Genomic DNA, 100,961 nt, shown 5'->3' on the forward strand with positions numbered 1-100,961 from the left:
TCTCGTCCAGGAACAGCGTGCCGCCGGTGGCCTGCTCGAAGTAGCCGCGGTGGGCATGCACGGCCCCGGTGAAGGAGCCCTTGGCATGGCCGAAGAACAGCGACTCGAAGAGGCCGTCCGGAATCGCGCCGCAGTTGACCGCCACGAAGGCACCCTTGCCGTAGGTGGGATGGCCATGGTGCAGCAGCTGCGCCACGCGCTCCTTGCCCACGCCGGTCTCGCCCTGCACCAGCACCGAATGGTCGCTGCCCGCGAAGGTGTCGACCTCGGCCAGCAGCGCCTTCATGGGCTCCGATAGTGCCACCAGTTCGCCTGGCGCCGGCGCCTCGGCGGCGCGGGCGCGCAGCTGGCGCACCAGCTTGGCGACCATGGTGCGCAGTTCGGCGCAGGTGAAGTCGTAGGGCAGGACGTGCAGGTACTCGGGAGGGTAGTTACGCGGGTCACGCTCGCGGGTGCTCGCGCCCACCCAGATCACCGGCATGCCCTGCAGCAGCTCGGTGGCATGCGGCAGGCCGCCGCCATCGATGGCCGTCACGCTCATCACGGCCAGCGACGGGCGCAGCGGCTGCTCGCGCTCGGGCAGGCTCATGAAGCGGTCGTCGGCGCGGATCACCTCCACGTCGAAGCTGGACATGCAGCGCGCCACCCGGTCCAGGATGTCGGCCTTGCCCTCCCACACGTAGAGGTCGAGTTCGTCGAAGGCGGGAGAGACGCTCATGCGATTCAGAACACCAGTTCGGCGCCGCGGCGGCAGCTCAGGCGGGCGCCGACCTCGGTGGTGGCGACGTCGATGCCGAGCGTGTCGAGCAGGAAGTCCAGCAGCGGATCGAGCAGCGGCGACAGCAGGCCGCTGATGACCGTCTGCAGCGAGCCGAGCAGGCCGTTGATCAGGCTCGTGGTGCCGAACAGCAGATTGCCGAGCGTGCCGCTGCTGGTGCTGCGGTAGGGCTGAATGTCGACCTTGGCCAGCGTGTTCGCCAGGCTGCCCACGATGCCGGTGGAGGAGATGGCCTGGTAGGCCGGCGCGGCCGCATCGATCTCGGGCAGGTCGGACGCGGCCGGGGCGGCGTACTGCAGGGTCTGGCTGCTGCCGGCTGCGGTGGTGTCGGCGCGCAGGCCCAGGGCCGATTCCAGGGTGAAGTCCGCCTGCTTGGCATCGGTCACCCAGGCGCTGCCCTTCTTCCAGCGCAGGCCGCTGCACAGCGTGAGCAGGCAGCTGTCCGGCCGCACGGTGCGCCGGCCGAGCTCGAGGATGGAGACAGGCGCCGTCTGCGGAATTTCCGAGGAGGAGAAGAAGGCGTTTTCCGCCGCGGCCGTGGTGGCCCCGAAGCTGCCCACCTGCAGTTCGCCCAGCGCCGTGGACGCGGGCACGGTGAGCGTCTTGGCCTCGCTGCCGGTGCAGCTGTAGTCGCTGACGTACGCTCGCCCGCCGCCCACGCCGAGGCCCAGGTCGATGCGCGGGCTGGGGGCGATGCGCACCGACAGCGCTTCTGCCGACGGGCATGGGCCCAGCAGTGGGCAGAGCAGGCCACCCAGGAAGTTGCCGATGGCCGCCACCAGGTTGAGGTTGAGCACGCCATTGATGAAGCTGGTCAGCGGCGCGATCTGGCCGGTGACCGTGTCCAGCAGCGAATTCACCGTCCCGAGCAGCCCGCCCAGCTCCACCGACACCAGCGTGCGCACCTGGGCCGTGCGAACGAAGATCCGGTCCGCGCCCATCGGATCGAGCCGGGCCAGTGCCGGATTGCCGATGGCCGTGATCTGTGCCGGCTCGACCACCTTGGTCTTGACCGAGACGGTGCCCAGGCCCGGCAGCGACACCGGCACCGAGGCGAACACCGCGCTCTTGCTGTTGGCTGCCTGCACCACCGCCTCGACCAGCTGGAACAGCTGCACCGGCACTTCCAGCCCGGCCGCCGGCGTGCCGCTCTGCACCGAGATCAGTTCGCCCAACTGCATCAGCGGCAGGGCCCCCGCGCCCTGGGCCGCGACCTGGATCGCCCGCAGCGCGGTGATGGCCGCATCGAGCGTGCCGCCGGTGTCGCCACCGGCCTGCAAGGCGGTGATGGCCGCGCCCAGCAGCACGCCCACCGAGGCGTCGGTGCGAAGCAGGGTGTCGTAGTCGCCGGCGGCCACGTTCAGGTCCACCGCCAGCGCATCGAGAAAGCGCAGCAACTGCACATCGGTCTGCAGCAGCCCGTTCCAGCTGCCCACGCCCAGGTCGAGCGAGCCGCCCAGCAGTCCGCCCACCAGCGCGTTGAGCAGCACCGACCGCGACGAGTCCACGGTGAGCAGCGTGCTGCGGATGTTCAGCGCCGCCTGCGGCTGCTGGCGTGCCGCGATGGCTTCGACCGCCAGCGGGGCGGCCGCATTGCCGGGCAGGGCCGGCAGCATCACCGCCGGGGTGCGCTGCAGGGCCACGCGCACGGCGTTGAAGGGCTGCACGCCGGGCTGGAAGCGGCGGCCCGAGGGATCGGTCGCGGTGGCTTCCCAATGGCCGCATTCCACGTCGCCGGCCGCCAGGCTGAACTCGCGCGGCAGGTTGCGCTGGGTGTCCTGCGATCCGCTGCCATTGGCGTTGGAAAGAGCGGCCTGCTGCGCGTTGACGCAGCTGGCCGGCTGCACCTGCTGGGCGCCGGCCAGCGCGGCCAGGTCGGCCGCCTTCTGCAGATCGCGCTTGGTCAGCAGCAGGTAGCCAAGCTCGGTGCCCAGCAGCCCGACGATCAGCACGGCGAGCGCCAGGGTCGCATTGATCACCACCGAGCCGCGCTGGCGCTGCGGGCCGCAACGGTGGGGCAGGCGATGGCGGCGTCGGCCCATGCCGGTTCCTCAGGAGGGCCGTGCCGCGCTGGCACGGGCCTGCAGCACATCGGGGATGAAGCGGTCCGCCAGCGGCAGCAGCGGCAGGATCGCGTTGCTGCGATAGGGAAACCGCACGGTCACCACCACCGGATCGGCCGCCGCGGTGGCGCTGATCTCCAGACCCGTCGCGGTGGACAGCGGCACCGCCAGCGAGCCGCGCACCACCGCCTGGATCTGCGCCTCGCTGGGCGCGTTGTACATGGCCACGGCGCGGGCCCCGTCCTCGGCGGCGCGGGTGATCTGGTGCCGGGTGTAGAACACCGAGCCGAAGGTGGCCAGGCCGTAGAGCACGATGAAGAGCGCGATGAACACCAGTCCGAATTCGATGGCGGCCACGCCACGCTGTTGCGCGCGCGGCGTCCTGCGTGTTGTGCGCACGGCGCGCGCCGTCACCGGACGACGCCTCACATCGACCTCCCGTCGAGCAGCACGCGGGCCTGCGCCCCGACCTCGTCCGGCAACGCGAAGCCTGGGAAGGGCGGCAGCACGTCCTGAAGGCCGGGTGCGTTCACGGTCACCTCGATGCTGCAGCGGTTGGCCAGCTGCGCGTCGCAGCTGCTGCCGTTCTCGTACACGATGCGCGAGGCCACGCTCGGCGTGACCGGCAGCCATCCCGTGGCCTTGCGCGTGGCCTCGGTCTGGGCGGCGGCCTGTCGCGCCGCCAGGGTGGGCTGGTAGCGCAGTGCGGCGCGGGCGCCATCCTCCGCCGCGTTCTGCAGTCCGAAGCGGAAGCCGAACACGATCGCGTAGCAGACGATGGTGTAGACGAGTGCGAAGAACAGCAGGAACACTATCGCGTACTCCAGCGAGTACACGCCGCGCTGCACCGATGCGCTGCGGCGCAGTCGGGGGCGCGTGGGGGGTCGGGCCGGCCGTGGCATGGCGAATGTCGCTCAGCGGCCCAGTCCGGTGGAGGTGCTCGCGCCGGTGGCGCCGGGGCGCACCGACACCGAGGAGCCGTACCGGTCGGGGATCGGGTGATTGAAGCTGCTCAGGTAGCGCTCGTAGCTGCGGTGGGCCACTTCGCCGGGAATGGGGCGCGGGGTCGCCGAGGCCAGCGTGCCGTCCCGCTGCAGCGCCAGCAGGCGTTGCGTGGCCGCCCCGACGGGCAGCGCGGCCTGGTCGGTGGCGGCGGGTGTCTCGGCCGATGCGGTGGCGCCAACGATGCCGGGCGGGGCGGACGTGGCGGGCGCCTGCACGGCGGTGGCGGGCACGGACTGGACCTGTACGGGCATCACCTGGCGGCTCCCGGAGGGGGGCGGGGTGCTGGCTGCCGACGGGGTCTGGGCCCGTGCCGGTGCGAGGGTGACGGTGCCCAGGAGCAGCAGGGAAAGCAGGGTGGTCTTCGTCATGGCGTCCTTCCGGTATCGGGGGCGAGAGGCGCGCCGTCCGCGCCGCGTGCGGCGGCGGTCGCGGTGGCTGTCGCGGTACGGGGCAGGCTGGCGCGGGTGGCGGTGCGCAGCGCCAGGCCGCCGGCGGCGAAGCCGGCCGGCAGGTCCGCAGTGGACACGGCGCTCGCGCCGCTGGCCAGATCGCGTGCCGCCTGGCGGATCGCCTCGCGGCTCGCCGGGGGCAGGCCCTGGGCGTCCATCAGTGCGCTGGCCTGGTCGGCCCGGCCGCTGGCTTGCAGATACAGCGCCAGGTTGGCCTGCACCTGCGGCTGGTCGGGACGCAGCTGGGCTGCCTGCATCAGCGGCACGCGGGCGGCCTCGGTGCGACCGGCGCGCAGCAGGGCATAGCCCAGGTCGCTCAGCAGCAGGCCGTCGGTGGGCGTGCTGCGGCGGGCCTGTTCCATCAGTCGGGCGGCCTCGGCGAAGTCGCCCCGGCCGCCGGCCAGCAGGCCCAGGCCGTGATAACCGGCCGATTCGAGCGGCGTGCCGACGAGGCGCCGGTAGGCCGCTGCACTGGCCGCGTCCTGGCCCGTCTGCCGCAGCGCGTCGGCGCGCAGCCGGGTCGATGCCGGCAGCACGCCGTGCCGGGCCTCCAGCGCATCCACATGCGCCAGCGAGGCGAACCACAGACCGTCCTGCTGCATGCGCTCGATCAGCCGCAGGTAGGTGCCCACGCTGTCGATGGCGCCTGCGCCTTCGCCGGCCGGCACGGCATCGGCGGCAGCCTGTGCGTTTTGCCGCTCGCGCGCCGCGCCGGCGCCCGGATAGTCCGACCGCGGCGTGCTGCCGCAGGCCGAGAGGCCCAGGCAGAGAAGGCTGAGGGCGATCACGGAAATCCTGTGCGTGGGCGACTCCTTTCTCGTGCGGCGACAACAAGCGCCCGCATTGGCCCGTGTCGAAAGGCCGCGGAGCAGGCCACACCAGGGCCCCCCAGGAACTGGCTTTGCCAGGCCTGCGGGTGCGCCCCCCTCCAAGCCGAAGGCGCCGGAGAGGGGGGAGCCGCGAAGCGGCATGGGGGGTGTCATCTGGGATGTCATCTCATACTCCCGACGGAACGGATGATGGCGAGGAAGCCGGGCCCCGCCGTCACCACCAGCAAGGCGGGAAGCAGGGTGGTGACCATGATCACGGTCATCTTCACGGTGATGCGGCCGATGCGCTCCTTCATCTCCATGCGGCGGCGCTCGCGCAGCCGTTCGCTGAAGATACGCAGCGGCTCCTGCACCGCGCCGCCGTGGCGGTCCACCTGCACCAGCAGCATCACCAGGCTGGCCAGGTCCTCGTTGCGATGCAGCGTGCCCAGCCGCTGCAGCGAATGCTCACGGGTGCGGCCCTGGGCGTACTGGCGGTTGGCGATGCCCAGCTCGAAGCCCAGCACCCGCAGCACATGGTGGAAGTCGGTGGCCATGATCTGCAGGCTCTGGTCGAGGCTCAGGCCCACGCCCTGCAGCAGGCGCAGCAGGTCGACGAACAGCGGCAGCTCCTGCGCTACCTGCTCGCGCCGGTCGGCCGCGCGCCGCGCCAACAGCCACTTGGGGCCCATGAAGCCGAGCGTGAAGCCGAAGGCCAGTCCGGCGATGGCCCGCGCGGGCGGCTGGCTGCCCGCCCACGCCATGTAGACCACCACCGGCAGCAGCAGCGCCAGCCCCAGACGCAGCAGCAGAAAGATGAGCTGTGCCCGCACCGCCGGAAAGCCACACTGGTCGATGAGGCGCCGGTCCTCGTCGGCCACCAGGGCCCGGCCCAGCCGCGTGTCCAGCCAGTGCACGGGCAGGTCGCTGACGCCGGGCGCCCCCAGCGGAACATGGGCGCTGGGATCGCCGGCCTGACTCAGGCTGGCGCCGTGGGCAAGGGCACGGTCCAGCGCACGCTCGTGGCGCAGGCGGCGCAGCTCCGCACTGATGAGCGCGGCGCCCAGCACCAGCAGGCCCAGCGCGAGCACGGCCACGCTGAGCGCGGCAAGCAGGGTGGGGCTGAGATGCTGCGGCATCACAGCCTCGCCACCCGGTAGAGCAGGGCCGCGCCCAGCAGCTGCAGGCCGGCGCCGCCGAGGACCATCATGCGGCCGGTGCCGTCGTGCCACATGCGCAGGAAGTAGTCGGGGTTGTTGGTGACGATGAGCCCGCCGACGATCAGCGGCAGCAGGCCCAGGATCCAGGCCGACAGCCGCGTCTCGGCCGACAGCGCGTGCAGCTCCTGGTCGGCCTGCTCGCGGTCGCGGATGAAGTGCGCGAGCCGCTCCAGCAGCAGGTCGGCCCGGCCGCCGTAGCGCACGCCCAGCCCCAGCACGGCGGCCATCAGGTGCAGCTCCTGCACGCGCACGCTGTCGGCCGTCTGCGCCAGGGCGCGGTCCAGGTCGACGCCCGCGCGCACCAGGCCCGCAGTGCGCTCCAGGTACGTCCGCAGGGGCTCGCGTGCGCTCGGAATGGCCAGCTGGAAGGCCGCCTGCGTGGAGTTGCCCACGGTGATGAGCCGCACCATCGCGTCGATGAAGCCGGGCAGCTGGCCCACCAGCCGGCGGCGGAACTTCTGCACCCGCCACCAGAGGCCGAAGGCGGCCAGCGGCAGCAGCACGGCCAATGCGGCGATGACGCCGGGCGCCGCAGCCAGCATGCCCGCCAGCGACACCAGGATCGCCAGCGCCAGCAGGCCCAGGCCGAGTTGCGGCGCCGACAGGGCGCCCTGAAGCCAGGGCGGAATCAGCGCGTCGAAGCGTCCGGTGCCGGCGGCGCTGGACGTGGTGGCAGCGTCGGTGGGGGTGGCCCAGGGGTCGACCAGCGCCCCGTCGGCCGGTGCCGAGGCCGGCGGCATGGCGCCGGCCGGCGTGGACGGCGGCGGCGCTCGCCCGCGTGACGGCGCGCCGGCCTCGGCATCGAGCACGGCCAGTTGCTCGCCCAGGTGACGCACCGTCGCCGCCCGGCTCTGGCGGGTGGCCGCCCACTGCCACAGCAGCAGCCCGCCCGCGGCCAGCATCAGCGCCAGGGCGCCGAGCAGCAGCAGGCCGATGCGGGGTGCGTCAGCCACGGCGTCCCTCCGCGGTGCCCGGTGCGGAACGGGCCATCGTCTGCCGCAGGCGTGCGATCTTGGGCGAGTGCGGCGCGATGCCGAGCGACACCCAGCGGTCGCGCTCCTCGCCATCGGGCCCGACCTGCGGCTCGTAGCGATACAGCTCCTGCATGGCGACCACGTTGTCGTTCACGCCCGTCACTTCCGACAGCGACAGGATGCGCCGCTGCCCGCCCGAGAGCCGGCCGATCTGCACGATGAAGTCGATGGCGCTGGCGATCTGCCGGCGCAGGCTCACCTCGCTGCCCTGGTAGCCGGCAAAGCCGGCCAGCATCTCCAGCCGGTAGATGCATTCGCGCGGCGAGCTCGCATGGATGGTGCCCATCGAGCCGTCGTGGCCGGTGTTCATGGCCTGCAGCATCTCGATCACCTCGGCGCCGCGCACCTCGCCCACGATGATGCGGTCGGGCCGCATGCGCAGGCTGTTGCGCAGCAGGTCGCGGATGGAGACCAGGCCTGCGCCATCGAAGCCGCCCTGGCGGCTTTCGAGCCGAACCACATGGGCATTGGCCAGCGACAGCTCGGCCGTGTCCTCGATCGTGATGACGCGCTCGGTCTCGGGGATGAAGGTGGTCAGCGCATTGAGCAGCGAGGTCTTGCCCGAGCTGGTGCCGCCCGAGACCAGGATGTTGCAGCGCGCCCGCACCGCCATCTCCAGCACCTGTGACATGCCGGCGTCGAAGGTGCCCAGCTTGACCAGCTCGGCCGGCGTGAGCGGGTCCTTGCGGAACTTGCGGATCGACACCGACATGCCGTCCAGCGCCAATGGCTCGATGACGGCATTGATGCGCCCGCCGTCGGGCAGGCGCGCATCGACCATGGGGTTCGACTCGTCCAGCCGCCGGCCCAGCGGCGCCAGGATGCGGCGCACGATGCGCAGCACATGCTCGTCGTCCGAGAAGCGGATCTGCTCGCGCGTGAGGATGCCGCGGCGCGAGACATACACGTTCTTGTGGCCGTTGATCAGCACGTCCTCGACGGCGGGGTCGTTCAGCAGGTCCTCCAGCGGGCCCAGGCCGGCCAGCTCCTTGGTGAGCGCGTCGGCCACCAGCTGGATCTCGCGTTCGTTGATCGGCACGCGCTGCAGCCGCACGAAGCTGTCGAGCTCCAGCTCGACGAACTGCTGGATCGAGGCGCGCGACCAGCGGCCGAATTCGGCGCCCAGCTCCTCGATGCGGGTGAGCAGGTGCTCGTGCGTCCAGTTCTTGATGTCCTGGAACTGCTGGGAGCCGACGAAGGCCTGGTCGTCGTCGGCGAACTGGATGTCGGGGGACATGGCGCTCAACCCTCTTTCTTCCACAGGCTGCCGATCTGCTTGCCCAGGGCGCGCCAGCGGCCCGCGGTCGCGGATGCGGCGCGCGGCGCGTGGACACCCTGGCCGCTGCCGGGCGGCGACTCGCGCAGGCTGCGCGCCATCGCGGCCACCGCCTGGGTGTACGCATCGCTGCGCGCGGTGCGCACCAGCATCTCGCCGCGGCTGGCGGCGGCATTGAGGGCGGCGGCCCGCGCTGGCACCACATGGGCCAGCGGCAGTTCGAGCCGCGCGGCGATCTCGCGCGCCGAGAGCTCCACATGGCTGTCGAACTTGTTGACCACCAGCGCGAAGTCCTTCAGGTCCACGCCCTTGGCCTTGAGGTCCTTGAGCAGCGCCGCGGTGGAGACGATGGCGCCGATGCTCTGGTCGCACACCACCCACACGCGGTCGGCCTCGCGGGCGGTCTGGGCGATGAAGTCCACCGACGAGAAGCCGCCCAGGTCAGCCACCTGCAGGTCGAAGAAGTCGGCCAGCCGGCGGATCAGCTGGGCCGAGTCGGCATGCGAGATCTCGCGCACCTGCGCCAGGCTGGCGGGCAGCGGCAGCAGGGCCACGCCGCTGTCGTGGTGGGCCAGCGCGGTCTGCAGCAGCGTGGGGTCGATGCGGCGCAGGTTGCGCACGCCGTCCACGAAGCTGAACTCGCTGGGCGTGTCCAGGTAGAGCAGGGCGTCGCGCGCCGGCAGGCCCAGGTCGAGCAGGGCGACGCCCCGGCGTTGGGTGGCCGCGGCGTTGCGCGGTGCGGCGCCCGGCGGGCCGCCCAGTTGCTCCTGCAGCAGCAGGGCCAGGCTGGTGGCAAGCGTGGTGGTGCCCACGCCGGCGCGTGCACCCATCAATGCGATCGTGCCGCCGCGCACGGTGCGCTGCGTGGCGGCGCGCCGCTGCATCAGCGCGCGCAGCGTGGCCTGCGCATCCTCGGCGGCGCCGGCCAGATCGATGAAGTCGTCCACACCGGCACGCAGGGCGCCGAGCGTGGCGGCGGGGTCGGTGGCCAGGCCTGCCGCGGCCACGGGCAGCGCGGGCCAGTCCCGGCGCAGGCGCTGCAGCAGGGCGGCCGCGTCCTCGGCTCCGCCGCCGCCGAAGTCGATCAGCACGGCCTGCGGCGCCAGCATGCCGATGCGCTCCTCGATGCCCGCGCCAGTGCGCAGGGGCACCACCACGCCCTGGCCCGCCAGTGTGTCGGTCATCCAGGCCACGCGTGCCGGGTCGGTGCACACGAACACGTAGGTGGCGCTGCCAGCGTCGGGAAAGCGGTCGCGCGGGGCGTTCATGGTGCGCTCGTCGTTCACGAAGGGCTCAGCGCGAGAAGCCGGGCAGGCTCGTGCTGCCGGGCACGTTGCCGGTGAAGATCGAGCGCCACACCGGGCCGTCGCGCTGTTCGTTGGCGCCGGGCAGGTAGGGCGACAGGTCGGTGCCGCGGGCGATGGGCTTGACGAGGTGCGGCGTGACCACGATCACCAGCTCCTTCTCGCTCATCTGGTAGCGGTTCTGCTTGAAGAAGGTGCCCAGCACCGGCAGGTCGCCCAGCAGCGGCACCTTGTCGGCGTTGGAGGTGGTGCTGCGGCTGACCAGGCCGCCGATGATGAAGCTTTCGCCGTCGCCCAGCTCCACCGTGGTGTCGGCGCGCCGGGTGGTGATGGCGGGCACGGGCACGCCGTTGAGGCTCAGCGCGTTGGCATAGTCGAGGTCGCTGGCCTCGGGCGCCACCTTGAGCGCGATGCGGTCGTCGGCCAGCACCGTGGGCGTGAGCGTCAGGCCGATACCAAAGGGCTTGTATTCGATGGAGGTGGTGCCCAGTCCCTGCGGCACCGGAATGGGCAGTTCGCCGCCCGACAGAAAACTGGCGCTCTGCCCCGAAAGGGCCACCAGCGTGGGCTCGGCGAGCACCCGCGCCAGGCCGTTGCCTTCGAGGAAGCCCACGTTGAGGCCGATGCCGGCACGGCCGAAGTTGAACAGAAGGTTGAAGGCCTGCGACAGCGGGTTGTTGGCGTCGGTGGTGAGCGAGCCGTCGTTGTTGTAGGTGGTGCTCTTGAGCGAGGTGGGCGTGAAAACGCCGAAGCTGAAACCGTGCGAGTTGGCCCGCGTGCTGAAGATGTTGAGCCCAGCCTGCTTGAGCACGCTGCGGTTGAACTCCACCACCTTCACGTCGACCTGCACGGTGTGGCTCTTGACCTGGACGCTGGAGCGGTCGGTCAGCGCGGCCTTGTCGGTGAAGGCGGCCAGCGCGGTCTCGCGCGCCTGGCGGTGCTCCGGCAGGCTGTCGCTGCTGCCTTCGAGCACGGCGGTGCGGCGCTGAACTTCGATGGCATAGGTGCGGCCCGCGGGCTTGCCTTTCTCCCACACGATGAGGGAGGTGCCGCCCGCCGCCTTGCCGGTGATCACCAGCCGCGCGGCCGGCGAGCCCGGCGTGCGGCGCGCGACGGTGACGCTGGCCACCGACTCGTCGGCGATGGCGATGCGCTCGACGGCACTGTCGAACACCAGTTCCTTCTGCGTACCCATGGTCAGCACCAGCCGGTCGAGGTCCGCGGTGGGTGTGACGGCCGAGGCCGTCGGCGCCGTGGCGGGTGCAAGCACGGCGAGCACCAGGACGGCGGGGGCGGAGAAGCGGAAGGAGCGCAGGCGCATGGTTGTGGTCGGTGAGGAGCGGGCAGTGGGCGTTTCCATGGCGCAGTTCAATAGCGCACCGTCTCGCGGCGGTCGCCGCGGATCACTTCCACCTCCAGGCCCGAAGGCGCGGGACGGTCGGCTGCCCTCGATGGCGCGGCCGCCACCGGTCGGCGGGCCGTGCGGGCGCCGCCATTGGCCAGGTCCTCCACGGCCAGGCCGGCCTGGGCGCGGTCGATGCCTTCCAGCGGCGCGCGAACCTTGTCACCGCGCGTGGCGGGCAGCGGCTGCAGCGCGGGCGGCAGCTCGGCGAACAGGCGCGGATCGGGCTCGGCCGCATCGGCCGGGTTGCGCAGGGCCAGAAGCAGTCGGCCCGTGGTCTCGCCCAGCACCAGGCGGTTCACGTCGGCCACGGGCACGGCCAGCACGGCCGTGCGGGCGGCCTCGGCGCGCTGGCCACCGGCCGGGACGGTGCTCACGCGGCCATTGCTGCCTTCGGCGCGGCTGGCGTTGCCGTCCACCGAGGCCTGCCCGAAGGCCAGCACGCGCAGCCGGGCCATCAGCAGGCGGGCCTGGCTGCGTTCGATGTCGCGGCCGTCGGCCTTCAGGGTGAAGAACACGTCCACGTAGTCGCCGGGCGTGACGCGATTGCCCACGCCGATCACCTCGTCCACCTTCACGGCCACGGCCCGTTCGCCGTCGGCCAGCTTGAGGGCGAGGCCGGTGCTGAGCTGCGCCTCCAGAACCGGCGTGCCTTCGCCCAGGTCCAGCACCGGCACGCGGCCGGCCACGTCCGCGGGGCTGCGGAAGGCGCCGGCAGGATTGATGGGCAGCTGCGCCAGTTGCAGCGCGTCGGCCGGGATCGGCTGGCCGGCGGGAACGGTCTTGGTCGTCACCACCACGGCATAGGTGGCGGCCGGCGCCGCGGTGGGTACGCTGGCCACGGGCGCTGCGGCCGGGCGGGTGGGCGCCGGGTTGCGGCTCAGCAGCCAGGCGTACACGGCCAGGGCCACGGCCAGCAGCACGAGGAGGACGGCCAGGATCTTGGAAAAGCGCAGCATGGCGGACGGGCAGTTCAGGTCGTGACAAGGGTGGCGCGGCCGGAATGCGACCGGCTCATTGCGGCACCTGCCATGCCAGCCAACCGAAGGCGGCCAGCGCCAGGTAGGCGGCGTAGGGAATGGGCCGCCGGGCAGAAGGCGATGCCGCGCCGTCCGGGTTGCGACCCGACAGTGCCAGCATCAACCGGGGAAAGAAGGGCCAGCGCCGCAGCGCGAGCACGGCCACCGCATGGGCGAAGGCCAGCAGGCTGCCGGCGATGGCGATGGGCAGCAGGGGGGCGAGCCCCAGCCAGAGGCCGAGGACGGCGGCGAACTTCACGTCGCCCGCACCCATCAGGCGCAGCGCGTAGAAAGGCAACAGAACGGCAAATGCGGCCAGCCCGCCCATCAGCGCTGCGGACCCGTCCAGACCGGGCAGCGCGGCACCGACCGCGAGCGACAGCAGGGCACCGACCATGCCGGCCAGCACAAGTGCGTTGGGCACCCTGCGCCAGCGAAGGTCGCAGAACACCGCACCGGCGAGCCACAGCAGGAGGAGGGGCTGCATGGTCGGGTGCGGCGCGAAGCAAGGACATTCCGGACCGTGGCGGGCGTGTCAGCCGGCCGCGCCGGTCGTTGCCACCGTCTTGACGTTGTCGAAGATGGTGCTCAGCGTCTCCTTGACGACGCCGCTGTTGCCGAAGATGGCGACCAGCACCAGGGCCATCAGCCCCGCGATGATCCCGTACTCGATGGCGGTGGCGCCCTCTTCATCACGCAGAAAACGAACGATTGCAGCTTTCATGATTGACCTCGCGAAGTGGTTGCAGAACGACAGGTGCCCGAAGGCGAAGTCATGCTAGGTTCCGGTAACTTCGTGTATCAATACGATGGAAGTATTCACATTTGTTCAATCTTCCGATTGGGTCACGGCCGCTGCTCTCGCCCCACGTTTTTGGACCCATCGGCCAAACGGATGATGGCCGTCTCGCAAGTCGTTGAAAGCAAACGAAATTATTTTCCTGACCAGCACCTGATCTGGATGCACCAAAAAGGTGCACTCCATATTTCGGCAGGTTACGTCCGTGTCACCAAGCGCGTTACGTAACGGCCGCTGTGTCATTTCCCATACAAAACAAGGGAAAACGTGAAAAGGTTCACGTATGCGGAGTAGGGGAATGAGTCGGCCTGAAGGCCAGTCGGCTGGGCGCGGGGCTCAGCGATGAGTTGCCCGGGGCCGTCAGGGCCCGCGCGGGACTTCAGCCCGAGATGTCCTCGTGGAACAGCTTCCAGCTGTCCGGGGTGCGCACCCAGTATTGGCGGCGGGTGCGGCCGGTGCGCTCGCCGGCGACGACCTCGCCGAAGGTGGCGACGACGGTGTCGCGCTTGTCGTGCCACATCAGGACCGAGGTGTCCTTGAGCTGGATGTTGCGGCCTTGGGCCGTGGCCAGTTCCTGGCGCAGCACGTTGTCGATGGGCACCGTGACCGGGCCGCGGCGGCCCGCGCGCTGGTACTCGGTGGCGTAGAAGCTTCGCAGCCGTTCCTCGTTGCCGCCGCTGCGTGCCTGCAGCCAGGCGCTGAGCGCGGTCTCGAAAGGCTCGGCCAGCGTGCGGACCTTGGGCGGGGCCACCCAGTCCAGGCTGCGCGCGATCACCACCGGCGTGGCCCCCACCTGGACCTTGCGCAGGATCTGCTTGAGGTCGGGGTTGGACAGCACCACGCAGCCGTCGCTGGCCTGCGGCGGCCGGGAGAACTGCTCGGGCGGCGTACCGTGCAGCCAGATGCCGCTGCCCGTGCGGCCCAGCATGTTGTCGTACGGGTTCGGATAGTTGATGGGCAGAGCGCCGGCGCCGTAGAAGTCCTTCAGCGTGCGCGGATCCAGGTTGCTGGTCACGTAGTACACGCCCAGGGGCGTGCGGGCGTCGCCTTCGACCAGCTTGTCGGTGCCGGCCTTGCCCACCGAGATGTAGTAGTCGGCCGTCAGTTGCAGTCCGTTGGCCGTGTTCTCCAGCAGGTAGAGCCGCGAACGAGAGGCGTCGACGGCGATGGCGTAGCGGCTGCGCTGCGACAGCGCGAGGAACTGCGAGGGCACCGTGCCCGGAGGCGGCCGGTCGCGCAGCGCCTGCAGCCGGCGCCGGGACTCTTCGTTCAATTCGGTCAGCGCGGGATTGCCCCGCAGCCGCGCCAGGCCTGCCGCATCCGCGAGGGCGGTGTTGGGCGGGATGCGGGTGGCGAGCAGATCACCGTAGACCAGCTGCGCGAGCTGGAAGTTGGGATAGGTCCTGACCAGCACCCGGGCCTTGTCCAGGGCCTGCTGCGTCTCGCCGCGGCCGAAGAGCTGGTAGACCTCGATCAGCTGGGCCTCGGCCGCGCCGCCTGCCTGCAGCACGGGGCCGGCGTCGCTGGGCGCGCTCGGCGCGACGACCTCGTTGGCCGGCTGTACCGTGCCCATGGCGGGAGGATGCGCCACCACGCGGCTGGTGGCAGCGGCCGCTGCGGCCCCGACGGCCGCCGCGGGGACGGCCGCACGCGCCACCGACTTCACGGGCGCACGTTCGGCGCGGCGTGCCGCTGAGCGGGATGGCGCGGCAGCCGCGGTACGCGCGGGTGCCGCACGGGCCGCCTCTTTCTTGGACCGAGCCGAGGGTACCGCCGCCGCTCGTGCGGGCGCCTTGCCGCGGGCCTGTCGCTCCGAGGTGGCGGCCTGCACCGCGAGCGGCACGGACGCCACGACGAGGCCTGCGGCCAGGAGCCAGGCCATGGTGGGCTTCAGGGAGCTGAACCGGTCCGCCAAGGTTCGATGGGCGTTGTGCGTCGACGGCCTCAGCCGCCGACGGTTTCCTTCACGATGCGCCACTTGCCGTGCACACGCTGCATCTCCAACGTCTTGCGGCTGCTGACGTTCAGGCGGTCCGAGCGGTAGCGCTGGCGGAACTTGGCGGTGGCCTTGTCGCCTTGCACATCAACGTTCAGCCCTTCGACCTGCACGGTGATGTTGTTCTTGCTCACGATGCGCGCGCGGCGCTCTTTCTCCCAGGCGGAACGGCTGGCGCCGTCGGCCGGGTCGAAGTTTGGCGCGTAGGCAGCCAGGTAGCCGTCCATGTCCTGCTTGGACCAGGCGCTGGCCCATGCGCTGACGGCGGAACTCACCTCGGCTTGCGCGACGCTGCTGGCGTCGGGCTTGGGCGCGGGTGCCGGCTCGGCCGGCTTGGGCGCAGGCGCGGCGGCGGGCGCGGGGGCCGGGGCTGGCGTCGGCACGACCGCAGGCGCGGGTGCCGGCGTCGTGACCGGTGGCTTCGCAGGGGCAGGAGCGGGCGGCGGGGGCGCCGGCGCGGGTTCGGGCGCCTTGGCCACCACCGTCGGCGCGGGCGCCGGAGCGGGGGGCGCCGGCGGCGCCTTGGCCACGACGGCCGGCGCTGTGGCGGCCGGGGCGGGTGCCGGGACCGGCGCCTTGGCGACCGTCGTGCCACCCTTGCCTGCCAGGAGCGCGGCACTGGGCGTGGTAAAGAGGGTGCGGATCACCGCCAGCTTGGGCTGCACCGCCGCATTGCCCTTGTCGAGCTGCAGCGCCTTGCCATAGGCCTCGCTCGCCAGCCGGGCGTACACGTCGCCCAGGTTTTCATAAGCAGTGGCATAGCTCGAGTTGGTGCGGATCGCCCGTTCCAGCACGCCCCGCGCCTTGTCGAAGTCGCCCTGGCCGGCATAGATAACGGCGAGGTTGTTGTAGGGCTCGGGAAGATTGGGCGCGTCGCGCGTCAGCTGCTCGAAGATGGCAATCGCCTCGGGCCGACGGCCGGCTTCGAGATTGGCCACGCCCTTCAGGAAGCGCATCTGCAGGTCCTGCGGCTTCTCGCGCAGGAACTTGTCCGCCTGGGCAAGGCCCTCGTCGAACTTGCGCTGCTGGATCAGTTGCTCGACGTTGTCGTATTCGTCGGCCCACGCAGTCGCGAAGGGCATGGCGCATGCCAGCGCGACGGCCAGCAGACGCGACGGGATTCGGGAGGCGGATCGAGGCGGCTGGGCGGCTGCGGTCTTGGACATGCGGGCGGGGGCTCTATCGGAACCGGCGGATTGTAGTGTCGCCCTTCCACGCATTGTTTACTTTTATCCACACCTGAGCCCCTTCCGTTTGCCGATGGCAACGTTGGAAGGGGCTTTGGGGCCCGACCCCTCGCCTGCTCAGCGCGGGATGCGGGTCGGCGGCAGGGTGGTCACGGTCTCGCGGATCAGGCCACCGCCGAGCACGCTGCCGTCGATCGTCGTATCGCCCTGGCCGGTCACGCGGGCTTCGCAAGCCGCGCGGTCGACGCTGGTCTGGTGCAACTGACAGCGTGCAAGCGCGTTGTTGCGGTACGTGTCGGCATTGGCGCTGCTCAGATTGCCCTGGCGGGCCGCCTGGGCGGCAGCGCCTGCTTCACGGATGCAGGCCGCACGGTCCTGCTGGATGTGGCCGCACATCGCCCGCTCCTGCGTGTAGGTACCGTTTCCGGCAGCCTGGGCAAAGGGACTCACGAACAGGGCCCCGGTGGCCAGGGCCAGTGCGAAGCCGGTATGGCGAAGCATCTTCTTCATGGCATTACTCCTGAAGGTGGTGGCAGAAAGAAATTGGACGTTGTGCGCATGACGCAGCACTTGTCGGCGATCAGGGGCGGGGCGCGGGCGTCGCCGGCAGCGGGGTCACCGTCTCACGGATGATTCCCCCGCCCATCACGCTGCCCTCCGACGTGGTCGTACCGCCGCCGCCGCGTAGACGCGCCTCGCAGTCGGCGCGGTCGGCGGCTGGCTGGCGCTGGCAACGGGCCAGGGCATTCGCCGCTGCACTCCCTTCGGCGGGAGCGGTCAGTCCGCCACGGCGCGCTTCCTCACGGGCTGCGCCCGCTTCTCGGCGGCAGGCGGCCGGGTCCTGGCGGCTGTCGCAGTCCGGCACCGGCTGAGCAAGGGCCGCCCAGGCCGACACTGCCATCGCAGCGGTGAATCCGCCTCGGAGGGTCACCCGGCCCAAGCGGCTAAGAGAAAAGTTCATGGCACATCCAGTCGCCCGTCACGGGCGTCGTTTTCAATGCCACGGACTATGGGTGCCGCCCTTTCCAGACGCCTGTGGGACGCCGCTGCGCCGCCCCTCGCGCCGACGGCGCCCGTGCCTGTCGGACGGGTCGCACGACATGCCGGCCCGAGACGGCGGCGCCAGGTTCTGGCGCGCTGGACGAATCCGCCTTCTTGGCTCAGTCGACGTCAGCGATGCGCTGCGCCAGATGCGCCAGCGCCTCTTCGACCTGATCGACGAGGATCAGGGACAGGTCGCCCGGCGCCAGCCGCTCCAGTGCCGCGTCGATGGCCAGGAACTCGCCGCGGATCTCTTCCACATGCGCGGTGCGGCGGGCACCCTGCAGGCCCTGGCGCAACAGGGCGATCACCTCGCCGTCGGCCCGGCCACGCTGGGCGGCGTCCTGGTAGAGGATGACGTCGTCGAAGGCCTCGCCCAGGATGGCGGTCTGGTCGCGGATGTCCTCGTCGCGGCGGTCACCTGCGCCACTGATGACCACCGAACGGCGCTTGGCCGGCAGCGTCTCGATGGCCGCCACCAGCGCCTTCATGGCATCGGTGTTGTGGCCATAGTCGGCGATCACCGTCGCGCCCTTGTAGTCCATCACGTTGAAGCGGCCGGGCACGCCGGCGGCGTCGTTCTTGAAGCTGGCCAGGCCGCGGCGGATGGTGTCCCAGTCCAGGCCCACGGCCCAGGCCGCGGCCACGGCAGCCATCACGTTCTCGACCTGGAAGGGCAGGGTGCCGCCACGGGTGATCGGCACGTCGCGCAGCGCGACGCGCTCGCGCCAGGCGCCCTCGGCGGCGATCAGCGTGTCGCGGTCGACATAGACCGTGCGCTTGCCCTGGGCCCGGTGCGTGGCCATGACGGGATGCTGTCGGTCGGCCGCGAAGTAGATGACATGGCCCGGGCAGGCGGCGGCCATCGCCGCCACATGCGGGTCGGCGGCGTTGAGCACGCCCCAGCCGCTGGGTGCCACGTTGCGCACGATCACCCGCTTGACGGCGGCGAGGTCCTCCACCGTGTGGATGTAGTTCATGCCCAGGTGGTCGCCACTGCCCACGTTGGTCACCACGGCGACGGTGCAGCGGTCGAAGCCCAGGCCTTCGCGCAGGATGCCGCCGCGCGCGACTTCGAAGACGGCGGCTTCGACCTCGGGATGCAGCAGCACGTTGCGTGCGCTCTTAGGGCCGCTGCAGTCGCCGCTGTCGGTCTGGCGGCCGTTGACGTAGACGCCATCGGTGTTGGTCATGCCGGTGACCATGCCGCTGGCCGCCAGCAGGTGGTTGATCAGGCGCGTCGTGGTGGTCTTGCCGTTGGTGCCGGTGACCGCGATGACCGGCACGCGGCCGTCGTCACCATCGGCGTAGAGCTGGTCCACGATGGCCTCGCCCACCGGCCGGCCGCGGCCGAAGGAGGGACTGATGTGCATGCGCAGGCCGGGCGCGGCATTGACCTCGACGATGCCGCCGTGCTGCTCCTCCAGCGGGCGGATCACGTTCTCGCAGACCATGTCCACGCCGCAGATGTGCAGGCCCACCATCTGCGCCGCGTCGACCGCGCGGGCGGCGATCTCGGGATGCACGGTGTCGGTCACGTCGGTGGCCGTACCGCCGGTGGAGAGGTTGGCGTTGTTGCGCAGCACCACACGCTGGCCCAGGGCCGGCACGCTGTCGGGCATCAGGCCCTGCGCCTCCAGCCGGCCCAGCGCGATGTCGTCCAGGCGGATCTTGGTGAGCGAGGTCGCATGGCCTTCGCCGCGGCGCGGGTCCTGGTTGACTACGTCGACCAGCTGGCGCACGGTGCTGTGGCCGTCGCCGATCACCTGCGGCGGATCGCGCCGGGCGGCGGCGATCAGCCGGTCGCCCACCACCAGCAGGCGGTAGTCGAAGCCGGGCAGGAACTTCTCGACCAGCACCTCGCCGTAGTGCGCGGCCGAGGCATAGGCGGCGTCGAACTGCGCGCGGGTGGCGATGTTGACCGTCACGCCCTTGCCCTGGTTGCCGTCCTGCGGCTTGGCGACCACGGGCAGGCCGATCTCGAGCGCGGCGGTCCAGCCGTCGTCCGCGCTGGTGACCGGCCGGCCCAGCGGCACGGGCACGCCGGCCGAATGCAGCAGCTGCTTGGTGAGCTCCTTGTCCTGCGCGATCGATTCGGCGATGCCCGAGGTGGCGTCCACTTCGGCGGCCTGGATGCGGCGCTGGCGCACGCCCCAGCCGAACTGCACCAGGCTGCCGGTGGTCAGGCGCTGGTACGGAATGCCGCGCGCCACGGCCGCATCGACGATGGCGCCGGTGCTGGGGCCCAGGCGCTCGTCTTCGTCCAGTTCCCGCAGTTTGGCGATGGCAGCAGCCGAGTCGAAACTGCCGCCTTCGGCCGGATCGAGCGCGGCACGCAGCAGCTGCGTCGCCAGCTCGACGGCGCGTCGGCCCACCGCCTCCTGGGTGTACTGCACCGCCACCAGGAAGATGCCTTCCTCGCGGGCGCGCGTGGTGCGGCCGAAGATCACCTCGCAGCCGGCCTGGGCCTGCAGCGCCACGGCGGCGTTCTCCAGCACGTGGGCGGCGCTCAGGGGCTGGCCCAGCACCACCGGGTGCAGCTCGCCGATGGTGGGGAAGAGGGCGCGCAGCCGCGGCTCGAAGCCGGGGATCTGCTCGACGGCCTGCTCGACGGCGCTGCACGAGACGACCAGCTCGATGCAGGTGTGGCGGCTCCAGAGGTTGGGGCCGCGCAGGGCGCGGGTACGGATGATGTCCATGGGGCGATCTCGTCTCAGGCGAGTTGCAGCGAAGCGGCGGGCTGGCTCTGGTCGAGCTGCAGCGAAGCGGTGGCCAGTTGAAGGTCGGCCTCGAAGGCCTCGATGCCGGCACCGATCAGGTTCAGCGGAATGGCCATGGCCCAGGCGGCGGCCACGGCGGCCAGCACGCTTTCGATGCCGACGCCGGCATGGTGGGCGCTCCAGACCGTCAGGCGGCCCAGGCCGGGAAGGAAGGATTCGCTGGTGCCGTGGGCCAGCACGATGCGGTCCTGCCGCACCGTGACCACCTTGCCGCCCGCAGCCATGTGCGCGGCGAGGGGCGCGGCGTGCGGATCGGCGGCGTACAGGATCACCTCTCCGTCGCACAGCGGCGCCATGCCGGCCACGCGCGCATCGGCGGCGTTGAGCACGGCGGTGCCGTAGTCCAGAACCACGTCGACCTGGGTGCGCAGCACCTTGACCATCTGGTCGCTCTCGGTGATGTCCTCGTGGGCGAGCTGTTCGGCGCCCTCCAGGTCGGTCACGATGCCGATCTCGCAGCGGTCGTAGGGCAGGCCGTCGGCCAGGATGGTGGCGGCGCCGTTCTCGATCACCACCGCCTCGACCTGCCGGTTGACCAGCAAGCGGCGGCCGGCGGCCCAGTGGGCGCTGTCGCGGGTGTCGACGCGGCGGCGGTCCAGAAACAGGCCGTCACGGCAGGCCAGGCCCACATGGCGGCCCGAAAGCCCCACCAGCCAGGCCACCAGGCGGGCCAGCACCGCGTTCTCGCGCGAGCCGGCCACGCCGACCACGGGAATGCGGCCGGGCCGCTCGTCGTCGGATTCGGGGAACAGGTGATCGCAGATGGCGCGGCCCACCGGTCGCGGCGAGCCGACGGCGGGCTTGAGGTGCATCAGCAGGCCGGGGCCGGCGTTGACCTCGACGATGGCGCCGCCCTGCGACTGCAGGGGCCGGCCGACGTCCAGGCAGACCAGGTCGATGCCCGCGATGTCCAGGCCCACGGCACGTGCGGCCAGGGTGGCCGCGTAGGCGACCTCGGGGTGGACCTGGTCGGTGCAGTCCACGCCCAGGTTGCCGTTGCGCTGGATGATGACCTCCTGGCCCGCCTCCGGCACCGATTCGCCCGTCAGGCTCTGGCGCTGCAGTTCCAGCTGCAGCTTCGCATCGGTCGCCAGCACGATGAGGTCGAGCGGGAATTCTTCTTCCGCACCACGGCGCGGATCGCTGTTGAGCTGGCTCTCGATCAGCTCGGCGACGGTGGACCGGCCATCGCCCGTCACGGTGATGATCTCGCCGCGCGCTGCGGCGACCACCTCGCCGCCCACCACCAGCAGGCGGTGCTCCTGGCCACGGATGAAGCGTTCGACCATCACGCCGCTGCCCTCGGGCTCGGCCACGGCGTAGGCGGCCAGCACCTCTTCGCGGGTACGCAGGTCCAGCGAGACGCCACGGCCATGGTTGGCGTCCACCGGCTTGACGGCCACGGGCAGGCCGATGTCCTCGGCGGCCTCCCAGGCCTCTTCGGCGGAAGCGACCTCCTGGCCCTCCGGCACCGGCACGCCGCAGCTGGCCAGCAGCGACTTGGTCAGCTGCTTGTCGCTGGCGATGGATTCGCCGATGGCGCTGGTGTGGTCGGTCTCGGCGGTCCAGATGCGCTGCTGGCGGGCGCCATGGCCCAACTGGACCAGGTTGCCGCTGTTCAGGCGCAGCGAAGGAATGCCGCGGTCGACGGCGGCGGCCACGATGGCCGCGGTGCTCGGCCCCAGGTAGCACTCGTCCACCTTGGCCTTGACGGCGGTGACGGCCTTCTGCACCTCTGCGGCGTCGTAGGCATCGCCGTTGATGGCGGCCATCAGCAGCCGATGGCCTTCATGCAGGGCGGTGCGGGCCACCTGCTCCTCGCGGGCGCGGAACACCATGCGGTAGACGCCGTGCTTGGACGTGCTTCGCGTCTGGCCGAAGCCGGTGGGCATGCCGGCCAGGTTGAGCAGCTCGATCACCACATGCTCCAGCACATGGCCGGCCCAGGTGCCTTCGGTCAACCGCTGCAGGAAGCCACCGCGCTCGCCCACGCCGCAGTGGTGCTCGATCAGGGCCGGCAGCAGGGACGTGAGCCGCTCGGGAAAACCCTCGATCTTGTTGGAGGGAAAGTCTTCCAGCGGGCCCAGGTCCAGCCAGGTCTCCAGCACGGGGCGGTAGGTCCAGACGTTGGGGCCACGCAGGTAGCGGATGCGCAGCAGGCGGATGTCGTCGAAACGGGGCATGGATGCGTTGATAGGCGTTCGATGGAAGCGGGCAGGGGCGCCGTGCGGCGTGCCCGGATCAGTGGAGAGAATCGGCGCCCGACCGGCGCGCGGGTGGGACCTGCCACAGGTCCTCGACCATCCAACACAACGAATGACAAATCACGATTCAGTCGGTGCCCCAGGGGGCGAATCGGCCTCGGCGGTACGCGTCCCTGCTGTCGGAGAAAGCCGCGTGCCGGTGTCGGATAACGTTCTGGTCACCCTTTTGGTTGACCTGGACGAGGCGCTGCGCTTCGCTCAGGAGACCCAGCTGCACCTGACGTCGACCCAGTTGCGCGAGGTCTCGCCGGACGGCCGCGCGCGGGTCTGGCCGCTGGCGGCCCCGGGCCTGCAGCTGCGTCTGGCCGAGCACGCCGGCGTCGCCACCCTGGATCTGCTGGGCACCCAGGGCCTGCTGGCGCGCTGGCGCTTCACACTGGTGGGCCAGGCGGCGGCCGTGCGGTTGGTGCGGCTGTTCGAGCAGCTGCGCGGTGGCGGTATCCAGCCCGAAGCGGCCGATGCCGACGAGGCGGTCGACACCGAGCTGCAGTCCGCACCCTCGACCTGGGTGCTGCTGCGGCTGTGGCGCTTTGCCCATCCCTACCGGCTGCAGCTGTTCTGGGGGTTTGCCCTGACCCTGCTGGCCACCGGTGCGACGCTGGTGCCGCCCTACCTGACCATCCCGCTGATGGACGACATCCTGATCCCCTACCAGAACGGCAAGCCCATCGCCCCCGGCGAAGTGGCGCTGTACCTGGGCGGGCTGCTGGGTGCGGCCCTGGTGGGCTGGGGCCTGGGCTGGGCGCGCACCTACCTGCTGGCGCTGGTCAGCGAGCGCATCGGTGCCGACCTGCGCACCACCACCTACGAACACCTGCTCACGCTGCCGCTGGATTACTTCGGCGGCAAGCGCACCGGCGACCTGATGGCGCGCATCGGTTCGGAGACGGACCGCATCAACGTCTTCCTGTCGCTGCACGCGCTCGATTTCCTCACCGACCTGATCATGATCGGCATGACGGCGGTGATCCTGGTGTCGATCAACCCGCTGCTGGCGGTGGTCACGCTGGTGCCGCTGCCCATCATTGCCTGGATGATCCATGTGGTGCGCGACAAGCTTCGCACCGGCTTCGAGAAGATCGACCGGGTCTGGAGCGAGGTCACCAACGTGCTGGCCGACACCATTCCGGGCATCCGCGTGGTCAAGGCCTTCGCGCAGGAGAAGCGCGAGGCCGAGCGCTTCCGCGCCGCCAACACCCACAACCTGCAGGCCAACGACCGGCTCAACCGCACCTGGAGCCTGTTCACGCCCACCGTCACGCTGATGACCGAGATCGGCCTGTTGGTGGTGTGGGCCTTCGGCGTCTGGCAGGTGGCGCGCGACCACATCACGGTGGGTGTGCTCACGGCCTTCATCGCCTACATCGGCCGCTTCTACACGCGGCTCGATTCGATGAGCCGCATCGTCTCGGTGACGCAGAAGGCGGCGGCCGGTGCCAAGCGCATCTTCGACATCCTCGACCACGTGAGCACCGTGCCCGACCCGGTGCAGCCGGTGCGCCTGCCGCAGGTGCAGGGCGCCATCGAGCTGCGCGGCGTGGGCTTCCGCTACGGCGCACGCTCGGTGATCCGCGACCTGAACCTGCAGATCCGCCCGGGTGAGATGATCGGCCTGGCCGGCCACAGCGGCTCGGGCAAGAGCACGCTGGTCAACCTGATCTGCCGCTTCCACGACGTGAGCGAGGGCGCGATCCTGGTCGACGGCCAGGACGTGCGCCGCTTCGCCGTGGCCGACTTCCGGCGGCATGTGGGGCTGGTGCTGCAGGAGCCCTTCCTCTTCTTCGGCACCATCGCGCAGAACATCGCCTATGGTCGGCCCGATGCCAGCCGCGAGGAGATCGTGGCCGCGGCGCGCGCGGCCCATGCGCACGACTTCATCCTGCGGCTGCCGCAGGGCTACGACTCGCTGGTGGGCGAGCGCGGCCAGGGCCTGTCGGGTGGCGAGCGCCAGCGCATCAGCATCGCCCGTGCGCTGTTGATCGACCCGCGCATCCTGATCCTGGACGAAGCCACCTCGGCCGTCGACACCGAGACCGAAAAGGAGATCCAGAAGGCGCTGGACAACCTGGTCAAGGGCCGCACGACCATCGCCATCGCCCACCGCCTGTCGACGCTGCGCAAGGCCGACCGGCTGGTGGTGATGGACCGCGGTGAGATCGTCGAGGTCGGGCCGCACGACGAACTCATGGCCCGCCAGGGCGCCTACTGGCGGCTCTACCAGGCGCAGCAGCGCCAGGCCGAGGACGACGAAAAGGCGCAGGCCGATGTGGCCGAGATCGCCTCGGTGGCCGTGGCGCTCGACACCCACGCCGCCCATCCCGCAGGAGACGCCTGATGGCTGCCGAATCGATGAACGACGCCGGCCTGCAACTGCAGCGCGATGCCCTCGGCACCTTGCTGTGGACCGGCCCCACCGGACGCGCCGAGCCTGTCGTGCCGGTGCGCGCCTTTCCGCTCAGCGCGCCGGGCGAAGGCGTCTCGCTGGTCGGCGCCGACGGCCGCGAGCGCTGCTGGATCGCCCGCACCGACGCGCTCCCGCCTGCGACGCGCGCCTTGCTGGACGAGGCGCTGGCGCCACGCGACTTCGCGCCCGAGCTGCAGCAGCTGGTGGATGTCTCCACCTTCGCCGTGCCCAGCACCTGGACCGTGCGCACCGACCGAGGTGACACCCGCTTCGTGCTGCGCGCCGAGGAGGACATCCGCCGCCTCGAAGACGGCGGCCTGCTCATCACCAGCGCCCACGGCGTGCACTTCCGCATCTCCCGCCCGATGGCGCTGGATCGCGCCTCTCGCAAGCTGCTGGAGCGCTTTCTCTGAGGCAGGACCGGGCTGCATCAATTTCGATAGACTGCATCAAATCCAGTTTTGCGCATCTAGCTGACATGCGAACCACCGTGACGATCGACGACGACGCATTCGGCACCGCGCAGGCCTATGCGCAGGCGCGCGGGTTGAAGCTGGGTGAGGCCCTGTCCGAGCTGATCCGGCGGGGCAGCAGCGAGCGCCTGGCCCTGCGCAAGTCGGGCGAGGTCTGGGTGTTCGACCTGCCGCCGGACACGCCCCGCGTCAGTGCCCGGCAGGTGCGCGACCTGCTGGACGAGGCGCCGTGAGCCACCTGCTGGATGCCAATGCGCTGATCGCCCTGTGCTGGCCGGCGCACGAGCACCACGAGCGCATGCTGGCCTGGTTCCGCACGCATGCGCGGCAGGGCTGGGCCACCAGCGTGCTCACGCAGTCCGCGCTGGTGCGCATCGTCTGCCAGCCTGCCTTTGCCGGCCGGGCGGTCTCGGTGCAGGAGGCGGGCGAGCTGCTGCTGCGCAACACCGCACATCCGCGGCATCGGCTGCTGCCCTTGGATTTCGGCTTTGCCGAGGTACTCGGGCATTGCACCGGCGGGCTGTTCGGCCATCGGCAGATCACCGACGCCTGGCTGCTCACCCAGGCGATCCGCTCGGGTGTCCGGTTGCTCAGCTTCGACAGCGGCATCGACCGGCTGCTCGCATCGCCCGCCGAACGGGTCCAGCACATCGCGCGTCCTGCTTGAACGTCTGAGAGATTTCTGATGCACACCACCGCCCTCGTCCTTTTCTCCGGCGGGCAGGATTCCACCACCTGCCTGGCCCATGCCCTGAACCGCTACGAGCGTGTGGAGACGCTGGGCTTCGACTACGGCCAGCGCCACCGCATCGAGCTGGAGGCCCGCACCCATGTGCTGGCCCGGCTGCGGCGGCGCTTTCCGGGCTGGTCTCGGCGCCTGGGCGAGGACCATCTGCTCAAGCTCGACGTGCTCGGCCAGATCGGCGGCTCCTCGCTCACCGAGGACATCGCCTTCGCCATGCAGGCCAACGGCCTGCCCAACACCTTCGTGCCCGGGCGCAACCTGCTCTTCCTGACGCTGGCCGGCGCACTGGCCTACCGCCGCGGGCTGCAGGTGATCGTCACTGGCGTGTGCGAGACCGACTACTCCGGCTACCCCGACTGCCGCGACGACACCATGAAGGCCATGCAGCTGGCGCTGTCGCTGGGGCTGGACCAGCGCCTGCTGATCGAGACCCCGCTGATGTGGATCGACAAGGCCCAGACCTGGCAACTGGCCGAATCGCTCGGCGGCCAGGGCCTGGTGGACCTGATCGTGGAAGACACCCACACCTGCTACGAAGGTGATCGCACGCACCGCCACGACTGGGGCTGGGGCTGCGGCCACTGCCCCGCCTGCCAGCTGCGGGCGCAGGGCTGGGCGGGCTACATCGAGGGCGACGTCGGCAGCGGCGCGTCCTCCACCGCATAGGCGGCCTCGCCGTCGCGCCGGGGGCGCAGCGTCCACCGCCGCGCATGGTGCTCCTTGAGCGTGGAGCGGTGGGCGATGGAGACGATGGCGCCGTGCGCCTGCTTCACCATGGCCGTGAGCCGCCCGTAGACGGTGGCTTCGGCATCCTCGTCCAGTGCGCTGGTGGCTTCGTCGGCCAGCACCCAGGCCGGCTTCTTCAGCAGCACGCGGGCGATGGCCAGGCGCTGGCGTTCGCCGCCCGAAAGCTTCTGGCTCCAGGCGTCCTCGCGGTCCAGTTGGTCGGCCAGTTGCGGCAGCAGGGCGTCGACCAGGGCCTGGCGCAGGGCCTCGTCGGCGTAATCCGTCGCCGGGGTGGGATAGGCCAACGCATCACGCAACCGGCCATCCGGAAAGTAGGGCTGCTGCGGGATGAACATGGTGTCCTTCGGCATCGCCACCGCGCCCTGCGCGTGCGGCCAGATGCCGGCCAGCGTGCGCAACAGGCTGGACTTGCCGCTGCCCGATGGGCCGTGCACCAGCACCGTGTCGCCGGGCGCCACGCGCAGGTCGGCTCCGCGCAGCAGGGCCTGGCCGCCGGGCAGGCCCACGGTCAGGCCATGGGCTTCGATGTCGGCCGCCGCGGTGTCGCGCGACAGGGCATCGTTCTCGCGCGACTGGGCCGTGAGGCTGTCCTCGAAGCCGGCCAGACGGTCGGTGGTGGCCTTCCAGGCTGCCAGCGACATGTAGTTGTCCACCAGCCAGGACAGCGAGTCCTGCACCCGGCCGAAGGCCGAGTTGATCTGCATGAGCTGGCCGAGCTGGATGGCGCCGCTGAAGTAGCGCGGCGCCGCCACGATCAGCGGGAAGATGATGGCCGCCTGGCCGAAGAAGCTGCTGAACCAGGTTAGGCTCTTCTGGTTGCGGATCAGGGCCAGGTAGTTGGCCATCACGTCGGTGAAGCGCAGGTCGAGGTGGCGGCGCTCGACGCCCTCGCCGCCGTCGAGTGCGATGGCCTCGCTGTACTCGCGCACGCGGATCATGTGGTGGCGGAAGTTGGCCTCCAGCATCTGCTGCTGGAAATTGAGCTGCACCTGCGGCCTGCCGATCCAGTGCGCGATGGCGCTGCCCACGGCGCAGTACAGCACCGCCGCCCACACCATGTAGCCGGCGATCTCCCAATGCCCGCCGCCCGGCAGCGGCACCGTGAGCGAGCCGCTGAGCGTCCAGAGGATGCCTACGAAGCTGAACAGGGTGACCAGCGCGTTGAGGATGCCCATCGACAGCGTCACCGTGTAGGTGGTGAAGAGGTTCAGGTCTTCCTGGATCCGCTGGTCGGGGTTGTCCGGATGGCTGCCGTTGCCGGTGTAGCGGGCCAGCTCGAGCCGGTAGAAGGCCTTGTGCGCCAGCCAGCGGCCCATGTAGTGGTCGGTCATCCACACGCGCCAGCGCAGCTGCAGGATCTGCGTGAGGTAGAACTTGTAGACCGCAATCACGATGTAGATCAGCGCCAGCCAGCTGAAGCGGCCGATCTGCTGCCAGAAGACCGCCTGGTCCTTGTTCTGCAGCGCGTCGTAGAACACGCGGTACCACTCGTTGATCTGCACCAGCATGTAGACCGCGCCCAGGTTGAGCGCCACGATGGCCGCAAGCAGCCCGCGGGCCTTCCATTTCTGGTCGGAGTTGAAGTAGGGGGTGGTCAGCGACGCGATGCGGCGCAGCGTCTGGCCCAGTCCGGGGCGTGGGGGGTGTGTGGGGGCGGTGCTCATCGTGGATGGAGGCGAAGCAGGGATCGGGCCGCTGGCGCCTTGAAGGCGCCGACGCGTGCCCGATCCTAGCGACGCGGCCTCGGCCCTGCCTTAAACCGGACTGAAGCGGCTGCGCAGAGGCTTCCCGCGTTGGCGGGCGGGACATGCGGCCTGCATTTGGCGGCCGCGGCGCGGCGCCCTAGGATGGGCCGCATGAAGCCCTGTCTTGCACTCCTGGCCGGTCTGGCCTTCCTGCTCGCCGCCTGTGGCGACAAGCCCAAGCCTGGCGGTCCCGTGCCCAAGGCCGCGGTGGCCTCACCCGCCGCCGTGGCCTGACCCCATGGCGGCCGACGCCTTCGACCTGGCGCGTTTCGTCGACGCCCAGGCGCCGGTGTATGCGCAGGTGCGCGCCGAACTGGCGGCGGGTCGCAAACGGACGCACTGGATGTGGTTCGTCTTTCCCCAGCTCGTCGGTCTGGGCCGCAGCGCGATGGCGCAGCGCTATGCCATCGGCTCGCGCGAGGAGGCCATGGCGTATCTGGCCCATCCCCAACTGGGCGAGCGCTTTCGTGAATGCAGCGCGCTGGTGCTGTCGGCGCAGGGGCCGGCCATCGGCGACATCCTCAGTGCACCGGACGACCTCAAGTTCCACTCCAGCATGACCTTGTTCGATGCTGTGGCCCCGGCCGGCGAGGCCTTGTTCGCGCAGTGCCTGCAGCGTTTCTTTGGCGGCGAGCGCGATGCGGCGACCCTGGCGCGCCTGGGTTGAGGCGGTCGCCGGGCTCAGCCCTGTGGCTCAGCGCGCGGCAGGTTGCTGATGCCGCTGGCCACGTGCCCGGCCGGCACATGCCGGGCGGCCGAGCGCACATGGCCGGTCTGGTCGTCGAAGAAGAAGTCGGGCTCGAACTCGCGCAGGAAGCCGCCCTTGTCCAGCCCGGCCAGGAACATCGCCTCGTCCACGCGGATGTTCCAGCTCATCAGCGTCTGGATGGCGCGGCGGTGTGCCGGCGCGCCGCGGGCCGTGACCAGCGCCGTGCGGATGCGCATGCCGGTGCTGGCGGCCTGCTGCAGCCGGTGCAGCGCCACCAGAAATGGCGCCAGCGGTCCGGCACCCAGCGGCACGGCGGCCTTGTCCGCCTCGTGCGCCTGGAAGGCGGCCAGGCCCTGCTGCTGGTAGATGCGCTCGGCCTCGTCGGAGAACAGCACCGCGTCGCCGTCGAAGGCGATGCGCACTTCGTCCGGATGCTGGTTGCCGGCCAGCGCCGATTCCACGCTCACATGCGCCGCGGCAAAGCCCGCGCCCAGCGCCTCGCGCACGTCCTCGGCATTGGCCGAGAGGAACAGGTCGGCCCGCAGCGGCGTGAGATAGCGGAAGGGCGGTCGGCCCTGGGTGAACACGCCGCGCTCGATGGCGAGCTCCGCCGCCGCGCCGGAGTTGAAGATGCGCATGCCCGAGACCGGGTCATTGCGCGACAGGATCACCACCTCCACCCGCTGCACGCCATCGGCGTTGAAGCGCAGCAGCTTGCGCACCAGCGAATAGGCGATGCCGGGCTGGGCCGGCACCTCCAGCCGCTCCAGCTGCAGCCGCATGTAGGCGGCCGGGTCGCCGGCGTCGAACAGGCGGTTCTCTTCCTCGAGGTTGAACAGGGCACGCGAGGAGATCGCGACCACGAGCTTGTCGTCCAGGGTGACCGGCATGGGATTGGAGCGGAGGGCGGGGCGGCGGAGCGGGCATTGTGCGGCAGCGCCCACGGCCATCCCCAGTGACGCAGGTGACAGCCGCCGGCCCCGCCTTGCGCCACCATCCCGGTCATGAGCCTGCCCACCGCCGACACCCCCTTCGCCACACCGCTGGCCCTGTCCGGCCCGCTGCGTCAGCCGCGCCAGATGCTGGCCGACCAGACCTACGACGGCCACAAGTCCATCCACGACGACGCCACGGCCGGCAACCTGGGCCTGCGTGCCGGCCCGATCGAAGGGCCCACGCATTTCAGCCAGTTCGACCCACTGCTGGCGCGCCTCTTCGGCCAGCGGTGGTTCGAGACCGGCTGCATCAGCGCGCATTACCAGACCATGGTGGTGGAGGGCGAATCGGTGCGCGCCTTCGTCGACCTGCCCGCACCCGGCGCCACCTTCGTGCGCATCCGCGCCGAGAAGGCCGACGGCACGCCGGTGCTCACCGGCACCGCCTCGGTCGGCGAGCCGGGCCAGCCGCACGAGCTTGAACAGCGCATGGCGAAGCTGCGGCCGGCCACGGGCCTCGTCATCAACCGCGACCTCCAGGTCGGCCAGCGCGGCGCCGTGCCCGAGACCATCCGCATGGGCTTCGATCAGCACATGGGCGACCACTATCCCTTCACGCTGCGTGACAAGCTGGCCGCCATCACCGAGCCCTGCGACTGGTACACGCCCGAGGGCGGCGCCCGCTCGCCGTGGCGGCGGCCCATCATCCCGATGGAGATGATCAGCGTGCTGCTGGGCAGCACCATCGCCGAGGCGCAGCTGGGTGGGCGCAAGCCCGCCGTGGGCCTGTTCGCGGGCCAGCAGATCCGCCTCATCCGCGGGCCGCTCTTCGTCGACCAGGACTATGCGCTGGAGCGCGAGATCGTCGCGCTGAGCGAAAGCGCCCGCACCGAGTCCACCTGGGTGCGCACCCGCGTGTTCGAGCTGCCCAGCCGCACGCTGGTGGCCGAGATGATCCTCAATGGGGCGGTGATGAAGGCCTCGTACCCGCACTACGAACGCGAGGCGCGTGAACTCCGCCTTACCTGAGGGCCCGGCGTTGGCTGCGACCTTCCATTCCACGACAACGACGGAGACTTCCATGACCGCATCCATGATCGACACCGGCACGCCGGACCTGCTGGCCCAGATCGACGCCGGTGTGCTGACCCTCACCTTGAACCGTCCGCAGGCGCGCAATGCCATGACGCGGGCCATGAACGAGGCCTTGGCCCGCGAACTGGCGCGCGCCGAGCTGGACCCCGAGGTCCGCTGCGTAGTGCTGACCGGCGCGGGCGGTGCCTTCTGCGCCGGTGGCGACGTGAAGAACATGGCGGCCTCGGGCGACGGCACCGTCGGCGCGCTCACCATCGACCAGGCCATCCATCGCCAACGCGTCAACCAGCGCGAGACGGCGGGCCGCCTGTTCAAGATGCCCAAGCCCACGCTGGCCGTGCTGCCCGGCCCCGCGGCGGGTGCCGGCCTGGCGCTGGCCCTCGCCTGCGACCTGCGCCTGATGGCCAGCAACGCCATCATGACGACTGCCTTCGCGCGCGTCGGCTTCTCGGGCGACTACGGCGGCAGCTACTTCATGACCCAGTTGGTGGGCGCCGCCAAGGCGCGCGAGCTGTATCTGCTGTCCGATCGCGTGTCGGCGGAGGAGGCACTGCGTCTTGGGCTGGCCAACTGGGTCTGCCCGTCCGAGCAACTGGCCGGCCGCGCCCTCGAGATCGCAACCCGCCTGGCGAATGGCCCGGCCGTGGCCTACCGCTACATGAAGGAAAACCTCAACCGCGCGATGGCCGGCGAGGTGGACGAATGCCTGGATCTGGAGGCCACGCATCACATCCACTGCGGCCAGACCGAGGACCACCGCGAGGCGGCCAAGGCCTTCGTGGAGAAGCGCGAGCCCGTGTTCAAGGGGCGCTGAGGCCCGCCCGCGCCTCGCGCCGGCGCTCCGGCGTGCGGCGCATTCAGTCGTGCAGATGGGCGGCGATGACCTCACGCAGCAAGGGCAGAGCGGGCGCCTGCTGCCGCCGAGCCTGGGTCACGAGCCCGAATCGGGCACCGCCCTCGATCTGTGGCCGTACTGACAACTCGACCAGGTCGGACGCCGCAGCGCGGATCGCCAGGAGCACGGCATCGCTGTGACGGGTGAGCTCGACCAGCCGCGTCAGCTCGTTGCAGCGCAGGCGCACGCAGACATCCGGATGCGCCTGAGGTCCATAGGCCGCCACCATGCCGCGGCCGACGTGATCACCCAGCGGCGTGGAGGCGATGGGGTACTTCTGCAGATCGTCGAAGCCCAGCACCCGCCGGCGTCGCGTCAGGGGATGACCCGGCCGGCACAGGAAGGCGCCACGCATCTGGACCAGCGGCTCGATGCGCAGGTCCGCGTCGGTCGTGAACGAGCGCATCTCGATCACCACGGCATCGAGCAGCCGGCGGCGCAGTGCCTCGATGAGGCGTTCGTTGTCGCTGTGCAGGATCTCCACCCGTACCTGGGTGTCGGCCTCACTGGCGCGCAGCAGCAGCGGCGTGCTCAACAAGGCACCGGGGCCGGAGCCCAGTCCCACCCGCAGTGTCGAGGCATGGCCCGCACGAAGCCGCTCGCCGGTCAGCGCCAGTTGCCCCGCGTCGTGCACCAGTTGTCGGGCCTGCTCCAAAAGCTCGCGGCCGAAGTGCGTGAGTTCGCTGCGGCGGCCCACGCGGTCGAACAGAGGGCCGCCCAGCGTGGCCTCGAGCGCACGGATGCTGCGGCTGAGGGCCGGCTGGGTCAGATGCAAAGCCTTTGCCGAACGCGTGAAGGAGCCTGTGTCGGCCAGCGAAAGAAAGTGGCGCAGCTGGACCAGCGTCATGGATTCCGGCGCGTGATGGTGCGCGGCTTTGCATGAGTCGAATGCATGCCAGAGCATAGAACAATGCATTGGACGCCTGACAGAGCATTGCCTAGATTCCTCGGGTCGCCCACGGACCACTGCGCCACACCATGATTTCGTCGCTCTCGATTCGCCAGCTCTCACTCTCCGTCCTGGCTGCCTGCGCCATCGCGCCTGTCAGCGCGCAGACCGTTTCGCCCGAGAAGATTCAGCCGCTCGTCAACGGCATGTACGGTCAGCTCGATGCGCTCTACAAGGACCTGCATGCCAACCCGGAGTTGGGTTTCCAGGAGGTGCGCACCGCCGGCAAGCTGGCCGCCGAGCTGCGCGCCCTGGGCTTCGAGGTGACCGAGAAGGTGGGTCGAACCGGGCTGGTGGCGCTGTACCGCAACGGCGCCGGCCCGACGGTGATGGTGCGCACCGAGCTCGACGCCCTGCCGATGGAAGAGAAGACCGGCCTGCCCTACGCCAGCCGCGCCAAGGCCCAATGGAACGGCCGCGAGACCTTCGTCGCCCACAGCTGCGGGCACGACATCCACATGGCCAGCTGGGTGGGCACGGCCCGCACGCTGCTGGCCCTCAAGGACCAGTGGAAGGGCACGCTGATGTTCATCGCCCAGCCTTCCGAAGAGACGGTGAGCGGCGCCAAGGCCATGGTGGACGACGGCCTGTTCACCCGCTTCCCCAAGCCGGACTTCGCCTTCGCGCTGCACACCAGCCCCTCGCCCTACGGATTCGTCGGCTACCGCGCAGGGCCGGTCACCTCGGCCTCCGACAGCCTGGAGATCACCTTCAAGGGCCGCGGCGGCCACGGCTCGGCGCCGCACGCCACCCTCGACCCGATCACCATGGGCGCCCATTTCGTCAGCGATGTGCAGACGGTGGTCAGCCGCGAAAAGGACCCGGGGGAATTCGGCGTCGTCACCATCGGCGCCTTCCAGGCCGGCACGGCGGGCAACATCATCCCGGACACGGCGAAGCTCAGCGGCACCATCCGCAGCTACAAGCCGCAGGTGCGCGAGAAGCTGCTCGATGGCATCCGCCGCACCGCGCTGGCATCGGCCGCCATGGCCGGCGCTCCCGAGCCCGAGGTGCGCCTGGGCGCAGACAGCAGCACCGGCGCCGTGGTCAACGACCAGGCGGTAGTCGACCGCACCGTGGCCGCCCTGCGCAGCCAGTTCGGCGAGGCGCGGGTGGTGCAGGTCATGCCCATCACCGCCAGCGAGGACTTCTCGGTCTTCACCGACGCCGGCATCCCGTCGATGTTCTTCTTCGTCGGCGTGACCGATCCCAAGGACGTGGCCGAGTCGATGAAGAAGGGCGGCAAGCCACTGCCCTTCAACCATTCGCCCTTCTTCGCACCGGTACCCGAGCCGTCGATCAAGATCGGCGTGCAGGCGATGACCTCGGCGGTGCTGACGGCGATGAACACGGCCGGGCGTTGAGCCGCTGTCCTGAGTCCTCATCACGCACGCCCTGCGCCCTCATCCCGTTCGCCCTGAGCCTGTCGTAGGGCTGAACGGCGCGCAGGGCCCTTTCCGGCGCGGGTCAAGGCAATCCTCCAAAAAAAACTGCGGCATATACGTGGGCTATTCGCCGCAAAAAATGCGGTAAATGACTTGCGCATTCGCCGCGTCCCCTTGTTTAATCGCCGCATGGAAAGCGGTGAATATCTCTACATCTGGCAGTCGGCCGATTGGCCGGCCTGGCGCTACGACCTTGCAGCGCTGGCCCAGCCGCTGGAAGACGTCAGCCGCGCCCAGGGTCTTCTGCTCGGCCGGCTGGCCGATGTGGGCCTGGAACTGCGGGACCGCGCCAGCCTGGCCGCCCTCACAGACGACGTTCTCAAGACCAGCGAGATCGAGGGCGAACTGCTGAACCCGGCCTCCGTGCGCTCCTCCATCGCCCGCCGGCTGGGGCTGGACATCGGCGCTCTCGCGCCGGCCGATCGGCATGTGGACGGCGTGGTGGAGATGGTGCTCGACGCCACCGGCCGCAGCGCCGATCCGCTCACGGCCGAGCGCCTGTTCGGCTGGCATGCGGCGCTGTTCCCGACCGGCTACTCGGGCCTGTCGCGCATCGCCGTCGGCCGCTGGCGCGACGATGCCACCGGGCCGATGCAGGTGGTCTCGGGCCCGGTGCACCGGCGCAATGTGCACTTCGAGGCACCGCCGGCCGATCGACTGGCGGCGGAAATGGCGCGCTTCCTGGCCTGGGCGGAGGCCGAGGGCAGCCTCGTGCCGGCGCTGGTCAAGGCGGGCCTGGCGCATCTGTGGTTCGTCACCGTCCATCCTTTCGACGATGGCAACGGTCGCATCGCCCGGGCTGTGGGCGACCTGTTCCTGGCGCGCGCCGATGGCGCCGGGCAGCGCTTCTACAGCCTGTCGGCGCAGATCCAGCGGGAGCGCAATGCCTATTGCGACATCCTCGAGCGCACGCAGAAGGGCTCGCTGGACGTGACCGCTTGGCTGGCCTGGTTCCTGGCCGCGCTTGGGCGTGCGCTGGAGAGCGCGCAGACCGCGTTGAGCGCCGTGCTGGCCAAGGCACGCTTCTGGCAGCACTGGGCGGGCACCGCCTTCAACGAACGGCAGGCCAAGCTGATCAATCGCCTGCTCGACGGCTTCGAGGGCAAGCTCACCAGCAGCAAATGGGCGGCCATCGCCAAATGCTCGGCCGACACGGCCCTGCGCGACATCACGGCGCTGCTCGAACTGGGCGTGTTGCGCAAGGCGCCCGGCGGTGGGCGCAGCAGCGCCTACGAATTGGTGATGCCCTGACAAAGCACACGCGAACCCGCAAGGCCCACGCGCGCCCCGCGACCCTACTTCACGAACTGGTTGAGCTGGATGATCGGCAGCAGCACCGCCAGCACGATCAGCATCACCACGCCACCCATGCCCACGATCAGCAGCGGCTCCAGGATGGTGGCCAGATGCATGGCGCGGCGCTGCACCTCGGCCGACAGCTGCTTGGCGGCCCGCTGCAGCATCACGGGCAGCTCGCCGGTCTGCTCGCCCAGGCGGGCGAACATGGGCACGATGCCCGGAAAGCGCTTCTTCTGCGCCAGGGCCGAGGCCAGCGGCGCGCCTTCGCGCACCAGCGTCAGTGCATCCAGCGCATCGGCGCGCATGGCGCGGTTGTTGAGCGTCTCGGCCGCGGCCTGCAGCGCACGCAGGATGGGCACACCCGCCGCCGCCAGCATGGCCAGGGTGCCCGCGAAGCGCGCGGCGTTGTAGCCCCGCGCGAGCTTGCCCACCAGCGGCAGGCGCAGCCAGAAGGCGTCGAAGCGTTCGCGCAATGCGTCGCGCGCCAGCGCCGCCTTGCCGCCTACGACGGCCACCGCCAGCACGCCCAGCATCAGCCAGCCCCAGCCGCGCACGAAGGCCGACAGGCCCAGCATGGCCTGGGTCAGCAAGGGCAGCGCTCGCTTGGTGCCGGCGAACACGCTGGCCACCTGCGGCACCACGTAGCTCACCAGGAAGATCACGATCACCACCGCGATCACCGTGACGATGGCCGGGTAGAGCGTGGCGCCGATCAGCTTCTGGCGCAGCGCCTGCTGCTCCTCCAGGTCGTCGGCCAGGCGCTCCAGCACCAGGCCGAGCTGGCCGCTGTGCTCGCCGGCGCCGATGACGGCGGTGTAGATGGCCGAGAACTCGCGCGGGTGCTGCGCCAGTGCGCGCGCAAAGCTGCTGCCACCATTGACCTCGGCGCGCAGCGAGGCCACCAGCTGGCGCTGCGGTTCGCTTTCGGCCTCGTCGGTCAGGGCGGTGAGGGCGCGTTCCAGCGGCAGGCCGGAGGCCACCAGGCCAGCGAGCTGTCGCGTCCAGACGCCCAGCGCGGTGGAATTGAACACGCGTCCGCCGATGCGTCGGCGCCACAGCGGGGTAGCGGCGCCACCTGCATCCGTTCCGCCAGCCACACCTTCGACGGAGAGCGGGATCAGCGCCTGCGCCCGCAGCATGCTGCGCGCCGCGCGGGCGGTGTCGGCCTCCAGCACGCCCTTGCGGGGGCGTCCGTCTGCGTCGATGGCTTCGAAGGCGTAGGCGGGCATGCGTCGGTCGGTAAAAGGGCAGTCAGCGCTGCAGGATGCCGGAGATCTCGTTGCCGTCGGCTTTCACCGGGGCCGTGGCGCTACGCAGTCGAAGCGAGGCATGACCATGCGCTTCGCTGGTCAGGAGCCGGCCTTCGTAGCGGCCGTTGACGCGCGGGTCGGTGCAGCGGTCCACCTGCACGGCCAGTTGGGCATGGGCATTGCTGCGGTAGGGCAGCGCGCTGCCCTGGATGCCGCAGCTGGCGCGCGGCATCTGGCCGGAGACCTGGCCGTCGGCACCGATGCGCAGCCACAGGTCTGAGGCCAGGCGGCGCCCGACCTGGAATCCGTCTGCGCCCAGCTCGAAGACCATTACGCTGCCGCGCCACTCGCCATGGAAGTCGGCGTAGCCTTGTGCGACCACCAGGCCGGGCGCCATCAGCGCGCCCATGCCCAGCACCGCGCAAAGGCCCGGCAGCGCGCTGCGGCAGGCGGGGACGGGGTGAGCGTGCAGGGGCATGGAGAAGGGCGCTCAGTCCCGCGTCACGCGCAGCAGTTCGGCGCGCGAGGTGATGCCGGTCGCCACCAGCCGCTCGCCGTCGGCGCGCATGGAGCGCAGGCCGCCGCGCGCGCCCGCAGCCAGCAGCTCGCTCTCGGGCGCGCGGTTGTGCACCAGCGCACGCACGGCGTCATCGGCGACCAGCAGCTCGAAGATGCCGGTGCGGCCCTGGTAGCCGGTGTGGCCGCAGGCCTCGCAGCCCACCGGCTGCATCTGGACATCGGGGCCGGGCGCGGCGCAATGCGGGCACAGCTTGCGCACCAGCCGCTGGGCCAGCACGCCCAGCAGCGAGCTCGACAGCAGGAAGGGCTCCACGCCCATGTCGGTCAGGCGGGTGACGGCGCTGACGGCGTCGTTGGTGTGCAGCGTGGCCAGCACCAGGTGGCCCGTCAGCGAGGCCTGGATGGCGATCTGCGCGGTCTCGAAGTCGCGGATCTCGCCGATCATGATCACGTCCGGGTCCTGACGCAGGATGGCGCGCAGGGCCTTGGCGAAGGTGAGTTCGATGCGGGCATTGACCTGCGTCTGGCCCACACCGGGCAGCTCGTATTCGATCGGGTCTTCCACCGTCATGATGTTGCTGCTGCCGGCATCGAGCCGGGACAGCGCCGCATAGAGGGTGGTGGTCTTGCCCGAGCCGGTCGGGCCGGTCACCAGGATGATGCCGTGCGGCTGCTGGATCAGCGTCTCGAAGCGCTGGAGGGTGTCGCCCAGCATGCCCACCGATTCGAGGGTGAGCTTGCTCTCGCTCTTGTCCAGAAGGCGCAGCACGGCCCGCTCGCCGTGGGCCGAGGGCAGGGTGGAGACGCGCACGTCCACCGCCCGCGTGCCGATGCGCAGCGAGATGCGGCCGTCCTGCGGCAGGCGCTTTTCGGCGATGTCGAGGTCGGCCATGATCTTCAGGCGCGAGATCAGCGCCGCATGCAGGGCCCGGTTGGGCTGCACCACCTCGCGCAGCGTGCCGTCGATGCGGAAGCGCACGGCCGAGGTGCGCTCGTAGGGCTCGATGTGGATGTCGCTGGCGCCGTCGCGCGCGGCCTGCGTGAGCAGCGCGTTGAGCATGCGGATGATGGGCGCGTCGCCGGCGGATTCCAGCAGGTCCTCCACCGCCGGCAGCTCCTGCATCATGCGCGAGAGATCGGCGTCGGTCTCGACCTCGCTCACGATGGCGGCGGCATTGGATTCGCCCTGCGCATAGGCGGCGCTGATGCGCTGTGCGAGCTGGTCGGCCGGCAGCAGATCGACCTGGGCGGCCGGGTATTTCCGCAACACCTCGCCCACGGCGCTGGCGGGGGCGCCCACCGGCATCCACAGCGTCAGCCGGCCGGCGTCGTCCTCTTCCAGCAGCAGCTGCTGGCTGCGCGCGAAGCCGTAGGGCAGGGGATGGCGCAGGGCCGGCATCAGGGCATCTCGCGGCGCGAGGCCGGGTCGTCGGTGGGCGGCAGGGCGCCCTTGAGCGGCGCACGGCTCAGCGCGTCCGGCGACAGCGGGCCGGGCACGGCGGGCGGCAGCGGCGGCGGGATCAGGCGCGTGCCGTCGATGCGGCGGCTGTCGTCGCCCACGCCCTGCACGGCCGGCAGTGGGGGCAGCACGAAGGAATCGCGCACGTTGTTCAGCATGGGGTTGTCGGTGGGCGGCTGGCTGGCCTGCTGCAGGGCGCGCAGCGTGTCGTAGCGGTCGGCCGTGATGGCGTCGCTGGAGAGCTGGTCGCGCACGATGGTCGGGCGCAGGAAGACCATCAGGTTGGTCTTGTTGCGGCGCCGCGTCTCGCTCTTGAACAGGTTGCCCATGATGGGCACGTCGCCCAGGCCGGGCACCTTCTCCTGCGAGGCGGAATACTCGTCCGACAGCAGGCCGCCCAGCAGCACGATGCCGCCCTGGTCGACCAGCACGCTGGACTCGATCGCGCGCTTGCTGGTGGTCGGGCCGTTGACGTTGTTGACCGACGAGGCCACCACCGCCGAGACCTCCTGGAAGATGGTCATCTTGACGGTGCCGGTCTCGCTGATCTGCGGCCGCACCCGCAGCGTCAGGCCCACGTCCTTGCGCTCGATGGTCTGGAAGGGGTTGACCTGCGTGGTGGCACTGCCAGTGTTGGTGTACTGGCCGGTGACGAAGGGCACGTTCTGGCCGACGACGATTCTTGCTTCCTCGTTGTCCAGCGTCAGCAGGTTGGGCGTGGACAGCACGTTGCCCTCGCCGTTGGAGGCCAGGAAGCGCGCCAGGAAGCCCAGCACGTAGTTGTCGCCGTACTTGTGACCGATGCCGAAGTTGAACCCCGTCGATGGCAAGGTCGTGGCGGTCTTGGTGGCCAGGCCCACGGCGAGGTTGATGATGTTGGCGCCGGCCAGGCTGGAGTTGGTGCCGATCACGCCGACGTTGCTGCTGCCGTTGCTGCCCAGGGCGCTTTGCCACTGCACGCCGAATTCGGCGGCCTTGTCGGCGTTGACCTCGACGATCAGCGTCTCGATCAGCACCTGGGCGCGGCGGCTGTCCAGCTTTTCGATCACCGCACGCAACTGGCGGTACTGCGGCTCGGGCGCCGTGATGATGAGCGAGTTGGTGGAAGGGTCGGCCTGGATCTGCCCGCCGGTGGAAGGCTGGTTGGCGTTGTTGACCGGCGTGCTGGCGGCGCTGCTGGTCAGGCTCGACAGTCCGGCCTGCAGCGTGTTGGGCATGGCCTGCGGAACGGCCGAGGCGGCACTGCCGCCGCCTTGGGCCGCGCCCGCGCCGGCCGCACCGTTGGTGTTGGCCAGGCCGGCCGCCATGGCGGCGCGCAGCGTGGCCGCCAGGCGCACCGCGTCGGCGTTCTTGAGGTAGACGACGTAGATGTTGCCGGCCGCGCCGTTGCCCGTGTCCGCGGCCGGGCGGTCGAGCTTGTCGACCAGCGAGCGGATCAGCTGCAGCCGTGCCGGCGTGGCGGCCCGCACGATCAGCGCATTGCTGCGCGGATCGGCCAGCAGCGCGGTGCGGAAGCCCGCTTCACCACCACCCGTGGGTGCGCCGCCCGCCGCGACGCCGGCGATTCCACCGCCGCCCCCGCCGCCGTCGATCAGGCGCTGCACCAGCGGCACCATGTCCGAGGCGATGGAGTAGCGCAGCGGGATCACCTCGATGTCCGAGGCGCTGGGCACGTCCAGCGCCGCGATGATGCGGGCCAGCCGGCGCATGTTGTCCGCGTAGTCGGTGATGACCAGCGAGTTGTTGCCCGGGTTGGCGTTGATCGTGTTGTTGGGCGGGATCAGCGGCCGCAGCACCGGCAGCAGGTTGTTGGCCGACTCGTGGTTGAGCCGGAACACCTGCGTGATCATCTGACTGCCACTCACGCCACCAGCGCCGCCCACCGAGGTGGTGACGGTGCCGCTCTGCAGCTTGGCGTCGGCCTCGGGCAGCACCTTGAACAGGCCATCCGACTGCACGATGGAGAAGCCCTGCAGCCGCAGCGCCGCCGCGAACTGGTCGAAGGCGGCCGCCGGCGCCAGCGGGCGATCGGTCTGAAGCGTGATCTGGCCCTTGACGCGCGGGTCGACCACCACGTCACGGCCCGTGATCACGCCCATGGTGCGGGCCACGGCCTCGATGTCGGCATTGGCGAAGTTGAGCGTGATGGGCTCGCCGCGGCGCACGGCCGGGCTGGCGGCATCCTGGGCCATCGCGGCGGGAGCGATCGCCTGCAGTGCGAGCACGGCAAGCAGGGCACGGGCGGCGCGGGCGCCCAGGGTGAGGGAAGGCTTCATGGTCAACCGAGATTGATGATGGAGCGCGCGCCTTCGCGCCGCCCCATGATGTTCAGGAGATTGGCGAGGGCGTCCTCGCTGCCGGGCGCGGCGCTGGCCTCGCCCCCGAAACGCATGGTGTTGCCGTTCCAGCGGCCGCTGCCCGACAGGCGCAGTGCACCCTGGGTGGTGGTCAGCAGCAGGCTGGGCGCGGGACCGCCGTCGAGCACCAGCCGGTAGCTGCCCATCGGGCGCAGCGTGCTGAGGCTGGAGCTGAGATCCGTCGCATCGAGCACGGCGCGGCCGTCCAGTGCGAGGCCGCCCTGCGACCAGCGCAGCGCGAAGGCGTCGGTGCGCAGGTCGAGCGCGCCGTCGAGCCGCAAGGTGTTCCAGGGGGCGCCCAGGCCGCTCAGCATGGCCGCAGGCCAGCGGCTGCGGCCGTCGTCCCAGGCCAGGCGGAAGCCGGCGCTGCCGGCCGGGCCGGCCGCAAAGCCCAGCGGGCCCTGCGTGCAGCAGCCGAGTTCGAGCTGGCCGCGCACGCCCAGCCAGGCGGGGCGCAATTGCCACTGCATGCGGCCTGGCAGCGCGATCCGGTCGGCGCCGCCCGCGCCGCTGGCGAGCACGACGGCGGCACTGCCCTTCCAGACGGTGCCGCGCGCATCACGCAGCTGCAGCTGGCCACTGGTGGCCGAATCCAGCCCCTGCGCGAGCCAGCGGGCCGGCGCCCACACCACCGTCGCGATGAGGGCGCCCAGCACCGCACCGACCACGGCCCAGCGCCAGGGCGCGCGCGGCTCCCGTCGAACGGCGGCGGCAGTGCGAAGGGCCATGGTCAGCGCGCGGCGGGCAGGCCCATGACGAAGGTGCCCTGCCAGGATGGCTGCACCACGCCTGGCGCCGCGGTCGCGTTGGCGGCACCGGTGCCGGTGGGGGCGGCGGTCTGGGCGCGGGTCAGATGCGCCTCGCGCGGCACGGCGCGGGCATTGGCGCGGGCCTGGGCAAGCCAATCGGCCAGTTGGTCGGCCGGCACGCTGCGCAGCCCGATGGCCACGGCATCGCCACCTGCGGCACGCACTTGTGCATCGGGTCCCAGACCCTTGCGCGCGGCCGTCTCGATTCCGCGCAGGGCATCTTCGCGGCTGGGCCGGGGCTGCCCCTGCATGGCGCGGGCCTGGGCTTGCAACGACGCCATCTGCTGCAGCTGGGCGTCCAGTGCGGCATGGGCAGCCGGTGCGGTCGAGACGGTACGCAGCGCGGGCGCCAGGGCCACCCACCACAGCAGTGCCACCCCCACGAGCAGGGCGGCGATTGCGGCCAGCCGCCGCTCGCGCGGAGCCAGCGTGGCCCACCATGTCTGCAGGCGGGCCGGGGAAGCGGGGCGGCGATTCACGAAGGAGCCTTGTCGGTCGGGGCTGGCGTTGGGGCGGATGTCGTGCGTGCCGGGGGGAAGGGGTGGGCGGCACGCGCGCCGTCGGGATCGACGCAAGTCTTGCGCCTCATCGTGCGGCCTCTGCCTGGACCAGCAGCAGGTCGCCTTCGGCGCGTGCGCTGTAGCCGCGGCTGCGAAGACCGGTCTGCACGGACTCCATTTCTGCCGGCGAGAGCGTCACGCCGCGCAGGCGCAACTGGCCGCCGCTGTAGTCGATGGCCGAGGGTACCCGCCCTGCGGGCAGGCTGCCGCCCAGTGCGGCGAGAGTCGGCTCGAAGTCGGAGGGCGTCAGGCCGCCCGTGGCCGCCTGCAGCGCCGCCACTTCGCGGGACATCTGCACCGGCGCGTCGAGCACCACCGACACATGCGGAAAGGTCTGGGTGAGCACCTGCCGCACCTGCTGGCGCTTGGCCTCCAGCGCGCGCCGCTCCTTGAATGCCCAGGCGTTGAGTCCCACGAGCTGCAGCACGACGAGCAGGGCCGCACCCCAGCGCGCAGCGCGCCAGCGGGGTGCCCGCCACACCGCGGCCGCCAGGGCGCCGGCCTGCTTGCGGGCCCGTGCACTGCCCGTGGTGGCGAATTCGAACTGGGCCAGGTCCCAGCCGGACTGGCTGGCTTGCAGCCAGCGTTCCGCAGTAGGCAGGAGGGGCAGGGCGTGGCCGAGCAGGTGCTCGGCCACCGCAGCGGCCGCCGGCTCGGCCATGGCTTCGCCGGCTTCCGAGTGGGCCGCTGCGAGCGCCGCCGTGCTGGCCGAGAACGGAAGTCGCAGCACACCTTGTGCGTTGCAGATGGTGAGCCAGGGCGACGCGCTGTCGCCAGTGACGAAGACAGTCGCGGGCTGGCCCTCGGCCTGAGGCGCGAATTCGGGAACCAGTCGACTGACGCGTCGGCCCGTGGCCTCGATGGCCTGCAGCGTGGCCTGCAGCCAGTCGCGGCGGCAGGCGGCCACCCACGCCGCAGCGCCGGCCTCGGCGCCGGGTGAGAGCGCGAAGTGCAGTTGCTCCGGATCGTCGAGCAGCCGGTCTTCCAGAAGGCCCGAGAGCACGTTGCGCACCCGCGCCGCGTTCTGCAGGCTGCCTGGCGGCAGCGAGACGGCATGCCACGACAGGGCGGAGGCAGGCACGATCAGCACCAGCTCGTGCTGGCCCGGCAGCAGGGAGATGGGCGATTCACCCTGACCCACCAACTGGCGGCCGTCGGAAGACCAATGCGCCCAGGCCACGGAGCCCAGGCCAGGCGCGGACGGAGGCGGCGGCTGGACGAGGATCAGGGCCATGGCGCGTGTCGCGGAAAGTTTTTCATTCTAGGGACGCACTTCAACCGTGAAGCGGCAGGTTGGCGCGGCAGATCGCCCGAATCCGAAGAAGCGCACGGATCGACACGATGGCGAAGCGATTCCCTTGAAGCGCAGGCATGCCTCCAGATCCGCTGGAGGCGGAGGCGGCATTGTGGAGGGGCTGCAAGGCATATCGATGACACCATGTCGGCGGTCAGGGGGGCGGGCGGCGATGGAATGGAAAGATTTTCCGGCATTTAGCCGGCGCCGCCAGTCGGTTGAACCCCGGCACTGCGCTGGCGCCAGATGATGTTGACCGTGGTGCCGGTCCGGTGCAGCAGCGAGGCTTCCTCGACCCAGTAGCGGTCCATGCGCAGCCGGCCGCGCACTTCGAAATAGCTGGTCGAGATACCGACCTGGCCCGGCGTGAGCTGCACGTCCGTGGCCGAACTGAGCTGCTGCGATGCCTCGGCCAGATCGGAGAAGAACTTGCGCCGGCGCACTTCGACCAGCTTGCGGGCGCCCGCCATGTCGATCTGCTCGACGGCGGCGAAGATCACCTCGGCGCTCGCCGTGTTGAGATTGACCGGCGTGCTTGCCGGCAACAGCGTCACGTAGGGCGCAATGGCCGCCACGGTGTCGGCCGGCAAACCCAGCCAGCCGAGCTGCTCCAACCGCTGGGGCATGAGCGGCGCGCCCTCGGATGCACCGGCGTCGTCGGTCGAGGCAGAAGCGGAGGTGGAGGCCGTCGCGTTCTGCGTCTCGGTGCTGGTGGCCGCTGCAGCGGCGCTGGCGGTGGAGGTGCCGTCCGCGCCGGTGCCTGCAGATGGCGTCTGTGCCGCACCGCCACCGGCGAGCAGGGCCCGGCGCATCTGTTGCACCAGCGTGTCCACCTGGCCGGGCGGCAGGTCCAGCAGATCGAAGAGCTTGCGCGTGGCGGCCACCGCCCGCAAGACGGGTCGGCCACCGGAATCGACCAGATTGCGCAGGTTCAGCCGCGACTGCGCGTCGGTGATCGAGCCCGACAGGAAGGCATCGGGCAGGCCTTCGAGCGCGTCGCTGGCGACGTTCTTGTCGGCCGCCAGGAAGCTGGTGAGCTTGGCCTCGGCCAGCGGCACGGCCCAGGGCTCTGCCAGGTGGTCGGCGCCGCCGGTGCGTCCGTCTTCGGCGAGGATGAGCCGCGACCAGTCCAGCGCGCCGGCCAGCACCAGCGAGGCCTGGAGGCGGGAGCGCTCGGCCGCTTCCACCTCGGTGGCGCGCCATTGGCGCCACAGCGCCGCGGCGGCCATGGTGGCCACCAGCGTCACAGTGATCAGGGCGGTTAGCAGGGCGGCGCCCCGCTGCCGCCGGACCGGGGCGGAGTTGGCGTTCATGAGGTCTTGGCGGCGCTCCAGGTGGGCCGCAGCCAGTCGCGCGTGATGAGGCCCGACAACCCGGGACCGGGTGGCAACTGCAACTGCAGCCGGACGCCGTCGGGCAGCGTGGCCGTGCCCAGGGCCTGTGCCTGGACGGCCACGCTCCAGGCACCATTGCGAAAGTAGCCCACGTTCCAGCCGGCCGCCGGCAGGACGCGCGTGGCGGCCGCATCGGCGCCGGGCAGGGCGGACTCGGCCCACGCCGCGGCGGTGCCCCAGGCCTGGGTCCAGTCGGCACGGCTGGCCAGCGGCGGCGACTGCCAGCGCAACCAGCTGCTGCTGCCGTCCGCCGTGGCGCCGACCGCCCAGGCGATCACCCGCGCTGCAGGGCTGCCCTGGGCATCGACGCCCTGCCGGGTGATGCGCAGCACGCGGCCATTCCAGTCCAGTGCCGGCGTGTTTCCGAAGTTGGTGGCGCCGTCCAGGTCGGCGCCCCATTGAGCCAGCGCGGTTTGCAGCACCAGCACGGCCTCGTCGCGCGCGCTGTGCTGGGACTGGACGCGGGCCATGCTGTCCAGGCCTCGCCAGCTGATGAGCGCCAGCAGGGCCATCGCCGCCAGGGCGACCAGCAACTCGACCAGCGTGAATCCGCGCAGGCGTGCCGCGCGCGCGGCGTGAGGTCGGGTCATCAGTAGCGCCCGATCACCGTGGACAGCCGCAGCAGCGGCCAGCGCTGCGCGTCGCGCACCTGCACATCGACGCGGTTGAAGTTGGGGTTGAGCGTCGGCGTGGTGGACACCGCCACGTCCAGCTGAACGCCCGCCTGCTCGCAACCCTGGCTGCTTTCGCCCACAGGGGGCATCTGCGGCGAGAGGCGCAGCTGGATGAGCTGGTTCTCGGCGCACAGTTGTGCCAGAACCATGTCGGACTGGCGCTGCGCATTGCGCGTCAGCGCGTTGGTGGCCTGCGCCCCAGCCGCCAGCGCGATGGCGACGATGGCCAGTGCGACCAGCACCTCGACCAGCGTGAAGCCGCCGTGACCGGCAGGGGCATGGAGCCGTGTCGCCGCGTGGCCCGCGCTTGCGCCGCGAAAGCGCCTGGTCGCGGCAGTGCCGATGCTCATGGCGAACCCGGATCGACCACGGAGAAGGGCCGAAGCCCGTCCGTGGCCAGTCGAAGCACCTGCGTCGGCGGACCCTCGCCGCGGATCAGCACCTGCTGCGCGCCGATGATCGGCTCGGGCCCCAGCAGCAGCGAAGCGACGGGACGGCCGGCCGCATCGAGGGGTTGGGCGCTCACGCCCGCCATCTGCCAACCCTGGGGCAGAGCGCCAGGCGGCACACCATCGAAGACGAAACCCTGTTGCGTGACGCGCCAGCGCACCGCGGCGCCGCTGGCGCGGGCCTGGGCGCGTCCGGCTTCGAGCAGGGCGACGAGCCGCTCGGCCTCCCTGTCCAGGCCGACGCGCGCCGTGTCGCGCAATGCAAAGCCGACGCCAGCGGTCGCGAAGGCGATGATCGCCACCACCACCAGCAGCTCGATCAGCGTGAAGCCGGCGGCGGTCTGGCGCAGATGGCTACTGCCAGCTGCCGATGTCGGCATCGTTGCCCTCGCCCCCGGGCTGGCCGTCGGCGCCTAGCGACAGCACATCCACCTCGCCCTTGATGCCCGGATTCACGTACTGGTAGGGGCGCCCCCAAGGATCGTTGGGCAGCTTGTCGACATAGGGCTTCCAGTTGGGCGCGGCGGGGCCGGTGGTGGGGCGCGTGACCAGGGCCTGCAGGCCTTGCTCGCTCGTCGGGTAGCGCTGGTTGTCCAGACGGTACATCTTGAGCGCGTTCATCAGGTTGTTGACGTCCGTGCGGGCGGCGGTCACTCGCGCGTCGTCGGCGCGGCCGATCACATTGGGAACGATCAGGGCGGCGAGCACGCCGATGATCACCAGCACGACCATCAGTTCGATGAGGGTGAAGCCGCGCTGGAGAGGGCTCTGCCGGTTGCGTTGGTAGGAAGCTGTCATGGGCGGCGCATGATAATGCCCGCATATGACGAGTGCGTTGCCCGTATCTTCCCGATGGCCCGTGTTGGCGACCACTGCCTTGCTCTGGGCAGCTGCTGCTGCAAGCGCGGTGTATTGGGGCCTGCGCCTCGCAGCGCCGGTCGACAGTGCGCTTGCACCGCCCGTGGCCGTGCCCGCGCTGGGTGTGGACACAGGCGATGTTGCGCGTGCCTTCGGCGCAGTGAAGGTCGCGGCCAGCGCGCCGATGGCCCCCGACGTTGCCAGCCGCTTCAGGCTGCTGGGGGTGGCGGCGGATCGGGACGGCGGCGGCGTCGCACTCATTGCGGTCGATGGCAAGCCACCGCGTTCCTACCGCGCGGGTGCGGCTTTCGATGGCCAGCTCGTGCTGCAGTCCATTGACGCGGCCGGTGCGCACATCGGTCCGGCTGCGGGCGGGACGGGGTTTCGGTTGACCGTACCGCCGCGGCCCCTTGCCGTGAACGGACCGCCGCGTTCGCTCGTCGAGCCCTGACGCGGCAGGCCCTCAGGCCTGAAGGAAGAGTCGATAGGCCGGGTTGGCCGTCTCTTCGATGAAGGGATAGCCCAGTTCCTTCAGGAAGGCCTGGAAGACGCCATCTTCCGCCGCGGGCACCTGCAGGCCGACGAGGATGCGTCCGTAGTCGGCGCCCTGGTTGCGGTAGTGGAACAGGCTGATGTTCCAGTTCGGCTTCATCAGGCTCAGGAACTTCAGCAGCGCGCCGGGCCGCTCCGGAAAGATGAAGCGCAGCAGCCGCTCGTCGCTCGCCAGACCGCTGCGCCCCCCCACCATGTAGCGAACATGCTCCTTCGCGAGCTCGTCGTGCGTGAGGTCGAGGGCGCCGAATCCGTGGCTGCGGAAGAGCTCCGCGATGCTGGCCGATTCACCGCGCTGCTGCGTCGTCAGGCCAACGAAAACATGGGCGCGCTGCGCATCGCTGATGCGGTAGTTGAACTCGGTCACGTTGCGCGGGCCGCCAGGCAACTGGCCCACCAGTTCGCAGAAGCGGCGGAAGCTGCCGCGCTCCTCGGGAATGGTGATCGCGAACAGGGCCTCACGCTCCTCGCCCACCTCGGCCCGCTCTGCCACGAAGCGCAGGCGGTCGAAATTCATGTTGGCGCCACACAGGATCGCCGCATAGGTTTCGCCGCGCTTTCCGTGCGTCTGCACGTACTGCTTGATCGCTGCAACGGCCAGTGCACCGGCGGGCTCGACGATGCTTCGCGTATCGATGAAGATGTCCTTGATGCCGGCGCAGACGGCGTCGGTGTCGACCGTGATGAATTCGTCCACGAGGTCGCTGGCGATGCGAAAGGTTTCTTCGCCGACCAGCTTGACGGCCGTGCCATCGGAAAACAGCCCGACGTCGGGCAGCGTGATGCGCTCACGGGCCGACACGGACTGCATCATGGCGTCCGAGTCGTTCATCTGCACGCCGATGACGCGGATGTCGGGCCGCACCGCCTTGATGTAGTTGGCCACGCCCGAGATCAGCCCGCCACCGCCGATGGCAACGAACACGGCATCGAGGCGGCCCTGGTGCTGCCGCAGGATCTCCATGGCGATCGTTCCCTGCCCGGCGATCACTTCAGGATCGTCGAATGGATGCACAAAGGTCAGACCTTCTTGCTCCTGCAGCGTGAGCGCGTGCTGGTAGGCATCTGAGTAGCTGTCGCCATGCAGATGGACTTCGCCGCCTAGGCCGCGCACGGCGTCGATCTTGAGTTGCGGCGTCGTGACGGGCATGACGATCACCGCCCGCGTCCCCAGCTTGCGCGCGCCCAGGGCAACACCCTGGGCATGGTTACCGGCCGACGCGCAGATAACGCCCCGCCCAAGCTGCTCCGCCGTGAGATGCGCCATTTTGTTGTACGCACCGCGCAGCTTGAAGCTGAACACCGGCTGTTGGTCTTCACGTTTGAGCAACACCGTATTGCCAACTCTGTCACTCAAACTCCGAGCGGGTTCCAGCGCCGATTCGATGGCCACGTCGTACACACGGGCGGTCAGGATTTTTTTGAGATAGTCGGCGGGCGTCAGCGCCGGTCCCTGGCTGGTAGGCATGGCGAAAGGAAGGACCAATGAGAACAGCGTTTGATGATACGCGGCCCCCCTCTGGCGGCCGGGAAGCGGAGGGCGCACGAACACCGCTGTTCGGCTCGCGTAGAGGCGGCGCGGGACTTCGCTTTTTGGTGCATGACGACACCTTAGAACCCGGCTCCAAGCGGCTCATCACTTCAATGACAAGGCCGGCGCGATTTCGGTGGTGCGACAAAACCGAATGCAGCGGGGCGCTCCAAGCGCGCCAAAGAAAAAAGCCCCGAGTCTTGCGACTCGGGGCCAAATCCACCAATTGGGAGGGTGGAGGAGACAACTGGGGCATACCCTCGAGTATGCGATGGGATAAAGTATAGCAAAGCCATGCTGCATCGCAACAAGTCTGTGATGCGGAATCGCAACATTTCTACAAACGCCCTCTCCTCCGTGAAGTAGTTCACTAAGTTGGGCCAGGAACTTTCACAGATGGAATGCACAGTCAGCTGGACCGGTCATGCGGGTACACGCTCTTCCATGGGGTTTGTCGCTGAGACCGGCAGCGGTCATGTCTTGACCATGGATGGTGCACCGGACGCCGCACGGCCCGAGAACGGCGGACAGAATCTCGCGCCGCGGCCCATGGAGACCGTCCTGGCAGGGACTGGAGGATGCACCGCCTACGACGTCGTCATGATCCTTCGCCGAGGGCGTCATCAGGTGGAAGGCTGCAGCGTGCGTCTGACCAGTGAGCGGGCAGAAAAGGATCCCAAGGTCTTCACCAAGATCCATATGCACTTCAAGGTGACAGGCCGTGCGATCCCAGAGTTGGCGGTCGAGAGGGCCATCGCGCTGAGTCACGAAACCTACTGCTCCGCCAGCATCATGTTGGCCAAGACCGCTGAGATCACCACGAGCTATGAGCTTGTGGACAGTGCTCGAACCACTTCAGGCTGAATCTCTCCTGGGCCGCAACCCGTGCCGCACCGTCGTTCGGACGGCCGTATGGTGTATCAAATGTGATGGGCGACGGTGGTCATGACCCGCGCCGCGACGTGCATGAGGGCCTTTGCCGGTGCAGGTAACGGCAGTCCGCCTGCCGCGCTCGCCCAAGCGGCGTGGGCAGCTTCGTCTGCCTTCATGCGGGCGACCACTGCGCGAGAGGCAATGTCGCCGACAGGCAGGCGACTCAAATGACCATCCAGATGCGCTTCGACCTGCTTTTCGGTTTCTTGGACAAAGCCCAGACTCCATTTGTCACCCAAACGACCGGCGATCATCCCCAGTGCAAAGGCGCCGCTGTACCAAAGCGGATTCAGCAGTGAAGGCCGAGCGCCGAGCCTGTCCAGGCGGTCACGCGTCCAACTGAGGTGGTCCGTTTCCTCTTGCGCCGCTCGCAGCAGAGTCTGTTTGAGCGAAGGGTTGCCAGTGGTCGCAGCCTGCGCACAGTAGAGCGCCTGCGCGCAGACCTCACCCACATGATTGACGCGCATCAGCGCGCCGGCCTCTTTGCGTTCAGCAGCGGACAAGGGTGCCTCAGAACTTGGCAGGGCCTGGGCGGGTGACGGAGTGCTGGCGCGCGGGCGTCCCCAGATCGTGCGCAGCGCGCTGTCTAGAGTGCCGAGAAATGCATCGACGGATGAACTCATGCTGGCATTTGAACGCATGCTGTGCGGTGCCACCAGTGCTGCATCTTTCCGTAATGTGAAAACCATGCGGCTCGGCACCGAGGTTGAGCGTGCCCTGGTCTTGTTGTACTACTGCAACGAAACGCGGAGCCCCCTTCAGATTTGGCCCGATTTGCTTTGCCGTGATGCCGGGCGTCTGGTGCAATAGCGACAACTTCCCAAAAGGAGGTTGGCCCGGGGCCCGGCGGGAGCACAGCATGTGCCAGCGCGGTGAACCCTTCGCACCGGCGCCCTATGTTTAACCTTGGAGAAACTTGCAATGAAAAAATCTCTAGTTGCTCTGGCTGCCCTGGCTGTCGCCGGTGTGGCCTCGGCCCAATCGTCGGTGACCCTGTTCGGTATCGTTGACGCCTCGATCAGCGGCGTGTCGAACAAGAGCGAACTGGTGACGAACCCCGCGGTTCTGCTGGCCAACCCGTTTGCCTACGCTCTGCTGCCCCAGTCGACGACCTCCAGCCGTACCGGCATCAGCAACTCGGCCAACAGCTCCAGCCGTCTGGGCTTCCGCGGCGTGGAAGACCTGGGTGGCGGCCTGGCTGCCAGCTTCTGGCTGGAAGGCGCGCTGAACAACGACGACGGCACCGGTGCTGCCACCGGCGGCGGCTTCAACTTCCAGCGTCGTTCCACCGTGAGCCTGTCGGGCCCCTTCGGTGAAGTGCGTCTGGGCCGTGACTACAAGCCGACGTTCTGGAACCTGACCGTGTTCGATCCGTTCGGCACGAACGGCGCCGGCACCGCTCTGGTGCAACGCGCCATCGGCGGCAGCACCGCTGTGCCCGCGATCGAAGGCTCCAACGTTCGCGCCAGCAACAGCATCGGCTACTTCCTGCCCCCGAACCTGGGCGGCTTCTATGGCCAGGCCATGTACGGCTTCAGCGAGCAAGCCAAGTACGACAACTTCCTGCAAGGCAGCCTGAACAACGGCAGCCGCACCGGCCGTTACTGGGGTGGCCGCTTCGGCTACGCCAACGGTCCTCTGGACGTTGCCGTTGCCTATGGCGAGCAAGTCAACGCTTCGAACTTCACGGTGGGCACCAACAACCTGTCGAAGAACTTCAACGTTGGCGGTAGCTACGACTTTGGCGTCGTGAAGCTGTTCGCTCAGTACGTGAACGTCAAGGGCACGGTTGACTACTCGGGCAACAACCAGCCCCTGTTCAACCCCGACACCAAGCTCGACGGCGCTCTGCTGGGCGTGACGGTGCCGGTCGGCGCCGGTCAGATCAAGGCCACCTACGGCAAGGTCAAGACCCGCGTGGACCAGAACCCCCTGGTGTACCTGACGAACCCCTTCTTCCAGTACAACGCCCCCAAGGCTGACCAACTGGCTCTGGGCTACGTCCACAACCTGAGCAAGCGCACCGCTCTGTACGCCACCGTGGCTTACATCAAGAACAAGAACGGCGCCGACTACCAGGCCAACTCCAATGGCCTGGCTACCCCTTACGTCGCCACGTTCCAGCCGGCTGGTACCGCTCTGACCGGTGCCTACCTGCCGAAGAGCTCGGTCGGCTACGACTTCGGTATCCGTCACTCGTTCTAATCTGATGCTGGCGCAGGCCAGCTAAGGATCAAGTTCGACAAAGCCACCCGGTGCGAGCCGGGTGGCTTTTTTGTTGGCATTCGATGCGACTGGCATAAACGCTCGTGTGGGGCCGCGTGTTTGGGCGAATGGGCGGTCGCAGCCCGCTCCAGCAGCGCAATGACCCTGCGTCACGCCCATCCTCCATTGCCGGATGTCGGCGACGTTGCAATAGTCGACCCTCCAAAACATACGAGGGGTTGCCTGTGAATTTCAAACGTCTGTGCGCACCGATGGCGGTGGTGTTGTCGATGGGGGTCGCCTTGCCCCTGCACGCCAAGACCTTCCGGTGGTCGAGTGCGAGTGACATCCCGACGATGGACATCCACTCCCAGAACAACGCGCTGGGCAACGGCGTGCACGCCGCCATCTACGACTCGCTGGTCTACTACAACAGCAAGACCTTCAAGCCCGAGGCGCAACTTGCCACGAGTTGGAAGAACATCTCGCCCACGCAGGTGCGCATCACCCTGCGCAGCGGCGTCAAGTTCAGCGACGGCTCGCCACTCAAGGCCGAGGATGTGGTCTATTCGCTCACCCGTGCCATGGCCAAGACGTCCAACTATGCGGTCTATGCGCAAGGCATCGACCAGGTGGTGAAGGTGGACGACAGCAACGTCGACATCCTGCTGAAGGCGCCGACGCCAACGCTCATCAACCAGTTGACCGAGCTGCGCATCATGAGCCGGGCGTGGGCCGAGAAGAACCGCTCGCTCGAGCCCAAGGACATCAAGACCCAGGAGGAAACCTTCGCCCACCGCAACGCCATGGGCACAGGGCCGTACATGGTGAAGGAGTGGCAGCCCGACCAGCGCCTGGTGCTGGTGGCCAATCCGCACTACTGGGGCAAGAACCCCACCAACGTGACGGAGATCGTCTACACGCCCATCAAGTCGCAGGCCACGCGCATGGCGGCACTTCTCTCGAACGAGACGGATTTCGTGCTCGACCCCAGTCCGCAGGACCTGGGCCGACTGCGCAACAACGCCGACATCAAGGTCATCGACGGCGTCGAGAACCGCACCATCTTCCTGGGCATGGACCAGTTCCGCGACGAGCTGCCCGGCTCCAATGTCAAAGGCAAGAACCCGCTGAAGGACGTGCGGGTGCGCAAGGCGCTCTACCAGGCCATCGACATCGCCGCGATCCACCGCGTGACGATGCGCGGGCTGTCGCAGAACACCGGTACCGTCATCGCGCCGCAGGTCAACGGCTGGACGAAGAAGGCCGACGTGCGCTGGCCCTATGACGTGGCCGCCGCGCAGAAGCTGCTGGCCGAGGCGGGCTATCCGCAGGGCTTCGAGGTCGACTTCGCCTGCTCCAACAATCGCTACATCAACGACGAATCCATCTGCCAGGCCGTCACCGCCATGTGGGCGCGCATCGGCGTCAAGGCCAAGCTGCGCACGCTGCCGCTGGTGACCTACTTCCCGATGATCCAGCGTTACGAAGCCAGCATCTACATGCTGGGCTGGGGCGTGCCCACCTTCGATGCGCTCTACAGCCTGCAGTCGCTGCTGCGCACGGTCGGCGCAGGCGGCGACGGCAACTACAACGTGGGCCGCTATTCCAACCCGCAGATGGATGCCCTCGTCGAGCGCGTCAAGGTGGAGACGGACCTCAAGGTGCGCAACGAGCTGCTCGAAAAGGCACTGCTGCTGTCGCATGAGGACGTGGCCTACCTGCCCCTGCACAACCAGGTCATCCCCTGGGCCATGCGCAAGAACATCGAGGTGATCCACCGCGCCGACAACCGCATCGACTGGCGCAGCGTGAAGGTGAACTGACCCACGCTTGAGCCGGGCCCCAGGTCCGCGCCCAGCGCCGGTCTGGCGAGTAGAGGCAGTGAGCCCACACAGTGGGCTTAGTGCTTTCCATGAACCAAAACAGGGCGCCGGGGGCGATGTTTGGTCTTATGCTCCCTGCGGCCGGGATGTGGTCTGGGCATGTCCTTTGCTCTGCTTCCCGCTTCGAGGAATTTACCCACGCATGCTCGCCTTCGTTCTGCGTCGCCTGATCCAGGCCGTCATCGTCATGGTGGCGGTGGCCTTCATCGCCTTCCTGCTGTTCCAGTACGTGGGCGACCCGGTGGTCTTCCTCCTGGGGCAGGACGCGACGCCCGATCAGATCCGCGAGCTGCGCTCCGCCCTGGGCCTCGACCAGCCCTTCTTCGTCCAGTTCTGGCACTTTCTGATCAACGCGGCCCAGGGCGAGTTCGGTCTGAGCCTGCGCCAGGGTGCCAAGGTGTCCAGTCTCATCGCCGAGCGCTTCCCGGCCACGTTGGAGCTGGCGCTGGTGGCCGCTGGGCTGGCGTTGCTGCTTGGCATCCCGATGGGCGTGTATGCGGCGCTGCGCCGGGGCAGCTTCATGAGCCAGATGTTCATGACGCTCTCGCTGCTGGGGGTGTCGCTGCCCACGTTCCTGATCGGCATTCTGCTGATCCTGGTCTTCGCAGTGCACTTGGGCTGGTTCCCCAGTTTCGGCCGTGGCGACATCGTGCAGATCGGCTGGTGGCGCACCGGCCTGCTCACGTTCGATGGCTGGCACCACCTTGTGCTGCCGGCGGTGACGCTGGCGATCTTCCAGCTCACGCTGATCATGCGGCTGGTGCGTGCCGAGATGCTCGAGGTGCTGCGCACCGACTACATCAAGTTCGCACGGGCGCGAGGGCTGTCCAACCGTGCCATCCACTTTGGCCACGCGCTCAAGAACACGCTGGTGCCGGTGATGACCATCACCGGGCTGCAGCTGGGCGGGCTGATCGCCTTCGCCATCATCACCGAGACGGTGTTCCAGTGGCCCGGGATGGGCCTGCTCTTCATCCAGGCCGTGACCTTCGCGGACATTCCGGTGATGGCGGCCTACCTGTGCCTCATCGCCTTGATCTTCGTCGTGATCAATCTGGTGGTGGACCTGCTCTATTTCGCCGTCGATCCGCGGCTGCGCGTGGGCAAGGCGGGCGGCCATTGATCGGCCAGCGCGAACCCTTTTGCCGCGCAGCGATCCTTCAGCCATGACTACACAACGCCTGTACGCGAACGGCCGGGCCTTCGAGCACATCGCCCGCTTCCATCCTGAACTCACCGCCTTCCGGCGCGACCTGCATGCGAACCCCGAGCTGGGCTTCGAAGAGGTGTACACCGCGGGCCAGGTCAAGGCCGCCTTGCAGGCCTGCGGCGTGGACGAGATCCACACCGGCATCGGCAAGACCGGCGTGGTCGGCATCATCCGCGGCCGCTCCACGGCCAGCGGCCGCATGATCGGCCTGCGCGCCGACATGGATGCGCTGCCGATGAAAGAGGACAACGACCTGCCCTGGTGCTCCGGCAAGTCGGGCCTGATGCACGGCTGCGGCCATGACGGGCACACGGCCATGCTGGTCGGCGCGGCGCGCTACCTGGCCGAGACGCGCCACTTCGACGGTACCGCCGTGCTGATCTTCCAGCCGGGCGAAGAGGGCTTCGCCGGCGCTCGCGTGATGATCGAGGACGGGCTGTTCGAGCGCTTCCCCGTCGATGCCGTCTATGCCATGCACAACTGGCCGGCCCTGCCGGCCGGCACCATCGGCATCAATCGCGGCGCCATGATGGCGGCGGCGGACCGCATCACCATCCGCATCACGGGCAAGGGGGGCCATGGCGCGCATGCCTACCTGACGGTCGATCCGGTCGTGGTCGCGGCCCACATCATCACGGCGGCGCAGACCATCACCTCGCGCAACGTGCGGCCCATCGACGCCGCTGTGGTCAGCCTTTGCGCCGTGCAGGCGGGCGACCTCGATGCCTTCAGCGTTATCCCAGGCACCGCCACGCTGGTCGGTACCGTACGCACCTTCAGTTCGCGCGTGCAGGCGCAGGTCGAGCAGCGCCTGCGCGAGCTGTGCACGCAGGTGGCCGCGGCCTTCGGCGCCACGGCCGAGCTGACCTACGAACGCATCTACCCTGCCACCATCAACACGGCGCCCGAGGCGCAGTTCGCCGCTGACGTGGCGGCTGCCATTGTTGGCGAAGGCAATGTCGACCGCCACCTCGAGCCCAGCATGGGCGCCGAGGACTTCTCCTTCATGCTGCAGAAGAAGGCGGGTGCCTATCTGCGCCTCGGCCAGGACGCCCGCGGCGGCGCCTTCCTGCACAACAGCCGATACGACTTCAACGATGACATCCTGCCCCTGGGCGCCGCGCTGCATGCGGGCCTGGTGGAACAGGGCATGCCCCTGGCCGGTGAAGCCGGCCGGGGCGCCGAGGCCGTCGCCACCCGCGCGGCCTCTTCCGACAGGACCGCCACCGCGGCCCAATGACCGATCGTCCCGAGCCTTGACCAACCCGAGGAGTGATTCCATGAGCTTCAAGAAAAAAGCCGCCGTCGCGGCCGTGCTGGCCGCGGCCAGCCTGATCGCCAGCGCCCAGACTGTGCGCATCGCCAACCAGGGCGACGCACTGTCGCTGGACCCGCATTCGCTCAATGAATCGCTCCAGCTGTCGGTGGACCTGAACGTCTACGAGGGCCTGACCGACCGCAACAAGGACCTGAGCCTGGCGCCGGCCCTGGCCACGTCCTGGAAGCAGACAGCGCCCGACACCTGGCGCTTCGAGCTGCGCAAGGGCGTGACCTTCCATGACGGTACGCCTTTCACGGCCGACGACGTGATCTTCAGCATCGCGCGCGCGGGCGGCGACGGCTCCGATGTGAAGGCCAAGGTCAACGACATCCAGGAAGTGCGCAAGGTCAACGAGCATGCCGTGGACATCGTCACCAAGGGCCCCTTCCCGATCCTGCCCGACGTGCTGTCCGACCTCGCCATCATGAGCAAGAAGTGGTGCGAGGAGAACAAGGCCGAGAAGCCGGTGGACCGACGAAAGGGCATCGAGAACACCGCGTCCTTCAAGGCCAACGGCACCGGTCCCTTCCGCGTGCGCGAGCGGCAGCCCAATGTGCGCACGGTGTTCGTGCGCAACATGAACTACTGGGGCAAGATCGAAGGCAACGCGCAGGAAGTGATCTTCACGCCCATCGCCAACCCGGCCACCCGCGTTGCGGCGCTGGTCTCGGGCGAGGTCGACGTGATGGAGCCGGTGCCCGTGCAGGACATCGCCCGCATCAATGCGAGCCCCAGCGCGCGCGTGGTGGTCGGCCCCGAGCTGCGCACCATCTTCCTGGGCATGGACCAGAGGCGCGACGAACTGCTGTACTCCAACGTGAAGGGCAAGAACCCCTTCAAGGACAAGCGCGTGCGCCAGGCCTTCTACCAGGCCATCGACATCAACGGCATCCAGCGCACGGTGATGCGCGGCGCCTCGCGGCCGACGGCGCTGATGGTGGGCCCCGGCATCAACGGCTGGACCGAGGCTCAGGACAAGCGCCTCCCCTATGACGCCGAGGCCGCCAAGAAGCTGCTGGCCGACGCCGGTTATCCGAGTGGCTTCGAGGTCACGATGAACTGCCCCAACGACCGCTACGTCAACGACGCACAGGTCTGCCAGGCAGTGGCGGCCAACCTGGCGCGCATCGGCGTCAAGATCAATCTGGCGGCTGAGACCAAGGGCACCTACTTCCCGAAGATCCTGCGCCGCGACACCAGCTTCTACCTGCTGGGCTGGACGCCCACCACCTACGACTCGCACAACGCGCTGGATGCGCTGATGCGCTGCCCCAACGACAAGGACGGCAGCGGCCAGTTCAACCTGGGGGCCTACTGCAATCCCAAGCTCGACGAGCTGATCGGCCAGATCAAGTCGGAGACCGACAAGGCCAAGCGCCAGGGCCTGATCGAAGCGGCCTTCAAGATCCACACCGACGACATCGGCCACCTGCCGCTGCACCAGCAGTCGCTGGCCTGGGGCGTGAGCAAGAAGGTGTCGCTGACCCAGCGCGCCGACAACTTCATGCCCTTCAAGTGGATCAGCATCAAGTGATCGTCCGGGCGTGAGGGCCGCCATCGGCTGAGTCCCCGCCAGCACCGCCCCGGCCGCGCAAGACGGCGGCCGGGCGGCATGCACTTCGCTTTGGATGGCCCCGGGCGCCTCGTCGCACGGCGCCCAGATACTTTCCCCGATGAAGAACACGCTCCTCCGTTGGCTCGACAGCGATGTCGGCCACAGTTTCAGGACCTCGCCCGTGGCGGTGGCTGCGGCGGTCATCGCCTTCGTCTGCATCTTCTGCTCGGTATTCGCCGGCTGGGTGGCGCCGCACAACCCCTTCGATCTTGCGTCGCTGGAGCTGGGCGACGCGCGGCTGCCACCGGCCTGGAGCGAGGGCGGCAGCAGCAAGTACCTGCTGGGCACAGACGACCAGGGCCGCGACATCCTCTCGGCGCTGATCTACGGCGCGCGCATCTCGCTGGTGGTGGGCGTGGTGTCGGTCATCCTGTCGGTGGTGGTGGGCGTGCTGCTGGGCCTGCTCGCCGGCTTCCTGGGCGGCTGGCTCGATGCCTTCCTGATGCGGCTTTGCGACGTGATGCTGTCCTTCCCGCCCATCCTGGTGGCACTGCTGATCGCGGGCGTGGGGCGGGCGCTCTTTCCCAATGCGCATGAGTCGCTGGCCTTCGGCGTGCTGATCATCTCGATCTCGCTCACCGGCTGGGTGCAGTACGCGCGCACGGTGCGCGGCTCCACGCTCGTCGAGCGCAGCAAGGAGTACGTGCAGGCCGCACGTGTGACGGGCGTGGCGCCGCTGCGCATCATGCTGCGCCATGTGCTACCCAACGTGACCGGGCCCGTGCTGGTGCTGGCCACCATCCAGGTGGCGACGGCCATCATCACCGAGGCCACGCTGAGCTTCCTGGGCGTGGGCGTGCCGCCGACCTCGCCATCGCTGGGCACGCTGATCCGCGTGGGCAACGACTATCTGTTCTCGGGCGAGTGGTGGATCACCGTCTTTCCGGGCGCCATGCTGGTGCTGATCGCGCTGTCGGTGAACCTGCTGGGCGACTGGCTGCGCGACGCATTGAATCCCCGGCTGAGATGACTCCCCCAGCCTTCGCGGACGTCGTTCCGCTTCGCCAACCCCCTCAAGGGGGCGCATTCAGCGGCCCGGCCAAGCCGGTCCCGTGGATGCACGCGCATGGCCTGCTCCGCGGCCTTTTGTTCAGGGGACACGCATGAGCCTGCTCCAGGTGAAGAACCTCGTCGTCGAATTCCCCGGCCGCCGCGGCACGCTGCGGGCGCTGGACGACATCTCCTTCGACATCGCGCCGGGCGAGATCCTGGGCGTGGTGGGCGAATCGGGCGCGGGCAAGTCGCTCACCGGTGCGGCCATCATCGGCCTGCTGGAGCCGCCCGGTCGCGTGGCCGGTGGGCAGATCCTGCTGCAGGGCCAGCGCATCGACAACCTCGGCTACGAGCAGATGCGCCACATCCGTGGCCGCAAGATCGGCGCGATCTTCCAGGACCCGCTCACCTCGCTGAACCCGCTCTACACCGTGGGGCGGCAGCTCATCGAGACCATCCGCGCGCACCTGCCCGTGACCGAGACCGAGGCCAAGCGCCGCGCCATCGCGTTGCTGCAGGACACGGGCATCCCCGCGGCCGAGCAGCGCATCGACCACTATCCGCACCAGTTCTCCGGCGGCATGCGCCAGCGCGTGGTGATCGCGCTGGCTCTGGCGGCCGAACCGCAGCTGATCGTGGCTGACGAACCCACCACGGCGCTGGACGTGTCGATCCAGGCGCAGATCATCCAGCTGCTCAAGCGCCTGTGCCGCGAGCGCGGCGCGGCCGTCATGCTGATCACCCACGACATGGGTGTGATCGCCGAGACCTGCGACCGCGTGGCCGTCATGTACGCCGGCCGCATCGCCGAGATCGGCCCCGTGCACGAGGTGATCCACCAGCCGGCCCACCCGTACACGGGCGGCCTGATGGCGTCGATTCCCGAGATGGACAGCGACCGCGAGCGCCTGAACCAGATCGACGGCGCCATGCCGCGGCTCAATGCCATTCCCCAGGGCTGTGCCTACAACCCGCGCTGCCCGCGCGTGTTCGACCGCTGCCTGCAGGAGCGGCCCGAACTGATGCCAGCTGGCGCCACGCGTGCCGCCTGCTGGCTGCACGATGGGGCCGATCCGCACCGCGGCCATGACCGTCTGGCCGCCGAGCATGTCGTCGCGATGGCACAAGGCGAACGTGCGATGCCCGACGCCGCCACGCCTGTCCAGGAGATCGACGAATGAGTGCCGTGCTGGCGTCTTCCCAACAAACCAAGTCGACCCAGGGCGCGGCGCCGCTGGTCGTCGCCCATGACCTGGCGCGCACCTTCGACGTATCGGCGCCCTGGCTCAACCGCGTGCTGGAGCGTAAGCCCCGCACCCTGCTGCATGCCGTCGACGGCGTGAGCTTCGAGATCGAGCGCGGCAAGACGCTGGCGCTGGTGGGCGAATCGGGCTGCGGCAAGAGCACCGTGGCGCGACTGCTGGTGGGCCTGTACGAGCCCACGCGCGGCGGCATGCGCTTCGACGGCCAGGATGCGCATGCGGCCTACCGCACGGCCGCGGGCCGGCAGCTGCGCCGGCGCATCCAGATGATCTTCCAGGACCCGTACGCCAGCCTCAATCCGCGCTGGGTGGTCGAGGACATCATTGCCGAGCCGCTGCGCGAGCACGGCATCCTGCGCGAGAAGGCGGCCGTCCGTGAGCGCGTGGGCGAGTTGCTGCGCTCGGTGGGCCTGTCGCCGCTGGACATGGCCAAGTACCCGCACCAGTTCTCGGGCGGGCAGCGCCAGCGCATCTCCATCGCGCGGGCGCTGGCCACGGCGCCCGAGTTCCTGGTCTGCGACGAGCCTACTTCGGCCCTGGACGTGAGCGTGCAGGCGCAGGTGCTCAACATCATGAAGGACCTGCAGCGCGAGCGCGGTCTGACCTACCTGTTCATCTCACACAACCTGGCCGTGGTTCGGCATGTGAGCGACCAGGTGGGTGTGATGTACCTGGGCCGGCTGGTGGAGCTGGCCGACAAGGCGCAGCTCTTCGCGCAGCCGCGCCATCCCTATACGCGCATGCTGCTGGACGCGATTCCGCAGATGCATGCGACCGGTCGTGCGCGCACCCCCGTGCAGGGCGAGGTGCCCAACCCGCTCAACCCACCCACGGGCTGCGCATTCCATCCGCGCTGCCCGCATGCCAATGCGCGTTGCTCAGCCGAGCGGCCGGCGCTGCTGAACATCGGTGGCGTGCGCGTGGCCTGCCACGCGGTGGAAGAGGGACGCATCTGATCCGCTGAGAGCGAGGCGCCGCACCAGCGGTAGTTCCACCGATGACGGCTGCAGGATCGGGGCGTAAGGTCGGCACCCCGGTCCGGCGACGCCGGGCCTCTCTCTTTCCGGAATCAAGATGCCCCGACAACAACAGACCTTCCGCCGCGCCTTGTTGGCCGCCGCCCTCGCCACTGCCGCCTCGGCCGCGAGCGCCCAGCAGGTCAATGTCATCTGCTCGGTGCAGGCCGACTGGTGCAACATGATCGCCACCGTCTATGCGCGCACCACCGGCGTCAAGATCAACCTGGCCCTCAAGGGCTCGGGCGAGGCCCTGGCCCAGCTGATCGCCGAGCGCGACAACCCCAAGACCGACGTCTGGTTCGGCGGTACGGGCGATCCGCACCTGCAGGCCGCCGAGCAGAACCTCACGCTGGAGTACAAGTCGCCGACGCTCACGCAGCTGTACCCGTGGGCGCAGCAGCAGGCCCAGCAGTCGGGCTACCGCACGGTGGGCATCTACTCCGGCCCGCTGGGCTTTGGCTACAACACCGAGCTGCTGGCCAAGAAGAAGCTGCCGGTGCCGCGCAGCTGGGTCGACCTGCTCAAGCCCGAATACAAGGGCGACGTCCAGGTGGCCAACCCCGCGTCGAGCGGCACGGCCTACACCATGATCGCCACGCTGGTGCAGCTGATGGGCGAGGACAAGGCCTTCGATTACCTCAAGGGCCTGCACAAGAATGTCTCGGCCTACACCCGCTCCGGCACGGCGCCGATCAAGGCGGTGGCGCGCGGCGAGACCGCGGTGTCGATCAGCTTCGTGCACGACGCGCCGCAGGAGAAGATGCAGGGCTTTCCGGTCGAGACGGTGACGCCCTCCGAAGGCACCGGCGCCGAGATCGGATCCATGAGCATCGTCAAGGGCGCCCGCAATCTGGACCAGGCCAAGAAGTTCTACGAATGGGCGCTGACGCCCCAGGCGCAGGCCTTCGGTGCGGCGTCCAAGCAGTACCAGCTGCCCTCGAACAAGGCCACGGTGGTCGATCCGAACGTGCCTGACTTCAAGAAGATCAAGCTGATCAACTACGACTACAAGACCTACGGCGCCAGCGCCGAGCGGCGACGCCTGATCGCCCGCTGGGAAAAAGAAGTCAACTCGCTGCCCCGCTGAGTGCGCGCGCCCCGTTCGAACGCGGCGGCCTGGTCGTGCATCGCGATCGGGCTCGTCGCCTATGGGCTGCTGCCCTGGTATGCGATCCAGGACACCAGCTGGTGGCAGGCGCTGCCCGGCATCTGGCGTGAAGGCGACGCAGCCAATGGGCTGATCCAGGCTGCGAAGCAGGGGCGGCCCTGGCTCTTCGCGGGGCTGGCCGGGCTGGTGCTATGCATGGTGGGCGCGAGCCTCGCACCCGGCCGCGCCCAGGGCCGCTGGTGGCTGGCGGGCGGTGGCCTCGGCGCGCTGGCGCTGGCCGTGTCGGGCCTGGCCATCGGCGCACGCGGCTGGAGCTTTGCCGCACTCAACACGCTGTTCGGCGAGCTGCAGGTCAACCAGTTCGGTATCGGCATCGGCGGCTTCGTCGTCTTCGCGATGCTTGTCGTGCTGGCCGCCTTCGGCCTTGCGCGCCTGGGCTTCTTCCGCGGCGACCTGTTCGTCTCCGCGGCCGTGGTGGGCTGCGGGCTGGTGCTGCTCATGTTCATCGGCTGGCCCGTCGGCAAGGCACTGTCGGCGGCCTTCTTCGACGAGGACGGACACGCCTCGCTCGCCGCCTTCGGCGCGCGGGTGTTCACCGAGCGCATCTGGGGCCTGGGCTGCGTCGCTGGCGGCACGAGCTGCGGCGTGGCCTGGAACACGCTGCTGCTGGCCCTGCTGACGGCGGCCGGCACCACCTTCCTGGGCACGCTGATCGCACTGATGGCCGAGCGCGGCGCCCGCCGCTGGCAGGGGCCGCTGAAGGTGGTGGCGCTGCTCCCCATCATCACGCCGCCCTTCGTGGTGGGGCTGGGGCTGATCCTGCTGTTCGGCCGCGCGGGCGTGGTCAATCAGGCACTGGAAAGCTGGTTCGGCATTCCTGCCACGCGCTGGTTCTACGGCCTGCCGGGCATCCTCACGGCGCAGCTCTTCGCCTTCACGCCCATCGCTTTCATGATCATGCGCGGCGTGGTGCAGGGCATCGCGCCCAGCCTGGAAGAGGCGGCGCTGATGCTGCGCGCCGACCGCTGGCGCACCTTCCGCACGGTGACGCTGCCGCTGCTCAAGCCGGGGCTGGCCAATGCCTTCCTGGTGGGCTTCATCGAGAGCATCGCGGACTTCGGCAACCCGGTGGTGGTGGGCGGCCAGTATTCGGTGCTCTCCACCGACATCTTCTTCGCCATCGTGGGGGCGCAGTACGACCAGGGGCGCGCCGCTTCGCTGGCCTGGGTGCTCACCATCTTCGCGCTGGTGGTCTTCGCCCTGCAGCGGGGCCTGCTCGGTCGGCAGAACTTCACCACCGTCAGCGGCAAGGGCGATGCCGGCGTGCCCATGCCGCTGCCCACGGGTGTGCTGCGCACGGTGCAGTGCGTGGCCCTGCCGTGGATCGGCTTCACCGTGGTGGTCTACCTGTTTGCCTTTGCGGGCGGCTTCGTGCAGACCTGGGGACGCGACTACACGCTGACGCTGCAGCACTTCCGCACCGCCTTTTCGCTGGAGTGGGGCCAGTTCGGGCTGGTGTGGGCCGGCACGGCCTGGAATTCGCTGTGGACCACGCTCAAGCTGGCGGGCCTGTCGGCGCCGCTGACCGCGGCGCTGGGCCTGCTCATCGCCTGGCTGCTGGCGCGCAACGAGTTCAAGGGCCAGGGTGCCTTCGAGTTCGCCGCGTTGCTGGCCTTCGCGATTCCCGGCACGGTGCTGGGCGTGAGCTACATCCTGGCCTTCAACGTGCCGCCGCTGGAGCTCACGGGCACGGGCCTGGTCATCGTGCTGTGCTTCATGTTCCGCAACCTGCCGGTGGGCGTGCGGGCGGGCACGGCCGCCTTCAAGCAGCTCGACCGTTCGCTGGACGAGGCCTCGCTGATGCTGCGCGCCTCGACCGCGCAGACGCTGCTGCACGTGGTGCTGCCGCTGCTCAAGCCGGCGCTGGTGGCGGCGCTGGTCTACAGCTTCGTGCGGGCCATGACCACGGTGAGCGCGGTGATCTTCCTGGTCACGGCCGAGAACGAACTGGCCACGACCTACATCATTGGCCGCGTGGGCAACGGCGACTACGGCGTGGCGCTGGCGTACTGCACGGTGCTGATCGTGCTGATGTCGCTGGCCATCGCGCTGATCCAGTTCGTGGTGGGCGAGCGCAGGCTGGGTCGGCGCAAAGTGCCCGGCCATCAAGGACACCACAAGATGGAGGCCGTATGAACGGCATCGAGTTCCGCAACGTCACCAAGCGCTACGGCAGCGACCGCAACGCCCCACTGGCCGTCAAGGGCATCAGCTTCGAGGTGCCCCAGGGCACGCTGACCACCATCCTCGGCCCGTCGGGCTGCGGCAAGACCACGACGCTGCGCATGATCGCGGGCCTGGAGTCGCCCACCTCGGGGCAGATCTTCATGGGCGGCCGGGACGTCACCACGCTCGGCCCGGCCGAGCGCAACGTGTCGATGATGTTCCAGAGCTACGCGCTCTTCCCGCACATGAACGTCATCGAGAACGTGGCCTACGGACTGCGCATGAGCGGCATCGCCAAGGCTGAGGCCGCGGCGCGTGCCCGCGAGGCGCTGCGCGGCGTGGGCCTGGTGGGCTTCGACGAGCGCCTGCCCAGCGAGCTGTCCGGCGGCCAGCAGCAGCGCGTGGCCCTGGCGCGCGCGCTGGTGCTGGAGCCGGCGGTGCTGCTCTTCGACGAGCCCCTGTCCAACCTCGACGCCCGCCTGCGACGCGAGATGCGCGAGGAGATCCGCGCCATCCAGCAGCGCCTGCAGCTCACGGTGGCCTATGTGACGCACGACCAGGGCGAGGCGCTGGCCGTGAGCGACCAGATCATCGTGATGGACCATGGCGTGATCGCCCAGCGCGGCACCCCGCAGGCCCTCTACAACCAGCCCGAGAGCGAGTTCGTGGCCGGCTTCATGGGCGAGGCCATGGTGTTCCCGGCCGAGGTCGAGGCCGATGGCCGGGTGCGCCTGGGACCGATCGCCTGGTCCGCGTCCCAGCCGCTGCCCGCCGGCCCGGTCAAGCTGGCCGTGCGGCCCGAAGCCTGGCAGATCGGTGCGGCCGACGGCCTGCCGGCGGTGTGCGCCAAGGCGTCGTACCTGGGCCATGGCTACGAATACAGCTTCGACACCCCCCTGGGGCCGGTCTTCGTGCTGGGCGGCCATGCGGGACAGCCGATCGCGCAGGGCGAGCGGACGCAACTGACGCTCGGGCGCCAGGGCGTGTCGGTCGTCCGCACCGCAGCGGCCTGAGCGCCCGGCCGGGCGCTACGGAGTACGTGTTTGTCGCGGGTGGGGCCGATGTGCCTCCTGCGTCGCCTTCCTGCATGCGGCGCTCGGCCGCGACAATCGCCACCCGTCCGGCACCGCATCCACCGTGCGGCGCCAATCCCCTGTCGGTGTTCTCCGCTTCATCGCTTCGTCATCCGTGCGCCCCAGCATGCACGGCTGCAACAACGAAGGACGGGGAACTTCCATGGATCGAACTGTGATCGGCACACTCGCGGCCGCCATCTGTCTGAGCCTTGCCGGCTGTGGCGGCGGCACTTCCACCCTGCAGATCGGCAGCGCGACGCCGGCGCCTGCCGCCTCGGCACCAGTGCCCGCACCCACACCGGCCGCGGCCCCAGCGCGGGCACCGCTCGAACTCACGCTTCTGCACATCAACGACCACCATTCCAACCTGGCCGCCCGAACGCGCACCCTGCAACTGCAGGCGGGCGAGGCCACGCGCAGCACGGTGAGCGTCGAGGCTGCGGGCTTTCCGCGCGTGACGGCCGCCATCAACCAACTGGCGGCCGGCAAGGCGAACGTGCTCAAGCTGCACGCGGGCGATGCGCTCACCGGCACGCTGTTCTTCAACCGTGCCGGCGCCGACGGCGAGGCCGATGCGGCGCTGATGAACACCGTCTGCTTCGACGCCTTCACGCTGGGCAACCACGAGTTCGACAAGGGCGACACGGGCCTGAGGAACTTCCTGGACCTGCTGCGCCAGGGCAGCTGCAAGACGCCTGCGCTGAGCGCCAACGTCAACTTCGGCGCCGGCTCCGCCCTCAACCCTTCGCGTGCACCGGGCGCCGTGCAGCGCTCCACCGTGGTCGAGCGCGGTGGCCAGAAGATCGGCCTCGTCGGCCTGACCATCGCCGGCAAGACCAAGGCCTCCTCCAGCCCCGACGCCGACACCACCTTCGAGGACGAGACCACGGCTGCCCAGCGCGAGATCGACCGCCTGCGCGCCCAGGGCATCGACAAGATCGTGCTGATGAGCCACATCGGCTACGAGTACGACCTGCAGGTGGCCAAGGCCCTGTCGGGCGTGGACGTGGTGGTGGGCGGCGATTCGCACACGCTGCTCGGGCCGGACGCGCTGAACACGCTGGGCGTGGGCTCACCCGCCGGCGCCTACCCCACGCAGATCACCAACAAGGACGGCAAGCGCGTCTGCGTGGTGCAGGCCTGGGAATACGCGCAGGTGGTGGGCGAGCTCAAGGTCAGCTTCGACGCCAACGGCGACGTCACGGCCTGCAGCGGCACGCCGCATGTGCTGGTGAGCGACAACTACACGCTCGCCGGCAAGGCGCCCACCGATGCGCAGCGGAGCGCCATCCAGGCCGACGTCGCGGCCACCAACGGGCTGCTCTACACCGTGGCGCCCGATGCCAGCGCCAGCGCCGTGCTCAAGCCCTTCGCTGACCGCATCGAGGTCTTCAACAAGACCGACGTGGCCGTGGCGGTCGACGAGCTGTGCTCGCGCCGCGTGCCGGGCGGCGCCGGCACGGTCGACTATTCGCGTTCCAGCAGCAGTTGCAACACGCTCGGCAGCGTGTCGCTGCGTGGCGGCGACATCCAGCAGCTGGTGGCTCAGGCCTACCTGGAGGTGGCGCAGAAGAAGTACGGCGGCGCGGACATCTCGCTGCAGAGCGGCGGCGGCGTGCGCATTCCGCTCGTGCCCGGGAAGGTGACGGCGGCGCAGGTGATCCAGGTGCTGCCCTTCGGCAACATGCTGTTCCGTCTGGACATCACCGGCGCCGAGGTCAAGGCCATGCTGGAGGACGGCCTCGACGCGGTCTACGGCACGGGCGGCACGACCGGCCCCTATCCCTACACCGGCGGCCTGCGCTTCGATGTGGATGCGCGCCTGGCCAAGGGCGCCCGCACCAGCAACATCGAGGTGCGCGATGCGAGGACCGGCGTCTGGGCGGCGCTGGATGCCAGCAAGACTTACAAGCTCTTCGTGCTGAGCTTCAATGCCACCGGCGGCGACGGCTACAAGACGCTGGCCGCCGTGCCCGCGGCGCGGCGCCTGGACATCGGCGTGCTCGATGCCGACGTGTTCATGGACTACATCCAGTCGCAGGCCAGGGACAGCACCACCGGCCTGCCAGCGCTGAAGAAGCTGCCGGTGGAGCTCTACAGCACCAAGAGCTACCAGGCGCCCTGAGCGACTGCGCCTACTGCTCTTCGCTCCAGGCCAGCCCGTCGCGCGCGATCATGGCGCTGCTCGCGCTCGGCCCCCAGGTGCCGGCGGCGTAGGGGCGAGGTCCGCCGTCGTTCTGCCAGGCCTCGATCAGCGGCTCGACCCAGCGCCAGGCCTCTTCCTGCTCGTCGCTGCGCACGAAGAGGTTGAGCCGGCCGTCGATCACGTCCAGCAGCAGCCGCTCGTAGGCACCGACGCGCTCGGTGCCGAAGCGCTGGCCGAAGTCCAGGTCCAGCTGCACGGTCGCCAGCGGCTGGGTGCCGTCGCCGCTGCGCTTGCGGCTGTTCTGGGCCTGCGCCAGCAGGTGCAGCTCCAGCCCGTCCTTGGGTTGCAGGTTGATCACCAGCTTGTTCGCCGAAGCCCCCGCGGGCGCGCGGAAGATGGCATGCGGCGTCGGCTTGAAGTTGACCTCGATGCGCGCATCGCGCGAGGCCAGTCGCTTGCCCGTGCGGATGTAGAAGGGCACGCCGGCCCAGCGCCAGTTGGCGATCTCGGCGCGCAGGGCGACGAAGGTCTCGGTGCGGCTGGCCGGGTCGATGCCGGGCTCCTGCAGGTAGCCCTGCACCCGCTCGCCGTAGGCGGTGCCTGCGGTGTACTGTCCGCGAACGGCGTGCAGGCCGATGGACTCGGACGTCCAGGGCTTCAGCGATCGCAGTACCTTGAGCTTCTCGTCGCGCAGGGCATCGGCATGGGCATTGATCGGTGGCTCCATGGCCACCGCGCACAGCAGCTGCAGCGCATGGTTCTGCACCATGTCGCGCAAGGCGCCGGTCTGGTCGTAGAAGGCGCCGCGCTTTTCCACGCCCAGGTCTTCGGCGATGGTGATCTCGATGCTGGCGATGTACTCGCGACGCCACAGCGGCTCGAACAGCGCATTGCCGAAGCGCATGGCGAACAGGTTCTGCACCGAGGGCTTGCCCAGGTAGTGGTCGATGCGGAAGACCTGTTCTTCCTTCAGCACGTGGCCCACTGCCGCATTGATGGCGCGGTTGGAGGCCAGGTCGTGGCCCAGCGGCTTTTCGAGCACCACGCGGGTCTTCGGGCCGCCCAGGCCTGCGGCCGCGATGCGCTCCACCGTCTGCGTGAACAGTGACGGCGCGGTGGCGAGGTACATCACCACCGTGTCGGCATCGCGCTGCTGCAGGGTCTGCGCCAGGCGCTCGTAGTCCGCCGGCTTGGAGAGGTCCATGCGCAGGTAGTGCAGCAGGTCGGCGAACTTCTCGAACTCCTCGGCGCTCGGCCGCTTGGCGCCTTCGACGGCCTTGAAGCGGGACTGGATCAGTTCACGGTACTGCGCGTCCGACAGGTCGTCGCGCGCCACGCCGATGATGCGGCCGCCGGCCGGCAGGCTGCCGTGGCGGAAGGCCTGGAAGAGGGCGGGCATCAGCTTGCGCCAGGCCAGATCGCCGGTGCCGCCGAAAAGAACGAGGTCGAAGCTCATGGGGCAGAAGGTGCGCGCCGCGCGCGCCAGGGTTGGGACTCGGGGTCCCGACTGTAAGCGCAGCCGCCGGGGGCTCAGCGGGCCGCGGCGGCGGGTGGCTTCCAGCCGTCGTCCAGCGTGTGCAGGAAGGCCACGAGGTCGCGGATGTCGCCATCGCTCAGCACCGGCCGGTTGCCGGGCCGCGGGCCGAAGGGCGCCTCGGTGTTGACGTTGCCGCGGAAGGTCTCGGGCAGGTCGTCGAACTTCTGTACCCGGCCCTGGGCGTCCCTGGGGTACACGCGGGCGGGCCGCGTGTCGCGCAGGGCGTAGAAGCGCAGCGCGTCCTCCAGGGTGTGGAACACGCCGTTGTGGAAGAACACCTGGCGCATGGCGACGTTGCGCAGTGACGGCGTGCGGAAGCGTCCGCAGTAGTCCGCATGGTCCTTCAGGTCGGTGCGCAGCGGACCGCACAGGCCGAGGTCGAAGAAGGCCGGGTCGGCATTGGCGGGCAGGGCGGCGTTGCGCGGCACGCCCAGCGCGATGTGGCCGAAGTCGGTGAAGAGCGGGAAGGCGCCGTCCTCGGTGATGCGGCTGATGTGGCAGGAGGCGCAGTTGCCCTTGTTCGGGTCCTCGAAGGTGGCCAGGCCGCGGGCCTCCTGCACACTCAGTCGGGTCTGGCCGCGAAGCACCGCGTCGTACTTGCTGTCGTAGGGCGCGAATTCCTTGGGTTCTTCCTGGAACACCTCCAGCGCCAGGCCGGCGAGGCGGAAGGCCTGCCTGTCGTCGTCCAGCGCGGCCGGACCGAAGGCGGCGCGGAACCGGTCCGCATAGGGCGCGCGGCGCAGGCGGGCCGCCACGTCGGCTTCGCTGGCATTGGCCATCTCGAAGGGCGACAGCAGGGGCGCGGCGGCCTGGGCATGCGCGGAGTCGGCGCGGCCGTCCCAGGTGCGGCCGCCGGTGGGGCCGGCGTCCTCGCTGTCGTTGCCGTCGTTGTCGTGGTGGTGCTCGGAGAAGCTGCCGGCCGTCTGCAGGTAGCGCAGCGAGGGCACGGCGCGCAGGCCGCTGTCGTGACCGGCGGGCCCGCCAAGCTGCACCGACAGGCCGTTGGGCGGACCGTAGGCATGGTCGGGGCTGTGGCAGCTGGCGCAGGCCATCTTGCCGGAGGCCGACAGGCCGGGGTCGAAGAACATCGCGCGGCCCAGTGCGCTCATCTCGGCGGCCGTCGGCTGGCGGCTGGGCAGGGGGGCATACATGGCGTTGGCACCGGCCGGCGCGCTGGCGGCCGGTGCCGGCGTGGACGCGGAAGCGGTCAGCCGCGCCGGGGCTTCGGAGCGCCCGCAACCGGCCAGGGCCAGGCCCAGGCACAGAAGGGGCACCAGCCTGTGCGGCCGAAGGAAGGTCGGAAGGATCGGGCGGGACACGGCGGCGCGGGGTGGAGCGAAAGGTGCAGCACTCTGGCCCTGCTGCATGACGCTTTCGTGAACGGATGGGCTGGTCAGTTGGGCCTCAGCTTTCCGCCATGCATGTGTCATGCGTGTGGCAGACCATTCGGGCCGACCGGAATTCCTCCGCTTTTTCTCCCACATCGTCAGCGCCCATGTTCTCCCCCACGCTTTCTCTTTCCGCGGCCAAGCACGGCTACCGCCTCCTGCCCGTGGCGGCACTCGCCATCGTGCTCGCCGCCTGCGGTGGCGGCGGCCGCGTGGCCTTCCTGCCGGCCTCCAGCAACAGCAGCGGCACCGGCGGCGGTAGCAGCGGCAGCAACGGCACGGCCAGCATCAGCGGCATCGTGGCCGGCAGCTACTACCGCAACGCCAAGGTCTGCCTGGACAGCAACAACAACGGCCGCTGCGACAGCGGGGAGCCCAGCACCCGCACCGACGCCAACGGTGCCTTCACGCTGAGCGGGGCCGCCAGCGGCGCCCTGGTGGCCGAGATCGGCACCGACGCCGTGCGCTTCGACCCGGCCACGGGCACGGCCACGCCGGTGGCCGCGCCGCTGGTGTTCCGTGCGCCGGCCGACGCCAACGGCGTGCTGAGCGCCGTCTCCACCGAGGTGGTCGCGCTGATGGACCGCGGCCAGGGCTATGCCGCGGCCAGCGCCATGCTGGCGGGCCGCCTGGGCGTCTCGACCGACCAGTTGCGTGCCGACCCCAACAAGATCGCCGACACCAGTGCCCGTGGCGCGCTGCAGCTGGAAGGCGACCAGATGACCCAGCGCATCGCCGACGCCGTGCAGGCCGCCGGCGGCGGCGACCGCGTGGCCGCGCTCTCGTCGCGCCTGGCGGTGGACCTGGACCTGGCGAACAAGATCCAGAACGTGGTGGTGATCTATGCCGAAAACCGCGGCTTCGACAACCTCTACGGCCTGTTCCCTGGCGCCAACGGCGTGCCGGGCGTCAACCCCAGCTCCACCGGCGCCGAGCCGCAGAAGGACCGCGACGGCTCGGTGCTGCCGGCCCTGCCGCCGACCTGGGGCGGCCTCACGGCCGGCGGCCAGGCGGTCTCGGTGACGCAGGCCCAGACCATCGGCTGGGCCAACAAGCCCTTCCAGATCGATGCCGCCACCTTGCAGAACACCGGCGTCGCCGTCAGCCAGTCGGTCATCACGCGCGACCTGGTGCACCGCTTCTTCAACGACCAGATGCAGATCAACGGTGGCAAGAACGACCTGTTCGCCGCCTACTCGGATGCCGGCGGCCTGACCATGGGCTACTACGACGGCAGCGCCATGGCCATGTGGAAGCTCGCGCAGCAGAACGTGCTGGCCGACAACTTCTTCATGGGCGCCTTCGGCGGCTCCTTCCTGACCCACCAGTACCTGGTGTGCGCCTGCGCGCCCGAGTACCCGAACGCCGACACCGCTGCCGCCAAGCCCAGCATCTCGGCCATCGACACCGACGCGAGCGGCAATTTCGTGCGCCTGACGCCCGCCGACAACATGCCGGCCAGCGCCCTCAACGGTCCGCCGGCCTACAAGTCTGACGGCAACATCACGCCCAAGGACGCCAACGGCAAGTTCTACGCCGTCAACACCATGCAGCCGCCCTTCCAGCCCAGCGGCAACGCCCCGGCCAGCGGCGACACCACCGGCCAGTACGCCGATCCGTCCAAGGCCACCACGCTGCCGGCGCAGACGGCCACCACCATCGCCGACCTGCTGGACGCCAAGGGCGTGAGCTGGGCGTGGTACTCGGGCGCCTGGTCCAGCGCTTCGCAGAACCGCAGCAACATCTACAACGGCAAGACGCCCAACTTCCAGGCGCACCACCAGCCCTTCAACTACTTCGCCAAATTCGACCCGGTCAACGCCGCGGCCTACCGCAACGCGCACCTGAAGGACTTCGACAGCCAGTTCCTGGCCGATGCCGCCGCCGGCAAGCTGCCCGCCGTCGCCTTCTACAAGCCGCAGGGCAACCTGAACCAGCACCCGGGCTATGCGGACGTGGCCTCGGGCGACGCGCACATCGCCGACGTGATCGCGCAACTCAAGAAGAGCCCGCAGTGGAAGAACATGGTCGTGGTGGTCACCTACGACGAGAACGGCGGCTTCTACGACCACGCGGCCGTGCCGAAGGGCGACCGTTGGGGTCCCGGCACGCGCATCCCGGCCATCGTCATTTCCGACTGGGCCCGGCACGGCGTCGTCGACAAGACGCAGTACGACACCGCCTCGGTGCTGCGCCTGGTGACCCGCCGCTTCGGCCTGCCCAGGCTCGATGGCCTCAAGCAGCGCGACCAGGCCCTGACCGCCAATGGCTTCCGGCCGATGGGCGACCTGACCGCGGCGCTGGACTTCTCGCAGCAGCAGCCCGGACAGTGATGGCGGGCCTTCCCCAGGCTCGCCGCAGCGCGGCGGGCGGGAGAGGGACAATCGCCCGATGAACGTGGTTTTCGATCTCGGCGGGGTGCTCATCGACTGGCGCCCCGCCGATCTCATGCGGGCACACTTCCCGCAGCAGGCGCCGGACGACACGGCTGCCCATGCGCTGATGAGGGCCTTCTTCCATCATGAGGACTGGCAGGGCTTCGACGGCGGCCTGCGCACGGCCGAAGAGGTCGCGGCCCGCACGGCGGAGCGGCTCCGGCTGCCGCAGGAGGCAGTGCGCGACTTCGTGCTGCCGCTCGGTGAACACCTGCAGCCGCTGTCCGTCACTGTCGACATGCTGAACCGCCTTGCCGGCCAGCGCGACGCGGGTGCGGCGCTGCGGCTCTACTACCTGTCGAACATGCCGGTGCCCTACGCACGGGCATTGGAGCGCCGGCTGCCTGCGCTGTTCGGCTGCTTCGACGGTGGCGTGTTCTCGGGCGACGTGAAGCGCATCAAGCCGCACACTGAGATCTACGAGCTGCTTGCCTGGCGCCACGGACTGGTGCCGGCGCAGACGCTCTTCATCGACGACACGGTACCCAACGTGGAAACGGCACGGGCATTGGGCTGGCAGGCGCTGCACTGCGCTTCGCCGGCGGCGCTGGCGGTGCAATTGCCGCAGATGGTCGCCAGGGCGCTCGGCTGAGCGCGTCCAGCGCGGTGGCTCAGGCCGGCGAATCCTGCGCGCCGCTGCGCACCACCTGGTCGATGTCGAACCCCAGGGTGCGGGCGTAGTCCAGCTCGGCCGCCAGTGAAGCTTCGTCCAGGTGCTGCACGCGCGAGAGCACCCAGAGGTAGTCGCGCTTGGGCGTGCCGACCAGCGTCACCTGGTAGTCGCGGTCCAGCTTGAGGATCCAGTAATCCCCCCAGGCGATGGGCAGCCAGCGCATCCAGGCGGGTGCGAAGCTGACGGCCAGCCGGCCCGCGCCCGGCAGGCCGGCCACGCGCACCGCATGGGCGATGCCCACCGATTCGTCGACCTGCCCGTCCTGGCGCACGCAGCGGTTGCGCACCTCCACCGTGCCGTCCGGCAGCGGGGTGTATTCGGCCGACACGGTGCCGCCGCAGGCCTTTTCGAAGCGGTTCGGCAGGCGGGCCTGCTCGTACCAGATGCCGGCATAACGCTTGAGGTCCACCGGCGCCACCACCTGCAGCGGGGCGCGCATCAGCGGCGCGCCGTCCGCCGGGCCGGCCGGCTGGCGGTGGCGGCGGGCCCACTTGAGGCCGGCCATGGCGGCGATGCCGCCGACGCAGAAGGCCGCCGCCAGCAGGGCGATGCGGTGGCCGGTGTCGTGCTCGTCGTGCAGGTCGGGGGTGTCGTTCAGGTCGCGGCCGAAGCGGCTCATGGGGGCTCCCGTCGGAATTGGAAAACAGCCTTCGACATTAGCGTCAGGGGCCCTCCAGGCCTGTCAGCCACCAGCCAAAACGGCCGTGCGCAGTCGGATTGCGCCATCTGCGCGCGACATAATCGATTGCATGAACCAACTCGACGCCCTCCGCCAATGGACCACCGTGGTCGCCGACACCGGTGACTTCCGCCAGCTCGCCCAGTTCAAGCCGCAGGACGCGACCACCAACCCGTCGCTGATCCTCAAGGCGGTGCAGAAGACCGAGTACCGGCCGCTGCTGGACGAGGCGCTGGCCCGCCACGCCGGCCGGCCGCTGGACGAGATCGTCGACCGGCTGCTGGTGCGCTTCGGCTGCGAGATCCTGGCGCTGGTGCCGGGCCGGGTGTCGACCGAAGTGGACGCGCGGCTGTCCTTCGACACCACGGCCACCGTGGCCCGCGCGCTGCGGCTGGTCGAGCTGTACAAAGCCGAGGGCATCGACATCGAGAAGCGGCTGCTGATCAAGATCGCTGCCACCTGGGAGGGTATCGAGGCCGCGCGCGAGCTGGAGGCCCGCGGCATCCACACCAACCTGACGCTGCTGTTCTCCTTCGCGCAGGCCGTGGCCTGCGGTGCGGTGGGCGTCAAGCTCATCTCGCCCTTCGTGGGTCGCATCTACGACTGGTACAAGAAGAGCGCTGGCGGCAGCTGGGACGAGGCCGCCAGCAGCGGTGCCAACGACCCCGGCGTGAAGTCCGTGCGCCGCATCTTCGACTACTACAAGCGCCATGGCATCGCCACCGAGGTGATGGGCGCGAGCTTCCGCAACGTGGGCCAGATCGCCGCGCTGGCGGGCTGCGACTTGCTGACCATCAGCCCGGAGCTGTTGGCCGAACTGGCGGCGAGCGATGGACCGCTCACCCTCGCGCTGGACGCCGCGGCTGCGCGCGACTGTGCCGACATCCCCAAGGTCACGCTTGACGAGCCGGCCTTCCGCTTCGCACTCAACGAGGACGCCATGGCCACCGAGAAGCTGGCCGAAGGCATCCGCGGCTTCACGGCCGATGCGATCAAGCTCGACAAGCTGATGGGAGCTGCCTGATGCCCGTGCGCTGCGAGCAAACGCCCGCCTGGGCCCGCCTCCAGGGCCTGCAGGCTGCCCGCCGGGGCTTCGATCTGCGCCAGGCTTTCGCCGCTGACGCCGGCCGTGCCGCCGCACTGAGCCAGGAGGCGCCTTACCTTTTCGTCGACCTGTCCAAGAACCTGCTGGACGCCGAGGTCGAACAGGCCCTGCTGCAGCTTGCCGCCGACTGCGGGGTCGAGGCGAAGCGAGCTGCCTTGTTCGGCGGCGAGTCGATCAACAGCACCGAAGGCCGCGCCGTCATGCACTGGCTGCTGCGCACGCCCGCAGGCGCCAAGGGCCTGGCGCCCGCCGCTGCGGCCGAGCTGCCGGCAGTCCATGACACGCTCGACGCCATGCTCGCCTACGCCGAGAAGGTGCGGGCCGACCACACCATCACCGACGTGGTCAACATCGGCATCGGCGGCTCTGACCTGGGCCCGCAGATGGCGGTGCTGGCGCTGGCGGAGCATGTCGCGCCGGGCAAGCACTTCCATTTCGTCTCCAACGTGGACGGGCATGAGCTGGCCGGCGTGCTCAAGGGCCTGGCGCCGGAGCACACGCTGTTCCTGATCGCCTCCAAGACCTTCACCACGGCCGAGACGATGGCCAACGCCCAGTCGGCAAAGCGCTGGTACGAGCAATCGGGCGGCACCGACATCGCTGGCCACTTCGCGGCGCTCACCACCAACGTCGAGGCCGCGCGCGCCTTCGGCATCGACACCACCTTCGGCTTCTGGGACTGGGTGGGCGGTCGCTATTCGATGTGGTCGGCCATCGGCCTGCCCATTGCGCTGGCCGTGGGCGCCGAGGGCTTCCGCCGCCTGCTGGCCGGCGCCCATGCCATGGACGAGCATTTCCGCACCGCGCCGCTGGCCAACAACCTGCCGGTACGGCTGGGCCTGCTGGATGTCTGGTACCGCAACTTCCTGGGCTTCACCAGCCGCTGCATCGCGCCGTACCACAGCGCGCTGCGCCGCGTGCCGGCCTACCTGCAGCAGCTGGAGATGGAGAGCAACGGCAAGCAGGTCGATCTGGACGGTCGGCCGCTCGCCGTCGGCACCTCGCCCGTGCTGTGGGGCGAGCCCGGCACCAACGGCCAGCATGCCTACTTCCAGATGCTGCACCAGGGCACGGACGTGGTGCCGCTGGAATTCGTCGCCGTGCGCCGGCCGGCGCATTCGCTCGAGGGCCACCATGCGAAGCTGCTGGCCAACGCCATCGCGCAGGCGCAGGCGCTCATGGTGGGCAAGGCCGATGCCGGCGGGCACCGCCACTTCCCCGGCAACCGGCCGAGCAGCTTCTTCGTGCTGGAGGAGCTCACGCCCGAGTCGCTGGGCGCCTTCATCGCCATGTATGAGCACCGGGTGTTCGTCAGCGGCGCGATCTGGGGCATCAACAGCTTCGACCAGTGGGGCGTGGAGCTGGGCAAGGTACTGGCCAAGGACCTGGAGCCGCGGCTCGCCAGCGGCGACGTGCAGGGGCTGGATGCCTCCACGGCCCAGTTGCTGGGCCGCTTGAAACAGGACTGATCCCGCCGCTTTCCCTTCCTCGGCCCGGGCCTGGCGTCCGGGCCGAAGTCCGTCTGGCGACGCCTGCGCCGATCAGAGCGAAAATGCCCGCCGGACCCGATTCCGACCATCTTCTCCAAGGACATCCCAGCGCCATGAGCACGACGTCTCCGACCATCATCTACACCCTGACCGACGAAGCGCCCGCGCTCGCCACCGCCTCCTTCCTGCCCATCGTCCGCACCTTCGCGCAGGCCGCGGGCGTCAACGTCCAGACCAGCGACATCTCGGTGGCCGGCCGCATCCTCGGCCAGTTCCCGGAGTGCCTGACCGAAGAGCAGCGCGTGCCGGACAACCTGAGCGAGCTGGGCAAGCTCACGCTCAAGCCCGAAGCCAACATCATCAAGCTGCCCAACATCAGCGCCTCGGTGGCCCAGCTCAAGGCCGCCATCAAGGAACTGCAGGACAAGGGCTACAAGATCCCCGACTTCCCCGAGAACCCGCAGACCGACGAAGAGAAGGACATCCGTGCGCGCTACAACAAGTGCACCGGCTCCGCCGTCAACCCGGTCCTGCGTGAAGGCAACTCCGACCGCCGCGCGCCCAAGGCCGTCAAGGAATACGCCCGCAAGAACCCGCACAGCATGGCCCCCTGGAGCCAGGCCTCGCGCTCGCATGTGTCGCACATGCATGCCGGCGACTTCTACCACGGCGAAAAGTCGATGACGCTGGACCGCGCGCGCGACGTCAAGATGGAGCTGATCACCAAGAGCGGCAAGACCATCGTGCTCAAGCCGAAGGTGTCGCTGCTCGACCGGGAAGTGATCGACTCGATGTTCATGAGCAAGAAGGCCCTGCTGGCCTTCTACGAGAAGGAAATCGAGGATGCCCGCGAGACCGGCGTGATGTTCTCGCTGCACGTCAAGGCCACCATGATGAAGGTCTCGCACCCCATCGTGTTCGGCCACTGCGTGAAGATCTTCTACAAGGACGCCTTCGAGAAGCACGGCAAGCTGTTCGACGAGCTGGGCGTGAACGTCAACAACGGCATGGTCGACCTCTACAACAAGATCGCTACGCTGCCGACCGCCAAGCAGGACGAGATCAAGCGCGACCTGCATGCCTGCCACGAGCACCGTCCCGAGCTGGCCATGGTGGACTCGGCCAAGGGCATCACCAACTTCCACTCGCCCAACGACATCATCGTGGATGCCTCCATGCCCGCCATGATCCGCAACGGCGGCAAGATGTGGGACGCCAACGGCCGCCTGAAGGACGTCAAGGCCGTGATGCCGGAGTCGACCTTCGCCCGCATCTATCAGGAGATCATCAACTTCTGCAAGTGGCACGGCGCCTTCGACCCCAAGACCATGGGCACCGTGCCCAACGTCGGCCTGATGGCGCAGCAGGCCGAGGAATACGGCTCGCACGACAAGACCTTCGAGATCCCCGAGGACGGCGTCGCCAACATCACCGACCTGGCCACCGGCGAAGTGCTGATGAGCCAGAACGTGGAGCAGGGCGACATCTGGCGCATGTGCCAGGTCAAGGACGCCGCCATCCGCGACTGGGTCAAGTTGGCCGTCACCCGCGCCCGCAATTCCGGCATGCCCGTGGTCTTCTGGCTGGACCAGTACCGCCCGCACGAGGCGCAGCTGATCACCAAGGTCAAGATGTACCTGCATGAGCACAACACGACCGGCCTGGACATCCAGATCATGAGCCAGGTGCGCGCCATGCGTTACACGCTGGAGCGCGTGATCCGCGGCCTGGACACCATCAGCGCCACCGGCAACATCCTGCGCGACTACCTGACGGACCTGTTCCCGATCATGGAACTGGGCACCTCGGCCAAGATGCTGTCGATCGTGCCCCTGATGGCGGGCGGCGGCATGTACGAGACGGGCGCCGGCGGCTCGGCCCCGAAGCACGTGCAGCAGCTGGTGGAAGAGAACCACCTACGCTGGGACTCGCTGGGCGAGTTCCTGGCCTTGGCCGTGAGTCTGGAAGAGCTAGGCATCAAGAACAGCAATGCCAAGGCCAAGGTGCTGGCCAAGGCGCTGGACACCGCCACCGGCAAGCTGCTGGACAACAACAAGGGCCCGAGCCCCAAGACCGGCCAGCTGGACAACCGCGGCAGCCACTTCTACATCGCGCTGTACTGGGCCCAGGCCCTGGCCGAGCAGACCGAAGACGCCGAGCTGGCCACCAAGTTCAAGCCCCTGGCCCAGAAGCTGGCCGCCGACGAGCAGAAGATCGTCGCCGAGCTGGCCGAGGTGCAGGGCAAGCCGGCCGACATCGGCGGCTACTACAAGACCGACCCTGCCAAGACCGACGCCGTGATGCGCCCCAGCAAGACCTTCAACGAGGACCTGGCCAGCGTCGCCGCCTGATCGAGTCACAGGGCTGCACTGCAGCCCCATCCCATCAACGAAAAAGCCGTCGCATGCGACGGCTTTTTTTTCGCCCCGCCGAAGCAGCGCGCAGGCGGAGCGCCCATGAAAAAAGCCGGGCTTCGCCCGGCTTTTTGATCTGACTTGAACAGAACCAAATCAAGCGCGCAGCAGCGCGCTTGATTTGAATTACATGTCCATGCCACCCATGCCGCCCATGCCACCGGGCATGGCGGGTGCTGCGGACTCGTCCTTCGGCGCTTCGGCGACCATGCACTCGGTCGTCAGCAGCAGGGCAGCCACGGAAGCGGCGTTCTGCAGGGCGGTGCGGGTCACCTTGGTCGGGTCCAGGATGCCCATCTCGATCATGTCGCCATAGGTGTCGTTGGCGGCGTTGAAGCCGTAGTTGCCCTTGCCTTGCAGCACGGCGTTCACGACCACGCTCGGCTCGCCACCGGCGTTGGCGACGATCTCGCGCAGGGGCGCTTCGATGGCCTTCAGGATCAGCTTGATGCCGGCGTCCTGGTCGGCGTTGTCGCCCTTGATGTCACCGACGGCTTGCTTGGCACGCAGCAGCGCCACGCCACCGCCGGCCACCACGCCTTCTTCCACCGCGGCACGCGTGGCGTGCAGGGCGTCTTCGACGCGGGCCTTCTTTTCCTTCATCTCGACTTCGGTGGCAGCGCCGACCTTGATCACGGCCACGCCGCCGGCCAGCTTGGCCACGCGCTCTTGCAGCTTCTCGCGGTCGTAGTCGCTGGTGGCTTCTTCGATCTGGATGCGGATCTGCTTGACGCGGGCTTCGATGTCGGCAGCGGCACCGGCGCCATCGATGATGGTGGTGTTTTCCTTGCCCACTTCGATGCGCTTGGCCTGGCCCAGGTCAGCCAGCGTCACCTTCTCGAGCGACAGGCCGACTTCTTCAGCGATGACCTTGCCACCGGTCAGGATGGCGATGTCTTCCAGCATGGCCTTGCGGCGGTCGCCGAAGCCAGGTGCCTTGACGGCCACGACCTTCAGAATGCCGCGGATGGTGTTGACCACCAGGGTCGCCAGCGCTTCGCCGTCGACTTCTTCGGCAATGATCAGCAGCGGACGGCCGGCCTTGGCCACGGCTTCCAGCGTGGGCAGCAGGTCACGGATGTTGCTGATCTTCTTGTCGAACAGCAGGACAAACGGGTTGTCCAGCAGTGCGGCCTGCTTCTCGGGGTTGTTGATGAAGTAGGGCGACAGGTAGCCGCGGTCGAACTGCATGCCTTCGACGACGTCCAGCTCGTTGGCCAGGCTCTTGCCGTCTTCGACGGTGATCACGCCTTCCTTGCCGACCTTGTCCATCGCGTCAGCAATGATCTGGCCGACGTCGGTGTCGCTGTTGGCCGAGATGGAGCCGACCTGGGCGATTTCCTTGGAGGTCGTGGTGGCCTTGCTGGACTTCTTCAGCGCTTCGACCAGGGCGGCGACCGCCTTGTCGATGCCGCGCTTGAGGTCCATCGGGTTCAGGCCGGCAGCCACGTACTTGGAGCCTTCGCGCACGATGGCCTGGGCCAGCACGGTGGCGGTGGTGGTGCCGTCACCAGCGTTGTCGCTGGTCTTGGAGGCCACTTCCTTCACGAGCTGGGCGCCCATGTTCTGCAGCTTGTCCTTCAGCTCGATTTCCTTGGCCACGGACACACCGTCCTTGGTCACGGTGGGGGCGCCGAAGGAGCGCTCGAGCACCACGTTGCGGCCCTTGGGGCCCAGGGTCACCTTGACGGCGTTGGCGAGGATGTTCACGCCTTCGACCATGCGTGCGCGGGCGTCGCCGCCGAAGACCACGTCTTTTGCTGCCATTTTGTGTTTCTCCTAGATCCGGGGATTGATTACTTCTCGACGACCGCGAACAGGTCGTCTTCCTTCATGACCAGCAGCTCTTCGCCATCGACCTTGACGGTCTGGCCGGAGTACTTGCCGAACAGCACGCGGTCGCCGACCTTGATGTTCAGGACGACGAAATCGCCCTTGTCGTTGCGCTTGCCGGGGCCGACGGCCAGGACTTCACCCTGGTCCGGCTTCTCGGCGGCGTTGTCGGGGATCACGATGCCCGAGGCGGTCTTGGTTTCGCTTTCAACGCGCTTGACGATCACGCGATCGTGCAGAGGACGAAGTTTCATTGGGAATCTCCTGGAAGAGGGACGGAATGAGGGTTGTGCGACAGGGCGACGAGGCCCTGCCATCCACTTGGCGTCGGTGCTGTTAGCACTCACCGCCAGCGAGTGCTAATCATAAGGACTTTTGGCGGCATTTCAACTGGGGTGCCGGCCTACGGCGCCTAGCGGCGAAGGATTGCGGCTGCGGCTTGACAAGTCCGTGCGAACAATCAATGCCATTGAATTCTTCAATTGTTCGCGATATGGAAACTCGTCGACCGCAGTTCGACAGGCAGTCAGACGGCGTTCCGGCCGCATCATTCATTCCACGGCGCCGATGAAACCCCAGCGCCGCCACCGCCCGGCGACGACCTGTCGCCCCGCAGGCTCTCAGTGGGTGACCCATCCTCGCTACAGAAAAGGACAACATCATGACCAAGACTTCCAAGACTCTCGCTGCCGCCGCGCTGGCCCTGTTCGCCGCTGCCGGCGCCGTGCACGCCGAGGAATACGAAGGCGTGCTCCAGTTCAACTCCAACCTCAGCCGCGCCGAAGTGCAGGCCCAGGGCGTCGCTGCGGCCCATGGCCCAGACCTTTACGCCGAAGGTGCCCTGGCCCACACCACGCCGGTGATGACCTCGCCGCGCCTGCGTGCTTCGGTCCAGGCCGAAGCCGTGGCCGCCGCCCATGCGCCGGACCAGAACGTGCAGGTCGGCTCGCGGGGCGACCAGCGCTTCTTCGCCGGCATCGCGCCCAGTACCGTCGTTGGCGGCACGACCTGGGCCATCCGCGGCCATGCGGACGCAGTGCAGCAAGGCGCCGAATAAGTTCTGCCCCTGCGCGCCTGCCGCAGAGGTCAGGCAGCGCAACGCACCGCACCACAGGCGCCTCCGGGCGCCTTTTTCATGGGCCTGCGAATTCCAGCCCTGACGACGGGCGCATACGCGAAGCCACCTCGTGCCCGCCTACAATGAAAACAATTCGCATTTGTATTGTGGGCGTCGCAACATGGGCATGGACAGCAAGACCATCAAGACCTGGGCCTGGGTGCACAAGTGGAGCAGCCTCGTCTGTACGGTGTTCATGCTGCTGCTGTGCCTCACCGGGCTGCCGTTGATCTTCCATCACGAGATCGGGCACCTGCTGGGCACCGAGGTGGAAGCGCCGAAGATGCCGGCCGACACGCCACGCGTGAGCCTGGACCGCGCGCTCGAAGTGGCGCGCGCCCAGCATCCGGACCGCGTGGTGCAGTTCGCCTCTCACGACGAGGACAGCGAGGACATCTGGTTCGTCACCCTCACGCCCACGCCGGCGCCCACCGACGACTTCCGCTCGGTGGCCGTGGACGCGCGCACCGGCCACATCCTGGCGCAGCCGCGCTTCGACCAGGGCTTCATGTGGATCATGTTCAAGCTGCACGTCGACCTGTTCGCCGGCCTGCCGGGCAAGCTCTTCCTGGGACTGATGGGCCTGCTGCTGCTGGTGGCGCTGGTTAGCGGCACGGTGCTGTACGCCCCCTTCATGCGCAAGCTGGAATTCGGCACCGTGCGGCGCGACCGGCGGCCGCGCGCCAAGTGGCTGGACCTGCACAACCTGCTGGGCATCGTCACGCTGACCTGGGCCTTCGTGGTGGGCGCCACCGGCATGATCAACACCTGGGCCGACCTGCTGATCAAGTACTGGCAGCACGACCAGCTCAGCGCCTTGCTGGCGCCCTACCAGGGCCAGCCGCTGGTGCCGGTGGCCGAACGGGCGCCGCTTCAGCGTGCGCTGGAAGCGGCCAGGGCCCAGGCGCCAGACAAGCGGCTCTCCTTCATCGCCTTCCCTGGCACGGCCTTCTCCAGCCCGCACCACACCACCTTCTTCCTGCGCGGGCAGGAGCCGCTGACCTCCAAGCTGCTGCAGCCGGTGCTCGTGGACGCCCGGACCGCCGAGGTGACGGCCGCGCCCAGGCTGCCCTGGTACCTGACGGCACTGCTGGTCTCGCAGCCGCTGCACTTCGGCGACTACGGTGGCATGCCGATGCAGATCCTGTGGGCGCTGCTGGACATCGCCACCATCATCGTGCTGGGCACCGGCCTGTACCTGTGGCTGCGCAAGGGCGATCCGGCGCACGTGCACCGCGCGCATGGCCCTGCGGATGGCGCGCCGGCCAGGGGTGAACACCCTGCGCCCATGCGGCCTCAGCCTGTGCAGGCACGCGCGAGCCTGGAGTCGTCGCGATGAGCGCCCGTCCGGCGCAGCCGAGGGCCGACCGCGCCGCGAGCGCGGCCAGTGGTGCACCTGCGGATGCCAGTGCCGACCGCCGGCCCTGGGGCGGCATGTGGGGCTGGCCGCTGGTACTCGGCATCTCCACGGCCATCGGGCTGGTTTCCTCGCTGTTCAGCGATGGCGGCTTCGGCGACTGGCTGGGCTGGCTGACGCTGGGAGCGCCGGTGGCGGCCTGCCTCTGGTGGGGCTGGCTGCGCCGCTGAAGGGCCTGCACGCGCTGCCGGGCAGAGAGCGCGCATCCACGCATCCACCGACAGCGCGCGGCTTCGCTGCCCTGCGGCCCGTCCACGGCAATTGGCGCCTGCACCGACGCGGGCGGTCGTCGGGCTCCCGCAGAATGCCGGCCCATGAATACATGGCGCATGGCGAAAACGGTGGGGGTCGTGGTGGCAACCGCGCAGGCGGGGCTGGCGGCCGCGCAGGTGGCGGTCGCCGGTCAGTTGCCCGAGGTGACGGTGAGCACACCGAGCGGGCCCCAGCCCGTCTTTGCCGTGCCGGGCTCGGTGGATCGTGTCGAAGGCGCGGACCTGCGCGACAACCGCCTGGGCGTGCAGCTGAGCGAAGGCCTGGGCGCCGTGCCCGGCCTGCAGATCCGCGACCGGCAGAACTTCGCGCAGGACCTGCAGCTGTCCATCCGCGGCTTCGGTGCCCGCTCGACGTTCGGCGTGCGCGGCGTGCGGCTGTATGTGGACGGCATCCCCGCCACGCTGCCCGATGGCCAGGGCCAGACCTCCAACATCGACATCGCCTCGCTGGAGCGCATCGACGTGCTGCGTGGGCCGTTTTCGGCCCTGTACGGCAATTCCTCCGGCGGCGTGGTGCAGGCCTTCACGGCGCCGGGCGAGGCACCGGCCAGCCTGTCGTACAGCGTGGCCGGCGGCAGCAACGGCACCTGGCGCGCTGGCCTGGTTGGCAGCGGCAAGCAGGGCGCCGTCGACTGGCGGCTGAGTGCCAGCCGCTATTCGACCGACGGCTGGCGCACGCATTCGGCCGCGCAGCGCGACCTGGCCAACGGCCGCGTGGGCATCGACCTCGATCAGGGCGGCAAGCTCACGCTGGTGTTCAACCGCGTCACGGTCGATGCGCAGGACCCGCTGGGCCTGACCGCGCAGCAGTTCGCCACCGCACCGCGCAGCGCCGATGTGGCGACGCAGTACGACACCCGCAAGACCGTGACCCAGAGCCAGGCCGGCGTGGTGTTCGAGCAGCCGCTGGGTGCGCAGCAGTCGCTGCGGGTGATGCTCTACGGCGGCGAGCGCGGCACCACGCAATACCAGGCCATCCCGCCTTCGGCGCAGCAGAACCCGCGCCATGCCGGCGGCGTGATCGACCTGGACCGCCACTATGCGGGTGCCGATCTGCGCTGGACCGGCAAGTTCGATCTGGCGGGCCGGCCCTTCGAACTCGTGGCGGGCCTGGGCTACGACAGCCTGCGCGAATGGCGCCGCGGCTACGAGAACTACCTGGGCAGCCCGGCGCAACCGTTGCTGGGCGTGCAGGGGCGGCTGCGCCGCAACGAGCGCAACGAGGTCTTCAACGTCGACCCCTATGCCCAGGCCACCTGGCGCTTCGCGCCCGACTGGTCGGCCGAGTTCGGTGTGCGCCGCAGCCGGGTGCATTTCGATTCGCAGGACCGCTACGTCACCGGCGCCAACGGCGACGACAGCGGCACCGCCACCTACAGCCGTACGCTGCCCGTGGCCTCGCTGCGCTGGACGCCGACGCGCGACCTGGCCCTGTATGCGTCCGCCGGCCGCGGCTTCGAGACGCCGACGCTCAACGAGCTCTCGTACCGATCGGACGGCGTGGGCGGCCTCAACTTCGGCCTGCGCCCGTCGGTGAGCGACAACGTGGAACTGGGCGCCAAGGCGCGTGTGGCCGGCGGCCTGCTCACGGCGGCGGTATTCCAGACACGCACCCGGGACGAGATCGTCACCGACACCAACGTCGGCGGCCGCTCCACCTTCCGCAATGCCGGGCGGACGAAGCGGCAGGGCGTGGAGCTGGGCTGGCAGCACGAAACCGAGAACCACTGGCGCACGCAGCTGGCCTACACCTGGCTCGACGCGCGTTATCAGGACGCCTTCTGCACGCTGGCGCCCTGCAGCGCCGCCAACCTCGTGCCGGCCGGCCGTCGCCTGCCCGGCGTGGCCAGCCAGTCGCTGTATGCGGCCTACGGCTGGATGCCGCCGCAGGGCTGGCGCGCAGGGGCCGAACTGCGGGCCGTGGCTAAGGTCTGGGCCAACGACCTGAACACCGCCCGTGCGCCGGGCTATGCCGTGGCCGCCCTTCATGCCGGTTACGTGCTCAAGCTCGGCCGTTGGGACCTGAATGCCTTCGCCCGCATCGACAACCTGTTCGACCGCCGCTACGCGGGCTCGGTGATCGTCAATGAGGGCAATGCGCGCTACTTCGAGCCGGCACCGGGTCGGACCTGGACGATGGGCTTGGGCGGCACCTATAGCTTCTGACGCAATGAAGGATGGAGGCTGCTCTTTGCAGCAGCGACCAGAGAGGCGCGTGGGCAAGGAGCCGTCGGAAAGGCCCTGACCTTTCGGGTTGAGCCTGTCGAAGGCTGCCCCGGCCCTGCCCGTCGTGCGTCGGGTTCAGGGCAAGCAGGAAGAGGAAGCAGCAGCCCAACGAAAAAAGCCGCCCGGAAGCCCGGGCGGCTCGAACACGAATGAGGCTGCTCGAGCCAGCGCAGCGCTCAGTGTGCCTCCGCCTGCCGCGCCGCCGCGATGCTGGCCGCCTCGTCGTGCCGCGCACCGTTGAGGAACAGGTTCAGCACCACCGCCGTGATCGAGGTCAGCAGGATGCCCGACTCGATCAGCGGATGGATGCCGTGCGGCATCCACTGCTTGAAGTTGGGCGCCAGCAGCGGAATCATGCCGATGCCGATGGAGACGGCCACGATCATCGCGTTGTGGCGGTTGGTCTTGAAGTCCACGCCGCTCAGGATGCGGATGCCGGTGGCCAGCACCATGCCGAACATCACCAGGCCCGCGCCGCCGAGCACCACCGTCGGCAGCGACTCCACCAGTGCCGCCATCTTGGGCAGCAGGCCCAGCACGATCAGGATCGCGCCGCCGGCCACGCAGACGAAGCGGCTCTTCACGCCCGTCACCGCCACCAGGCCCACGTTCTGCGAGAAGCTGGTGTAGGGGAAGGTGTTGAAGATGCCACCGATCAGCGTGCCCAGACCGTCGGTGCGCAGGCCGCGGGCCAAGTCCTGCTGGCTCACCTTGCGGTCCGTCATCTCGCCCAGCGCGAGGAACATGCCGGTCGACTCGATCATCACCACGATCATCACCAGGGTCATGGTGAAGATCAGCACCGGGTCGAAGATGGGCATGCCGAAGTGGAAGGGCAGCACCACATCCACCCAGGCGGCCTTGGCCACCTTGTCGAAGGTCATCAGGCCCATGGCCGCCGCCGCGATGGCGCCGATGACGATGCCCAGAAGCACCGAGATGTTGGCCACAAAGCCCTTGGCGAACTTCACGATCAGCAGGATGGACACCAGCACCAGCGCCGAGATGCCCACGCCGGAGAGGTCGGCGTACTTGGGATTGGGCACCGTTGGCATCAGCGCCAGGCCCTTGGGCGCCGGCGGCAGCGAAGAGCCGGGTGAGGTCACGTCGGCCAGCCACTTGGCGTAGGCCGGATCGACCACGGCCGGGGCCGTCGGGCCCACCGGGTTGCCGAAGATCCAGTTGATGCCCACGCGCATCAGCGTGATGCCGATGACCGCGATGATGGTGCCGGTCACCACCGGCGGAAAGAAGCGCAGCATGCGGCTGACCAGCGGCGCGATGAGGATCGAAACGATGCCGGCCCCGATGATCGAGCCGAAGAGCAACTGGGCCCCCGCCTGCCCCGGGTTGCCGTTGGCGATGGCCACCATCGGTGCCACCGAGGCGAAGGTCACGCCCATCATCACGGGCAGGCGGATGCCGAACCACTGCGTGGCGCCCAGCGCCTGGATCAGCGTGACCAGGCCGCAGCAGAACAGGTCGGCCGAGATCAGCAGCGCCACCTCGTCGGGACTGAGCTTGAGCGCACGGCCCACGATCAGCGGCACGGCGACGGCACCGGCATACATCACCAGCACATGCTGCAGGCCCAGCGCGGCCAGCTTGCCACTGGGCAGCTTCTGGTCGACGGGGTGGACGGACAACGAAGCAGACGAACTCATGGGAACGAACTCCTCGCCCTCATCGTGGGGCTGGCGCGAAGCATAGAGAAAGCCAAAAATCGTCAAAGACGGTCAATCCGATAATTCAATCGCGTCTGCCGATCAATGGGTTTGGAAAGGGCGGTTTCCCTTGGCAATCAAGTCTTCCTTGCCGGAGCTCAGGGTTTTCCTGGCTGTGGCCGAAAGCGGTCATTTCACGCGGGCCGCGGAGCGCCTGGGCATGTCGCAGTCCTCGCTCAGTGCGGCGCTGGGCAAGCTGGAGCGCGAACTGGGTGCGCGCCTGTTCGACCGCCACACGCGCGCCTGCCGCATGACCGACGCCGGCACGGCGTTGCTGCCGGCCGCGCGCCGGCTGGTGGCCGACTGGGACCACCTCGTCGCCGATGCGCAGGACTTCGGCCGCTTCGCCCGGGGCCGGGTGGCGGTGGCGGCGCCCAATGCCCAGTGCGCGCTGCTGCTGCCGCCGGTAATCCGCGCCTTCGGCGAGTCGCACCCCGGCGTGCGGGTGGTGCTGCACGATGTGCCCGAGCACGAGGTGCACGCCCTGGTGCGCAGTGGCGCCGCCGACCTGGGCATCGCCACCCAGACCGATGCCCGCAGCGACCTGGTGGCCTCGCCGCTGCAGTCGGACGAGTTCGTCGCGGTGATGGCGCCCGACCATCCGCTGGCCGCGCGCCGCTCGCTGGAATGGTCCCAGTTGGCGCGGGCGCCGGTCATCGGCTACCTGCCCGGCAATCCGGTGCGAACGCTGCTGGAGGAGAAGCTGGCCGCGCGCGGCATCGCGCTGGACTATGCCTTCGAGATCGCGCTGCCCTGGACCATGATGGGCCTGGCCCGCGAGGGCCTGGGCGTGGCGGTGGTGACCATGGCGCTGCGGCCGCTGGCGGCTTGGCATGGGCTCGAGGTGCGCACCGTGGGCCGGCCGCAGGTGGCGCGCATGCTGACGCTGCTGCGGGCGCCGGCCCACTCGCCGTCGCCAGCGGTGGCGGCCTTTCGAGAGCAGCTTATGGCGGCGACGGGCGCGCGGCTGTGAGTCGCCGCGCAGACGAAAGACACAGGCCGTCGCCCGTAAGAAAAGCACGTCGGGCAGGGCCCCGGGCGTTGGATCAGGCGCCCTCCGCCGCGATGCCTACGCCGAGCAGCCCTTCCAGCAGTGCCGCATCCTGTGCCAGCGCAGCGCTCGGCCCGGCATGGACGACGCTGCCGCGCTCCAGCACGATGGCCTCGTGCGTCATCTCCAGGGCCAGCACCGGATGCTGTTCCACCACGACGGAGGCCAGGCCTTCGCCCTCGCACAGCTGGCGGATGGCGGCGGCCAGTTCCTCCACCACGATGGGCGCCAGGCCTTCCATCGGTTCGTCCAGCAACAGCAGCGAGGGGTTGGTCATCAGCGCACGGCCGATGGCCAGCATCTGCTGCTCGCCGCCGGAGAGCTGATGGCCCTGGTTGCCGCGGCGTTCGTGCAGGCGCGGGAAGAGGCCGTACACGCGCGCCAGCGTCCACGCGCCCGGACGCGCGATCACGCGCAGGTTTTCCTCGACGGTGAGCGAGGGGAAGACCTCGCGTTCCTGCGGCACCCAGCCCAGGCCGGCGCGGGCGCGGCGGTGTGGCGCCCAGCTCGTGATGTCCTCGCCCTGCCAGCGGATGGCGCCGCGCGTCACACGCGTGTGACCCATCAGCGTCTCCAGCAGCGTGGTCTTGCCCACGCCGTTGCGGCCCAGGATGGCCAGGCTGCGGCCGGGCGCGAGCGAGAAGCTCAGCCGGTCGAGCACCACCGCCTGGCCGTAGCCGGCGACCACGCCGTCGAAGGCGAGTTGTGAAGCCTCAGCCATGCGCGGGCTCCTGCGTGCGGGCGACCGGCAGGTGTGCATGGGCACGGCCCAGGTACACCTCGCGCACGCGCGGGTCGGCGGCGATCTCGGCCGGGCTGCCCTCGGTCAGCTGCCGGCCGGCCACCAGCACCGAGATGCGGCGGGCAAAGCGGAAGACGAGTTGCATGTCGTGCTCGATGAACAGCACCGCCACGTCGGCGGGCAGGGCGGCGACGGCGTCAAAGATCTCGCCGCTCTCGTCCTTGGGGACGCCAGCAGCGGGCTCGTCCAGCAGCAGCACGCGCGGGCGCGTGGCCATGGCCAGGGCGATCTCCAGCAGGCGCTGCTTGCCATAGGCGAGTTCGGCCACCGGCACATGGGCCAGGTCGCCCAGCCGCAGCAGGGCCAGCAGGCGCTCGGCCTCATCGTGCAGCGGCCGGTAGCGGGCGACGGGCTTCCACCACACGGCGCCGATGCGCTCGCGCTCGGCCAGGGCCAGCAGCACCGACTGCAGAGGCGTGAGCCGAGGGAAGAGGGCGTTGATCTGGAAGGTGCGGGCCAGGCCCCGGCGCACCCGCGCATCGGGCGACCAGGCGGTCACGTCCTGCCCGTCCAGCTGCACACGGCCTTCGGAGGGCTTGAGCACGCCGGTCAGCAGGTTGATCAGCGTGGTCTTGCCGGCGCCGTTCGGGCCGATGAGCGCATGCCGGTCGCCGGCCGCGAGCGACAGGTTGACGCCCGCCACGGCCTGGAAGGCGCCGAAGCGCACGCCCAGGTTGTCGGTGTTGAGCAAGATGGGAGCGATCATGGCGCACTCCCGTCGGGCCGATGGCCCACAAACCGGTCGGGCCGATGGCCCACACACCGTTCGGGCTGAGCCTGTCGAAGCCGGGGCGCGATCATGGTGCCTGCGCCGTTCTGCCCTTCGACAGGCTCAGGGCGAACGGATTTGATGTTGCAGGCCCTGCTCACGTCGCACCTCCCGCGTCCCGGCGCCGGCCCTGCGTCAGCCGTGCCAGCAAGCCCATCAGCCCCCCGCGGCCCACCAGTACCGCAGCGATCAGGAACAGCCCCAGCCAGAACATCCAGTACTGCGGATTCATGTCGGCGAAGCGGTCGTGCACCAGCATGTAGACCACCGCGCCGAGCATGCCGCCGTAGAGCCGCCCGGTGCCACCCAGCACCAGGATGATCAGCACCTCGGCCGAGCGGTTGAAGCCGATGGACTCGATGCCCACGAACTGCGTGGTCTGCGCCAGCAGCGCGCCGGCGATGGCGGCCACGCCGGCCGAGAAGGCATAGGCCATGCGAAGCCGCGCATCCACCGGCGTGCCCAGCGCCAGCATGCGCTTGCGGTTGTCGTGGATGCCGCGCAGCGCCATGCCGAAGGGCGAGCGCAGCACCCGCCGCACCACCAGGAAGACGGCCAGCACCACCACGAAGCTGTAGACGAAGGCCGTGCGGCCGAAGAAGTCGAACTCGAAACGGCCCAGCAGTGGCGACACCGCCATGCCCTGCAACCCATCGGTACCGCCGGTGATGGCCGACAGCCGGTTGGCCAGCTCATAGAGCAGCACACAGACGGCGATGGTGATCATCAGCCGGGCCAGGTCGGTGCCGCGCACCACCAGCCAGCTGAGCAGCCAGCCCAGCGCCAGGCCGACGGCCAGGGCCGCGGCCAGTCCGCTGATCGGCTCGCCCCAGCCATGCTTGGCCAGCAGGCCCGCCGCATAGGCGCCGGCGCCGAAGAAGGCCGCATGGCCCACGGTGAGGATGCCCGCATAGCCCAACGCCATGTCCAGCGACACGGCGAACAGGCCGAAGATCAGCACCTGACTCATCAGCGTGAGCTGCTCGGGCATCAGGAAGAAGCTGCTGGCCAGAGCCGCCCAGAACGCCGCTTCGGCGGCGATCTGGCGGCGCGGCGTCTTCACCGAATGGGCTCCGCCCGAAGCATGTCCGGCTTGCAGACCGGGCGCGCGTGCGATGCCGCTCATGCCGTCGCCCCTTTTCGCACCACCAGCCCATGGGGCCGCAGCAGCAGCATCACGATCATCACGCCGTAGATCAGGAAGGCGCCGGTCTGCGGCATGTAGTACTTGCCGGCCACGTCCACGATGCCCACCAGCAGCGCTGCGGCAAAGGGCCCGGTGATCGTGCCCGCGCCGCCCACGCACACCACCAGCAGGAAGTACACGAGGTATTTCAGCGCAAAGCCCGGCTCCAGCCCCAGCACGCCCAGGCTCAGCGCACCGCCCAGCCCGGCCAGGCCGCAGCCCAGCGAGAAGGTCAGCAGAAAGAGCCGCTGCACATGGATGCCGGTGCCGGCCGCCACGCGCTGGTTGTCCACCGCGGCGCGCACCATGGCGCCGTAGCGGGTGCGGCCCAGTACCAGCAGCAGGGCGGCCAGCACCGCCAGGCCGCAGCCGATCAGGAACAGGCGGTAGCGGCCCAGCCCCACGCCGGCCACTTCGATCTGGCCCTGCAGCCACAGCGGCAGCGTGAAGGGCTGCGGCGAGGGCCCGAAGAGCCAGGTGAAGGCCGCGATGGACACGAACACCAGCCCGATGGACAGCAGCACCTGGTCCAGCGGATGCGCGCGGTACAGGCGCCGGTACAACAGCCATTCCAGCATTGCGCCCAGCAGCGCCGAGGCGACGAAGGCGGCCAGCAGCGCCAGCCCGAAGCCCACGCCGTGGGCATTCATCAGCACGGCCGCCGCATAGCCGCCCGCCATGGCGAAGCTGCCATGCGCCAGGTTGACGAAGTTCATCAGCCCCATGGTCACCGACAGCCCCACCGCCATCAGGAAGAGGAGCATGCCGTAGGCCACTCCATCGAAAAGCACGACCGCCATCTGCCGCTGTTCCTCCGCGCGTCGCCGGCTCGCCTTACTTGGCTTCCTTGGCCGGGTCCTTCACGCGGTCGAACTTGTCGAACTCCACGTTGACCAGCTGGCCGTCCTTGGTCTTCTCGACCTTGCGGATGTAGACCGTCTGCACGATGTCGCGCGTGGCCGGGTCGATCTCGATGGGGCCGCGCGGGCTTTCGAAGGCCACGCCCTTGAGCGCTTCCATCACCTTGTCGCCCGAGGCTTCGGCACCGGCCTTCTTGTAGGCCAGCTCGATGGCGGTCATGGCGTCGTAGGCGGTGATGGCGAAGTAGCTCGGGCGCAGCTGGGTGCCGAACTCGGCCACGAAGTCCTTCACGAACTTCTCGTTCTTGGCCGACTTGTGGGCGTAGGAGTAGTGGTGCGCCGTCACCAGGCCCAGAGCCACGTCGCCGGTGGCCTGCAGGTAGCTGTCGTCGGTGGCCTCGCCGGTGGCGTAGAGCTTGATGCCGGCTTCGTCCATCCCGCGCTCCTTCCAGACCTTGAGGAATGCCGGCGGCATCACGCCCGAGGGAAAGAAGAAGAACACGGCCTGCGGCTTGGCGTCCTTGATGCGCTGGACATAGGCCGAGAAGTCGGGGTTGTTCATGGGCGTGCGCACCTCGCCCACCACCTTGCCGCCGCCTTCGGTGAAGGCCTTCTTGAAGGCCGTCTCGGCATCGGTGCCCGAGGCATAGTCGGCCACCACCGTGTAGGCCTCCTTGACGCCGTTCCTGAGCATCCACCGCGCCATCGGATCGGCCATCTGCTGCACGGTGAAGGAGACGCGCGCCACATAGGGCGAGCTGGTGGTGATGCCGGACGAGGCGGCGTTCATCACCACCACCGGCACCTTGGCCTGGGCGGCGACGGCACCCACCGCATAGGCATTGGGGCTGAAGTCCAGGCCGGTGAGCACGCTCACCTTGTCGCGCACGATCAGCTCCTGCGCGATGCGCTTGGCGGCATCGGGCGCCGGGCCGGCGGTGTCTTTCTTGACGATCTCCACCGCGCGCCCGGCGATCTTGCCGCCATGCTCCTTGAGGTAGAGCGCCACCCCGGCATCGAACTGCCGGCCGTAGTCGGCATAGGGCCCCGAGTAGGTGGCGATCAGCCCGATGCGCAGCGGCTCCGCCGCCTGGGCGGCAGCGCCCATCAGGCCCAGGCAGGCAACAGCAATCGCGCCCAGGGCGCTTCTCTTGGTGACGGTCATCGCAGAAATCCTCGTTAGAACAGCAAACAAAACCTTGGGCGTAGATAACTGCACAGCAGGCCAAACGTCAGAGGGCCGCGGAGCAGGCCATGCCGATGGCACTCGCGGAACTGGCTTTGCCAGGCCGCGGAGTGCGCCCCCTGGGGGGGAGGCGGCTACACGAAGTGAGCAAGCAACGGGGGGGTTGTCAGTACATATCGAAATACTCGCGGTGCTCCCACTCGGAGACCTCCAGGTTGAACCGCGCGATCTCCGCCTGCTTGATGTGGCAGTAGTAGTCCACGAAGGCGCGGCCGAGTCGCTCGACCAGCACCTCGTCGACCTGCAGCGCGACCAGCGCATCGCCCAGCGACCGGGGCAGCGGCTCGGCCGGCGTGTCGTAGGGCGCGTCGGCGCTGGGGCCGGGGTCGAGGCGGCGCGCCATGCCGTCGAGGCCAGCGTGGATCTGCGAGGCCAGGTACAGGTACGGATTGGCCGTGGGTTCGCCCACGCGGTTCTCGATGCGGGTGCCGGCATCGCCAGGTCCGCCCAGCACGCGCAGCATGGCGCCGCGGTTGTCGCGGGCCCAGATGGCGCGGTCGGGCGCCAGCGAGAAGGGTCGATAACGCCGGTAGCCGTTGATCGTCGGGCAGGCCAGCACCGAGGCGCCCACCGCATGGGCCTTGAGGCCGGCCAGCCAATGCATGCCCAGCGGGCTCAGGTCGCCTGCGCCTTCCTCGGGGATGAAGGCGTTGACCCCATCGCTGCGCCGCCGCAGCGACTGGTGCAGGTGCCAGCCGCTGGACATCACGTTGGGGATCTTCGGCCGGCACATGAAGGTGGCGTGCCAGCCCTGCCGCTGGCAGATCTGCTTGATGGCGCTGCGCAGCAGGACCATGGTGTCGGCGGGCGTCAGGCCCGCGGTGGGGCCGAAGGTGAGCTCGAACTGGCTGGGGCCAAACTCGATCTCCAGCGAACGCAGTGGCAGGCCCAGCGCGATGAGCTGGTCGTGCAGCACCTGCATCACCGCATCGACGCGGTCGTAGCGCAGCTCGGTGAGGTACTGGTGGCCGTGCGACAGCAATGACACGCGTGGCGGCTCGCCGGGCTGACCCGAATCGGCCAGGCCCATGCGCGCATCGTCGAGCTGGAAGACGTGGAACTCCACCTCCAGCCCGGCGACGAAGTCCAGGCCCTCGCGGCCCAGTTCATCCACCGCCTTCTGCAGGATGCGCCGCGTGGCGAAGGGACAGGGGCTGCCATCGGCCATGTAGGCATCGCACAGCACCCAGCCGGTCTTCTTGGCCCAGGGCAGGATGCGGGAGGTGCCGGGGTCGGCCACCAGCGTGAAGTCGGCGCCGCCTTGCAGTCCGGGCAGTGCAAAGCCGCCGCCGGCGCTGAAGACCGGGAACACCGTCTTGTGCGAGGTGTCCTTGGCCAGCAGGGTGGTGGTGAGGTTGACGCCGCCGCGCAGGGCGCTGCGGGCCTCGCTGGCCACCAGGGTCTTGCCGCGCAGCAGGCCGTGCTGGTCGGGCCAGGCGAAGCGCACCACGTCCACCTCGCCGCTGGCCAGGCGCCGGTCCAGCTCGGCGGCCTGGCGGGCCTGCTCGTCGGTCCACAGGCCGTGGCGGTCCACGAAGCTCGCCATGGCGCTCAGCCCGCCTTGCCCTGGGTCAGCCGGGCGGCGGCCCAACTGCTCTTGAGGCGGCGCTCGCGGTCGGCCTCGCGCCAGTAGGCGTCGTTGTCGCTGCCGCGGTCGTTCACGCCGTCGATGGAGGGCGGGCCGCTGAAGGCGGCGGCCTGGTCGGCGCCGATCAGCAGCGGCGCTTCGCGCTCGCCGCGCTGCACGCTCTCGATGGCGCGCACCAGCATGCGCCGGAAGGTGATGATGCCCTTGTCGGTGGCGCCCAGGTGCTCGCGGCTGCGGTCCTGGATGGAGCCCTGCGATTCGCAGGCCCACTGGTCGTGCACATTGATGTCCATGCCCATGCCGGTGAAGGTCTGGTTGGCCTGCTCCTGCACGTCGTAGCCGTACTGGTTGGACTTGTTGCGGCGCGAGATGTAGTCGGGCAGCTCGATGGTGGCCAGGCGCTGCTCGCGCATCTGCTGCTTGTCCACCGGGCCGGTGAAGCTGGTGAAGATGGCGTACCAGTAGGTGTGGGTGTCGTCCACCGGCACATGCCATTGGGTGATGGTCATCTCCGCGCTCATCGGGATGACGAAGGCCTGCGGGAACATCACGTTGGTCACGCGCACATGCGTGGCCTTTTCATCGAGCTTGCGCAGCGTGGTCAGGCGCATGCCGTATTCGGTGGGCTCCACCGCGATCTCGGGCCGGTCGTATTCGCGCAGCACCTTGGTGATGGGCAGGTCGGAATCGGCCGAGGCGCCGCGGAACTGCTTGCCGTAGCTCTCGGAGGTGTCCTCGTCCTCGAAGAAGCGGTGCAGGAAGGAGGCATGGGCCGGGTCCATGCCCACCTCCAACGCCTGCAGCCAGTTGCATTCCCACAGGCCCTTGAAGGCGAAGGTGTGCGTGCCGGGTGCGACGAAGCAGTCGAACTCCGGAAAGGCCGGCGGCTCGCCCGGGCCGATGTACGCGAAGACGATGCCCGAGCGCTCCACCACCGGGTAGGCGCCCTGTTTGATGCGCGTGCACATCTTGCTGCCCACGGGCTCGGCGGGCGTTTCCAGGCATTGGCCGGTGGCGTCGAACAGCCAGCCGTGGAAGGGGCAGCGCAGGCCGCCGTCTTCCAGACGGCCGAAGGCCAGGTCGGCGCCGCGGTGCGGACAGTCGCGGTCGAGCAGGCCCAGGCGGCCGGTCTCGTCGCGGAACAGCACGAAGTCCTGGCCCATCAGCTTGACGGCCTTGAGCGGGCGCGGGCCGTCCAGCTCTTCCAGCAGCGCGACGGGCTGCCAGTAGCGCCGCAGCAGTTCGCCCGCGGGCTTGCCGGGAGCGACGCGGGTCATGAAATCGTTCTGTTCCTGGGTGATCATGGGCTACTCCATCGAGGGGCTGCACATCGTTGTATGCAATTGCATGCAGTGTCGCGCCAGAGCTTGTGTTTCGTCAATGGTGGGCAAGCAGCTCGGCGGCACGATGCGAGGTCATTTTTCCTGTGTTGGGTAGGTATGAGGCGCGGGAATGCACCAGTGACGGGCATTACTGCCGTTGACAAGGAGATCCCTCTTCTGCATGCAACTTGCGCGCCAAGGTGCGCCATGGGCATGCCGCTGCACGCCGGCGCCTAGAATCCGCGGCAGCTTCGGAACTGCGCCATGGACTCCCAACAATCACGCGTGCTCGTCCAACTCCGGGACATGATCCTCAAGGGCGAATTCGGCCCCGGCGAGCGCCTGGCGGAGATCCCGCTCTCGGAGCGCCTCGGCGCCTCGCGCACGCCGGTGCGGCTCGCGCTGGCCAGCCTGGAGCACGAGGGCCTGATCGAGCCCTCGCCCTCGGGCGGCTACCAGATGCGGGCCTTCACCTCGCGCGAGATCGCCGACGCCATCCGCGTTCGCGGCGTGATCGAGGGCTTTGCGGCCCGCCTGCTGGCGGAGGACGGCGCCTCGCGCCAGCTGCTGCGCCAGTTGCACGACTGCCTCGACGAAGGCGACCGCGCCGTCAACAAGCCCACCATGGAGCTGGACGACTACGCCGCCTATGTGGAGATGAACGACCGCTTCCATCGCCTGATCCTCGAAGGCTGCGGCAATGCGGCCGTGCTGCGCACGCTGGACATGCTGGCCAGCCAGCCCTTCGCCGCGCCCAGCGCCATGCTGCCCATGCAGTCGTCGATGGAAGAGGGCCAGCAGTGGATGCGCCAGGCCCACCGCACCCACCATGCCCTCGTGCAGGCCATCGAGCGCGGCCAGGGCTCGCGCGCCCAGGCGCTGGGCGAGGAGCATGTGGAAATCGCCCGCATGAACCTGGACTACGCGCTGGAGCGGCCCGACCTGGCCGCGCAACTGATGCCCGGCATGCGCCTCGTGGCTGGCAGCCGCGGCCGGAGCTGACAACCGTCGCTCAGCCTGCGGCAGCCCGAGCGGCGCGTTGCTGAAGCAGTTCGACAAACGCGAGGGCCGGCGGCGACAGTGCCAGCCCGCGGCGCTGGTAGATGTAGTAGGGCCGGCGCATCTCCGGCCCCCGCAACTCGATGAAGCGCAGGCCGAAGTTGTCGGCGAAGGACCGCGCATAGTCCGGCACCGCCGCCAGCCCGGTGCCCACGCCGACCAGCGCCAGCGCGGTGGTCAGGTACTCCACTTCGGCGGCGGTCTGCAGCGAGAGCGAGGCATCGTGCGCATGCAGGTGCCGCTCCAGGTGGCGGTTGAACTCGCTCGAATAGAGCACCCAGCGCTCGTTGCGCAACTCGTCCCAGGCCACGGCCTTGCGCCCGGCCAGCGGGTGGCCGGCGGCGCAGACCAGGCGGATCGGCACGTCCATCAGGAAGGTGCGGGCCACGTCCTCGCCGGTGGGTCGCTCGGGCCCCACACCCAGTTCGGCATCGCCACGGCGCACCGTGCCCACCACCGCATCGGCCGTGGCGTCCGCCATGCGCAGGCCGATCTCTGGGTGGGCGGCCTCGAACTCGCCCAGCACGGCCGCCACCCAGGTGCAGGCCAGCATCTGCGGCGCGACCACGCGCAGCAGGCCGGTGCGCAGCGAGCGCAGGTCCGAGGCGCCTTCGGCCATCTGCTGCAGGTCGTCCAGGATGCGTCGGGCCAGCGGCAGCAACTGGCGGCCGGCCTCGGTGAGCGTCACGTTCTGGCCGCGGTCGAAGAGCTGCAGGCCCAGCGCTTCTTCGAGCTGCTGCACCAGCATGCTGACGGCCGACTGCGTGAGGTGGAGCTGCCGCGCCGCCGCCGTGAAGCTGCCCGCGCGGGCCACGGCGGCAAAGGCGCGCATCTGCCGCAGGCTGAGGGCGTTGAGGGTGGGGGAAGGCTGCACCAGCGTGGAACGGGCAAGGCAATGGGAGGTGGCTGATTATCAGAAGTCTTGATGGGCCCATGAAAAGAATTGGCTGGCTTGATGGCGCTCAAGCTTTCCAGAATGCCGGCCCATGCACATCGCCGTCATCGGAACCGGAATCGTGGGCAACTGCACCGCTGCCTGGCTGCAGCGCGACGGCCACCGCATCACCTTCGTCGATCCGCTGGACGCCGGCGAGGCCTGCTCCTTCGGCAATGCGGGCTCGCTCTCGCCCAGCGCCTGCCTGCCGGTGGGCATGCCGGGCATGTGGAAGAAGGTGCCGCGCTGGCTGCTCGACCCGCTGGGCCCGCTGACGGTGCGCTGGGCCTATGCGCCGGTGGTGCTGCCCTGGCTGCTGCGCATGCTGCGGCATTCCTCCCGCGAAGAGGTCACGCGCATCGCCACCGCGCTGCGCACGCTGCTGGCGCCCATCTTCGACAGCTACGAGCCGCTGCTGACCCATGCCCAGGTCCAGCATCTGGTGCGACGCAGCGGCTGCCTGTATGTGTTTTCCTCGCGCGAAACGGCGGCGCAATGGGCCTGGGGCATGAAGCTGCGCCGCTCGCTGGGCGTGCAGATGCGCGACGTGGAGCAGGACGAGCTCGAAGCGCTGGAGCCCGACCTGAAGGGGCAGTTCCGCTTCGGCATCCTGGCGCCGGAGAACGGCTCTACCACCGACCCGTCGGCGCTGGTGAAGGCGCTGCATGCCCAGTGCCTGGCCGACGGCGGGACGCACCTGCGTCAGCGCGTCACCGGCTTCGAGCGGCAGGGCGGCCGCGTCACGGCCGTCAAGCTGGACGCGGGCGCACCCTTGGCGGTGGATGGCGTGGTCGTCGCCGCGGGTGCCTGGTCGGGCCGGCTGGCCGCCGCGCTGGGCAGCCCGGTGATGCTGGAAACCCAGCGGGGCTATCACGTCACGGTGCAGAGTTCCAACCTGCAGTTGCGCCACACCGTGATGGCGGTCGAGCACAACCTGATGGTCAACCCCATGGCCATGGGTCTGCGGCTGGCAGGCACGGTGGAATTCGCCGGCCTGGCCGCCGAGCCCAACCTGGCCCGGGCCGATGCGCTGCTGGCGCAGGGCCGGCAGCTCTTTCCGCACCTGGACACCTCCGCCTTCACGCGCTGGATGGGCCACCGGCCCTGCCTGCCCGACAGCCTCCCGGTGGTGGGCCCGGCGCGCAGCGCCGACAACGCCTGGCTGGCCTTCGGCCATGGCCACATGGGCATGTGCATGGGCGCCACCACGGGCCGCGAGATCGCGCACCTCGTGGCCGGACGGCCCACGCAGGTGGATCTG

The 100,961-nt window shown here is 69.3% G+C and carries 87 protein-coding genes and 1 pseudogene; 37 read left to right on the plus strand and 51 right to left on the minus strand.

Features of this window, described 5'->3' with window-relative positions; genetic code table 11:
• The 20 genes and pseudogenes from QZ772_RS06495 to cphA (QZ772_RS06590) form a co-directional block, all read right to left on the minus strand.
• Nucleotides 1-718 (minus strand): sigma 54-interacting transcriptional regulator (locus QZ772_RS06495; protein WP_295524137.1); only part of this gene is annotated, 718 nt, incomplete at its 3' end.
• 5 nt (nucleotides 719-723) lie between these two features.
• On the minus strand, nucleotides 724-2,820 hold the full coding sequence (locus QZ772_RS06500; RefSeq protein ID WP_295524139.1) for a TadG family pilus assembly protein: 2,097 nt from the start codon (nucleotides 2,818-2,820) through the stop codon (nucleotides 724-726).
• 9 nt (nucleotides 2,821-2,829) lie between these two features.
• Nucleotides 2,830-3,198, minus strand: a complete 369-nt coding sequence (locus QZ772_RS06505) for a TadE/TadG family type IV pilus assembly protein (RefSeq protein ID WP_295524141.1) — start codon at nucleotides 3,196-3,198, stop codon at nucleotides 2,830-2,832.
• Nucleotides 3,199-3,266: 68 nt separating this feature from the next.
• A complete protein-coding gene (locus QZ772_RS06510; protein ID WP_295524143.1) occupies nucleotides 3,267-3,743 on the minus strand; it encodes a TadE/TadG family type IV pilus assembly protein in 477 nt (158 codons plus the stop codon).
• 12 nt (nucleotides 3,744-3,755) lie between these two features.
• Complete coding sequence (locus QZ772_RS06515; protein ID WP_295524144.1) at nucleotides 3,756-4,214, minus strand: DUF3613 domain-containing protein; 459 nt, start codon at nucleotides 4,212-4,214, stop codon at nucleotides 3,756-3,758.
• Entirely contained in the window at nucleotides 4,211-5,083 is an 873-nt protein-coding gene (locus tag QZ772_RS06520; protein ID WP_295524145.1) for a tetratricopeptide repeat protein, read from the minus strand. Before QZ772_RS06520 ends, QZ772_RS06515 begins: the two co-directional genes overlap by 4 nt.
• Nucleotides 5,084-5,286: 203 nt before the next feature.
• Entirely contained in the window at nucleotides 5,287-6,243 is a 957-nt protein-coding gene (locus QZ772_RS06525) for a type II secretion system F family protein (protein WP_295524146.1), read from the minus strand.
• Nucleotides 6,243-7,277, minus strand: coding sequence for a type II secretion system F family protein (locus QZ772_RS06530; protein WP_295524148.1), 1,035 nt, complete (start codon nucleotides 7,275-7,277; stop codon nucleotides 6,243-6,245). The genes QZ772_RS06525 and QZ772_RS06530 overlap by 1 nt, the downstream gene beginning before the upstream one ends.
• Entirely contained in the window at nucleotides 7,270-8,595 is a 1,326-nt protein-coding gene (locus QZ772_RS06535) for a CpaF family protein (protein ID WP_295524150.1), read from the minus strand. The genes QZ772_RS06530 and QZ772_RS06535 overlap by 8 nt, the downstream gene beginning before the upstream one ends.
• Nucleotides 8,596-8,600: 5 nt before the next feature.
• Complete coding sequence (locus tag QZ772_RS06540; protein WP_295524152.1) at nucleotides 8,601-9,920, minus strand: histidine kinase; 1,320 nt, start codon at nucleotides 9,918-9,920, stop codon at nucleotides 8,601-8,603.
• Between the two features lie 7 nt (nucleotides 9,921-9,927).
• Complete coding sequence (locus QZ772_RS06545; RefSeq protein ID WP_295524154.1) at nucleotides 9,928-11,259, minus strand: type II and III secretion system protein family protein; 1,332 nt, start codon at nucleotides 11,257-11,259, stop codon at nucleotides 9,928-9,930.
• 47 nt (nucleotides 11,260-11,306) lie between these two features.
• Nucleotides 11,307-12,299, minus strand: a complete 993-nt coding sequence (cpaB, locus tag QZ772_RS06550) for a Flp pilus assembly protein CpaB (RefSeq protein WP_295524155.1) — start codon at nucleotides 12,297-12,299, stop codon at nucleotides 11,307-11,309.
• 55 nt (nucleotides 12,300-12,354) lie between these two features.
• A complete protein-coding gene (locus QZ772_RS06555; RefSeq protein WP_295524157.1) occupies nucleotides 12,355-12,846 on the minus strand; it encodes a prepilin peptidase in 492 nt (163 codons plus the stop codon).
• Between the two features lie 48 nt (nucleotides 12,847-12,894).
• Complete coding sequence (locus QZ772_RS06560) at nucleotides 12,895-13,083, minus strand: Flp family type IVb pilin (protein WP_295524159.1); 189 nt, start codon at nucleotides 13,081-13,083, stop codon at nucleotides 12,895-12,897.
• 454 nt (nucleotides 13,084-13,537) lie between these two features.
• Nucleotides 13,538-15,040: a L,D-transpeptidase gene (locus QZ772_RS06565; protein ID WP_295524161.1), complete on the minus strand. Its 1,503-nt coding sequence runs from the start codon at nucleotides 15,038-15,040 to the stop codon at nucleotides 13,538-13,540.
• 62 nt (nucleotides 15,041-15,102) lie between these two features.
• Nucleotides 15,103-16,320 carry a tetratricopeptide repeat protein gene (locus QZ772_RS06570; RefSeq protein WP_295524162.1) on the minus strand — a complete coding sequence of 406 codons (1,218 nt, stop codon included), beginning with the start codon at nucleotides 16,318-16,320 and terminating at the stop codon, nucleotides 15,103-15,105.
• 138 nt (nucleotides 16,321-16,458) lie between these two features.
• Nucleotides 16,459-16,851: a hypothetical protein gene (locus tag QZ772_RS06575; protein ID WP_295524163.1), complete on the minus strand. Its 393-nt coding sequence runs from the start codon at nucleotides 16,849-16,851 to the stop codon at nucleotides 16,459-16,461.
• A gap of 70 nt (nucleotides 16,852-16,921) precedes the next feature.
• Nucleotides 16,922-17,197: pseudogene (locus QZ772_RS06580) on the minus strand (hypothetical protein); the annotation flags it as partial.
• A gap of 304 nt (nucleotides 17,198-17,501) precedes the next feature.
• The gene (gene cphA / locus QZ772_RS06585) at nucleotides 17,502-20,081 is read right to left on the minus strand and encodes a cyanophycin synthetase (protein WP_295524164.1); all 2,580 of its coding nucleotides are present in this window, start codon (nucleotides 20,079-20,081) and stop codon (nucleotides 17,502-17,504) included.
• Nucleotides 20,082-20,095: 14 nt separating this feature from the next.
• A complete protein-coding gene (gene cphA, locus QZ772_RS06590; RefSeq protein ID WP_295524166.1) occupies nucleotides 20,096-22,345 on the minus strand; it encodes a cyanophycin synthetase in 2,250 nt (749 codons plus the stop codon).
• A 133-nt stretch (nucleotides 22,346-22,478) separates the two neighbouring features.
• On the opposite strand from cphA (QZ772_RS06590), the gene QZ772_RS06595 reads away from it, so the two are divergent.
• From QZ772_RS06595 to queC, 5 genes are all read left to right on the plus strand, one after another.
• Nucleotides 22,479-24,761 (plus strand): ABC transporter ATP-binding protein, encoded by a 2,283-nt coding sequence (locus QZ772_RS06595; RefSeq protein WP_295524168.1) that lies wholly within the window; start codon nucleotides 22,479-22,481, stop codon nucleotides 24,759-24,761.
• Nucleotides 24,762-24,775: 14 nt separating this feature from the next.
• Nucleotides 24,776-25,243 (plus strand): DUF1854 domain-containing protein, encoded by a 468-nt coding sequence (locus tag QZ772_RS06600; RefSeq protein ID WP_295524257.1) that lies wholly within the window; start codon nucleotides 24,776-24,778, stop codon nucleotides 25,241-25,243.
• Between the two features lie 65 nt (nucleotides 25,244-25,308).
• Nucleotides 25,309-25,536 carry a hypothetical protein gene (locus QZ772_RS06605; protein WP_294370705.1) on the plus strand — a complete coding sequence of 76 codons (228 nt, stop codon included), beginning with the start codon at nucleotides 25,309-25,311 and terminating at the stop codon, nucleotides 25,534-25,536.
• Nucleotides 25,533-25,970: a TA system VapC family ribonuclease toxin gene (locus tag QZ772_RS06610; RefSeq protein ID WP_295524170.1), complete on the plus strand. Its 438-nt coding sequence runs from the start codon at nucleotides 25,533-25,535 to the stop codon at nucleotides 25,968-25,970. The genes QZ772_RS06605 and QZ772_RS06610 overlap by 4 nt, the downstream gene beginning before the upstream one ends.
• A gap of 18 nt (nucleotides 25,971-25,988) precedes the next feature.
• On the plus strand, nucleotides 25,989-26,714 hold the full coding sequence (queC, locus tag QZ772_RS06615; RefSeq protein ID WP_295524173.1) for a 7-cyano-7-deazaguanine synthase QueC: 726 nt from the start codon (nucleotides 25,989-25,991) through the stop codon (nucleotides 26,712-26,714).
• Here the strand turns inward: queC and QZ772_RS06620 are convergent.
• Nucleotides 26,669-28,459 carry an ABC transporter ATP-binding protein/permease gene (locus tag QZ772_RS06620; RefSeq protein WP_295524175.1) on the minus strand — a complete coding sequence of 597 codons (1,791 nt, stop codon included), beginning with the start codon at nucleotides 28,457-28,459 and terminating at the stop codon, nucleotides 26,669-26,671. The genes queC and QZ772_RS06620 overlap by 46 nt on opposite strands.
• 192 nt (nucleotides 28,460-28,651) lie before the next feature.
• Between QZ772_RS06620 and QZ772_RS06625 the strand changes: the two genes are divergently transcribed.
• Together QZ772_RS06625 and QZ772_RS06630 are read left to right on the plus strand one after the other, a co-directional pair.
• Complete coding sequence (locus tag QZ772_RS06625) at nucleotides 28,652-28,774, plus strand: hypothetical protein (RefSeq protein WP_295524176.1); 123 nt, start codon at nucleotides 28,652-28,654, stop codon at nucleotides 28,772-28,774.
• A 4-nt stretch (nucleotides 28,775-28,778) separates the two neighbouring features.
• Complete coding sequence (locus tag QZ772_RS06630; RefSeq protein WP_295524177.1) at nucleotides 28,779-29,207, plus strand: DUF1810 domain-containing protein; 429 nt, start codon at nucleotides 28,779-28,781, stop codon at nucleotides 29,205-29,207.
• Nucleotides 29,208-29,221: 14 nt separating this feature from the next.
• Here QZ772_RS06630 and QZ772_RS06635 read toward each other — a convergent pair whose 3' ends face one another.
• Nucleotides 29,222-30,139 (minus strand): 5'-nucleotidase, encoded by a 918-nt coding sequence (locus tag QZ772_RS06635; RefSeq protein WP_295524179.1) that lies wholly within the window; start codon nucleotides 30,137-30,139, stop codon nucleotides 29,222-29,224.
• A 114-nt stretch (nucleotides 30,140-30,253) separates the two neighbouring features.
• Here QZ772_RS06635 and QZ772_RS06640 point away from each other — a divergent pair, with 114 nt between their 5' ends.
• Both QZ772_RS06640 and QZ772_RS06645 read left to right on the plus strand, forming a co-directional pair.
• Nucleotides 30,254-31,213 (plus strand): hypothetical protein, encoded by a 960-nt coding sequence (locus tag QZ772_RS06640; RefSeq protein ID WP_295524181.1) that lies wholly within the window; start codon nucleotides 30,254-30,256, stop codon nucleotides 31,211-31,213.
• 52 nt (nucleotides 31,214-31,265) lie between these two features.
• Nucleotides 31,266-32,093, plus strand: coding sequence for an enoyl-CoA hydratase-related protein (locus tag QZ772_RS06645; protein WP_295524183.1), 828 nt, complete (start codon nucleotides 31,266-31,268; stop codon nucleotides 32,091-32,093).
• A 43-nt stretch (nucleotides 32,094-32,136) separates the two neighbouring features.
• On the opposite strand, the gene QZ772_RS06650 is transcribed toward QZ772_RS06645, so the two are convergent.
• Nucleotides 32,137-33,021, minus strand: a complete 885-nt coding sequence (locus tag QZ772_RS06650; RefSeq protein ID WP_295524184.1) for a LysR family transcriptional regulator — start codon at nucleotides 33,019-33,021, stop codon at nucleotides 32,137-32,139.
• A gap of 131 nt (nucleotides 33,022-33,152) precedes the next feature.
• Between QZ772_RS06650 and QZ772_RS06655 the strand changes: the two genes are divergently transcribed.
• Complete coding sequence (locus QZ772_RS06655) at nucleotides 33,153-34,487, plus strand: amidohydrolase (RefSeq protein WP_295524185.1); 1,335 nt, start codon at nucleotides 33,153-33,155, stop codon at nucleotides 34,485-34,487.
• 210 nt (nucleotides 34,488-34,697) lie between these two features.
• Complete coding sequence (locus tag QZ772_RS06660) at nucleotides 34,698-35,819, plus strand: Fic family protein (protein ID WP_295524187.1); 1,122 nt, start codon at nucleotides 34,698-34,700, stop codon at nucleotides 35,817-35,819.
• Between the two features lie 44 nt (nucleotides 35,820-35,863).
• On the opposite strand, the gene gspF is transcribed toward QZ772_RS06660, so the two are convergent.
• The 12 genes from gspF to gspG form a co-directional block, all read right to left on the minus strand.
• Nucleotides 35,864-37,096 (minus strand): type II secretion system inner membrane protein GspF, encoded by a 1,233-nt coding sequence (gspF, locus tag QZ772_RS06665; protein WP_295524189.1) that lies wholly within the window; start codon nucleotides 37,094-37,096, stop codon nucleotides 35,864-35,866.
• A gap of 22 nt (nucleotides 37,097-37,118) precedes the next feature.
• Nucleotides 37,119-37,595, minus strand: coding sequence for a hypothetical protein (locus QZ772_RS06670; protein WP_295524190.1), 477 nt, complete (start codon nucleotides 37,593-37,595; stop codon nucleotides 37,119-37,121).
• Between the two features lie 12 nt (nucleotides 37,596-37,607).
• Nucleotides 37,608-39,035 (minus strand): type II secretion system ATPase GspE, encoded by a 1,428-nt coding sequence (gene gspE, locus QZ772_RS06675; RefSeq protein WP_295524191.1) that lies wholly within the window; start codon nucleotides 39,033-39,035, stop codon nucleotides 37,608-37,610.
• Complete coding sequence (gspD, locus tag QZ772_RS06680) at nucleotides 39,035-41,371, minus strand: type II secretion system secretin GspD (protein WP_295524192.1); 2,337 nt, start codon at nucleotides 41,369-41,371, stop codon at nucleotides 39,035-39,037. The genes gspE and gspD overlap by 1 nt, the downstream gene beginning before the upstream one ends.
• A 2-nt stretch (nucleotides 41,372-41,373) precedes the next feature.
• Nucleotides 41,374-42,180 carry a type II secretion system protein N gene (gspN, locus tag QZ772_RS06685; RefSeq protein WP_295524193.1) on the minus strand — a complete coding sequence of 269 codons (807 nt, stop codon included), beginning with the start codon at nucleotides 42,178-42,180 and terminating at the stop codon, nucleotides 41,374-41,376.
• 2 nt (nucleotides 42,181-42,182) lie between these two features.
• Entirely contained in the window at nucleotides 42,183-42,740 is a 558-nt protein-coding gene (gspM, locus tag QZ772_RS06690; RefSeq protein ID WP_295524194.1) for a type II secretion system protein GspM, read from the minus strand.
• Between the two features lie 106 nt (nucleotides 42,741-42,846).
• Entirely contained in the window at nucleotides 42,847-44,055 is a 1,209-nt protein-coding gene (gene gspL / locus QZ772_RS06695; RefSeq protein WP_295524195.1) for a type II secretion system protein GspL, read from the minus strand.
• A gap of 257 nt (nucleotides 44,056-44,312) precedes the next feature.
• On the minus strand, nucleotides 44,313-45,428 hold the full coding sequence (gene gspK, locus QZ772_RS06700) for a type II secretion system minor pseudopilin GspK (protein WP_295524196.1): 1,116 nt from the start codon (nucleotides 45,426-45,428) through the stop codon (nucleotides 44,313-44,315).
• Nucleotides 45,425-46,099 (minus strand): type II secretion system protein J, encoded by a 675-nt coding sequence (locus tag QZ772_RS06705; protein ID WP_295524197.1) that lies wholly within the window; start codon nucleotides 46,097-46,099, stop codon nucleotides 45,425-45,427. Before QZ772_RS06705 ends, gspK begins: the two co-directional genes overlap by 4 nt.
• On the minus strand, nucleotides 46,099-46,533 hold the full coding sequence (gspI, locus tag QZ772_RS06710) for a type II secretion system minor pseudopilin GspI (RefSeq protein ID WP_295524198.1): 435 nt from the start codon (nucleotides 46,531-46,533) through the stop codon (nucleotides 46,099-46,101). The genes QZ772_RS06705 and gspI overlap by 1 nt, the downstream gene beginning before the upstream one ends.
• Complete coding sequence (locus tag QZ772_RS06715) at nucleotides 46,530-47,012, minus strand: Tfp pilus assembly protein FimT/FimU (protein ID WP_295524199.1); 483 nt, start codon at nucleotides 47,010-47,012, stop codon at nucleotides 46,530-46,532. Before QZ772_RS06715 ends, gspI begins: the two co-directional genes overlap by 4 nt.
• A complete protein-coding gene (gspG, locus tag QZ772_RS06720; protein WP_295524200.1) occupies nucleotides 46,987-47,430 on the minus strand; it encodes a type II secretion system major pseudopilin GspG in 444 nt (147 codons plus the stop codon). The genes QZ772_RS06715 and gspG overlap by 26 nt, the downstream gene beginning before the upstream one ends.
• A gap of 64 nt (nucleotides 47,431-47,494) precedes the next feature.
• Between gspG and QZ772_RS06725 the strand changes: the two genes are divergently transcribed.
• On the plus strand, nucleotides 47,495-47,941 hold the full coding sequence (locus tag QZ772_RS06725; protein WP_295524201.1) for a type II secretion system protein N: 447 nt from the start codon (nucleotides 47,495-47,497) through the stop codon (nucleotides 47,939-47,941).
• A gap of 12 nt (nucleotides 47,942-47,953) precedes the next feature.
• Here the strand turns inward: QZ772_RS06725 and ilvA are convergent, their stop codons facing one another.
• Nucleotides 47,954-49,510: a threonine ammonia-lyase, biosynthetic gene (ilvA, locus tag QZ772_RS06730; protein WP_295524258.1), complete on the minus strand. Its 1,557-nt coding sequence runs from the start codon at nucleotides 49,508-49,510 to the stop codon at nucleotides 47,954-47,956.
• 459 nt (nucleotides 49,511-49,969) lie between these two features.
• Here ilvA and QZ772_RS06735 point away from each other — a divergent pair, with 459 nt between their 5' ends.
• Nucleotides 49,970-50,437 carry an OsmC family protein gene (locus QZ772_RS06735; protein ID WP_295524202.1) on the plus strand — a complete coding sequence of 156 codons (468 nt, stop codon included), beginning with the start codon at nucleotides 49,970-49,972 and terminating at the stop codon, nucleotides 50,435-50,437.
• A 56-nt stretch (nucleotides 50,438-50,493) separates the two neighbouring features.
• Here the strand turns inward: QZ772_RS06735 and coq7 are convergent, their stop codons facing one another.
• On the minus strand, nucleotides 50,494-51,129 hold the full coding sequence (coq7, locus tag QZ772_RS06740; protein WP_295524204.1) for a 2-polyprenyl-3-methyl-6-methoxy-1,4-benzoquinone monooxygenase: 636 nt from the start codon (nucleotides 51,127-51,129) through the stop codon (nucleotides 50,494-50,496).
• Between the two features lie 298 nt (nucleotides 51,130-51,427).
• On the opposite strand from coq7, the gene QZ772_RS06745 reads away from it, so the two are divergent.
• The 12 genes from QZ772_RS06745 to QZ772_RS06800 all read left to right on the plus strand — a co-directional run bounded on the left by QZ772_RS06745 (nucleotide 51,428) and on the right by QZ772_RS06800 (nucleotide 68,552).
• On the plus strand, nucleotides 51,428-52,711 hold the full coding sequence (locus QZ772_RS06745; RefSeq protein ID WP_295524205.1) for a porin: 1,284 nt from the start codon (nucleotides 51,428-51,430) through the stop codon (nucleotides 52,709-52,711).
• Between the two features lie 272 nt (nucleotides 52,712-52,983).
• Entirely contained in the window at nucleotides 52,984-54,537 is a 1,554-nt protein-coding gene (locus QZ772_RS06750) for an ABC transporter substrate-binding protein (RefSeq protein WP_295524259.1), read from the plus strand.
• Nucleotides 54,538-54,739: 202 nt separating this feature from the next.
• Nucleotides 54,740-55,720, plus strand: a complete 981-nt coding sequence (locus tag QZ772_RS06755; protein ID WP_295524207.1) for an ABC transporter permease — start codon at nucleotides 54,740-54,742, stop codon at nucleotides 55,718-55,720.
• Between the two features lie 43 nt (nucleotides 55,721-55,763).
• On the plus strand, nucleotides 55,764-57,047 hold the full coding sequence (locus QZ772_RS06760; protein ID WP_295524208.1) for a M20 aminoacylase family protein: 1,284 nt from the start codon (nucleotides 55,764-55,766) through the stop codon (nucleotides 57,045-57,047).
• Between the two features lie 40 nt (nucleotides 57,048-57,087).
• A complete protein-coding gene (locus QZ772_RS06765) occupies nucleotides 57,088-58,662 on the plus strand; it encodes an ABC transporter substrate-binding protein (RefSeq protein WP_295524209.1) in 1,575 nt (524 codons plus the stop codon).
• A gap of 139 nt (nucleotides 58,663-58,801) precedes the next feature.
• On the plus strand, nucleotides 58,802-59,713 hold the full coding sequence (locus QZ772_RS06770; protein ID WP_058642604.1) for an ABC transporter permease: 912 nt from the start codon (nucleotides 58,802-58,804) through the stop codon (nucleotides 59,711-59,713).
• 133 nt (nucleotides 59,714-59,846) lie between these two features.
• The gene (locus QZ772_RS06775; protein ID WP_295524211.1) at nucleotides 59,847-60,917 is read left to right on the plus strand and encodes an ABC transporter ATP-binding protein; all 1,071 of its coding nucleotides are present in this window, start codon (nucleotides 59,847-59,849) and stop codon (nucleotides 60,915-60,917) included.
• Nucleotides 60,914-61,954 carry an ABC transporter ATP-binding protein gene (locus tag QZ772_RS06780; RefSeq protein ID WP_295524212.1) on the plus strand — a complete coding sequence of 347 codons (1,041 nt, stop codon included), beginning with the start codon at nucleotides 60,914-60,916 and terminating at the stop codon, nucleotides 61,952-61,954. The genes QZ772_RS06775 and QZ772_RS06780 overlap by 4 nt, the downstream gene beginning before the upstream one ends.
• Nucleotides 61,955-62,072: 118 nt before the next feature.
• Nucleotides 62,073-63,104 carry an ABC transporter substrate-binding protein gene (locus tag QZ772_RS06785; RefSeq protein WP_295524213.1) on the plus strand — a complete coding sequence of 344 codons (1,032 nt, stop codon included), beginning with the start codon at nucleotides 62,073-62,075 and terminating at the stop codon, nucleotides 63,102-63,104.
• Nucleotides 63,105-65,321 carry an iron ABC transporter permease gene (locus tag QZ772_RS06790; RefSeq protein WP_295524214.1) on the plus strand — a complete coding sequence of 739 codons (2,217 nt, stop codon included), beginning with the start codon at nucleotides 63,105-63,107 and terminating at the stop codon, nucleotides 65,319-65,321.
• Nucleotides 65,318-66,364 (plus strand): ABC transporter ATP-binding protein, encoded by a 1,047-nt coding sequence (locus QZ772_RS06795; protein WP_295524216.1) that lies wholly within the window; start codon nucleotides 65,318-65,320, stop codon nucleotides 66,362-66,364. The genes QZ772_RS06790 and QZ772_RS06795 overlap by 4 nt, the downstream gene beginning before the upstream one ends.
• Nucleotides 66,365-66,587: 223 nt before the next feature.
• Complete coding sequence (locus QZ772_RS06800; RefSeq protein WP_295524217.1) at nucleotides 66,588-68,552, plus strand: 5'-nucleotidase C-terminal domain-containing protein; 1,965 nt, start codon at nucleotides 66,588-66,590, stop codon at nucleotides 68,550-68,552.
• A 10-nt stretch (nucleotides 68,553-68,562) separates the two neighbouring features.
• On the opposite strand, the gene zwf is transcribed toward QZ772_RS06800, so the two are convergent.
• Nucleotides 68,563-70,029, minus strand: a complete 1,467-nt coding sequence (gene zwf, locus QZ772_RS06805; RefSeq protein WP_295524218.1) for a glucose-6-phosphate dehydrogenase — start codon at nucleotides 70,027-70,029, stop codon at nucleotides 68,563-68,565.
• A gap of 74 nt (nucleotides 70,030-70,103) precedes the next feature.
• The gene (locus QZ772_RS06810; protein ID WP_295524260.1) at nucleotides 70,104-71,321 is read right to left on the minus strand and encodes a cytochrome c peroxidase; all 1,218 of its coding nucleotides are present in this window, start codon (nucleotides 71,319-71,321) and stop codon (nucleotides 70,104-70,106) included.
• Nucleotides 71,322-71,605: 284 nt separating this feature from the next.
• Here QZ772_RS06810 and acpA point away from each other — a divergent pair, with 284 nt between their 5' ends.
• Nucleotides 71,606-73,831: an acid phosphatase gene (gene acpA / locus QZ772_RS06815; protein ID WP_295524220.1), complete on the plus strand. Its 2,226-nt coding sequence runs from the start codon at nucleotides 71,606-71,608 to the stop codon at nucleotides 73,829-73,831.
• A 58-nt stretch (nucleotides 73,832-73,889) separates the two neighbouring features.
• Nucleotides 73,890-74,525: an HAD family phosphatase gene (locus tag QZ772_RS06820; RefSeq protein ID WP_295524221.1), complete on the plus strand. Its 636-nt coding sequence runs from the start codon at nucleotides 73,890-73,892 to the stop codon at nucleotides 74,523-74,525.
• A 19-nt stretch (nucleotides 74,526-74,544) separates the two neighbouring features.
• Here the strand turns inward: QZ772_RS06820 and QZ772_RS06825 are convergent, their stop codons facing one another.
• Entirely contained in the window at nucleotides 74,545-75,225 is a 681-nt protein-coding gene (locus QZ772_RS06825; RefSeq protein ID WP_295524223.1) for a lipocalin family protein, read from the minus strand.
• Between the two features lie 130 nt (nucleotides 75,226-75,355).
• Between QZ772_RS06825 and tal the strand changes: the two genes are divergently transcribed.
• The 3 genes from tal (at nucleotide 75,356) to QZ772_RS06840 (ending at nucleotide 80,231) form a co-directional block, all read left to right on the plus strand.
• A complete protein-coding gene (gene tal, locus QZ772_RS06830; protein ID WP_295524226.1) occupies nucleotides 75,356-76,309 on the plus strand; it encodes a transaldolase in 954 nt (317 codons plus the stop codon).
• Nucleotides 76,309-77,859 (plus strand): glucose-6-phosphate isomerase, encoded by a 1,551-nt coding sequence (gene pgi / locus QZ772_RS06835; RefSeq protein ID WP_295524228.1) that lies wholly within the window; start codon nucleotides 76,309-76,311, stop codon nucleotides 77,857-77,859. The genes tal and pgi overlap by 1 nt, the downstream gene beginning before the upstream one ends.
• A 134-nt stretch (nucleotides 77,860-77,993) precedes the next feature.
• A complete protein-coding gene (locus QZ772_RS06840; protein ID WP_295524230.1) occupies nucleotides 77,994-80,231 on the plus strand; it encodes an NADP-dependent isocitrate dehydrogenase in 2,238 nt (745 codons plus the stop codon).
• Nucleotides 80,232-80,420: 189 nt separating this feature from the next.
• Here the strand turns inward: QZ772_RS06840 and groL are convergent, their stop codons facing one another.
• Both groL and groES read right to left on the minus strand, forming a co-directional pair.
• On the minus strand, nucleotides 80,421-82,061 hold the full coding sequence (gene groL / locus QZ772_RS06845; protein ID WP_043113290.1) for a chaperonin GroEL: 1,641 nt from the start codon (nucleotides 82,059-82,061) through the stop codon (nucleotides 80,421-80,423).
• Nucleotides 82,062-82,090: 29 nt separating this feature from the next.
• A complete protein-coding gene (gene groES / locus QZ772_RS06850) occupies nucleotides 82,091-82,381 on the minus strand; it encodes a co-chaperone GroES (RefSeq protein WP_017757321.1) in 291 nt (96 codons plus the stop codon).
• 407 nt (nucleotides 82,382-82,788) lie between these two features.
• Here groES and QZ772_RS06855 point away from each other — a divergent pair, with 407 nt between their 5' ends.
• The 4 genes from QZ772_RS06855 (at nucleotide 82,789) to QZ772_RS06870 (ending at nucleotide 87,099) form a co-directional block, all read left to right on the plus strand.
• Complete coding sequence (locus QZ772_RS06855; protein ID WP_295524231.1) at nucleotides 82,789-83,184, plus strand: helicase SNF2; 396 nt, start codon at nucleotides 82,789-82,791, stop codon at nucleotides 83,182-83,184.
• Nucleotides 83,185-83,371: 187 nt separating this feature from the next.
• Nucleotides 83,372-84,583 (plus strand): PepSY domain-containing protein, encoded by a 1,212-nt coding sequence (locus QZ772_RS06860; RefSeq protein ID WP_295524233.1) that lies wholly within the window; start codon nucleotides 83,372-83,374, stop codon nucleotides 84,581-84,583.
• Nucleotides 84,580-84,831 (plus strand): hypothetical protein, encoded by a 252-nt coding sequence (locus QZ772_RS06865; protein WP_295524263.1) that lies wholly within the window; start codon nucleotides 84,580-84,582, stop codon nucleotides 84,829-84,831. The genes QZ772_RS06860 and QZ772_RS06865 overlap by 4 nt, the downstream gene beginning before the upstream one ends.
• 159 nt (nucleotides 84,832-84,990) lie before the next feature.
• Nucleotides 84,991-87,099, plus strand: coding sequence for a TonB-dependent receptor (locus tag QZ772_RS06870; protein WP_366510548.1), 2,109 nt, complete (start codon nucleotides 84,991-84,993; stop codon nucleotides 87,097-87,099).
• 236 nt (nucleotides 87,100-87,335) lie between these two features.
• Here QZ772_RS06870 and QZ772_RS06875 read toward each other — a convergent pair whose 3' ends face one another.
• The gene (locus QZ772_RS06875) at nucleotides 87,336-88,823 is read right to left on the minus strand and encodes a nucleobase:cation symporter-2 family protein (RefSeq protein WP_295524236.1); all 1,488 of its coding nucleotides are present in this window, start codon (nucleotides 88,821-88,823) and stop codon (nucleotides 87,336-87,338) included.
• A 148-nt stretch (nucleotides 88,824-88,971) separates the two neighbouring features.
• On the opposite strand from QZ772_RS06875, the gene QZ772_RS06880 reads away from it, so the two are divergent.
• Nucleotides 88,972-89,856, plus strand: a complete 885-nt coding sequence (locus QZ772_RS06880) for a LysR family transcriptional regulator (RefSeq protein ID WP_295524261.1) — start codon at nucleotides 88,972-88,974, stop codon at nucleotides 89,854-89,856.
• Nucleotides 89,857-89,929: 73 nt separating this feature from the next.
• Here QZ772_RS06880 and QZ772_RS06885 read toward each other — a convergent pair whose 3' ends face one another.
• The 7 genes from QZ772_RS06885 to QZ772_RS06915 all read right to left on the minus strand — a co-directional run bounded on the left by QZ772_RS06885 (nucleotide 89,930) and on the right by QZ772_RS06915 (nucleotide 97,689).
• Nucleotides 89,930-90,655, minus strand: a complete 726-nt coding sequence (locus QZ772_RS06885; RefSeq protein WP_295524238.1) for an ABC transporter ATP-binding protein — start codon at nucleotides 90,653-90,655, stop codon at nucleotides 89,930-89,932.
• Entirely contained in the window at nucleotides 90,648-91,442 is a 795-nt protein-coding gene (locus tag QZ772_RS06890) for an ABC transporter ATP-binding protein (protein WP_295524240.1), read from the minus strand. The genes QZ772_RS06885 and QZ772_RS06890 overlap by 8 nt, the downstream gene beginning before the upstream one ends.
• A gap of 160 nt (nucleotides 91,443-91,602) precedes the next feature.
• Nucleotides 91,603-92,568: a branched-chain amino acid ABC transporter permease gene (locus QZ772_RS06895; RefSeq protein WP_295524242.1), complete on the minus strand. Its 966-nt coding sequence runs from the start codon at nucleotides 92,566-92,568 to the stop codon at nucleotides 91,603-91,605.
• Nucleotides 92,569-92,627: 59 nt separating this feature from the next.
• Nucleotides 92,628-93,491 carry a branched-chain amino acid ABC transporter permease gene (locus QZ772_RS06900; RefSeq protein ID WP_295524244.1) on the minus strand — a complete coding sequence of 288 codons (864 nt, stop codon included), beginning with the start codon at nucleotides 93,489-93,491 and terminating at the stop codon, nucleotides 92,628-92,630.
• 34 nt (nucleotides 93,492-93,525) lie between these two features.
• Nucleotides 93,526-94,716: an ABC transporter substrate-binding protein gene (locus QZ772_RS06905; protein ID WP_295524245.1), complete on the minus strand. Its 1,191-nt coding sequence runs from the start codon at nucleotides 94,714-94,716 to the stop codon at nucleotides 93,526-93,528.
• A gap of 187 nt (nucleotides 94,717-94,903) precedes the next feature.
• Nucleotides 94,904-96,343, minus strand: a complete 1,440-nt coding sequence (locus QZ772_RS06910; protein WP_295524247.1) for a glutamine synthetase family protein — start codon at nucleotides 96,341-96,343, stop codon at nucleotides 94,904-94,906.
• Between the two features lie 5 nt (nucleotides 96,344-96,348).
• On the minus strand, nucleotides 96,349-97,689 hold the full coding sequence (locus tag QZ772_RS06915) for an aromatic ring-hydroxylating dioxygenase subunit alpha (protein ID WP_295524249.1): 1,341 nt from the start codon (nucleotides 97,687-97,689) through the stop codon (nucleotides 96,349-96,351).
• Nucleotides 97,690-97,971: 282 nt separating this feature from the next.
• Here QZ772_RS06915 and QZ772_RS06920 point away from each other — a divergent pair, with 282 nt between their 5' ends.
• Nucleotides 97,972-98,709: a GntR family transcriptional regulator gene (locus tag QZ772_RS06920; protein WP_295524251.1), complete on the plus strand. Its 738-nt coding sequence runs from the start codon at nucleotides 97,972-97,974 to the stop codon at nucleotides 98,707-98,709.
• Nucleotides 98,710-98,719: 10 nt separating this feature from the next.
• On the opposite strand, the gene QZ772_RS06925 is transcribed toward QZ772_RS06920, so the two are convergent.
• Nucleotides 98,720-99,640 (minus strand): LysR family transcriptional regulator, encoded by a 921-nt coding sequence (locus tag QZ772_RS06925; protein ID WP_295524253.1) that lies wholly within the window; start codon nucleotides 99,638-99,640, stop codon nucleotides 98,720-98,722.
• A gap of 112 nt (nucleotides 99,641-99,752) precedes the next feature.
• On the opposite strand from QZ772_RS06925, the gene QZ772_RS06930 reads away from it, so the two are divergent.
• Nucleotides 99,753-100,961, plus strand: a 1,209-nt coding sequence (locus tag QZ772_RS06930) for an FAD-dependent oxidoreductase (RefSeq protein ID WP_295524255.1), incomplete at its 3' end; no start/stop codon positions are given.

Origin of the sequence: uncultured Pseudacidovorax sp. (genome assembly GCF_913773995.1) — a bacterium.
In the GTDB taxonomy this organism is placed as follows: domain Bacteria; phylum Pseudomonadota; class Gammaproteobacteria; order Burkholderiales; family Burkholderiaceae_C; genus Xenophilus.

Bases quoted from the DNA above. Each gene is read 5' to 3' on its own strand.
- QZ772_RS06500 (WP_295524139.1), bottom strand. From the start codon at position 2,820: ATGGGCCGACGCCGCCATCGCCTGCCCCACCGTTGCGGCCCGCAGCGC.
- QZ772_RS06510 (WP_295524143.1), bottom strand. From the start codon at position 3,743: ATGCCACGGCCGGCCCGACCCCCCACGCGCCCCCGACTGCGCCGCAGC.
- QZ772_RS06515 (WP_295524144.1), bottom strand. From the start codon at position 4,214: ATGACGAAGACCACCCTGCTTTCCCTGCTGCTCCTGGGCACCGTCACC.
- QZ772_RS06525 (WP_295524146.1), bottom strand. From the start codon at position 6,243: ATGCCGCAGCATCTCAGCCCCACCCTGCTTGCCGCGCTCAGCGTGGCC.
- QZ772_RS06535 (WP_295524150.1), bottom strand. From the start codon at position 8,595: ATGTCCCCCGACATCCAGTTCGCCGACGACGACCAGGCCTTCGTCGGC.
- QZ772_RS06545 (WP_295524154.1), bottom strand. From the start codon at position 11,259: ATGCGCCTGCGCTCCTTCCGCTTCTCCGCCCCCGCCGTCCTGGTGCTC.
- cpaB (WP_295524155.1), bottom strand. From the start codon at position 12,299: ATGCTGCGCTTTTCCAAGATCCTGGCCGTCCTCCTCGTGCTGCTGGCC.
- QZ772_RS06555 (WP_295524157.1), bottom strand. From the start codon at position 12,846: ATGCAGCCCCTCCTCCTGCTGTGGCTCGCCGGTGCGGTGTTCTGCGAC.
- QZ772_RS06560 (WP_295524159.1), bottom strand. From the start codon at position 13,083: ATGAAAGCTGCAATCGTTCGTTTTCTGCGTGATGAAGAGGGCGCCACC.
- QZ772_RS06565 (WP_295524161.1), bottom strand. From the start codon at position 15,040: ATGGCCTGGCTCCTGGCCGCAGGCCTCGTCGTGGCGTCCGTGCCGCTC.
- QZ772_RS06570 (WP_295524162.1), bottom strand. From the start codon at position 16,320: ATGTCCAAGACCGCAGCCGCCCAGCCGCCTCGATCCGCCTCCCGAATC.
- QZ772_RS06575 (WP_295524163.1), bottom strand. From the start codon at position 16,851: ATGAAGAAGATGCTTCGCCATACCGGCTTCGCACTGGCCCTGGCCACC.
- cphA (WP_295524164.1), bottom strand. From the start codon at position 20,081: ATGGACATCATCCGTACCCGCGCCCTGCGCGGCCCCAACCTCTGGAGC.
- cphA (WP_295524166.1), bottom strand. From the start codon at position 22,345: ATGCCCCGTTTCGACGACATCCGCCTGCTGCGCATCCGCTACCTGCGT.
- QZ772_RS06595 (WP_295524168.1), top strand. From the start codon at position 22,479: ATGACAAATCACGATTCAGTCGGTGCCCCAGGGGGCGAATCGGCCTCG.
- QZ772_RS06600 (WP_295524257.1), top strand. From the start codon at position 24,776: ATGAACGACGCCGGCCTGCAACTGCAGCGCGATGCCCTCGGCACCTTG.
- QZ772_RS06605 (WP_294370705.1), top strand. From the start codon at position 25,309: ATGCGAACCACCGTGACGATCGACGACGACGCATTCGGCACCGCGCAG.
- queC (WP_295524173.1), top strand. From the start codon at position 25,989: ATGCACACCACCGCCCTCGTCCTTTTCTCCGGCGGGCAGGATTCCACC.
- QZ772_RS06620 (WP_295524175.1), bottom strand. From the start codon at position 28,459: ATGAGCACCGCCCCCACACACCCCCCACGCCCCGGACTGGGCCAGACG.
- QZ772_RS06625 (WP_295524176.1), top strand. From the start codon at position 28,652: ATGAAGCCCTGTCTTGCACTCCTGGCCGGTCTGGCCTTCCTGCTCGCC.
- QZ772_RS06630 (WP_295524177.1), top strand. From the start codon at position 28,779: ATGGCGGCCGACGCCTTCGACCTGGCGCGTTTCGTCGACGCCCAGGCG.
- QZ772_RS06635 (WP_295524179.1), bottom strand. From the start codon at position 30,139: ATGCCGGTCACCCTGGACGACAAGCTCGTGGTCGCGATCTCCTCGCGT.
- QZ772_RS06640 (WP_295524181.1), top strand. From the start codon at position 30,254: ATGAGCCTGCCCACCGCCGACACCCCCTTCGCCACACCGCTGGCCCTG.
- QZ772_RS06645 (WP_295524183.1), top strand. From the start codon at position 31,266: ATGACCGCATCCATGATCGACACCGGCACGCCGGACCTGCTGGCCCAG.
- QZ772_RS06650 (WP_295524184.1), bottom strand. From the start codon at position 33,021: ATGACGCTGGTCCAGCTGCGCCACTTTCTTTCGCTGGCCGACACAGGC.
- QZ772_RS06655 (WP_295524185.1), top strand. From the start codon at position 33,153: ATGATTTCGTCGCTCTCGATTCGCCAGCTCTCACTCTCCGTCCTGGCT.
- QZ772_RS06660 (WP_295524187.1), top strand. From the start codon at position 34,698: ATGGAAAGCGGTGAATATCTCTACATCTGGCAGTCGGCCGATTGGCCG.
- gspF (WP_295524189.1), bottom strand. From the start codon at position 37,096: ATGCCCGCCTACGCCTTCGAAGCCATCGACGCAGACGGACGCCCCCGC.
- QZ772_RS06670 (WP_295524190.1), bottom strand. From the start codon at position 37,595: ATGCCCCTGCACGCTCACCCCGTCCCCGCCTGCCGCAGCGCGCTGCCG.
- gspE (WP_295524191.1), bottom strand. From the start codon at position 39,035: ATGCCGGCCCTGCGCCATCCCCTGCCCTACGGCTTCGCGCGCAGCCAG.
- gspD (WP_295524192.1), bottom strand. From the start codon at position 41,371: ATGAAGCCTTCCCTCACCCTGGGCGCCCGCGCCGCCCGTGCCCTGCTT.
- gspN (WP_295524193.1), bottom strand. From the start codon at position 42,180: ATGGCCCTTCGCACTGCCGCCGCCGTTCGACGGGAGCCGCGCGCGCCC.
- gspL (WP_295524195.1), bottom strand. From the start codon at position 44,055: ATGGCCCTGATCCTCGTCCAGCCGCCGCCTCCGTCCGCGCCTGGCCTG.
- gspK (WP_295524196.1), bottom strand. From the start codon at position 45,428: ATGAACGCCAACTCCGCCCCGGTCCGGCGGCAGCGGGGCGCCGCCCTG.
- QZ772_RS06705 (WP_295524197.1), bottom strand. From the start codon at position 46,099: ATGACCCGACCTCACGCCGCGCGCGCGGCACGCCTGCGCGGATTCACG.
- gspI (WP_295524198.1), bottom strand. From the start codon at position 46,533: ATGAGCATCGGCACTGCCGCGACCAGGCGCTTTCGCGGCGCAAGCGCG.
- QZ772_RS06715 (WP_295524199.1), bottom strand. From the start codon at position 47,012: ATGCCGACATCGGCAGCTGGCAGTAGCCATCTGCGCCAGACCGCCGCC.
- gspG (WP_295524200.1), bottom strand. From the start codon at position 47,430: ATGACAGCTTCCTACCAACGCAACCGGCAGAGCCCTCTCCAGCGCGGC.
- ilvA (WP_295524258.1), bottom strand. From the start codon at position 49,510: ATGCCTACCAGCCAGGGACCGGCGCTGACGCCCGCCGACTATCTCAAA.
- QZ772_RS06735 (WP_295524202.1), top strand. From the start codon at position 49,970: ATGGAATGCACAGTCAGCTGGACCGGTCATGCGGGTACACGCTCTTCC.
- coq7 (WP_295524204.1), bottom strand. From the start codon at position 51,129: ATGAGTTCATCCGTCGATGCATTTCTCGGCACTCTAGACAGCGCGCTG.
- QZ772_RS06745 (WP_295524205.1), top strand. From the start codon at position 51,428: ATGAAAAAATCTCTAGTTGCTCTGGCTGCCCTGGCTGTCGCCGGTGTG.
- QZ772_RS06750 (WP_295524259.1), top strand. From the start codon at position 52,984: ATGGCGGTGGTGTTGTCGATGGGGGTCGCCTTGCCCCTGCACGCCAAG.
- QZ772_RS06755 (WP_295524207.1), top strand. From the start codon at position 54,740: ATGCTCGCCTTCGTTCTGCGTCGCCTGATCCAGGCCGTCATCGTCATG.
- QZ772_RS06760 (WP_295524208.1), top strand. From the start codon at position 55,764: ATGACTACACAACGCCTGTACGCGAACGGCCGGGCCTTCGAGCACATC.
- QZ772_RS06765 (WP_295524209.1), top strand. From the start codon at position 57,088: ATGAGCTTCAAGAAAAAAGCCGCCGTCGCGGCCGTGCTGGCCGCGGCC.
- QZ772_RS06770 (WP_058642604.1), top strand. From the start codon at position 58,802: ATGAAGAACACGCTCCTCCGTTGGCTCGACAGCGATGTCGGCCACAGT.
- QZ772_RS06775 (WP_295524211.1), top strand. From the start codon at position 59,847: ATGAGCCTGCTCCAGGTGAAGAACCTCGTCGTCGAATTCCCCGGCCGC.
- QZ772_RS06780 (WP_295524212.1), top strand. From the start codon at position 60,914: ATGAGTGCCGTGCTGGCGTCTTCCCAACAAACCAAGTCGACCCAGGGC.
- QZ772_RS06785 (WP_295524213.1), top strand. From the start codon at position 62,073: ATGCCCCGACAACAACAGACCTTCCGCCGCGCCTTGTTGGCCGCCGCC.
- QZ772_RS06795 (WP_295524216.1), top strand. From the start codon at position 65,318: ATGAACGGCATCGAGTTCCGCAACGTCACCAAGCGCTACGGCAGCGAC.
- QZ772_RS06800 (WP_295524217.1), top strand. From the start codon at position 66,588: ATGGATCGAACTGTGATCGGCACACTCGCGGCCGCCATCTGTCTGAGC.
- zwf (WP_295524218.1), bottom strand. From the start codon at position 70,029: ATGAGCTTCGACCTCGTTCTTTTCGGCGGCACCGGCGATCTGGCCTGG.
- acpA (WP_295524220.1), top strand. From the start codon at position 71,606: ATGTTCTCCCCCACGCTTTCTCTTTCCGCGGCCAAGCACGGCTACCGC.
- QZ772_RS06820 (WP_295524221.1), top strand. From the start codon at position 73,890: ATGAACGTGGTTTTCGATCTCGGCGGGGTGCTCATCGACTGGCGCCCC.
- QZ772_RS06825 (WP_295524223.1), bottom strand. From the start codon at position 75,225: ATGAGCCGCTTCGGCCGCGACCTGAACGACACCCCCGACCTGCACGAC.
- tal (WP_295524226.1), top strand. From the start codon at position 75,356: ATGAACCAACTCGACGCCCTCCGCCAATGGACCACCGTGGTCGCCGAC.
- pgi (WP_295524228.1), top strand. From the start codon at position 76,309: ATGCCCGTGCGCTGCGAGCAAACGCCCGCCTGGGCCCGCCTCCAGGGC.
- QZ772_RS06840 (WP_295524230.1), top strand. From the start codon at position 77,994: ATGAGCACGACGTCTCCGACCATCATCTACACCCTGACCGACGAAGCG.
- groL (WP_043113290.1), bottom strand. From the start codon at position 82,061: ATGGCAGCAAAAGACGTGGTCTTCGGCGGCGACGCCCGCGCACGCATG.
- groES (WP_017757321.1), bottom strand. From the start codon at position 82,381: ATGAAACTTCGTCCTCTGCACGATCGCGTGATCGTCAAGCGCGTTGAA.
- QZ772_RS06855 (WP_295524231.1), top strand. From the start codon at position 82,789: ATGACCAAGACTTCCAAGACTCTCGCTGCCGCCGCGCTGGCCCTGTTC.
- QZ772_RS06860 (WP_295524233.1), top strand. From the start codon at position 83,372: ATGGACAGCAAGACCATCAAGACCTGGGCCTGGGTGCACAAGTGGAGC.
- QZ772_RS06865 (WP_295524263.1), top strand. From the start codon at position 84,580: ATGAGCGCCCGTCCGGCGCAGCCGAGGGCCGACCGCGCCGCGAGCGCG.
- QZ772_RS06870 (WP_366510548.1), top strand. From the start codon at position 84,991: ATGGCGAAAACGGTGGGGGTCGTGGTGGCAACCGCGCAGGCGGGGCTG.
- QZ772_RS06875 (WP_295524236.1), bottom strand. From the start codon at position 88,823: ATGAGTTCGTCTGCTTCGTTGTCCGTCCACCCCGTCGACCAGAAGCTG.
- QZ772_RS06885 (WP_295524238.1), bottom strand. From the start codon at position 90,655: ATGGCTGAGGCTTCACAACTCGCCTTCGACGGCGTGGTCGCCGGCTAC.
- QZ772_RS06890 (WP_295524240.1), bottom strand. From the start codon at position 91,442: ATGATCGCTCCCATCTTGCTCAACACCGACAACCTGGGCGTGCGCTTC.
- QZ772_RS06900 (WP_295524244.1), bottom strand. From the start codon at position 93,491: ATGGCGGTCGTGCTTTTCGATGGAGTGGCCTACGGCATGCTCCTCTTC.
- QZ772_RS06905 (WP_295524245.1), bottom strand. From the start codon at position 94,716: ATGACCGTCACCAAGAGAAGCGCCCTGGGCGCGATTGCTGTTGCCTGC.
- QZ772_RS06910 (WP_295524247.1), bottom strand. From the start codon at position 96,343: ATGGCGAGCTTCGTGGACCGCCACGGCCTGTGGACCGACGAGCAGGCC.
- QZ772_RS06915 (WP_295524249.1), bottom strand. From the start codon at position 97,689: ATGATCACCCAGGAACAGAACGATTTCATGACCCGCGTCGCTCCCGGC.
- QZ772_RS06920 (WP_295524251.1), top strand. From the start codon at position 97,972: ATGGACTCCCAACAATCACGCGTGCTCGTCCAACTCCGGGACATGATC.